The following is a 109,764-nucleotide window of genomic DNA, read 5'->3' as shown; positions in this document are numbered from 1 at the left end:
GCGCCCACCGTCAGCACGGATGCGGCGGACGCCGACGAAGCCCTGCTCCCGATTCCGGTCGACGAGATCCGGGAATGGGCCGAGACGGCGGTTCCCGGATCCGATGCCGAGGGGACCAGCCCGATCCTCTCGGGGTGGCTGAGCGAGAACACGTCGGCGCATCACACGACGGACCTGAAGTCTCAGGAGGCAGGCGCCTATCAGTCGCAGCTCGCCTGCCGAGGCGACGGCGTCATCACGCTGACGGCCGGCGGCCTCGACGAGGAGCCCTCTGTCGAGCCGATCGTCTGCGAGAACGAGACGATCGCATTCGAGATCACCACGACGGCCACCGGGATGCGGATCGCGATGGACCTTGAGGGCGCGCCCACGATCTATGCCCTGTCGCTGCAGCGAATGGGCTGAACCCCGATCCGTCGGCGTCAGGATTCCGACGGCGCGAGAGGCAGCTCGAGGCCGTAGTTCCAGGTCAGGATCGCGGGCTGTTCGCGGTAGAAGCTCAGCACCGACACCGAGCCGGCATCCAGCGTGATCTGCGCACCGAAGCGAGGGGCGAGTCGCAGGTAGACCGCGGTGAGGATGCGGAGGAAGTGCCCGTGCGCGACCAGCGCCACGTCGCCCTCGGCCAGCGCCGGCAGGACCCGAGTGAGCACGCGTGATGCGCGTGCGGCGACTTCTTCGACGGTCTCGCCGGGTGTGGCGCCGCGGATCACACCGTGGGTGAAGGCGCTCCAGTCATAGCCGAGCTCCTCGCGGATGTCCTTCGTCGTGCGACCCTCGTATCCGCCGTAGTCCCATTCGACGAGAAGCGGATCGACCTCGGCGTGCAGGCCGGCGAGCTCGGCCGTGCGCCGAGCTCGTTCGAGAGGCGAGGAGAGCACGAGCGAGAAGTCGTAGTCGGCGACCAGCTGTCCTGCACCGCGGGCGAGATCCTCGCCTCGGGCCGTGAGAGGGATGTCGGTGAGCCCTGTATGCAGTCCCGCCTTCGACCATTCCGTCTCTCCGTGGCGCAGGAGGACGAGCTTTCCCGAGGGATTGTCGGGCGCAGGGCGGTCGGGCAGGGGGTCGTACTCGGGGAGCGCAGGCACACCGCAACCGTAGTCCGACGAGCCGCCCGATCTTCGAATCGCGCACTTTGCAGAAATGCACCCCCACCGATTGCAAAGTGCGCGATTCGAAGTCAGGCCCGGGTGATCGTGAACCCGCCTCCGCGCACGCGCACCTTCCCACCCTGCACGGCCTGACCCCGAGACGCACCGTCGGCGTCGTACGAGCGACCCGATCCGGCGGCGAGGGGAGCGACGCGCTGGTCCTTGAGCGTGCTGTCGGCGTACAGCACGGCAGCGCCGGTCGTCGTCGCGTAGACCGCCGAGGCGACCGCCGGCTGGATCACGAGGGCGTCGAGCCGGACGTCACCGCGGCTCGTGCAGCGCACGGTCACCGTGTCGGTGGGCAGGCCGCCGCCCAGAGGCTGGGGCACCAGCATCCCGTCGGCCTCGGTGAGCCCGCGATCTCCGGTTCCTCCCGCGGGGGTTCGGGTGCTCCACAGGCGCTTCCGACCTCGGAACACCTCCCACACGGCGTCTCCGGCATCTGCCCTCTGTCGCCAGATCAGCCCGTGCAGGATGCCGCCGGATTCGGTCACGTCGAACTCGACCGATTCGCCGCGGGGCACGCGCACGTAGGCGCCGCCTGACAGATTGCCTTCGCCGGTCCACGCACCGCTCTCGGGGCGCACGACCTCGCATCCCGCCGACAGTCGCGCGTTCTCGGCATCGATCACTCGCAGCCCTGCGAACGACCGCAGCCCGGTGATCGACGTCGCGATGCGTGCGATGTCGCGATTCGCGTCGAGGAGCAGCATTGTGAGGAGTCCGTGGATCGTCGACTCCGCACCGGAGTTTCGATTCACCCGCCCGTCGGTCTCGACCCCGTCGAAGGTCACACCCGTGGCGGGGTCGTAGACCGGAATGCCGGCAGTGTTCGCCCCGAAGAACCATCCAGCGGCCAGCCCGGCGAGCACGCGCAGTCCCTCACCCCCGACCGCTGCGGCCTGCACCGCACCGGCGACGCGGCCATGAGCACCGTAGGCGATCTGCGCCTCGGCGGGCAGCGGTGCCCACGCGTTGTGCGGGCCTCCCGAGGCGAGTACCTGCGGCGTGAACGTCCCCGCATCGGCGACAGCCGAGGCTGTCCACTCCCGACGTCGGAGCAGAGCGCCCGCGCGGCCGAGCGCTTCGGGCGCAGCCGCGCCCCATGCGTGCCAGAACCCGAGGGAACCGGTCCAGGGCAGCACCGCGCCGAACGGCCAACCCCTCGCAGGATCGGAGGACATCGCGGCGACGCCCTCGCCGTACGTCTGCAGTGCCCGACGGCTTCGTGCGTCCCCGGCCTCCGTCGCAGCCGCGAGGCCGAGCATGGCCTCGGCCGTGGCATCCGCTCCACCGGCGATGAGCCAGGCGGGCAGCCGTCGACCATCGCTGCGCACCCACTGTCCGGCGCGCGAGAGCGATTCGCTGCCGAGGGCGTCCAGAGCGAGGTGGAGTCGGCTGAGAAGGAAGGCGGCGAACTCCCGGTCCACGCGACGGAACGCCGCATACCCCTCGCCGAACGCCCACACCGTGCGCGCCAGCCAGTACGACTCGGCCGAATCCGACGGATCGGGCAGCTCGACGGGGATCGCGCTGGGAGTGAGGGTGCCGTCCTCCTGCTGCCAGAGCACCACGCGACCCGCGTTCGCCCCGCTCGTCGTCTGTAGGAACGCCAGCGACCGCAGCACGTCTCGAGCGTCATCGCGGCTCCGAGCATCACCGGTCGCCCTCCAGTCGCGCACGAACACCACGGCGGCGCGGGCGATGTCATCCGCGTTGTACGCGCCCTGCGACCAGTACCCCGTGGTCGGGTCCTTCGTCCCGCCGCCCACCGGGCGATACCCGCCGGCGCCGTCGGTGTCTGCGTAGGTCCACGGGGCGAGCACGCGCGGCGAGGTGTCGATGCCGAAGGTGGTGTGCGTCGCGCTCGCGACGACCGGCACCTCGGCGAGCAGGAAGCGCAGGTGCGCGAGGTTGGTGAGCCGCGCACCGCGTGAGGCCGCCCCCAGCGGTGCGGCAGAGCCCCAGGGACGAATGCCGGAGGATGCCGAGGCGTTCGCCGTGTGTGCATCCAGGGGCAGCAGCGCGAGCGCCGAGCTGGCGGCCGCAGCGGTCAGGAAGGTCCGTCGTGAGAGCGACATGGTCTCATTCCTCGGTTGTGTCTCGGAGGGCGCGACCCCAGGGCTGAGCCGGGTCGTGGATGGCGACGGCCAGCGTCGTATCGGACTGCCCGTAGTAGGCGAACCACTTCTCCTGGAACTTCACGAGCCCCTCGACGAACGTCACGTTCGACACCAGGCCGTGCATGTCCTCGAACGTCTGCGGGCGCAGCCACGGCTCCTGCAGCCGGGCGATCACCTTCGTCGGCTCGTCGGGGTCGATGGCGATCTGTCCGCAGCGGTAGTCGACGTCGACCGAGCCGTCGTCGTTGACCGTGCGCGTCGCGCCGTTCGTCAGCATCACGAGCAGTCCGTTGTCGGCCAGCACGGGCGACGTGCCGATCTCGACGAGCGCCTCGTCCCACGTGCCCGGGGTCGGCGAGTACATCGGCTCGGTGTCGGCGGTGCCGGGTGTCCAGTGGATGAGGTCATCACTGGTCGCCCAGTAGATGCCCCCCTCGCCGAAGTACATCCACCACTTGCCGTGCATCTTCTGCGGCACGATGACCCCGGCCTTCGACCAGTTGAACCCGCGGGGATCCATGGTCTTGAAGGTGTCGAAGTCCTCGAACAGCGGCCCGTGCTTGGTCCAGGTCCGCAGGTCGGTGGACGTCGCCAGGCAGAGCTGCGCACTGCGGCGATCCCACCCCGTGTAGGTGAGGTAGTAGGTGTCGTCGATCAGGGCGATGCGGGGGTCCTCGCATCCGTAGCGCTCGTAGTCCTCGGACGGGGAGAGGATCGGCTCGTCCTCGCGGGTGAAGGTCACGCCGTCGCGCGATCGAGCGATCCCGATGTGCGACACGATGTCGTCGGCGTGTGCGCGGTACAGCAGCACGACCTCGTCGCCGTCGACGAGTGCGGCGGGGTTGTAGAGGTTGGCCGACTCCCAGCTGTCGCCCTTCGGACGCAGGATCGGGTTGCCGTCGTAGGGGGTGAACGGGCCGAGGGGGAAGGATGCTCCGGTGAACATGGGGTCCTTTCGAGGGAGGCGGTCAGCCCTTGACGGCTGCGCCGAGGTCGGTGGCGGTGAAGAATCGCTGGAAGACGACGAACAGGATCACGACGGGGAACGCCAGCGCTGTCGCACCGGCGAGGATCGCGCCGTTGGGGTTCGCCGTGGACTGCGCGACGTTGGAGATGTAGTTCGCCAGCGACACGGCGAGGGGCTGCAGCGACGAGTCCTTGGTAATGAGGAACGGCCAGAGGAACTCGTTCCACGGACCGATGAAGGTGACGAGCACGACGGTCACCAGCACCGGCTTGATCAGGGGGATCGCGACCGACGTCAGCAGGCGGATCTCGCCGGCCCCGTCGATGCGCGCCGCCTCGAAGATCTCGACGGGCAGCGCTTTGAAGAACTGCACGAAGATGAACACCGCGGTCGTGTTGATGAGGAACGGCAGGATCATGCCCAGATACGAATCGCCGAGGCCGTAACTGCGGGTGATCTGCACGTAGAGCGGGATCATCAGCAGCTGGAACGGCACCATCTGCACGAGCAGCATGAGCACCCAGATCACGCCGCGGCCGCGGAAGTCGAGACGGGCGATCGCGTAGCCGGCGAGCAGGCCGAACACGACTGTTCCGAGCAGCACCCCCGCGGTGAAGATCAGCGAGTTCGCGAGCGAGCTGACCAGATCGATGCGGGAGTCGATCGCGATGAAGTTGTCGACCGTCCATCCGCTGGTCGGGAAGAGCTCGTTCGGCGAGTTCGTCGGGTTCTCCTGGAACGCGCCGACCAGCATGAAGTAGAACGGGAAGGCGAATCCGATGGCCGCGACCGTGAGCAGGATCAGACTCAGGATGCGGGGGAGTGAACGCTTGCGTCTCATGGTCATCGCTCCCTGGTTGCGCGGTTGGCGGCGAGCGACAGCATCCCGACGAGGATCACGAGGATCATGCCGATGGCTGCCGCGGTGTCGGGGTTCTGCTGCTGGATGCCCAGCTGGTAGATGAGAAGCACCGGGGTCGACGATGCACCGTCCGGCCCGCCGCCGTTCGTGAGCAGGTACGGCTCGGTGAAGAGGTTGGCTCCGGTGATGATCGACAGGATCAGCACGAGGGTCGTCGCGTTCCGCACTCCCGGGATCGTCACGTTCCAGAAGCGCGAGAATGCACCGGCGCCGTCAGTCTCGGCCGACTCGTAGAGCTCCTTGGGAACGTTCTGGAGCGCTGCCAGGTACAGCAGGATGTAGAAGCCGAGCTGTTTCCACGTCACGTACAGGGCGATCATCGGCATGGCGAGACCGCTGTTGACGAGCCAGGACGGGTCGGGGGCGAGCGGCCCGAGGATCGTGTTGATCAGTCCGTTGCCCGAGAAGAGCAGCATCCACACGCCGACGAGCGAGACGCTCGCGGTGAGGTACGGCACGTAGAACGCCACACGATATGCGGCGACCCAGCGGATGCCCGTGTTCAGCGCCGCGGCGAGCACGAGCGAGAGCACGGCGGTGAGCGGCACGTTGATGACGAGGAAGATCAGGGTGTTGCGGAATGAGCCCAGCACTCGCGGGTCGGTGAGCACCGTGACGAAGTTGTCGAAGCCCACGAAGGGGCGCTCGACCTCGACGTTCGGTGCGGTGAAGAAGTAGTCGTGGAAGGCGATGTAGACGGCGAACGCGAGCGGATACGCGAAGATCGCGATCACGAACACGAAGTACGGCAGGGCGAAGAGCCCGCCGATCGGCTGCGCACCCAACCAGCGGGTGCGCCACCGCGCCCTCGGTGACCGACCCGCGGACGGGACGGGGGGTGCAGTGCCCCCGGCCACGTCCGCGACCGCGTCGTCTCGGAGCGTCATGGTCGGCTCGTCACTCGGCGACGAGGTCGTCGATCTTCGTGGTGGCGGTCTTCAGGAAGTCGTCGATCGACTCCTTGCCGAAGATCACGGCCGCGGAGTACTCGTCACGGAACGCCTGCCAGGCCTCGACGGAGTTCGGGATGCTGGGCACATCGGCGGTCGCCTCGGCCTGCTCGGCGAACGCCACATAGTTCGGGTTCGCGTCGAAGTAGTCGGCATATGTCCCGGTGAGGTCGGTGCGCATCGGCATCTGGCCCGTGGCCTCGAGCAGCTGTCCGTCGCTCTCGACACTCGTGGAGAACTTCAGGAACTCCCAGGCCGTGCCCTGGTTCTCGCACGCGGTGAACATCGAGACGCTCTTCGAGTCGGCGAACGTGGTCGGGTTGTCTCGGCCGTCGCTCGTCGGCACGGGCATGAACCCGACGTCGACGGTGTCGGCGTACGACGGGATGGCCCACGGGCCGGCCAGTTGCATGGCGGTGGTGCCTGCGGACATGGCGTCGTCCGTCGATGCCTCGTTCGGCGAGAGCTTCTCGTCGTAGAACGTCTTCCAGAACTCGGCGACCTCGCGGCCGGCATCCGAGTCGACCGTCGTCTTGCCGTCTTCGACGAGCATGGTGCCATCGGTCTCCGCGAGGTACAGCGGATAGAAGTCGAACCATGGCTGGTAGAACTCGCTCGTCGGCGCCGGCCAGATCGCGCTCTGCACACCGGAGTCGACGATCGCCCGCGAGCCGGCGAGGAAGTCGTCGTACGTCGCCATCTGCGGATCCTCGGGGTCGATGCCCGCGGCCTCGAAGAGGGCCTTGTTGTACATGACCATGACCGGGTTCGACTTCCACGGCAACTGGTAGAAGCTGCCGTCGGTCGCATATGGATCGACGTCGCCGCCGCGTTCGGTGATGTAGTCGCTGCCGCCCTTCATCGTGCTCAGGTCGACGAGCCCGCCCTGCTTGACCCATCCGGAAACGGCTGCCGGGGCGACGTTGTAGACCAGGCACGGCGCGGTGCCGGCGGTGATCGCCGCGGTGATGGCCTCCTCCGACGACGAGCCGGCCGGGATCTCCTGGGCGTTGACCTTCTCGTCGGGGTGTTCGGCGTTCCAGGCCTCGACTACGGCCGTTCCCCAGGCGACCTCCTGCTCGTTGTTCGACAGCCAGATGTCGATCGGGCCGGTGGCTTCGGCCGAGGCGTCGCCTCCGCCCCCGCCTGCGGAGCATCCGGTGGCGACGAGAGCGACCGCTCCCAACAGCGCTGCTGCGCGGATCTTCTTCTTCATGGTGTCCTCCTTGACGCGATGGTTCGGGTGATCGTCTAACGGGTGGTGCTCTCCCGGAAGTGAACGATGTTGCAGTCGACGACCTCGGTGCGCGGCTCGGCGCCCAGGATGTCAGCCAGCAGCAGGCGGGCAGCGGCGCGTCCTCGCGCGGCCGGGCCCGAAGAGACGCTCGTGAGAGCGGGGGAGAGGTGGGCGGAGAGGTGGTCGTCGTCGAAGCCGGCGATGGCGAGATCGCGAGGGATGCTGAGCCCGCTCGAGCGGGCGAACGACAGGCCGGCGATCGCCATGGTGTCGTTCGAATACAGGATCGCGGTCGGTCGATCCGGCAGGGCGAGCAGCTCGGCGGTGCGGGCCCGGCCGCTGGCGGCGGTGAAGTCGCCCTCGCGCAGCAGCTCGTCTCCTCCGACGGCGTCGACGAAGGCATCTGCGCGCACATGCGAGTGCACGTAATCGAGCGGCCCCGCGACATGCGCGATGCGCTCGTGCCCGGCGCTGCGCAGATGCGCGATGATCTCGCGGATCGGCTCCGCGTCGTCGGTGCGGACGCACGAGAACCGCGTCGGCCGTTCGTAGGCGCCCACGAGCACGGCGGGCAGCTCGAGCTCTTCGAGCAGCGGCACGCGCCAGTCCTCCGTGCGCAGATCGAGCAGCAGGGCACCGTCGGCTCGGCCGTGGCTGAGCGCCCGGTAAGCGCGTTCTTCGGCGGCGCGGTCGGGGACGACGTGCAGGATCAGTCCGGTCTCGGTCTCGGCGAGAACGGATTCGACGCCTGCGATGAAGGCGGGGAAGAACGAGTCGTTCGCGATGACCTCAGGGTCACGGGCCAGTACGACGGCGACGGCGTTGGCCCTCTGCGTGGCCAGGGCTCGGGCGCTCTGGCTGGGCACCCAGTTCAGCTTCTCGGCCGCGGCGAGGACCTTCGCCCTGGTGTCGTCGGAGATGGGGCGCTTGCCGCTCAGGGCATGCGAGACGGTGGCCTTGGTGACGCCGGCCTCTCGCGCGACGTCTGCGATCGTCGTACGGCTCATGCCACCTCCTCGTGGAACCTCGGGCTGATCGTCGGCATCCGGTCAGGCGCGATTTAACCGGTTTGACGATCGGGGGTGAAACGAGTGTAAACCGGTTTGACGGATCCGGTCAAGAGTCGGCTCGACCCGCGCCGTCTGCGCCGCGGTCCCGATCAGCGGAGGGCGTCCCGATCTGCGAGCGAATCAGCGGCGTTCGTCCGCAGTACGGAGCCGGCGCCGCGAAACGGGACGGGCGGATGCCGAGGCGGAGCGTGCGATACCTCGGCAAATGAGCGGGAGAGGGCGGGAGTGGTCAGCCAGGGCTCAGACGAACGTGACGGTCTGCTGCAGGCGCGTCCGCACGTCGAACAGCTCGTTGCCGCCGATCGCACGGGCGCCGGGCACGCCCTGGCGCAGCACCATCGCGAGCGCGCTGCGCCGCACGACGACGACCGGCACCCCACGACTGCTGCCGAGCGGCGTGACGGCCTGCGACAGGTCGTCGTCGGGGAGGACGATGATCACTCCGCCGAACTTCACCCGCGCGGCCTTGGCCACCGTGCGCATGCGCGAGAGCGCCGCGGTGACGGGTGCGCGGGTGCCCAGGCTCGGGCCGGTGATCTCACCGCGTCGGAAGCCGACGACGCCGCCGAAGTCCTCCGACATGACGCCGTACAGGCCCGACGGGCTGAGCACCACGTGGTCGAGCTTGTCGTCGGCATCCGCGCCTGTGGCCACGTCGTGCCAGACCGTGAACCCCATGCCGAGCGCGCTCACCGTGCGGGCGGTCGCCTCTTCTGCCAGCGCATCGGCGAGCAGTCGACGCAGGTCTCGCGGGGCCGAGCGCACCAGGGCGGGGTCGTACGGGTCGGGCACCTCGACGCCTCGGCCCGCCCATTCGCGGATCAGCGACAGGTAGCGCTCGCGTCGCCAGCCGCCAGGGTGGCCGTACGAGCGCGCCCGGGGGCGCGTGTCGGTGCGCGTGGCCGACTGCGGACGCCATCCGCTCCACTCCGGCTCCGAAGGGATGCCGGGGTGCGCGCCGCTGCGGCGATCGTAGGCGGCGCGGCTCTCGGCGGTGCCGACGAGCTCCCACGCGCGCTGCACCTGGATGAACACGGCCGCGTCGCCTCCGGTGTCCGGGTGCGTCTCGCGGAGGCGGAGCCGATAGGCACGCCGCAGCTCGACGTCGTCGACCGACGGGTCCACACCGAGGATCTCGTAGGCAGAAGCCGAGAGCGGGCTGTCGAACATCGCTCTCCTTCCGAGATCGCGGCATCCAGAATATCCGGCTGCCGTTGTGGATTCGCCTGATTACCGCGGGTGCGCGAGCGCTCGGGCGATCAGACGGGCACGTCGACGATGCGCTCGCCGCCGATCACCGGTGCGACGGCCCCGGCGGACGCCGCCGCGATGTCATCCGCGAGTCGATCGAGCTCCTCGGCGGGAACCCAGGCCTCGAGCGTCGCCGACGCCCCGTACCGGGTGTCGCCGAGTGTCGCGCCGTGATGCAGCACCCAGTCGCGCAGCAGGTTGTCGAAGCGTCCTGCATCCGCATGCGCGACGTCGATCGTGACCTGGGTGAGCGACTGCCGGTTCACGAGCGTCGCAAGATCCAACGCCTCAGACACTGCCGACGAGTACGCCCGCACCAGACCGCCGGCGCCGAGCTTCACACCGCCGAAGTAGCGGGTGACCACCGCCACGACATCCGTGAGCTCGCGGCGGCGCAGCACCTCGAGCATCGGCACCCCGGCTGTTCCCGAGGGCTCGCCGTCATCCGACGACCGGGCCTGATCGCCGAGCAGACCGGTCACCATCGCGGTGCAGTTGTGTCGGGCATCCCACCACTGCTTGCGGAGGCGCGCGATCACGGCATCCGCCTCCTCGACCGACCCGACCGGCTCGACGGTCGCGATGAAGCGGGATTTCTTGATGACGAGTTCGTGCTCCACGGGCGCGGCGATCGTCGCCGGGTAGCTGCGGGGCGGAGTCATCCGCCTCAGACTACCCAGCGCCGGCGCCTGCTCAACGGTCGACGAACGACATCTGCTGCGGGTTGTAGCGGTCGCCCTGCACCCCGACGCGCGCCGCGAGCTGGTCGAGATCGGCCATCTCGTCGGCCGAGAGTGCCACGGCCGTCGCTCCTGCGTTCTCGGCGATGCGTGAGGTGCGCCTCGTGCCGGGGATGGGGACGATGAACGGTTCGCGGGCGAGCAGCCAGGCGAGCGCGATCTGGCCCGACGATGCCTCCTTCGCCTCCGCGAGTGCGGTGACGTGACTCACGAGGGCCTGATTCGCGGCCCGGTTCTCCTCGCTGAAGCGCGGGATGGTGCCGCGGATGTCTCCGTCCGAGAAGGAGGTGGTCTGGTCGACCGTGCCGGTGAGGAATCCCTTGCCCAGTGGACTGAACGGCACGAAGCCGATGCCGAGCTCGGCGAGCGTGGGGAGCACCTCATCCTCGGGGTCGCGGGTCCACAGCGAGTACTCGCTCTGCAGCGCGGTGACCGGCTGCACCGCGTGCGCGCGGCGGATCGTCGAGGCGGATGCTTCGGAGAGGCCGAAGTGACGCACCTTGCCCTCGGCGATCAGCTCACCGACCGTGCCGGCGACGTCGTCGATCGGCACATCCGGGTCGACGCGGTGCTGGTAGAAGAGGTCGAGCACATCGGTGCGCAGGCGCCGCAACGACTCCTCGGCGACGCGACGGATCTGCTCGGGCCGGCTGTCGAGCCCGACGCTCGTGCCGTCTTCGATGCGCCAGCCGAACTTCGTCGCGATGACGACCTGGTCGCGGATCGGCTCCAGCGCCTCGCCGACGAGCTCTTCATTGACGTAGGGGCCGTAGACCTCCGCCGTGTCGAAGAACGTCACTCCCTGGTCGAGCGCTGAACGCAATACGGCGATCATCTCGTCGCGGCTTCCGGGGTTCGGGCCGTAGCTCTGCGACATCCCCATGCAGCCTAGGCCGACAGCCGAGACCTCGAGTCCCTGGCCGAGTGTGCGAGTGTGCATGTCGAGTCCTTTCGTCGCGACTGACGCTACGCTCGCTCGCGGCGCTGAGGGAGGGCCTGCCGGAACCTCCCTCAGACGTCGCGCGGGTCGCCCCCGACTACTCGACCGAGTCGTCGCGCAGGTACGCGATGTGCTTCGCGTGACGCGTCAGGTGGTTCTGCGTCCTGCGCACGAACAGCCAGGCCACGAGCAGCAGCACGAACCAGATCGGGGTCACCAGCAGCGCGGTCAGCGTGTCGGGCTGCGTCGTGAGTGCCCAGAGGATGAACACGAAGAACGCGAGCACCACGTAGACCATGAACACTCCGCCGGGCATCCGGAACCTCGACGCGGCCACCTTCTCGGGGCGCCGGCGCCGGTAGACCAGATAGCTGCAGAGGAAGATCGTCCAGACGAACATGAAGCACACGGCCGACACCGTCGTGACCATGTCGAAGGCCGTGCCGATGTCCTTGCCCGCGTAGAGCAGCACGACGCCCGAGAGCAGCAGGATGCACGACAGGAACAGTGCGTTCTGCGGCACGCGGCGCTTCGAGAGGCGGCCGAAGATGCGCGGGGCGTCGCCGTCCTTCGCGAGACCGAACACCATGCGCGAGGTCGAGTAGATGCCCGAGTTCGCGCTCGACATCGCCGAGGTCAGCACGACGAGGTTCACGACGGTCGCGGCGATGCCGAGGCCCGCGAGGGCGAACATCGCGATGAAGGGGCTCTCGCCGGCGACGTACTCGGTCCACGGGGTGACGGCCATCAGGATGACGAGCGCGCCCACGTAGAACAGCAGGATGCGGATCGGGATGGCGTTGATCGCCTTCGGCAGGTTCTTCTCGGGGTCCTTGGTCTCGGCCGCGGCCGTGCCGACGAGCTCGACGCCGACGAACGCGAACACCGCGATCTGGAATCCGGCGACGAAGCCCATGAAGCCGTGCGGGAACATGCCGCCGTGGTCCCACAGGTTGGCGAAGCTCGCCGTGCCGGCGTCGTGCTGGAAGCCGGTGAAGATCATCACGAGACCCGTGATGATGAGAGCGACGATCGCGACGATCTTGATGAGCGCGAACCAGAACTCCATCTCGCCGAAGGCGGCGACGGTGGGAAGGTTCAGGGCGAGCAGGATGACGATCACGAGGAGGCCGGGGATCCACAACGGGATGCCGGGGAACAGCGCATCCGTGTATCCGGCGATCGCGATCACGTCGGCGACTCCGGTGACGACCCAGCAGAACCAGTACGTCCATCCGGTGAAGAAGCCGGCCCACGGGCCGAGCAGGTCGCTCGCGAAGTCGCTGAACGACTTGTACTTGAGGTTCGACAGCAGCAGCTCGCCCATCGCCCGCATGACGAAGAAGAGCATGAACCCGATGATCATGTAGACGAAGATCACCGAGGGGCCTGCGACCGAGATCGTCTTGCCGCTGCCCATGAACAGGCCGGTGCCGATCGCCCCGCCGATCGCGAGCAGCTGGATGTGTCGGTTGCTCAGCGCCCGCTTGAGGTGCTGCTCTTCTCCGTCGGCGGTTCCGTCCACCCTGACGGATCCTTCCGTGTTCTGTGCCGTCATCGTCGAACCTCCGGTGTTCCGTGCCGCGTCCCGCTGCGGCATCCTTCCGACCGTACTTGCCGATCGGGTATGGCAGTTAACCGAATCGATTCGATATCCTGGTTCGACCCCCGATCATCCCCCAGTTCTGCGAGCCGCTTCCTCCATGGCCACCTCTCTCACCACGGGCCGCCCGTGGCGTGTCATCCTCTCGTTCTCGATCCCGCTGCTGCTCGGCAACGTCGTGCAGCAGATGTACCAGTTCGCCGACGCCGTCGTCGTCGGGCGCCACCTCGGCGTCGAGTCGCTCGCGGCCGTCGGTGCCACGGGCAGCCTGCTCTTCCTGCTGATCGGCTTCGCCTGGGGGCTCACCAGCGGTTTCGCGATCCCGATCGCCCAGGCGTTCGGTGCGGGCGACGGTGCGGCGGTGCGACGGTCGGTCGCGACCGGCGTGATCCTGACCGGCATCACCAGCGTCGTGCTGACGATCGTCGCGCCCTTGATCGCCGCCCCCGTGCTCGCCCTGCTGCAGACGCCGGCCGAGCTCATGCCCGAGGCGACCACCTTCACGCAGATCAGCTTCATCGGCGCGAGTGCGACGATGTTCTTCAACTACCTCTCGGCGATCATCCGCGCGATCGGCGACTCCCGCACGCCGTTGATCTTCCTCACCGTGTCATGCGCGCTCAACGTCGGACTCGTCGTGCTCATGGTCGGCCCGCTCGAATGGGGCGTGGGCGGAGCTGCGCTCGCGACCGTCGTCGCCCAGGCGGTCTCGGTCGCACTCTGCCTCGAGTTCGTGCGCCGCCGCCTGCCGATGCTGCACCTGCGTCGTGCCGACTGGCATGTGACGCGCGAGGACTTCCGGGAGCACCTGCGGCTCGGGCTCCCGATGGGATTCCAGGCCTCGATCATCGCGATCGGCACGCTCGTGGTGCAGGTCGCCCTCAACACCCTCGGCTCCGAGGCGGTCGCCGCCTACACGACGGCCTCCCGGGTCGACGGCCTGGCCGTGGCGTTCCTGTCATCGCTGGGCCTCGCGTCGTCGATGTACGCGGCGCAGAATCTCGGCGGACGCCGCCCCGACCGCATCCGCCGTGGTGTGATCGAGGGCACCTGGATGGCGATCGGCGCCGGTGTCGCGCTCGGCGCCCTCATCATCGCGTTCGGTGCGCCGATGGTGCGGCTGTTCGTGGGCGAGGGGTCCGACGAGGTCGTGCGGCTCGCGCACCTCATGCTCATCATCAACGGATGCGGCTACTGGGCGCTCGGCGTGCTCTTCGTGCTGCGTGGCGCGCTGCAGGGACTCGGCCACACGCTCATCCCCACGGTCACCGGGGTGGTCGAGCTCGTGATGCGCGTGGGCGCGGCTCTCGTGCTCGGTGCGATGATCGGCTTCGAGGGCGTGGCGCTCAGCAACCCCCTGGCCTGGCTCGGCGCGATCGCCCTGCTGGTGCCGGCGTACGTGCGCGCCCACCGCGACCTCGGCCGCATGCCCGTCGACCCGATCGAGTCGACCGAGACGTCGACGATGGCGATCATCGGACCGACCGACGGCTCGATGGTCGTCGATGCGGTTGTCACCCAGCCGGTGCGCGTGATCAAGGCGTCGCGGTTCGCCCGGTTGAAGCGGCGCTGAACAACTCGTCACAGTTGCGGAACATCATCCTTGAGATGGATGCCCTGTATGCCGACACTTCGTAGTGTTGGTCATACGGAGAGTCCGTCTGACCGGGGGGTCGTGATGACGTCATCAAGAATGGCAAGCGAACTGGCATCGATACTGGTGCCGATCGGAGTGGTGGGGGCCGTGCTCGCGGCGCTGTGCGCGATCGTCGCCGGAGTCGCGATCATGCGCGGCGCGGCAGGGCTCGCCGGTGGAGCCGTAGGGCTGTGGATCCCGAGTGCGATGCTCAGCTCGACGGCATCCTTCGCGAGCCAGTGGATGCCGCTGCTCGTGTCGGGCGTCGTGCTCGCCGCGATGCTCGTGATCGGCGCCATGGTGCGCGCGATCGTGAGCGCCGGAGAGCCGGCGCGTCAGGCCGCACGAACCGCACGGGCCGAGTCCCTCGCCGATGCGCCCGAGCCGCAGCCTGCTCCGCGCACGACGACGGCACCGAGCACCGGATCCCAGCCCGCACTCGCCGGCTGAGCCCGTGGGCTGAGTCCGCGGGCTGAGCCCGTGGGCGCGGCCTCAGCGGTAGTCGCGGTCGCGGTGCTGTGCGGTCTCGTCGCCCGAGGACACGCGTTCGGCCTCCCTGGCGCGCAGCTCGACGCGGCGGATCTTGCCCGAGATCGTCTTGGGCAGCTCCGGCACGAACTCGATGATGCGCACCCACAGGTGCGACGAGAGCCGGTCGTGGGCGTACGCGAAGATCGACCGCGCGGCGTCCGCCTCGGCCTCCACCGCATCCGTGCGCAGGCACACGTAGGCCTTCGGTACCGCCAGGCGCGTCGGATCGGGGCTGGGGATCACCGCGGCCTCGATCACGAGATCGTGCTCGAGCAGCACCGACTCGAGCTCGAACGGCGAGATCTTGTAGTCGGAGGCCTTGAACACGTCGTCGGCCCGCCCGATGTAGGTGAGGTAGCCGTCGGCATCCCGCTGGGCGATGTCGCCGGTGTGATGGTAGCCGCCGACGCGCGATTCGGCCGTCTTCTCGGGGTCGTCGTAGTACCCGGCCATGAGCCCTGCGGGCGGATGCGCGAGGTCGAGCGCGATCTCGCCCTCACTCTCCGCGAGCTCGCCGGTCGCCGGATCGAGCAGCACGACCGGGTAGCCGGGCAGTGGGCGACCCATGGATCCGACCTTCACGACCTGGCCGGGGGAGTTGCCCACGCACGCCGTCATCTCGGTCTGCCCGAACCCGTCGCGGATCGTTCCAGCCCAGGCTTCACGCACTCGATCGATGACCTCGGGGTTCAGCGGTTCGCCCGCTCCGACGAGCTCGCGCGGCGGGTGGGTGAGCCGGCCGAGGTCGGCCTGGATCAGCATGCGCCACACCGTCGGCGGGGCACAGAACGTCGAGACGTGGTGCGTGTCCATGACCTGCATGAGGGTGTTCGCGTCGAAGCGGTCGTAGTTGTAGACGAACACGGTCGCCTCGGCGAGGAACGGCGAGTAGAAGCTCGACCAGGCATGCTTCGCCCACCCCGGCGACGAGATGTTGAGATGCACGTCGTCGGGTCGAACGCCCAGCCACCACATGGTCGACAGGTGCCCGATCGGGTACGACACGTGGGTGTGATGCACGAGCTTCGGGCGGCTGGTCGTGCCGCTGGTGAAGTACAGCAGGGCCGTGTCATCGGCGGGAGTCGCGGCATCCGGCTCGAACGTCGTCGGTGCAGTGGTCGAGTCTGCGAAGCGCGTCCACTCGGCGGGAATGCCGTCGCCCACCCCGATGCGCAGCACGGCGGCGTCGATGTCGGCGATGCGCTCGGCGAGTGAGCCCAGGGTCACGATCGCACGGGCACGGCCGTGCTCGACGCGGTAGGCGAGGTCGGATGCCGAGAGCAGCGTCGAGGTGGGGATCGACACCGCGCCGATCTTGGTGATCGCGAGCATCACCTCCCACAGCTCGATCGTGTTGCCGAGCATCACGATGACGTGGTCTCCTCGACGGATGCCGAGGCCGGTCAGCCACGCGGCGACCTGGTCTGACCGTGCGGAGAGGTCGCCGTAGCTCCACGACTCGAGGCTGAGGTCGGCCGAGACGATCTGCACGGCCGGGCGGTCGGGGGTCTCACCCGCGATGACGTCGAACCACTCGAGGGCGAAGTTGAACTCCGTGGGCGTCGGCCAGGCGAATCCTTCGCGAGCCGCCTCATAGTCCGTGGCATTCGCGAACAAGAAGTCGCGCATCTCTCGGATCGCGGTCGTGGCTGCGGTGGCGCTGCGGCTCATTCGGGGCTCCCTTGCTCGACGGACGACTCCATCCTCGCACCGGGCGCGGCCGCCGGGCCGACCCTACGGCAGGCGGATCGTCCCCGTGGCGATGCGCTCGGTCGGCATCCGATCGCGGTTGTAGGTGATCTCGTTGTAGCCGTGCGGCGTGGGCATCCCGTCGTCATCCAGACTCACGAAGACGATCTTCTCGATCGTGAGGATGCGCTTGCGGGTGATCATGTTGCGGGCGACGGCCCGCATGGTCAGAGACGTGGTGCCGAAGTGCGTCGCCTGCAGGCCGATCTCGATCAGATCGCCCTGCACGGCCGACGCCTCGAAGTTGATCTCCGAGATGTGCTTCGTCACCGCGCGGTAATTGCCCAGCTGCACGATCGCGTAGATCGCCGCCTCCTCGTCGATCCACTTCAGCAGGCTCCCGCCGAACAGCGAGCCGTTCGCGTTGAGGTCTTCGGGGCGCACCCATTTGCGGGTGCGGAAGTTGATGCCGTCCTCGGACCACTGCCACTCGGGTGTCTTCTGCTTCGCCATGCTCTGAGGGTAGGAGCCTCGTGAGTCGGGGGTGTTACGCGGGGATTCCGGAGCGATCTGCCTCAGGCGGATCTGCTCAGGGCGGATACCGCCGCGCACGGCCTCGCGGCGGCGGATGCTGAGGTCATGAGCGAAGACAACCCCCTCCCGCAGTTCGGCCCCGAGGCCCGACGAGCGCTGTTCCACGAACGCGTCCTCGTGCTCGACGGCGCCCTCGACGACGACAACGGCACGCTGTTGATGACGCAGCTGCTGACGCTCTCGGTCGAGGATCCGACCACCGACATCGCCCTCTGGATCCACTCGCCCGGCGGGTCCGTCCCGTCCATGCTCGCGATCCGCGACCTGATGAGACTCGTGCCGAACGATGTCTCAACCCTCGCACTCGGGCTCGCGTGCAGCGCCGGGCAGTTCCTGCTGTCGGCCGGCACGAAGGGCAAGCGCCGGGCCCTGCCGCACGCTCGGATCCTCATGCACCAGGGATCGGCGGGCATCGGCGGCTCGGCGGGAGAGATCGAGACACAGGCCGACGACCTGCGGCACATGCGCGACACGGTGCTCGGACTCATCGCCGACGACACCGGACAGCCTGTGGATCGCATCTTCGAGGACTCGCTGCATGACCGCTGGTACACGGTTGCGCAGGCGAAGGACTACGGGTTCATCGACGAAATCGTGGGCTCGCTCGCCGACCTCATGCCGCGCCGCCGGGCCCGCGTCGGGCTGGGGGTGAGCGCATGAGCGGCTACACGATCCCGAACGTGATCGCGCAGCATCCGCGCGGCGATCGGATCACGGACGTCTACTCGCACCTGCTCGCGGAGCGGGTGATCTACCTCGGCACCGGGATCGATGCGGGAGTCGCGAATGCCCTGATCGCGCAGCTGCTGCATCTGGATGCCGACAGTCAGGATTCCGGCATCCAGTCCTACATCAACAGCGAGGGAGGCGACCCGGGGGCGGCACTCGCGATCTACGACACGATGCAGCACATCCGTCCGCCCGTCGCGACGACCTGTGTCGGGCAGGCGATCGGGCCGGCGGCCCTGCTCGTCGCGGCCGGAGCGCCGGGGCAGCGGGCAGCCCTCGCCCATGCCCGGATCGTGCTCCATCAGCCGGCCGGGCAGTCGCGAGGGGCGATCCCCGACCTGATCCTCGCGGCAGACGAGGTCGTGCGCGTGCGCTCCGACATGGAATCGATCCTCGCCAGGCACAGCGGCCGGTCGCTCGGCGAACTGCGCGCCGACACCGATCGGGACCGCGTCTTCACGGCATCCGCTGCCCTGGACTACGGACTGATCGACACGGTGCTCGGGGAGCGGGCCGTCTGAGGCGCGATGCGTGGTCGAAACGCATCTCGCGCGCGGTGGGTGGTCAATAACGCATCGCAGAACGCCAGATTCGATGCCTTTTTGACCACCCATCGCGGAGGAGACGGCCCGTCAGGCGGCGAGGGCGAATGCCTCGCGCGAGCCAGATACCGCAGCGGATGCCGGAGCCGCCGTGACCTGACGCAACTCGTCGGCGACGGCGCTCGTCAGCTCGATGAGCGAGGTGTCGAGGGCGCCCGCGATCGCGGCGATCATCTCGCTCGACGGCTCTTTGAGTCCTCGCTCGACCTCCGAGAGGTACTGGGGCGAGACTCCGGCGTTCTCGGCCGTCTCGGTCAGAGTCTCATCGCGGCCGTGTCGTCGGCGGCGCAGCTGGTCGCCGAGCATCTGTCGCCACAGCGGTTCGGGCTCGCTGGGGCGAGGGCGGTCAGGACGAGGTGCGCGGGAGAACGGGACGAGGTCGGCCATGCCTCACGATAATCCGCCGTCAGCGGATGATTCGAGCCGTTCTGCTCTGAGCAGAACGGCTCAGCCCAAGGGCAGCGCCCCGTCGTCGACGACCTTGCGCATCACGAGCGTCGAGCTGACCCGCTGCACGCCGGGGAGAGCGGTGAGCTGCTCGTCGTACAGGCGCTGGAAGTGTTCGAGGTCGGCGGCGACCACGCGCAAGAGGTAGTCGGGGTCGCCGAACAGGCGGTGCGCGAGCGTGATGTTCGGGATGCGGGTCACGGCCTCCTCGAACGGGATGATCGAGTCGCGGTTCGCCTCCTTCATCGTGACGAAGACGAGTGTCTCGAAGCCCAGACCGAGAGCCTGGGGCGAGAGGGTCGCGTGGTATCCGGTGATGACTCCGGAGCGCTCCAGCTCACGCAGGCGGCGGTGACAGGGAGAGACGCTGAGCTGCACCCGCTCCGCGAGTTCCGTGATGCTCAGGCGTCCGTCGCGCTGCAGTTCGGCAAGGATCTTCCGGTCGATCGCGTCCATACTCAAGATTCTTGCGCAGAATGGGTCCCGCAGTGCAAAAAACGCAAACACCTTCCGTCGTTTCCTTCCTAGAGTTGCCCCGCAGCATTGGAACGACGAAAGAGAACAGCCATGGCGCTCACCGCGATCACCGCCTTCTGGGGTGTCTCAATGCTCTTCGTCATCACCCCCGGTGCCGACTGGGCCTTCGCTATCTCGGCCGGTCTGCGCCGTCGCGCAGCGCCCGCGGTGCTGGGGATGCTGTCGGGCCACGTGCTCGCCGTGATCATCGTCGCGGCCGGGGTCGGAGCGCTCGTCGCCCGGTATCCGCTCGCCCTCACCGTGCTGACCGTCGCCGGTGCGCTCTACCTGGTCTGGCTCGGCATCGGCACCCTGCGTGCACCCGCCGTGATCCGCGAGGGAGCCGAACTCGTCGAGGCCTCACCGGGCCGATGGATGCTGAAGGGATTCGGTATCAGCGGACTGAACCCCAAGGTCACGCTGCTCTTCCTCGCGATCCTCCCGCAGTTCACTGCACCGGCCTCGGCGTGGCCGGTCTCGATGCAGATCGTGATGCTCGGCGCCGTGCACCTGGTCGGCTGCGCAGCCGTCTACTTCGCCGTCGGGTTCGGCGCAGGGTCGGTGCTGCGCGCTCGTCCGACCGCGGCGCGCATCGTGAGCATCGTATCGGGCCTCGCGATGATCGGGATCGGTGCGGTGCTGCTCGTCGGACAGCTGGTGCGATGACGACGTTCTACGATCCGATGGTGACCGCATACTTCGAGCGCCTCTCCGCCACCGCCTTCCGGGCCACCGACGCGGTGCAGGGAGCATGGAACACCTCCGAGCAGCACATCGCACCGACCATCGGACTGCTGGCGCACCTCGTCGAGGCCGATCGTGATGCGCGGCGCGACGACTCGCTGGTCCTGGCTCGCGTCTCGTACGACATCCTCGGCGTCCTGCCGATCGATGCGGTCGACGTCGAGATCCGAGTGATCCGTCCGGGGCGCACGATCGAACTCGTCGAGGCGACGCTGAGCCACGCGGGTAGGCCGGCGGTGATCCTCCGAGCCTGGCTGATGCAGACTGCCGACACGACAGCGATCGCGGGTGGTGCGCTGCCGGTCATGCCACCGCTCGACGCGCACGCCGAGTGGCAGGCCGGCGCGGTGTGGCCGGGTGCCTTCGTGCGCTCGGGCGATTTCCGTCACCGCGAGGATGAGCCGGGCCGCGCCTCCGCGTGGGTGCGACCCCATCACCCGCTGCTCGCCGATGAGCGGGTCAGCCCGACGGCACGCGCCCTCGGCGTCGTCGACCTCGCCAACGGCATGACTCCGCGAGTTCCGATCGGCTCGGCGTTCTTTCCGAACGTCGACCTCACGGCCCACCTGTTCCGCGAACCGGACGAAGGCTGGATCGGGCTCGACACGACCGTGACGTTCGGCGCCAACGGGGTCGGCGTCACCCACTCCGTGCTGAACGACGGGGCAGGGCCCTTCGGCGTCTCCGTGCAGAGTCTCACCGTGCGACCGGTCGCGTCGCGCGACTGAACGCAGGCGTCAGGCCCCGGCGCGATCCGCCACCGCGGAGTCGGTGCCGGAAGACGCGGATGCCGCAGCATCCGTCGCCGCCCAGCTCGCGAGCATCCGCAGCTTCTCCTCGGACGCTGATCCCGGCTCTGCCGTATACGTCGACATCTGCAGCCCCGGATCGGCCGGAAGCTCGAACGCCTCGTAGGTGAGCTCCATCTCGCCGACGACGGGGTGGTTGATCCGCTTGACGCCGCTGCGGTGGAAGCGCACGTTGTGCGCGGCCCACAGGGTGCGGAAACGCTCGCTGCGCGTCGACAGCTCTCCCACGAGATCGGTGAGCGTGCGGTCGAACGGATTGCGCCCGGCCTCGCCGCGCATCGCGGCGACGAGCTCCTGCGTGTTGCGCTCCCACTCGGGGTAGAACTCCTGCGCCGCCGGGTCGAGGAAGGCGAAGCGGGCGCTGTTCGGCACCGGAGTCGTGAACAGCGGCGCATAGAGAGCGCGGCCGAGCGCGTTCGCGGCGAGGTAGTCGAAGTAGTTGTTGCGCACGATCGCGGGCGCCTCGGTCATCGCGTCGAGCAGGCGCAGGATGCTGGGACGCAGCGTCTCGACCTTCTTGCGCGGCTTGCGGGCGACCGGTGACGCGTTGGCCGTGCGCGCGAGGTCGAACAGGTGCGCGGTCTCGGCCTCATCGAGCTGCAGCGCGCGGGCGAGCGCGTCGAGCACGCTGTCGGAGACACCGGACAGATCGCCGCGCTCGAGGCGGGTGTAGTAGTCGACGCTGACGCCGGCGAGCAGCGACACCTCTTCGCGACGGAGTCCCGGTACGCGGCGGTTGCCGCCGTACGCGGGCAGGCCTGCCTGGTCGGGGGTGATGCGGTCGCGCCTCGACGAGAGGAATTCGCGCACCTCGTTGCGGGTGTCCATGTCTTCGACGGTACGCCCTCGCGCGGCACGAAGGGAGGTACTGGCGGGCTCTCCCTCTGCGCCCCGGGGCCGATCGGCGTCAGAGGGCCGCAGTCACGCCCGGGAGCAGCTTGGTCAGGATCGTGCCGAGCTGCTCCCGCTCGTCCTCGGAGAGCGGATCGAACACGAGCTCGCGGATCTGCGCCACGTGAACGGGAGCTGCCCCTCGGAGCAGCTCGCGACCGGCATCCGTGAGCGCGGCCGTCAGCGTGCGCTTGTCGCTGCTGCAGGAGGTTCGCGTGACCCAGCCGCGCTCCTCGAGCGAGTCGATCGCGTGACTGAGCCTGGACCTGCTGAGTCCGGCGATCTGCGCGAGCTCCGTCATCGGGATGGGCCGTTCGTCCTGCCCGGCCAGAGAGACGAGGATCGCGTAGTGCGCGTGCTTGAGACCCGTCTCGGCCTTCAGCGCCCGATCGAGCACCTGCGGCAGCAACTGCACGAAGCGGATCGTCGGCAGCCACGTCTGCATCTCGGCATCGTCGAGGCGCCGCTCGCTCACGGCGCTCACGGGGCGCTCGCTGACGACGGCAGCGCTCATCACGCGGCGGACAGATCGAGCGTGTGCGAGGTGTGGTCGCGCTTGGCCTCGAGGTATCGGTGGTTCGCGTCCGAGAGGTGGACACCGGTGCGCACCTGCTCGGTGACACGGATGCCGAGTGACTCGAGCTGAGCCGCCTTGTCGGGGTTGTTGCTCAGCAGGCGGATGCTGTCGGCACCCACCGCCTGGAGCATCTGCGCCGCGACGGTGTAGTCTCGCTCGTCCTCGCCGCGGCCGAGCGCCACGTTCGCCTCGTAGGTGTCGAGGCCTGCGTCCTGCAGGGCGTAGGCGTCGAGCTTGGCGTACAGGCCGATGCCGCGACCCTCCTGGCGCAGGTACAGCAGGAACCCGCCCTCCTCGGCGATGCGCTCGACGGCTTCGCGCAGCTGCGGACCGCAGTCGCAGCGCTCGGATCCGAAGACATCGCCGGTCAGGCATTCGCTGTGCGGGCGCACGAGCGGAGCATCCCCGCCGTCCGCCATGCGCTCGAGGGCGCCCTTCCAGTCGCCGAGCCCCAGGAGCAGGTGCTCGCGGCCGTCGACCAGACCGTCGAAGGTGACGACATCCGCCGCGGTGGAGAATCCGTCGGCGAAGCGCATCGGCACGCGCACCCGCGTCCGCTCTGCAGCCACCGGGACGACGGTTGAAGTTTCAATCATGTCGGGTGAAACGCGATATGCCGGTGTCTATTCCCGTGAAAGGAGTTTTATCAAAACCTCCCGAGACGGCTCGATGAGGCGTTGACTGGAGTCACAAGACCGAAGGAGCACCACTCATGCGTGGAGTAGTCATGTACGCGCCCGGCGACGTTCGCGTCGAGGAGCGCGAGAAGCCGACCATCACCCGCCCGACCGATGCCGTGATCCGGATCGCCGCGACCTGCATCTGCGGATCCGACCTGTGGCCCTACCGGGGCGCGAACGAGGTCGATCACGACCCGATGGGTCACGAGTACGTCGGCGTCGTCGAAGAGATCGGCGCCGAGGTGAAGACCGTGAAGGTCGGCGACTTCGTCGTCGGGTCATTCATGGCCTCGGACAACACCTGCGAGATCTGCCAGGCCGGATACCAGTCGCGCTGCGTGCACGTCGTGCCGATGGGTCGCTACGGCACCCAGGCCGAGTACTCGCTGATCCCGCACGCCGACGGCACGCTCGTCGCGACGCCGGGGCAGCCCGACGCCGATCTGATCCCGTCGCTGCTCGCGGCATCCGACGTGCTGGGCACCGGCTGGTTCGCCGCCGTCGCCGCCGAGGTCGGGCCCGGCAAGACCGTCGCCGTCGTCGGGGACGGAGCGGTGGGTCTGCTCGGCATCCTCGCTGCTCGTGAACTCGGCGCCGAGCGGATCATCGCGATGAGCCGTCACGCCGACCGCCAGGCGCTGGCACGCGAGTTCGGCGCGACCGACATCGTCGAGGAGCGCGGAGACGAGGGCGTGGCCCGCATCAAGGAGCTCACGAACGGGCTCGGTGCGCACTCGGTGATCGAGGCGGTCGGCACGCAGGAGTCGATGATGCAGGCCATCCGCGCGACCCGTCCCGGCGGTCATGTCGGATTCGTCGGCGTCTCGCACGACGTCGCGCTGCCCGGTGAGGAGATGTTCTACTCCGCGGTGCACCTGCACGGCGGCCCGGCTCCGGTGCGCCGCTTCCTCCCCGAGCTGATCCAGCTCATCTGGGACCGCAAGATCGACCCGGGCAAGGTGTTCGACCTCACGCTTCCGCTCGAGGAGGCCGCCGAGGGCTACCGCGCCATGGACGAGCGACGCGCCACCAAGGTGCTGCTCACGGTCTGACCCGGACCTCCGGGCCGCTACTCCGGCAGAGGTGCTGGGGCCGGCTCCGATTCGGGAGCCGGCTCCTGCTCGCGGCGGCGCACGAGCTTGAGCTCGCTGGCCAGGATGCCGAGCACGACGAGCGCGCCGCCGATCAGCGCCGTGACCGGCAGGCGATCGCCCGCGATGCGCCCGATCGCCGCTGCCCACACCGGCTCACCCGCGTAGATGATCGTGGCGCGGGTCGGCGATACCGACTTCTGCGCCCAGTTCATCGTGAGTTGGATGATGCAGCTCGCCGCCCCGAGCCCGACAGCGCAGCCGACCCAGATCCAGGAGAACTCGGGAAGCCCCTCGCCGACCACCGGCATCGTCAGGATGCCGAGCACGCCCGCGGTGAGCAGTTGGATGATCGTGATCCGGCCGAGGTCGATCCTGCCGGCGAACACGCTGATCAGGATGATCTCGGCCGCGATCGGCAGCGTGCTGATCACGGTGAGGATCTCGCCCGACCCCAGTGTGAGGGCGAACGCGTCGGGGCCGGCGATGAGCATCAGCCCGACGAAGGCGAGCCCGGCGCCCACGAATGCCATGGCCGGTGGGCGCTTGCGGAACACCGCCCACTGAGCGAGCGGCACGAGCGGGATGTACATCGCCGTGATGAAGGCCGACGTGCTCGAGTCGATGGTCTGCAGTCCGACGGTCTGCAGTCCGTAGCCGAGGTAGATCATCACGCCGATCGCGACGCCGGCTCCGATGTCGCGCCAGCGGATGCCGCGAAGCGCCCTGCGGAAGATGACGACGCTGATCAGACCGGCGACCAGGAAGCGGATGCCGACGAAGAACCAGGGCCCCGAGTGCTGCATCGCCCAGTGCACGAGCAGGAACGTGCTGCCCCACACGGCCGTGACGGCGATGAGGGCGACCTCCTGCCGACGCAGGCTCATCCAGCGGAATCGAGTGGACATGCTGTCCTTTCCCGACGCGGCCCGGACGAGCTTATCGCCGCGCGCGCATCCGCTTCGAATCACCCCTCTTCCGCTTTCGAATCGCGTGACTGGCCCGATATGACGACGGAATACGGTCAGGTGCGCGATTCGAACGGCGTCTCGATAGCCTCGCCTCATGAGCAACTTCGTGAGCGTCGACGAACTGAACGAGCTGCGGGCGTCCGAGACGCCGGTCCGAGTGATCGACGTGCGCTGGCGACTCGACCGTCCTGACGGCCACGCCGACTATCTCGGCGGTCACATCCCGGGAGCCGTCTACGTTCCGCTCTCCACCGAGCTCGCGACGCACGGGGAGCCGTCGGAGGGGCGCCACCCGCTGCCCTCCACCCGGACGCTGCAGGATGCTGCGCGCCGCTGGGGCGTCAACCAGGGTGATGTGGTCGTGGCTTACGACGATGCCAAGGGTCTCAGCGCGTCGCGCGCCTGGTGGCTGCTGCGACAGGGCGGCGTCGATGTGCGCGTGCTCGACGGCGGCATCCGCGCCTGGACGGCAGCCGGCCTGCCGGTCGCGACCGACGATGTGCAGGTCGAGCCGGGTGACGTCGTCCTCGACGAGATCGGTGCCGACGCGATCTCGATCGACGAGGCGGCCTTGTTCCCCGAAGGCGGCGTGCTGCTCGACGTGCGGGCCCCCGAACGCTATCGGGGCGACCACGAGCCGCTCGATCCCGTCGGCGGACACATCCCCGGCGCCCTCAACGTGCCGATGGCGGCTCACCTGAACGCCGAGGGAAAGATCCTCGACGTGCACACGCTTCAGGCCACCTTCGCGGCTGTCGGCGTCACCGAGGGAACCCCGGTCGCGGCGTACTGCGGCTCCGGCATCACGGCGGCGCACACCGCACTGGTGCTCGACGAGGCCGGAATCGAGGCGAAGGTGTTCCCCGGGTCGTGGAGTCAGTGGTCGAACACTCCCGGTCGCCCCGTGGCTGTGGGCGAGCAGCCCGGCTGAGCGTCAGCGCCCGTCGGCGTAGCTCCAGGAGACGCCGAGCAGCCCGGGGCCGAAGGCTCGGCGCACCTGGTGCACCGAGTTCCGACCCTCGAGCGACAGCTCGGTCGTCTTGATGCCCGCCGGCGTCTCGGCGCGCTCCTCGATGCGGTCGGGCAGGGCATCCGGGTGGAACCGGGTCCAGACCAGCAGCTCGCGGCACTGCCGGGCGACGGCGTGACCGGTCTCGCGCTGCGGCGGATAGCCCGGTGGGTACTGGACGGACCACTCCACCATCGACGTGCTCGGAGCGGTCAGCGGCACGTCGAGCTCGAACAGTACGCCGTGCACCTCGCCGTTCGGATGCGAGTAGCGGGCCGCGATCCTTCCTCCCGCCACGGCGCTGATGATCGGGGCGGGAGTGCTCACGCCCGGGGTCATCTCGAGGAAGGGGATCGAGGAGACCGTCCCGACGGTCGACTGCACGATGCTGCGCGTGATCGAGTACGACACGTTGCCGTCGGCATCCACATCCGTGACCGAGTGCGTCGTCAGCTCGCGAGAGGTGTCGGGGTACTCGGCGCCGAGGGCGGCGAAGGCATCCTTCACCGCCTGCTCGAGCTCCTGCTCGTCGAGCGGGAACTGATTGGGGCCGAGCGGGCCGGTGCGGTTCGTGGTGCCGAGCAACGCGGTGAGGGATCCGGGCTCGAGATGCAGCAGCTGCTCGATGTCGCTGAGGGCCGCCATCGACTGGGCGCCTTCGGGGCGACGGGCTCCGGAGCGCCAGTAGCTGAGTGTCGCCATCGAGACGCTGTTTCCTCGGGCGCGCAGCTGTTCGTGCAGTCGTGCCAGAGTCAATCCACGTGCATTGATCGCGTCACGGAACGACGCTGCGAATACATCGGCATATCGGCGAATGCCACTTTCCATACTCATCACAGCACCCCCTCCGGTATGTGAAGAACCGAGCCCTACAGTGAGCTTACGACCACACCGGCATCGCGTAGGGGACGAGGTGCTATTTCTGGGGTCAGCTGGGCAGAGCAGTCGTGGGCAGGGTGCCCGACCTCACGACCGATCGGCCTATAACGCAGTGTCGCCCCCGTCGCTGCGTTCTGTCGCGGGGCCTGATGATCGATCTGGGGAGATCCATCGGGCCCCGCGAACACTTCTCGGCCCTCTCGCTTCGGCGTTCGCCCACTCCGAACCCCCGCGTAGACTGGGGTGGACACCCCGGAGGACCTCGATCGTCATGTCTGCCCCTGCCCGCGCGTTCACCGTGCGTCACGTCCAGTTGCTGCGCGCGCTCTTCGCCGCCGCCGCAGCCGTGATGATCACCTTCTCGCCCGACCACTCGGCGGCCGTGGGGCTCTCCGTCTTCAGCGGCTACGTGCTGACGACCGCTCTCGTGATGATCGTCGCCGCCTGGCTCGTCTTTCCGGCCGGCCACCGCTGGCCGTCGGTCGTCCTGGCGCTCCTGGGCTTCGCCGCGGGGATGACGGCGGGAGTGCCTGCCTGGCGCACCGACGACGTCTTCTTCGTGGTCGTGATCGCGTGGGCGGTCGCCACCGGAATCGTCGAGCTGGTCGTCGGCCTGCGCGGACGCCGTTCGGGCGACCCCACGGCACGCGACTCGATCACTCTGGGTGCCTTCGGCCTGCTCCTCGCCGTCCTCCTGCTCGCGATCCCCGCCGGCTTCGTGCAGCAGTACACGATCAAGGGCGCGGGCGACTTGGAGCTCACCGGCATCATCCTGGGCGTCGGCATGTTCGGCGGGTACGCCGCCATCGTTGCCGTCTTCCTCGGCATCGCCGGACTCACCCCGCAGCGCGCCGATGCCGTCGCCGATGCCTCAGCACCCGAGAACGACCCTGCCCCCGCCGGGCACGGAGGAGACCGATGAGCGACGAGAAGCCCACCCGGCGCGACATCCTGCGTCCGCTGCACCTGCTGGGCATCGCCCTCGTATGCGGTGTCTTCGCCGCCGTCGTGACTCTCGTGGCGACCGGTGCCTTCACCTCACGGGTGAACACCGCCATCGCGAACGGCACCTACGACGGCCTCACCCCGATCGCGCTCGGCCTCGTGGTCGGCGGCGGAGCGTTCATCGTCACGCTGCTGTTCCTGGCGATGCTGATCCTCGTGGTCGATCCGGCCGATGTCACCAAGACCGTCGACCGCCCCGTGCTCTTCGACCCGGAGACGCCCGACGAGCCCGACTCCGACAAGCCGGGGCGCACGTCCTCCTCGTCCTGACTCGCACCGTTTCCCAGACGCAACGTCTCCTGACTCCCGGCGTCATCTCCGCAGTCGCGCGACCGGGGCACACCAGCATCCGTCCGGAATAGTCCTGGCGTCCGACCGCTTGTGCCTGTAGTGACTGCCTCGATCGACCGCGCCTCCGTCGGGCTGCGTTCCGCGCGCGGCCCCGTGCTCGGCGCGCTCATGCTCGCCACCGGCCTCATCGCGATCGACGCGACGATCCTCGCGACGGCGGTGCCCAGCATCGTCCGCGATCTCGGCAGCTATCAGCAGTTCCCGTGGCTGTTCTCGGTGTACCTGCTCGCGCAGGCGGTCAGTGTGCCGATCTATTCGCGCTTCGCCGACACCGTGGGGCGCAAGCCGATCATCCTGCTCGGCATCGCGCTCTTCCTCCTCGGGTCTCTGCTGTCGGGATTCGCGTGGAGCATGACGGCGCTGATCGTCTTCCGCATCATCCAGGGTCTCGGTGCCGGGGCCGTTGCGCCGATGTCGATGACGATCGTCGGCGACATCTACACGGTCGCCGAGCGCGCCAAGGTGCAGGGGTACATCGCCTCGGTCTGGGCGATCTCGTCGGTCGTCGGTCCCGCGCTCGGCGGGATCTTCGCCCAGCTCGACGCGTGGCGCTGGATCTTCTGGGTCAACATCCCCCTCTGCCTCATCGCGGCGTGGATGCTGCTGCGCAAGTACCACGAAGAGAAGCAGACGCAACGGCACAGCATCGACTACGCCGGAGCCGTCCTTCTCACGATCGGACTCACGGGGCTGATCCTCGGGATGCTGGAGGGCGGCAACGCCTGGGCGTGGCTCTCCGCGCCGAGTGCGATCTGCTTCGGCCTCGGAGCCCTGGCGTTGATCGCGTTCGGGCTCGTCGAGAGGCGGGCTGCCGAGCCGATCGTCGACCTGCGGCTGGCCGCTCGTCCGCTGATCCTCACGACGACGATCGTGTCGCTGGGAATCGGAGCGCTGATGACCGGCGTCACGAGCTTCGCGCCCGCCTACCTCGAAGGGTCGATCGGCATCGCCCCGCTGCTGTCGGGCCTCGCGGTGGCGGCCCTCACGCTCGGATGGCCGCTCGCCGCGGCGAACGCGGGGCGCCTGTATCTGCGCATCGGATTCCGCCGCACCGCCCTCACGGGCATGTCGATCACGGCCGTCGCGGCGATCGCTCTCGCGGTGGTCTCGCCGTGGCCGAACCCGTTCTCGATCGCGGCCGTCGCCTTCGTGCTCGGCTTGGCCTGGGGTGGAGCGCCGCGCCCACGCTCATCGCCGCCCAGGCCTCGGTCGGCTGGGGTGAGCGAGGGGCCGTCACCGGCATGAACGCCTTCGCGCGGTCGGCGGGAAGCGCGCTCGGAGTGGCCGTGTTCGGGGCGATCTCGAACTCGGTCATCGCCCAGGGCGCCGGCCCCGAAGACCCGGCGACGATCATCTCCGCGTCCGTCTGGGTGTTCATCGCCGCCGCGATCGTGGCCGTGCTGACGTTGATCGCGGCCGCGTTCATGCCACGCGACTCCGCCGGAGCGCACTCCGGCGAGCCGCGCCCGTAACGAGGACCCTACTTCGCGAGCTGCTCGGCGATGCCGGTGTAGGTCGAGGGGGTCAGTGCGAGCAGGCGCTGCTTCGCGGCATCCCCGATCTCGAGTCCGTCGACGAAGGCCGCGAGGTCGGCCGCACCCACGCGGTGTCCGCGCGTGAGTTCCTTCAGCAACGCGTAGGGGTCGGTGATCGACGAGCGACCGGCGACGACCTCGGCGCGGATGACGGTCTGGATCGCCTCGGCGAGGACCTCCCAGTTCACGTCGAGGTCGGCGAGCAGCACGTCACGCGACAGCGAGATCGCGTTCAGGCCGCGGCGCAGGTTGTCGATCGCGAGGAGCGAGTGGCCGAAAGCGACGCCGATGTTGCGCTGCGTCGTCGAGTCGGTGAGGTCGCGCTGCAGGCGGCTCGTGACGAGGGTCTGGCCCAGGGATGCCAGCAGTGCACCCGAGATCTCGAGGTTCGCCTCGGCATTCTCGAAGCGGATCGGGTTGATCTTGTGGGGCATGGTCGACGAACCGGTTGCACCGGCGACGGGGATCTGCGCGAAGTAGCCGAGCGAGATGTACGTCCAGATGTCGGTGGCGAGGTTGTGCAGGATGCCGCCGGCGTGACGCACGCGGTCGTACAGCTCGACCTGCCAGTCGTGCGACTCGATCTGCGTGGTCAGCAGGTTGAAGCCGAGGCCCAGACCCTCGATGTACTCGCGAGAGATCGTCGGCCAGTCGGCGTCGGGGTCTGCAGACAGGTGCGCCGACCAGGTGCCGGTCGCGCCCGAGAACTTGGCGAGGTAGTCGGATGCCGCGATCTGGCCGCGCACGCGCTCGAGACGCCAGGCGAAGACGGCGATCTCCTTGCCCATGGTCGACGGCGTGGCCGGCTGTCCGTGGGTGCGCGAGAGCATCGCGGCGTCGGCGTGCTCAGCGGCCAGTTCGCGCAGCTTCGCGATCACGACGTCGAGCGCCGGCAGCCAGACCTCTTCGACGGCGCGCTTCACGGTGAGTGCGTACGACGCCGAGTTGATGTCCTCGCTCGTGCAGGCGAAGTGCGTGAGCTCGGCGATCGAGTCGAGGCCGAGGGTCGACAGGCGGTCGCGCACCAGGTACTCGATGGCCTTCACGTCGTGCTGGGTGACGGCTTCCTTCTCGGCGAGCCAGTCGATCTCGGCCTGACCGAAGTCGCGGTAGAGGGCGCGCAGGCGCTCCTTGTCGGCATCCGACAGCGGGCTCGTCTCGAAGAGCGAGCGGTCGGTGAGCGCGATCAGCCACTCCACCTCGACCTCGACGCGGGCGCGGTTCAGGCCCGCCTCCGAGAGGAAGTCGGCGAGGCCGGTGACGGCGCCGCGGTAGCGACCGTCGAGGGGGCTCAGGGGCTGAGGCGGGAGAGAAGGCTGGAAAGTCAGGGGAGTCCTCCTGATCGGGCCCCGGGCGTGCGGGGCGTGCGGGGCTGGCGAAGAGCCGGCTCGAGCTGGCGGAACAGCCCGCGAGTCGCCGTCTCAATCATACCGAGCACCGAATCGAACATCTCGGCGCCGGCGTAGTAGGGGTCGGGCACATCCTGGCTCGGGGCCTCAGGGTCGAAGGCGAGCAGCAGCGTGACCTTGCCCTCTTCGTCTTCGTTGTGGGCCCACTCGCGCAGGATGCGCTCGTGCGTGCGGTCGAGGGCGACGACGAGGTCGTTCTCCGAGAAGGAGGCGAAGGTGAACTGCTTCGCCCGGTGCTGGGAGCCGTCGTAGCCGCGTCGCGCGAGGGAATCGAGCGTGCGATGGTCCGCACGCTCACCGAGATGCCAGTCGCCCGTACCGGCGCTGCGCGAGACGATGCGCGAGCCCAGCCCCTGCCGCTCCGCGAGATCGCGGAACACCACCTCCGCCATCGGAGAGCGGCAGATGTTCCCCGTGCACACGAAGATCACGCGGAAGGGATCCGGGGATGTCACCGTCCTATTCTGCCGGTCGGCGGCGGATCGCGCGACGCCCGGCTCGTGGCCCCGGTCATCAGCCGACCTGTTCTGCACCGATGCCGACGGCGACGGACTGCTCACGACCCCCGCGATTCCGGGGCTCCTCGCCCTCGACAGGTTCCACAGATCTCGGATGCTGGGCGCATGTACACGTTCGCACTCGCACAGACCGGCGCGGCAGAGAGCACGTGGGCGAAAGCCCGAGCCGCATATGAAATCGACACAGCCGTCGACGCACTCGACGATGCCCGTGCGTCGCTCATCGGCCTCGCCGCCGACACGCGATGGGACTCCGACGGGGTGCGGGCGATGCGCGATGCGATCGCCGACTTCGAGCGGCGCACGGGCGTCGAGACCTCGGCGGCCCGCAGCCGGGCGAGCGAGGTGGCGAGGATCGACGCATCATGACCGGACTCACGATCGACCACGGCGGGGCGATCGCGGTCGACCCCGACGCGCTGCGAGAAATCGCCCATCGACTGGATGCGACCGCCGCCCTCTATGCCCAGGCGCGGACGGCCCTCTCCGAAGCGCATCGCATCATCGTCGACACCCCCGGGTTCACCGAGTACGTCGACACCATCGCCCTGTGGGCCGCAGGGGTGCGCGCGGCCACCTTGCATTCGGAGTGCCAGGAGACAGCCTCGAGCACGCTGCTGATGGCAGACGTCTACGAGTACGTCGAGCTGCGGGCCGAGGCCGAGATGCTCGCGCACAGTGATCCGTCCACAGCCCAGAGGCTGATGGGTCAGGCCGACAGGCTCGCCGCTCATGACGAGCGCGTCGCCGCGATGGCGGACGAACTCATCGCCGAGTGGGTGACGACACGATTCGAGGGGCTCGACGGCAACCCGTTCCTCCCGTCGATCTACGACCAGCTCTTCGGAACCGCGGCCTTCGTGGGGGCCGCATCGGGGCTGGGCAAGGTCTTGCCCGGTGAGACGCTCTGGGGGAGAGGCGACGCTGTGCGGGTGACGCCGGTCAAGACGTCCTCGCCCGGTGGAGCGCCGTCGGGGCTCGCGGGGAGCCTCGGTCGCATGCCCGTCACAGACGGGGCGCAGATCGCCGTCGAGAAGTACTCCTTCGCGGACGGCCGAGCGAAGTACGTGGTCTACCTCAAGGGCACGCAGAGCATCGGGTGGGGAACGAAGGAGCCTTTCGACATGAAGTCGAATGCCGAGCTCTACGCAGGCGGCAGCATGCCGGCCTCCTACCGATCGACGCTCGACGCGCTCGAAGCGGCCGGCGCGCGGCCGGGTGACGAGGTCGACGTCGTCGCGCACTCGCAATCAGGGATGATCGCCGCGCACCTGTCGATGGAGAGCGAGTTCGACGTCCCGATGCAGATCACCGCCGGCAGCCCGGTCGAGCCGACCCTCGATGACGATCAGACGATCGTCCAGCTGCGGCACACCGACGATGTGGTCAATTCGCTCGCGGGCGGCGGGTCACCCGAGGGCACCGGGTCGCCTGACAGCGTCGTCATCTCGAACCAGGGAGACCCGGAAGACACGCTCGGCGACTTCGTGCTCGACGCGCATCAGCTGGATTCGTACATCGAGACGGCCGAGGAGGCCGATGCCGCGGGTGATCTGCGGATCGAGGCGCTCGACGAATTCTGGAAGGAACTCGACGAGGCCGAGGTCATCGAGCGCACCGAGTACCACGCCGAGCGGGTCGACAGCCCGGCGCGCACACACAGGTCCCGTGGCTGAGACGGGATGTGGCAGGGCGTCAGTCGCGGCGCTGCTTCTTGCTCTGCGGGCGCAGGATGAAGCCGAAGACGCCGTTGATCAGCGAGATGATGAGCGCGGCGAGGACGCCCCACCAGAAGCTGCCGACCGTGAGTCCCCAGCCGAACCCGCTCGTGATCCATGCGGTGAGCCACAGCAGGAAGCCGTTGATCACGAACCCGATGAGGCCCAGCGTGATGATGTACAGCGGGAACGCGACGATCTTGACGACGGTGCCGATGATCGTGTTCACGAGCGCGAAGATCGCGGCGACCGCGAGCAGGGTCAGCACCAGCTGCAGGGTCTCACCCGGCGCGAACGCCTGGATCTGCACCTGCAGGGCGGGGATCAGCGTCACGACCCAGAGGGCGAACGCGTTGACGACGACTCGGATGATGAAGCGCATAGTCCGCCCAGTCTCCCATGCGGAGTTCGCGATGTCAGTCGAGACGCACGCGGCGGTCACCGGGTGTGCGCTCGGAACGCCTCGGCGATCTCATCGAGCGAAGCCTTGCTTTGTGCAGTGCTCAGTACCAGATCGAAAGCCGTACCGAGATCCATGTCGACGATGACGCCGTTCAGCTCGAGGAACGTCATGGTCATGATCCACGAGAATCGCTTGTTCCCATCGAAGAGGGGATGGTTCTGGCTCAGCGAGGAGAGGAGCGAAGCGGCCTTGATCTCGATGGTGGCGTACGCCTCGACGCCGAACATCGAGCTCGACGGGCGGGCCAGTGCCGAGGCGAGAAGACCGATGTCTCGGACGTGGAGACCCAGGTCCTCGAGGATCCCGACAGCCTGCGGGAGCTCGAGGTATCGGGTCACGCGTCTTCCAGCTTCTTGAGCAGCTCGGAGTACCGGTCAGCCACACCGCGCGCGATCACCACGGCCTGCTCGGTCGTCACCTCTTCGCGGAGGAAGCGATCAGCGGCCTCGATCAGAAGCGCGTGCTTCGACGTGTGCCGTCGCTCGGCAAGCGCATTGAGCTGCGCGTCGAGGTCTTCCGGGAGCCGCACTGTCATCGCCATACCATAATGGTACTACCACCCTCGGATCGGCGCCAGAGGGCGGTGGAATCTAGACTCATGCTTGTGACCGACCCGATTCTGCCCCGCATCCGTCCCGCCATCGCCGCCCTCGCGCCGTACCGCCAGGGCAAGCAGGCAGGGCCCGACGCCTTCAAGCTGTCGAGCAACGAGAACCCCTTCGAGCCCCTGCCCTCGGTCGCCGCAGCGCTGCAGCACACGACGCCGATCAACCGTTACCCCGACGCGACGGCCGGCAGGCTCCGCGAGCGCCTCGGCGCACGCTACGCCGTCGAGCCCGACCAGGTGCACGTCGCCGCGGGCAGCGTGTCGATCCTCCAGCAGCTGATCCTCGCCACCGTGTCGGTCGGCGACGAGGTCGTCTACGCCTGGCGCTCGTTCGAGGCCTACCCGAGCCTGCCGCTCGTCGCCGGTGGCACCGGGGTACAGGTCCCGGTGACGGCCGACGGACGCCACGACCTCGACGCGATGGCGGATGCCGTCACCGACCGCACCCGCGCGATCATCCTGTGCACGCCGAACAACCCGACGGGTCCGATCATCACGAGCGACGAGTTCGCGACCTTCGTCGAGCGTGTCCCCACCGACGTGCTGATCATCCTCGACGAGGCCTACGCCGAGTTCGTCACCGCCCCCGGCGCGGTCGACGGTCTCGAGGAGCGCGTCTTCGAGCGGCATCCGAACGTCGTGGTCCTGCGCACCTTCTCGAAGGCCTACGGACTCGCGGGCCTGCGCATCGGATACGCGATCGGCCACGAGAAGGTCCTCGACGCCGCCCGCACCACCGGCATCCCGCTCTCCGTCACCTCCGCCGCCGAGAACGCGGCCATCGCGAGCCTCGACGCCGAGGACGAGCTGCTCGAGCGCGTCGCCGTGATCGTCGAGCGACGCACCCGCCTGCTTGAGGGACTCCGTGCGCAGGGCTGGGACGTGCCCGATTCGCAGGCCAACTTCGTGTGGCTCCCCACCGGTGAGCGCACCGTCGAGGTCGCCGCGGCGTTCGTCTCGGCCGACCTCATCGTGCGTCCGTTCCCGGGCGACGGCATCCGCATCTCGGTCGGCGAAGAGGAGTCGGTCGGGCGCGTTCTCGAGGTCGCCTCGACCCTGCTCTGAGGGACTCCATCCCGCCATTTCTCCGGTTTCCCGGCAGATGCGAGGACGTCCTAGGTATGCGTGACCGGGCATGCGCGCGGCGGTAGCGTGGCACCGTGACCTCGTCAGAGACTGAACTCGTCCGCGTCCTCGATCAGGACGGCCGCTACACGCCGAGCGCGGCTGCTGAGCAGTACCTGCCGCTGATCGAGGCGATCAGCGATGCAGAACTCGAGCAGTTCTATCGCGACATGGTGGGCATCCGCGCGATCGACACCCAGGCGACCAACCTGCAGCGTCAGGGGCAGCTCGCCCTGTGGCCGCCGAGCCGCGGCCAGGAGGCCGCTCAGGTCGGATCCGCCCGCGCCGCCCGTGCGCAGGACACGATCTTCCCCTCGTACCGCGAGCACGCCGTGACGCGCATCCGCGGGGTCGACCCCGTCGACATCATCAAGCTCATGCGCGGTGTCTCGCACGGTGGCTGGGATCCGACGGACCCCAAGAACGGCAACACCCGCCTCTACACGCTCGTGCTCGGCTCGCAGGTGCTGCACGCCACCGGCTACGCCATGGGGCTGAACTTCGACGGACGCTCGGGAACCGGCGACCTCGACACGGACGAAGCCGTCATCGTCTACTACGGCGACGGCGCATCGAGCCAGGGCGACGTGCACGAGGCGATGGTGTTCGCCGCCAGCTACCAGTCGCCGACGGTCTTCTTCCTGCAGAACAACCACTGGGCCATCTCGGTGCCGGTGTCGACGCAGTCGCGCGTGCCGCTCGTCGAGCGGAGCGCCGGCTACGGCATCCCCAGCGTCCGAGTCGACGGCAACGACGTGCTCGCCAGCTATGCCGTGTCGCGCGTGGCGCTCGACGAGGCGCGCAGCGGCAAGGGACCGCGCGCCATCGAGGCCGTGACCTACCGGCTCGGGGCGCACACCACCAGCGACGACCCCACGAAGTACCGCGGCTCCGACGAGGAGCAGTCCTGGGCGCAGCGCGATCCGATCGACCGCATGCGTGCGTTCCTCGAGAACAGGGGAGCGGCAGGGCAGTTCTTCGCCGACGTGGATGCCGAGGCCGCCGACGCCGCGGAAGACCTGCGCGCCCGGAGCGTCGAGCTCGGACCGCCGACCGCAGACAAGATCTTCGACCACGTCTACAGCGAGCCGCATCCTCTGATCGCGGAGCAGAAGGCCTGGCACAGGCAGTACGAAGCATCGTTCGAAGGGGACGGCAAGTGACTCTCGAGACGATGCCTCTCAGCAAGGCACTCAACGCGGGCCTCCGCAAGGCGATGGAAGACGACTCCAAGGTCCTCCTCATGGGCGAGGACATCGGCAAGCTCGGCGGTGTCTTCCGCGTCACCGAGCACCTGCAGCGCGACTTCGGCGACAAGCGCGTGCTCGACACGCCTCTCGCCGAGTCGGGGATCGTCGGCACGGCGATCGGACTCGCGATGGCAGGGTTCCGACCGGTGATCGAGATCCAGTTCGACGGGTTCGTGTTCCCGGCGTTCGACCAGATCACGACGCAGCTCGCCAAGCTCACCAACCGCCACGAGGGCAAGCTCAGCCTGCCGATCGTGATCCGCATCCCGTACGGCGGGCACATCGGCGCCGTCGAGCACCACCAGGAGAGCCCCGAGGCGTACTTCGCGCACACTCCCGGCCTTCGCGTGGTCTCGCCGTCGACGCCGAACGACGCCTACTGGATGATCCAGGAGGCCATCGCGTCGAACGACCCGGTGATCTTCATGGAGCCGAAGAGCCGCTACTGGCAGAAGGGCGAGGTCGAGCTCGACGGCTCGGCGGCCCCGCTGCACGCGTCCCGCGTCGTGCGCACGGGCTCCGACGTCACCCTCGTCGGACACGGCGCCATGGTCACGACGCTGCTGCAGGCGGCCGCGCTCGCCGAGGCCGAGGGCACCAGCTGCGAGGTCGTCGACGTGCGCTCGCTCTCTCCCGTCGACTACGAGCCGATCCTGAACTCGGTGCGAAAGACCGGACGCATGGTCTACGCGCAGGAGGCGCAGGGGTTCACGAGCATCGGCAGCGAGGTGGCCGCGACCGTCATGGAGCGCGCCTTCTACGCTCTCGAAGCCCCCGTGCTGCGGGTCTCGGGCTACGACACACCCTTCCCGCCCGCGAAGCTCGAGGGCACCTACCTCCCGGATGCCGACCGCATCCTCGAGGCCGTCGACCGTTCCCTGGCCTACTGACCCTCGTTCGATGTTCACAATTCAGCAAGAATCAGACGAGACCTGGCCGGTCCGCGCGAAGCGGGTCGCTTCTGCCGCGTTCGTGCTGAGTTCTGAACGAGGCACTCTCCGAAAGGACCGCACATGAGCACCCAGAACTTCAACCTCCCCGATGTGGGCGAGGGCCTGACCGAGGCCGAGATCGTGGCGTGGAAGGTCGCGCCCGGTGACACCGTCGCCATCAACGACGTGATCTGCGAGATCGAGACGGCCAAGTCGCTCGTCGAGCTGCCCTCGCCGCACGCCGGCGTCGTCGGTGAGCTGCTCGCGGCGGAGGGCGCGACCGTCGAGGTCGGATCCCCGATCATCACGTTCGTGACGGAAGCCGCCGCAGGCGCCGCCCCGGCGGTCGCGGTCGCACCCGCTCCCGAGGAGGGCGGCGGCTCGGTGCTCGTCGGATACGGCACGGGTGGCGGGGCGACGTCTCGCCGCAAGCGCCCGGCCGAGCGCCCGGTGCGCTCGTCGGTCGGCGTGATCGCCAAGCCCCCGATCCGCAAGCTCGCCCGCGACCTGGGCGTCGACCTGACGACCGTCGCGCCGACCGGCGCTGACGGCGAGGTCACCCGCGACGACGTCGTGAACCACGCGCAGCAGGCCAGCGTGTTCCGCAACATCGAGACGCCCGAGTGGGGTGCCGTGCGCGAGGAGACCGTTCCCGCACCCCAGAGCGCCCCGTCGGGCCTCGCCCGGGGAGTGTCGGCTGCGCCGGCATCCGCGCCCGTGTCCGATGACCGCACCGAGTCGATCCCGGTCAAGGGAGTGCGCAAGGCCACGTCGTCGGCGATGGTGCAGAGCGCGTACTCCGCCCCGCACGTCACCGTGTGGAAGGAGATCGACGCCAGCCGCACGATGGAGCTCGTGAAGCGGCTGAAGGCCTCTCCGGACTACGCCGACATCCGCGTCTCGCCGCTGCTGATCATGGCTCGCGCCGTCATCTGGGCCGCTCGTCGCACGCCGATGGTCAACGCCGCGTGGATCGAGACCGAGGGCGGCGCCGAGATCTCGGTGCGTCACTATGTGAACCTCGGCATCGCTGCGGCCACGCCGCGCGGGCTGCTCGTGCCGAACATCAAGGACGCGCAGGACCTCAGCATGAAGGACCTCGCCCGCGCTCTGAACCGCCTCACCCTGACGGCGCGCGAGGGCAAGACGAGCCCCGCCGATCAGCAGGGCGGCACGATCACGATCACCAACATCGGAGTGTTCGGGATGGATGCCGGCACGCCGATCATCAACCCCGGCGAGGCGGGAATCGTGGCCATGGGCACGATCAGCCAGAAGCCGTGGGTCGTCGACGGCGAGGTGCGCCCCCGCTGGGTCACCACGGTCGCGGGCTCCTTCGACCACCGCGTGATCGACGGCGACGGCATGAGCCGCTTCATCGCCGACGTGGCATCGGTTCTCGAGGAGCCCGCGCTGCTCGTGGAGTGACGGCGGAGTCCGGGGATACAGTGAACGCAGAACCGCGATGACCGGCCCCCAGTAGAACGGACTCCCAGCGGATGAAGATCGAACCGACGCCCATCACCCTCGGGACCTCCGGCCTCGGGAGGCACTCGGAGCCGGGGTCCGCCGAGGAGAGAGCGGCCGTCGACGTCGCCGTCGACCTGCTCACGAGCCGGCACGGGTTCGTGGACACCTCGAACAACTACGCCGGCGGTCGCTCCGAGGCCGTGCTCGGCATCGCGCTGCGCGAGCTGGGAATCGACGGTTCGCGGATCATCTCCAAGGTCGATCAGGACCCGGAGACCGGGGTCTTCGACCGCGACCGCGTGCTCCGCTCGTTCGAGGAGACGACCGTGCGGCTCGGGGTGGACCGGCTTCCGCTGGTGCACCTGCACGACCCGTACTCGGTGTCGTTCGCGGACTCGATCTCCACCGGCGGCGCCGTGCAGGGCCTCCTCGAACTGCGGAACGCGGGGGTGGTGGATGCGATCGGCGTCGCGGCCGCTCCGGTGCCGCTGATGGCGAAGTACGTCGAGACGGGCGTGTTCGATGCCGTGCTGATCCACAACCGTTTCACGCTCGTGGATCACTCGGCCGACACCGTGTTCGCCGACGCCAAGGCACGCGGCATGGCCGTCTTCAACGCCGCGCCGTTCGGCTCGGGACTGCTCGCCAAGGGGCCGCACTCGGGCGCGAAGTACGCCTATCGGCCCGCCGGCGAGGAGCTGCTGGAGTGGACCGAGCGGTTGCAGCGCGTGTGCGCGGAGCACGGAACGTCGATGGCTGCCGTAGCACTGCACTACTCGCTGCGATCGCCGCTGATCGACTCGACCGTCGTCGGGGTGTCATCACCGAATCGTCGCGAGCAGCTCGACGAGCTGGTGCAGACGGAGGTCCCGGATGGACTGTGGGGCGCCATCGAGAGCCTGGGTCCGGCGCCTTCGCCGGTGGACGACAGCGACTACGCCTGAACGCCGTCGCCGTCGCCGTTCAGCACCGCGATCGGCGGCTCGAGCGTGCGCTGCCGGTGGCGGCGTTCGATCGCCTGCCCGGCGTACGACGCGGCGACGATGAGCGCGGCGCCGAGCAGGCCGACGGCTCCGACGCTCTCCCCGGCGAGCAGGAGTCCGACCAGGAGCGCCCAGACGGGCTCGGTGCCCATGAGGATGCTCGCGCGCGTCGCAGAGGTGCGCCGCACCGCCCAGAGCTGGACGACGAATGCGAACACCGAGCACATCAGGCCGAGGAAGAAGACGTTCGCCCACCCCGATCCGTCGAGCCGTGCGACCGCCGCAGGCAGCTCCGCTCCCGCGACCAGTGATGCGGTCGCCGCGCAGACGATGAGCTGCACGAGGACGACGGCGAGTGTGCTGTCCCGGCGGTCGCGGGTGAGCTTGGCGCTCGCCGTCACGTGCAGCGCCCGCACGATCGCCGCCGCGATCACCAGGGCGTCGCCGGCGGTCGGCATCCGCAGCCCGCCGTCCGACACGAGAAGCGCGACCCCCACCACGGCCGCGACGGCGGCGACGAAGTACGAGCGCGGAAGCCACGACCGTGCGACGAGACTCTCGAGCACCGGGGTCAGGATGAGAGCGAGGCTGATGAGCAGCCCGGCGTTGGTCGCTGACGTGAGGTGGACGCCCCAGGTCTCGAGTCCGATGATGGCGGCCTGGGAGAAGCCGAGGAGGACGGCGACGGCGAGCCCGCGACCACGCGGCATCCGCTCCTTCCGCGCGGCGCAGATCACGCCGAGAGCGACCGCCGCGACGAGGAACCGGAGGGCGACAGCTGAGGCGACGCCGGTCTCGAGAGCCAGGCTCTTGGCCGCCATGAAGCTCGCGCCCCACACCGCCGCCACGGCGACGAGCAGAACGTCGACGAGCAGATCGCGAGAGGGATGACGCGGCATGACTCCAAACTCTCGTCTTTCTCGATGAAGACCCAGATGCAGTTCCTTGATTCTCTTTTAAGGTTGTCCTTATGGATCCGACTCACCTGCGACTGCTCCGGGAGCTTCGCGACCGAGGCAGCGTCACGGCCGTCGCGGCCGCCCTCGGGATCTCGGCGTCTGCGGTGTCGCAGCAGCTGGCGACTCTGCAGTCCTCAGTGACGCTGCCGCTCACCGTGCGTCGGGGTCGCGTCCTGATCCTGACCGCGGCGGGGGAGGCGCTGGCCGCGGCGAGCACGCGTGTCGATGAGGCGCTGACTGCGGCCCGCGATGCGATCGGGGCGCTCCTCGACGCGGGCGACCGGCCGGTGCGAGTGTCGTCGTTCAACAGTGCGGGACTCGCCCTGTTCGGGCCGCTCCTGAGGGAGCTCGGCGGGAGCCCTGCCGTGCGCCTTGCGGATGCCGACGTCCCACACCGCGACTTCCCCGGGCTCACGGCCGACCACGATCTCGTCATCGCTCACCGACTCGCACACGACGCCCCCTGGCCGGCGGATCGGGTCGTCGCCGTCCCGCTCGTCGAGGAGCCGCTCGACATCGCCCTCCCCGCGGACCACCGTCTCGCGACCCGGGCGGACATCGCCCTCGCCGACCTCCGCGACGAGGACTGGGTGTCGGTGCATGAGGGATTCCCTCTCGCGGGCGTGCTCGACCATCTCGCCGCGCTCTCGGGGGCGCCGCTGCGGATCTCGCATCGCATCAACGAGTTCTCGGTGACGGCGGAGGTCGTCCGGGCCGGGGCGGCGATCGCCGTCATGCCCCGCGCCACCGCCACACCTCTGGCTGTCGACGGCCTGGTGCTACGGCCGCTGTCGGATGTCGATCTGGTCCGCCACGTCGACGTGCTGGCTCGGCCGGATGCGCTGGCCTATACGGCGGTCAGGCGCGTACTCCGCGCCCTGCAGGACGTCGCCGCTGACGTGCAACGCGACTCGTCCGCGCTGACGCGCTGACGCGCTGACGCGCTGATCCGCTGGGTTCGGCGCGGCCTGTCGACTACGACCGCGGCAACTCCGCGAGTGTCGTGATCTCCGCGGTGGCGGGGTCCCAGTGCCGCACGCTGCGCGCGTGAGCGTGGACGTCGCCGTCGACGAGATCGAGCGCCCGGGTGAGGTCGGCGACGCGCAACCGTCGGGCGAGGGCGACATGCGGCATCCACTCGCCCGGTGCGGTGTGCGGGGCATCCTCGCCCGGCCCGACGGCGGCCAGGATCGTCTCGCGCAGGCGGATCAGCTCGGGGGTGGGCACGATGCTCCGCGCCAGGACGCGCCGCTCGCCGTTGCCGAAGAGCAGGGGAGAGCTCAGCGTGATCGGGAACGACGGGATGTCGGCGAGGACATCCGAGCCCACCGGCGGCAGGCCGACGCGCGCGACCAGCGTGATGTGAGGGCGGTTGCTCGTAGACGTGTGCCCCGCCAGGCTCGACATGCCGCGCGCGGCGAGAGCATCCCATTCGGCCCGGACGGCCGCGTCGGCGGCGGGATCGAGCAGCAGCTCGATCGAGGAGGGAGACGGCCGCGGATCCGGCTCTCGCACGCGCTCAGCTCACCGCGCTGAGGCGCCGCTCCGCGAGCAGCGGCACCGCCACCTCGCGCGCGGCCATGCGGGCCGTGGCGACGGCACCGATCGACACGACCTCGGCGCCGAGCGTCGAGGCGAGGATCTCGGGCGCGGGCAGGTGCAGCTGGGCCGGCAGCACCTCGCGCGCGGCCGTGAGCACGGGGGCGATGCTCTCGGCGACCCCGCCGCAGACGATCACACGCGCCGGGTCGTACATGCTGCCCAGCACGCCGACCACACGGGCGAGCGTCGCGCCGACGCGTGAGGTCGCGAGCAGTGCATCGGCATCGCCGGCGGATGCCGCGGTCAACACGATCCGAGGATCGATGCGATCCTCACCCGCGAGCCGTCCGATGGCCGATTCCGAGGAGATCTCACCGCTCTCCACGGCGGCCCGCACCTGGTCCTGCAGTGCGTAGCGCAGGCCGAAGGCCGACCCCACGCCGACGATGTGGTCGAACACGACGCCCTCGCCGACGCCGCCGTGCGCACCGTGCAGCACATGGCCGTCGACGACGACTCCGCCGCCGAACCGTTCGCTCGCGAGCAGGGCGACGTAGTCACGGCATCCGACGGCGGCCCCGGCCGAGCCCTCGGCGATCGCGGCCAGCTGTGCGTCGTTCTTGATCTCGACCACCGGCGCCCAGTCGGCCAGCGCCTCGGCGAGCCCCGGGTTGGTGCGTTCCCAGAAGCCGTCGGGATGCGGCGGTGAGATGCCGGCCCTGTTGACGGGAGCGGCGACGCCGACGCAGATCGCGAGGATCTCGGTGCGCTCGACCCCCGCCTCATCGAGCGCGAGCTGCATCTGCCCGAGGATCGTCGCGCGCCGCTGCGCCGCAGACTGACCGGAGTCGAGGTCGGTGCGGTGATGCACGAGCGTGCGCTCGAGCGGGTCGGAGATCGTGACCGCGAGATGGGTGTCTCCGGCATCCACCCCGACGACGACGCCGAGATCGGATGCCAGCACGAAGCGTCGAGCGGGCCGCCCCGCGCGGTAGCTTCCGGCGACCCTGGCGTTCGGGAGCTCCCGCAGCACCGCGGCGCTGACGAGGGTGTCGATCGCATCGATCGCGGTGGAGCGGGTCAGCGTGGTGGTCGCCATCGCCTCGGTCGCGGTGAACTCGCCGGCGGTCCATGCGAAGTCGAGGATGGCGCCGACGCTGGCTCGTCCGGTGCCCAGACCTGCGGATACTTCGGTCATGGGTCTTGACCTCACTCTCGTTCACATGAGACAGTACCGTTCATCGAAGTAAATTCGCTCACTAGATTTAGTCTGCGGATCTACAGGACGAAAGGACAACGGTGTCTCCGAAACCTCCACGCCCGGCGCAGATCGTCGCCGGTGCGGCCGCTCTCGCCCTGGTCGGGGCCGCCCTCACCGGCTGCTCGACGGCCGGCGGACCCGAGACGATCCGCTTCACGTTCAGCAAGCGAGAGGCGATCGAGTTCATGACCGAACTCGTCGCGCAGTACAACTCCTCGCAGGACAAGGTCCGCGTCGAGATCGACACCTCGGGTGTCGACGTCGTCTCGGCCAGCTTCGTGCGGGGCAACCCGCCCGACATCATGCTCGCCAACTACAACTACGAGATCGCCCGGTTCGTGCAGCGCTGCGCGCTCACCGACCTGTCGGGCACCGAGGCTGCCTCGACCATCCGCGACGACCTCCAGCCGCTCCTGGAGCAGTACGGGTCGTGCGAGGGGCGCACGAGCGCGCTGCCGTACTCGGTGATGGGGGCATCGGTCATCTACAACAAGGAGATCTTCGACCAGCAGGGCCTCGAGGTTCCGCAGACCTGGGACGAGCTCCTCGCCGTGTGCGACCAGCTGAAGGAGGCGGGCATCGACCCGTTCTACGCCACGTTCAAGGACGACTGGACCGTCGCGCAGGGCTGGTATGACTACACCGCCGGCGGCTCGGTCGACGTGATCGACTTCTTCGACACGCTCGCGCAGGAGGGCACGGAGGTCGGCCCCGACTCAGAGGTGTCGTTCGAAAAGGACTTCGCAGAGCCCATGGACCGCATGATGACCCTCGTGAAGGACTACACCAACGCGGATGCCGCGAGCCGAGGGTACGGCGACGGCAACCTCGCGTTCGGCAAGGGCGAGGCCGCGATGTACCTGCAGGGGCCGTGGGCGTTCAGCGAGATCGAGAAGACCGCGTCCGACCTCGACCTGGGCACCTTCCCGCTGCCCATGACCGACGACCCCGCCGACCTCGGCGTGCGTGTAAACATGGACCTCGCCGCGATGATCCCCGAGGGATCGCGCCACCAGGAGGCCGCCCGCGACTTCCTGGAGTACCTGTTCCTTCCGGAGCACATCGAGGAGTACAACGCCTCGCAGCTCGGCTTCACCCCGACGAAGGATGCTCCGGCCCCCGACGATCCTCGGATCGAGGGCATGGTCGAGTACTACGACAACGGACAGATCTACCAGGGCCCCTCGGTGCTCGTGCCCAGGACTCTCCCGGTCTTCAACTACGCGCAGGCGATGGTGCTCGGCGCGTCCCCGACCTCCACGTTGCGCACCATGGATGCCGACTGGGCCAGGATCGCGTTCCGCGCTCCCATCCCGTCGACCCAGGACAACGCCTCCGGTGAGGACTCAGCATCCGGCGAGACAGAGGAGTCCACGCCATGACGAACACGGCTCTGCCCAATCCCGCGGCGACTCCCGCCGCATCGAACATCACCAAGCCGAACACTCCCACGACCGACACGACGGCGATCGTCACGGGTGGCACCCGCAAGCTCGGTCGCCGCACGCGGCGCGTCGAGCCGATCTATTACCTGTTCCTGCTGCCGACGCTCGTGATCTTCACGCTGGCGATCACGGTGCCCGGCATCATGGGCATCTTCTTCAGCTTCACCGACTCGATCGGCATCGGCGAGTGGAACTTCAACGGGCTGACGAACTACATCGCGATGTTCAGCGATCCGGCCATCCTGCAGAGCTACCTGTTCACGTTCGGCTTCTCGATCGCCACGGTCATCGTCGTCAACGTGGTCGCGTTCCTGCTGGCGGTCGGCCTGACCTCCCGCATCCGCTTCAAGACGGGGCTGCGCACGATCTTCGTGATCCCGATGGTGATCTCGGGCATCATCATCGCCTACGTCTTCAACTTCCTGTTCTCCAACTCCCTCCCGGCGGCCGGCGCGGCCACCGGGATCCCGTGGCTCTCGACCAGCCTGCTCGCGAACCCCGATCTGGCGTGGGTCGCGATCGTGATCGTGACCGCCTGGCAGGCCGTGCCCGGCACGCTGCTCATCTACATCGCGGGCCTGCTCTCGGTGCCCGGTGAGGTGTACGAGGCCGCGAGCATCGACGGCGCGAACAAGACGCAGCAGCTGTTCCGCATCACCCTGCCGCTCGTGGCGGGATACGTGGTGATCAACGTGATCCTCGGGTTCAAGGGCTTCCTGAACGCCTACGACATCATCGTCGGACTCACCAACGGCGGACCGGGAACCTCCACCCGCAGCGTCGCGATGACGATCATCGCGGGCTTCAACGGCGGCGACTACGCCTACCAGATGGCCAACGCGACGATCTTCTTCATCGTCGCCGTGCTCATCTCCCTGCTGCAGCTCTCGCTGACCCGCGGAAGGAACGCACTCTGATGTCGACGCAGACACTCACCACCATCCCCACCTCGGGCAAGAAGCCGCGCGTCCGCATGGAGCGGGTCAACTGGTCGGGCACGATCATCCTGATCCTGTGCGCCGTCACCGTGCTGCTGCCGCTGTACGTCACCATCTCGATGGCTTTCAAGACGACGGGCCAGGCGGTCGACGGCAACGCTTTCTCGTTGCCGGCACCGTTCAGCATCGACGGGTTCGTCGAGGCGTGGAACCTCACGAAGTTCCCGGTCGGCGCCGGCATCTCGCTGCTCGTGACGGCCGGAACGGTCATCGCGACCATCGTGCTCGCCGCGTTCGCGTCGTACGCGATCGTCCGCAACTGGGACCACCGACTCTTCCGCTACTCGTTCTTCTACCTGCTGGCCGCGATGTTCATCCCGTTCCCCGTGGTCGCACTGCCGCAGATCCAGCTGACCGGATGGGTCGGGCTCGACAACCCGTTCGGCGTGATCATCCTCGCCACCATGTTCCAGCTGAGCTTCAGCGTGCTGCTGTTCACGGCGTTCCTCCGATCCATCCCGATCGAGCTCGAGGAGAGCGCGCGCATCGACGGCGCGACGACGTGGCAGACCTTCTGGCAGCTGATCTTCCCTCTCCTCGCTCCGATGAGCGCGACGGTCGGCATCTTCGCGTTCCTCTACGCCTGGAACGACTTCATGATGCCCTCGCTGATCATCTCGGACCCGGCACTGCAGACGCTGCCTGTGCGACAGAACCTGTTCCAGACCCAGTTCAGCAACAACTACAACGTGTCGTTCGCCTCGTACCTGATGGCGATGGCCCCGGCGATCCTGGCGTATCTGTTCACGCAGCGCTTCGTCATGGAGGGCGTCACGCAGGGTGCCGTCAAGGGCTGACGCGCACCGGCGCGGATCGGCTGCCCGCCGGTCCGCGCCGCACACACCAGACCGCAACACGAAGGAGCACCACCCCTCATGACCGATGCGCTTCTCACCGAGACCCGCGACGACACGACGGCAGCCTGGTGGCGACAGGCCGCCGTCTACCAGATCTACCCCCGCAGCTTCGCCGACGCGAACGGCGACGGGCTCGGTGACATCCCGGGCATCGTCTCGCGGGCCGACTACCTGCAGGAGCTCGGCATCGACGCCGTGTGGCTCAGTCCGTTCTATCCGTCCGCCCTCGCCGACGGCGGCTACGACGTGGCCGACTACCGCGACGTCGACCCGCGCCTGGGCACCCTCGACGACTTCGACGACATGGTCGCTGCTCTCCATGACCGAGGCATCCGCGTCGTCGTCGACATCGTGCCGAACCACTCGTCGGATCTGCACGAGTGGTTCCAGGAGGCGCTCGCCGCAGGCCGCGGCTCGGCGGCGCGGGAGCGGTACATCTTCCGTGAGGGCTCCGGCCCCGACGGCTCCGAGCCGCCGACCGACTGGACCGCCGCGTTCGGCGGATCGGCGTGGGAGCGCGTCGACGACGGCCAGTGGTTCCTGCACAGCTTCGCGCCCGAGCAGCCCGACCTCAACTGGGACCACCCCGAGGTGCGCGAGGACTTCCTGACCACCCTGCGCTTCTGGTCGGATCGCGGGGTCGACGGCTTCCGCATCGACGTCGCGCACATGCTCACCAAAGACCTGAGCGAGCCGCTGCCGAGCACGGCCGAGCTCGAGCTCCTGCCGCACGACGGCAATCACCCGCTGCACGACCGCGACGACGTGCACGAGGTCTACGCCGAGTGGCGTCGCGTCTTCAACGAGTACGACCCTCCTCGCACGGCGGTGGCCGAGGCGTGGGTGAGCACTCCCGAGCGTCGGGCGAAGTACGCGTCGGCTGAGGGGCTCGGCCAGGCGTTCAATTTCGACCTGCTCGTGGCCGACTTCGACGCGACGCAGTTCCGCACGATCATCACCGACAACCTCGCGCAGGCGCGCACGACCGGTTCGTCGACGACGTGGGTGCTCTCGAACCACGACGTCACCCGGCACGCGACCCGATACGGACTCGCTCCGCTGGCGGGCCGCACGGGCGTCAAGCAGGGTGTGGAGTGGGTCGCCGCCGGGGGCCCCGACGACCAGCTCGACCGTGAACTCGGTCTGCGCCGGGCGCACGCCGCGACCCTGCTGCTGCTCGGCCTGCCCGGCAGCACCTACCTCTACCAGGGCGAGGAGCTCGGTCTGCAGGAGGTCGCCGAGATCGGACCCGACGACCGCCAGGATCCGGCGTTCTTCCGCGGGGCGGAGTTCGACGGGCTCGGGCGGGACGGATGCCGCGTGCCGCTGCCGTGGACGGCATCCGGATCGTCCTTCGGCTTCGGAGCCGGCGACGCGCACCTGCCGCAGCCCGAGTGGTTCGCCGACCATGCTGTCGACGTGGAGGAGGCCGACCCCTCGTCGACGCTGTCGCTGTACCGCGAGGCGTTGCGCCTGCGTCACGAGCTGCAGACAGACGAGAGCCTCGAGTGGATCGAGACCGGACGAGCCGACGTGCTGCGCTTCACGCGTCCGAACGGCTGGCAGATCGTGACGAACTTCGGCACCGAGCCGTTCGACCTCGGAGCGGATGCCACGGACGTCGTGCTCGGCACAGTCGTCGACGGTGCTCTGCCCGGAGACTCGACCGTCTGGATCGCGCCGGGGCTGCTCCGCTGACGGGCTCCACCGAGTCGTCTGCAGGACGAAAGTCCGGATGCAGGACGAGAACAGGTTTCTCGTCCTGCATCCGTGCTTCGCGCGTACAGGGGGAGGTCACCGTGGCGGAAAGGGTGCGCCACGGTTCACACGATCGATTGGTCGCTCGAAGACAAAGCAGCGTTCTCAGTGCAGGTCCACGAGAGAGCGCGCGTCGAAGTCGCCGATGTCGTCGAAGCGTTCCGAGAGCATCTTGGAGGCCCATTCGGGGTCGCCGAGCAACGGTCGACCGACCGCGATCAGGTCGAATTCGTTCTGTTGCATGCGCGCGACAGCGTCGGCAGGTGTTGTGGCTTCTGCTCCCTGCCCTTCGAAGACCGAATCGAAGCTTGGGCCTGTGGTCGCGATCGAGCCGGCGGCGATCGTGGGTTTACCGGTCATCTTCTTGGTCCACCCCGCCGCGGTGAGGGGGGAGGAAGGGAAGAGGGGTTCCCACCAGCGCCTGGTCGAGGCATGGAACAGGTCGACGCCCGCGGCGGCGATCGGTCTCAGGAGCTTGTCGAGTTGAGTGATGTCGTTCGCGATGCGTGCGCTGTAGTCGTGCAGCTTCCATTGTGACCAGCGGAAACTGATGATGAAGTCGTCATTCGTTGCCGCGCGGATCGCCTGGATGACGTCAACCGCGAATCGGCTGGGCTCGCCGTACTCGTCTTCGCGGTGGTTTGTCGCGTCCCATAGGAATTGGTCGATGAGAAATCCGTGTGCTCCATGGACCTCTACCCCGTCGAAGCCGAGTCGTTGGGCGACTGTCGCCGATCGGGCGAACGCGTCGATGACTTCGTGAATGTCGGCGAGGCTCATCTCGTCGCCATGGGAGTGACCGCGATGATCGATTCCGCTCGGGCTGAGCACCCGACCGCAGAGGTCAAGGGAGGAACGGGGGTCGCGGTCTACGCCGGCGTGTTCGATCTGGAGGAGCATCGGGGCGCCTTCTGCGTGCACGTCGGCGACAATCCGTTGCCAGGACACTTGCGCAGCCGTGCTGGCGATGCTCGGAAGGAGCACATGGTTGGATGCGCTGGAATGATCGATGAATGTGGCCCCGCTGATCAGAAGGCCGACACCGTTCTGCGCTCGGCGACGATAGAACGCCCGAAGGTGTTCGTCGGGGACGCCCTTCTCGCTATGCCCGACACCCATCGGTGCCAGCACGACTCGGTTTGCGAGGGTTGTCGCGCGGACGGTCAAGGGTGTGGTCAGCGTAGTCATGGCGATCCGGTCTTCTGTGGAGAGGCGTGCAGGAGGTATCCGGCGACGACAGCAAGGGCGTATCCGAGCGTGCTGATGCCGAACATGGCGGGCGCGGCGGCTGCTTGGCCCACCGCCGTGAGCAGCCCCGCTGCGATTGCGACTCCGAGAAGAGATCCGATCTGTCGGTTCACGTTGAGCACGGCTCCGGCGAGACCGGTGTCGCGCGTGTCGACGCTGTTCAGCATCGCTGCAGTCATCGCTGGTGAGCCGAGACCGAGGCCAAGGTGTGCGGTTGCGAGGCAGACTGCAAACCACAGATACGAGAAGTCCTGTGTCGAGGCGAGGGTGAGCGCGCCCACGGCGATCGTCGCTGCGCCCAGGCCGAGGAGGATCGATTGTCGGGGGGTCAGGCTGCCGCTCAGACGGGAGTATGTGAGATTTCCGAGTACGAAGACGGCCATCATCGGCAGGAGCTGCAGGCCGGCCGTCAGCGGATCCGAGCCCATCGTCTGCTGAAGCAGGATGGAGACAAAGAAGACGCCGCCGAACAAGCCGACGTTCATGAGGATTCCGACTGCGTTCGCGAGTGTGAACTCTCGATTCCGCAGGATCCTTCCCGGGTAAACCTCGTTGTCGGCCTGGCGTTGCCACCAGATGAAAAGGACCAGAGCGAGGATGCTGACGGCGATCGCTGCGAGCGGGACCGGTGCGCTCCAGCCGGTCTCCGGGCCCTGCATCAACGCCACGGCTCCAGCGACGACGCTGAGGGCGAACAGTGCGTGACCGATAAGAGGAATACGGCGCCGAATTCCTGTGCTCGAAGGGAGCACCGTCACCGACAGCCATATCGCGACCACACCGATCGGGAGGTTGATCCAGAAGATCCATCTCCATCCCCAACCCGCGACGATGAAGCCTCCGATCATGGGCCCGAGAGCCGCCGCTGCCGCGCCCATCGCCGCCCAGAGGCCGATCATCCGCTGTCGAACGGCGGCATCGGGGTACGACATGGCCAACAGAACAAGTCCGGCGGGTTGGAAGAGTGCCGCCCCGATGCCCTGGATCACGCGGGCCCCGATGAGGACGGGGGCGGTCGTGGCAAAACCGGCCAAGAGACTCGCTGCCGTGAAGGCGGCCAGACCCCATACGTATAGTCGTCGAGCGCCGAATCGGCCTGCGAGATCGCTGCTGAACAAGAGCAGCGCTGCCAGCGCCAGGACGAACCCGTTCACCATCCACGCGAGAGCTGCGGTCGGTGCATTCAAATCGAGGCCGATCTGCGTGGTGGCGACGTTGACGACGGTCGCGTCGAGATTCCCCACGAAGAAGCTCAGACCTATGGCGACGACGGGGGCGAGGAGGATCGGTGTGCGCGGGATCGTCACGTCATGACTCATGAGAGGGGCCCCTCGGCGCGCGCCAACTCGTCACTGGTATCCAAGGTGGAGACATCGGCTCTGGCTCTCTCGATCGCGCTTTCGATGCTCATGATCTGGGGCAGAGCGAGGAGGGAGACGATGGCCGCGAGCCGTGTCGGTAGATCGCCACCGACGACCTGTACGGGGATCGAGAGGTCGCGCAACGTATCGAGTAGGAGGTCGCTCGAGCGGTGCCTGAACTCCTCGGACACCGGTCGGTGGCCGTCTGCAACGAGCGGGAACTCGATGGGTAGGTGAATGAATGCGTCGTATCCCCGCTGCGCGTGTCTCATGGCGATCGCCCCGATGGCATCCATCGCGACCCCCAGTGCTTGGGCCGCCCCATCCTGTCGCGACGGGATAGTGGCAGGGTCCGCGGGATTGATCCCGATCTGCGCGCGAATCTCTCCATATGCCCATTCGTGCAAAGTCGAGCCATCAGAGATGAACCCGTCGGGCAAGGCGCTCTCATGGCGGTACCTCTCGGAGAAGCGCAGGATGCCGAGCTGGATCAACTCCTGAATCCCGGTGTCTTCAAGCCGTTTCCCGGGTGCGACATCGGGAAGGAGCTCGCGCATGGTCTTGGCGTGGGTTCGAGGGATACCCGTCAGGTGCGCCAGCGCGTAGGAGGTGGTCGTCTTACCTGTCGAGTAGGTCCCTGCGATTGCGATTCTCATTCTGTTGGGGTTCCTGTCAGCTCGGGGAGCGCATGGGCGAGGTTGTAACGTGCGGAGATCGGACCGAATCGCCCCGAGAAATCCGTGACCCGCCACGTGCGATGGCTCATCGGAATCAGGCGCGTTCTTATGACCTGGGCTTCGGCGACGAATTCGTTCGCACTGTGCAGATCAGGTCCGTCGGAAACCAGCTCGACGTGACGCATCCACAGGTTGTCTGACGTGGCCCTGTCTATGTGATCGAGCGAATAAAGCATCAGCTGACTCACCTGCGCTTGGCCGAGGATGCAGTTCACGAACGTGGGACTCACCGTGTACGCGGACCCGATATCCGCTGACTTCGTTCCGCGCGTGCGGGTGACGGGAACTTGAATCGTCGTGTCGTCGCTGAGCCAGCCGTCGCCGATCGTGAGCCGGTCGCGCTTGAACCCTTCGCCGTAGTACCTGTCCTTCTTCGCCCCGAGAAGGTCATCGATGTCGGGAAAGGACTCCCCGACGTCTCGCGACTCGCCCGCCGGCGCGACGAGGTCGAGTTCAACGCGAAGCGCACCGATGGTGAACTTGGCTGTGAACGTCTGGCTATTGGACAGGAGGGGGTTGTCGAGCGGTTGACCAACACTCATCTGCCCGGACACATCGATCTCGTCCAGCTCTTCGACGGCCTTCGCACCGGCGCGGATCAGAGCGCGATGCAGCCAGACCCAGGGCCGCTGCGCGGGCTCCAGCCCGCGTCCCCCGACAAGCATCGCCTCTGCAAGCTGCGCAGCGACCACAAAGGCATCGAGCGTGGAGAGATGGGGGCTGCGGTTCGCCTGGCCGGACTTCGTCGACCATGAGTCGGGGTAGCGCAGCGCTAGCGATGCTTCGATTCGCCACCCGGAGCCTGGGACGTGACGAAGGCGCAGATTGCGCAGATCCTGTTGGACCGCGCGATAACCGTCGCCGAAATACCTCTGGTCAGCGTCCCCCAGCAGTTCGGACACTGATACACCCCGTACATCAACCATGTAGCGACCCTTCCCCAGATTCGATAGTGGGAAACTAACGCATATTCCAATCATTGAGAAACGTAAAATATTGCAATGACCGGATTATGGATGACAATGATAAAGTTGGAAGATGCTCATGAATCATGACGTTTCGGCGGTGGTTCGCAGCTTGCTGTTCGCCGTCGCGGATGAAGTTCGCGACGAAGTGAAGGCGGTCGTTCAACGACAAGGGCTCACGCCCTCCCAGGCCAGTGCTCTGGTAGCCCTCGATGAACCGATGACGATGCGAGCCTTGGCTGAGCGCACCCACTGTGATCCCAGCAGCGTCACCTACATCGTCGACAAGCTCGAAGAGGCCGGCTTCGTCGAACGAACACCGCACCCGTCGGATCGCCGAGCCAAAGTGATCGTCACCACGGGCGTCGGCGCGCGTGCGCGCGCGGCCCTTGTCGCCGACTTCGCGCAGGCGTCCGTTCTCGGCCGCCTGGAGGAGATGGAGCTGGCTCGACTTGAAGAGCTCCTCGCGAAGCTCGCGCCGTGAGCCATTGTGCTGTGAGGGCAGGTGGTGGACGCCACCCCGCCGGGCGCCGATTCCGGTCGGGGCAAGGGGTGGGTGAGGGGACAATTTGATAATGGTTCTCATTAACGTTTAGAGTGAGAGCATGAAGAAGCCGCTCGTCGCCCTCGCCCTCGCATCCGTCGCCGCACTCTCGCTGGCCGGATGCTCCACCACCCCCGCGGCGGGGGAGGGCGACAGCGGCACGGTCACGGTCGCGGCGAGCACCAACGTCTACGGCTCACTCGCCGCGCAGATCGGCGGCGACCGCGTCGACGTGACCTCGATCATCACCTCGGCCACGCAGGATCCGCACTCGTACGAGGCCTCGGCCCGTGACCGCCTGACGGTGCAGAAGGCCGATCTCGTGATCGAGAACGGCGGCGGATACGACGCGTTCATCGACACGCTGCTGCAGGATGCCGACGCCCCGCACCTGGTGACCGCCGTCGAGTTCTCGCACGACTTCCCCGGCAACGAGGGTCACGACCACTCGGAGGAAGGCGCCGAGGAGGAGCACGACCACGACCACGCCGACGGCGAGGAGGGTCACGAGGGGCACAACCACATCGAGGGCTTCAACGAGCACGTCTGGTTCGACCCGCACACGATGATCCACGTGGTCGAGGCGATCGCCGACGAGCTCACGGCCATCGACCCGGACGGCGAGGCGGACTTCACCGCGAACGCCGAGGAGATCGTCGCCGACCTCGAGGGCTTCGAGGCCGACCTCGAGACGCTCAAGACGGATGCCGCAGGAGCGAACGTGATCATCACCGAGCCGCTCCCCGGCTACCTCGCCACCGCGGCCGGGCTCACCGACGTGACGCCCGAAGGATTCGCCGAGGCGGTCGAGGAGGGCAGCGATGTCGCCCCCGCCACCCTGCTCGAGACGCTCAACGTGATCGACGGGGGAGACGTGCAGGCGGTGCTCACGAACGCGCAGACCGGAGGGGCCGAGACGCAGCGCGTCGAGGACGCTGCAACGGATGCCGGCATCCCGCTCGTCGCCTTCACGGAGCTGCTCCCCGAAGGATCGTCGTACTCTGAGTGGATGAGTGACGCGATCCAGAGCCTCGCCGACGCGCTCCAGTCGTGAGCGCCGCCGCCGACGCGCGGGCAGGAGCCGAGAAGACACCGGTGCTCGAGGTGCGCGGAGCAGCCCTCCAGCGCGGCGACCGGGAACTGTGGTCGGGCCTCGATCTGACGGTCGATCCGGGCGAGTTCATCGCCGTGCTCGGGCCCTCGGGTTCGGGCAAGACCACGCTGCTGCGCAGCATCCTGGGCCTCCAGCCGCTGTCGGCCGGCGAGATCACCGTCGCGGGCGGACCCGTGCGCAAGGGCAACCCGCGCATCGGGTACATCCCGCAGCAGCGCTCGCTCGCCCCCGACACGAGCATGCGTGCCCGCGATCTCGTGGCCCTCGGGGTGCAGGGCAGCCGATTCGGCTTCCCGATCCCGCACCGAGGCGACAGGGCCAAGGTCGATCAGCTGCTCGCCTCGGTCGGCGCGTCGCACTACGCCGACCGTCGGGTCGGACTGCTCTCGGGCGGTGAGCAGCAGCGGCTGCGCGTCGGGCAGGCACTGGCCGACGAGCCCAGCCTGCTGCTGTGCGACGAGCCGCTGTCGAACCTCGACCTCGCGAACCAGGTCGCCGTCACCGACATCATCGACCGGCAGCGTCGTGACCGCGGAGCGGCGGTGCTGTTCGTGACGCACGACATCAACCCGATCCTCGGCCGCGTCGACCGCATCCTCTACATCGCCGGTGGCCGCTTCGTGCTGGGCACCCCCGAAGAGGTGCTGCAGACGCGGGTGCTCACCGAGCTGTACGGCACCCCGGTGTTCGTGCTGCGTGCCGGCGACCGGCTGGTCGTCGTCGGCGTTCCGGATGCCGAGCCCCACCACCTGCACGACCACGATCACGACCACGGAGGTGCCGCATGAACGTCATGACCGGCATCGTCCAGGCGGTCGACTGGAGCGACGTCTTCTCGTTCCAGGACTACGGCGAGCTCGTCGCCCTGCTCGCGAACTCGATCATCGCCGGCGCGGTGCTCGGCATCGTCGGCGGACTCATCGGCGTCTTCGTGATGCAGCGCGACCTCGCGTTCGCGGTGCACGGCGTCAGCGAGCTGTCGTTCGCCGGCGCCGCCGCGGCGCTGCTCTTCGGCGGGAGCGTCGTCGTCGGATCCCTCGGCGGCGCGCTGGTCGCGGCGATCCTGATCGGCATCCTCGGATCCAAGGCCCGTGACCGCAACTCGATCGTCGGCGTGCTCATGCCGTTCGGCCTCGGCCTCGGCATCCTGTTCCTGTCGCTGTACGACGGACGCAGCGCCAATCGCTTCAGCCTGCTCACCGGGCAGATCGTCTCGGTCTCGAGCCCCGACCTCGGCTGGCTGCTCGGCATCAGCATCGTCGTGCTGCTCGGGCTTCTGCTCATGTGGAACCCGCTGCGCTTCGACTCGCTCGACCCCGAGTCGGCTGCCGCCCGCGGCGTGCCCACCCGTGCCGTGAGCCTGCTGTTCATGGTGCTGCTCGGCCTGATCGTCGCGGTCAGCGTGCACATCATCGGCGCGCTTCTCGTGATGGCGCTGCTGGTGACCCCAGCGGCGGCGGCGATGCGCATCACGGCCGGGCCCGTGGCCGTGCCGCTGCTCGCCGCGCTGTTCGGCTTCGTGTCGGCGGTCGGCGGCATCCTGCTCGCGCTCGCCGGCACCCTGCCCGTGAGCCCGTACATCACGACCCTGTCGTTCACGATCTACGTCGTGTGCTGGATCATCCAGCGTGCCCGCGGCGGTGTGCGCCGCGTGCGGGCCTGACGGTTGCTTCGAATCGCGCAACTGACCCCGAATCCGCTTCGGATGCGGTCAAGTGCGCGATTCGAAAGCCCGAAGACCGCTCCCAGGGCCCGGCAAGGGCTGCGCACCTAGAATCGTCGGTATGGCTCAGCGGAACACCTGGCAGCGCGAACGCGTGCGCGAAGCCCTCGCCGACGCGCGCGGGTTCGTCAGTGCGCAGAACCTGCATGCCTCGCTCCGCGACGACAACACCGGCATCGGCCTGGCCACGGTCTACCGTGCGCTGGCCGGACTCGCGGCATCCGGTGATGCGGACTCGCTGCAGAGCCCCGAGGGCGAGGCGCTCTACCGCGCCTGCACGACCCAGGGCCACCACCACCACCTGATCTGCCGCAACTGCGGACTCACGGTCGAGATCGAAGCCACCGACGTCGAGCAGTGGGCGCATCGCACCGCTGCCCTGCACGGGTTCACGGATGCCGCGCACGTCGTCGACATCTTCGGTCTCTGCGCCGCGTGCACCAACAAGCGCGACGCCGAAGAGGCAGCGAACGCGTGACCACTCAGGCCGCCCCGCGGATGACGCACTCGCAGCGTCCCACCCGATCGCCGCGCTCGCCGTGGATCGGGGTCGCGCTCGGCGCGGCGATCGTGGCGGCGCTGTTCCTGGTCGACCGGTTCCTGCCGACCCTCTACACCGCGACCCTGCCGAATCGGGCACAGGACGGTCTGACGCTCGCGATGAGCGTGCTCATCGAGGCGCTGCCGTTCGTGATCCTCGGCGTGCTGCTGTCGATCGTCGTGCAGGTGTGGCTGCCTGCCGACGTCATCCACCGCTGGCTGCCGAAACGCGCCTGGGCCGGCCGCGCCGTGCTGTCTCTGCTCGGCATGCTGATCCCCGTCTGCGAGTGCGGCAACGTCCCCTTCGCGCGCGGTCTGATGATGCGGGGCCTCGCCCCCGCCGAGGCGCTGACCTTCCTGATCGCCGCACCGATCGTGAACCCGATCGTCATCCTCACGACCCACGCGGCATTCGGCTTCGACGACGGCATCCTGGTCGCGCGTCTCATCGGCGGCTACCTCATCGCGAACCTGATCGGCTGGATCTACAGCCGTCACCCCTCGCCCGACGCCCTGCTCACGCAGCGCTTCATCGACACGTGCGACCGCGTCACGCATGAGCCCGGAACGCCGGTTCGCCGCAGCCTGACGCAGTTCCTCGTCGAGCTGCGCGCCGTGATGCCGGCGCTCGTGATCGGCTCGGCGCTCGCCGGAGCCGTGCAGGTGCTCATCCCTCGCGACGTGCTGCTGGCGATCGGCTCGAACCCGGTGCTGTCGATCCTCGCGATGATGGCCCTGGCGATGACGGTCGCGATCTGCTCCAACGTCGACGCGTTCTTCGCCCTCTCTTTCGCCTCGACCTTCTCGTCGGGCGCTCTCGTGGCGTTCCTGCTCGTCGGACCGCTGGTCGACGTGAAGATGCTCGCCCTCATGCGCACGACCTTCACCACCCGCACGCTCGTCGGCATCGTCGGCGTGGTCGTGTTCGCCGCCTTCGCGATCGGGATCGGGGTGAACGTCTTTGTCTGATCACACGCACCCGCACACCGATCACGCCCCGTCGCGGGCCCGCGCTCTCGGCTCTCGGTGGCTCGGCATCGGCCTCGCCACCGTCATCTCGGTCGTCACCCTCGGACTCGGTCTCACCGGCCGGCTGAACCTCTACATCAGCCCGGAGTCGGTGTGGTTCGCCTGCGCCGCCGCCGTCGTGACACTGGTGGGCGCTATCTGGTCGTGCACGCTGCCGCTCGGTGACGAGGGCGACCACGGGCACGATCACGGGCACGATCACGGTGACGTCTCGGAGACGGATGCCCCACCACGATCGCCCCGCCGCACCCTCGCCGTCGCGAGCACTGTGACGGGCGGGGTCATCGCCTCGGGCGTCGTCGTCGCCGCTCTCGTGCTGCCGCCCGCATCGCTGTCGGTCGAGCTCGCGATGTCGCGGGTCGGCGAGCAGACGGCCCTCTTCGCCGGCGCCGACGACGTGACCCTCGGCGTCGCCGACACCTCGACCTTCGGTGTGGGCGACTGGGCGAGCGTGTTCGCGACGGCGACCAACACCGCCGCCTACGACGGCAAGACCGTCACCCTGACCGGTTTCGTCACCCCTACGGGTGCCGACGAGGTCAACCTCACGCGCCTGGTCATCACGCACTGCGTGATCGACGCGCAGCCGGCGACCCTGCCCGTGACGATCGATGCGGGCGAGTTCGACACCGGCCAGTGGGTCGAGGTCGAGGGCACGATCAAGGCGGATGCCGACGGCTCGCTGCACGTCGAGCCGAACTCGGTCACCCCGATCGACGAGCCCCAGGACCCGTATGAGTACTGACGACGAGCGCCCCGAGGCGCCGGCGCAGCCCCGTACGCGCGCCGAGCTGCGCGCCGCCCGCGAGGCCGAGGCTGCTGCGGCGGCTCCCTCGTCGAATGACGACGGCGCAGCCGACCGAGACGATCCGCCTCCCGCGACGGAACCGGGAGCCGTCGCACCGGCGGTCCCCCCGACGGGCGAGAACCCACCCGTGGCGCGCCCGAACGACGGTGAGCGGCCGACACGTTCGACCTTCGTCCCGCCGGACGCCGACTCATCCACCACGTTCGCTGTTCACTCCTCGGACGATGCCACGCCCCCGGGTCGCTTCACGACCGACGACGCGTCCCGCGCGCCGGGCACGTCGAAGCCCGCCAAGGCGCCCAAGCCCGCGAAAGCGCCGAAGCCGGCGAAAGAACCGAAGCCGGCGAAAGCGCCGAAGCCCGAGAAGGCGCCGACGGCCCCTCGCGACCGCAGATTCCTGCTGGCACTCGGCGCCGTGCTCGGCATCCTCGTGCTCGTCGGAGCCGGACTCGGCGCTGTCAGCCTCACCCAGGGGCCGCGTATCACCGACGTGCAGGTGAACCCCTCCGAGGCGATCGAGACGTCGGGAAGCCGCGTCATCCTCACGGCCAACCAGTCGCTGGCTGCACTCGACGAATCCCAGGTGACGGTGGAACCGGCGGTGCCGTTCACCCTCGACGCCGCGGGCAGGGGCATCGGGATCCGATTCACCGTTCCGCTCGACGACGACACCGAGTACACGGTGAAGATCGCCGACGCCGTGGGTGCCGGAGGCGGACCGACCGCGACCCTGACGACGAGCTTCTCGACGCCCGCGTCGAGCCTCTTCCTGCTGCGCCGCGACGCCGAGGGCGAAGACTCGATCTTCCGCACCGATCTGTCGGGTGAAGGGGTCGCGGTGTTCACCGCCGACAAGATCAACGACTTCCGCGCGACGTCGTCGCAGCTCGTCGTCTCGCTCGAAGAGGACGACGGCTCGAAGCTCCTCGTGATGGACCGCGACGGCAAGAACCAGAGGGAGCTCGCCCTCCCCGGAGTCGGCTACGTCGGCGCGATCCAGGTGTCCGACCGCGGCGGCCTGGTCGGGTACAGCTACTCCGACAAGAAGCTCAGCGACACCGAGGGGCGCGCGAGTGTGCTCGTCACCCAGTCGCTCAGCGGCGATGACGAGCCCGTGGTCACCGAGGTCGGTGACAAGGAGGCGAATATCTTCGTCTGGCAGTTCGTGCCCGACAGTTCCGCCGTGCTGTTCATCGACTTCGACGGAGCTCTGTCGCTGGTCGACCGCTCGACGGACGCCGGTGTGCAGTCCCTGGGCCTCGCGACCACCATCCAGGGCGTCTCCCGCGGCACCTACACGGCCATCGTCGAGCGACTCGACGGCACGGTCGTCGAGCTCAACCTCACCGACGGCACCGAAGTGCCGCTGGAGGCGTCGGACCCCGACTACGGAACCGCCACGACGATCACGCCGTTCCCCGGAGGCACGCTCCGCCACGTCGTCGCCCGCGACGCGAACGGCGTGCCGAGCGGTCAAGCGGTCGTGCGCGTCGACGACGACGGAAAGGCGACACCGCTCGTCGAGGTCGATTCGACCGATTCGATCCTGCAGGCGTGCGCCTCGCCCAGCGGCCAGTACGCCGCGGTCGTGATCGCCCCAGACCTCGCCGACAACCCCTACGACCAGATGCTGCTGCCGTTGCCGCAGCAGCTCGAGACACATCTGCTCGACCTCCGCACCGGCGATGAGATCGTGCCCCTCACCGGCTTCGACGCGTCGTGGTGCCAGACGGCCCCGCAGTTCTAGACCCGATGTCGTCAGACGCTCTGCATCGCGTCACCCGCACAGAACTCGACGGGCTGGCCGTCGATGTCGCCCCTCGGCTGCTCGGGGCCGAACTGCGCACGGTCGTCGCCGGCTCCGAGGTGCGCCTGCGGCTGACCGAGGTCGAGGCGTACCACGGGCACGGCACGGGTCCCCGGGCCGACCCGGGTTCACATGCGCGCATGGGTCGGACGGCCCGCAACGCGACGATGTGGGGCGAGCCCGGCCATCTGTACGTGTACCTGAGTCACGGCATCCACTCGTGCGTCAACGTCGTGTGCGGGCCCGAGGGGCAGGCGGGCGGAATCCTGATGCGTGCGGGCGAGGTCGTGGCGGGAGTGGATGCGGCGGCGGTACGTCGTGGCGCGACCCCTCCGCTCACCCGGACGGCGCTCCGCGACCTCGCGCGGGGGCCCGGGCGATTCGGGCAGGCGGCGGGCCTGCGGCATCCGATCCACGACGGCATCGACGCGGTCACGGGCGAGGAGTTCGAGGGCGCCCGCGCAGAGCTCTGGGTGCGTGACGAGCCCGTGCCGGACATCGCGACGGGACCGCGCGTCGGGGTGGCCGGCATCGCCGGCACCGAGGCGTTCCCGTGGCGCTTCTGGATCGCGGGCGATCCGACGGTCTCCCCGTTCCGCTGGGGGAGGGGCGCTCAGGCCGAGTCTCTCCACACGACCGGCGTCGGCAGCATGATCCCGGCACGCGGACGCTGATCGTCGCGCAGCTGCGCGAGCACGGATGCCGCGGCGGCGGCCCCGAGTCCTTCGGCCGGCTGGTCGACCGTCGAGAGCTGCGGCGTGGTGCGCGTCGCCCAGGTGCTGTTGTCGAAGCCGACCACGCCCACGTCTTCCGGAACCCGGCGTCCGGCTTCGCGGAGGGCCCACATCGCTCCGGCCGCCACCGCATCGGATGCGGCGAACACGCCGTCGATGTCGGGCACCCGCGCGAGCAGACGCGCCATCGCCGCGGCGCCGTCGGCGTACGAGTACAGCGGCACCTCTTCGACGAGGTCGGGGTCGAAGGCGTCGCCGAGCGCGTCGGTGAAGCCCGCGAGGCGGTCGGTGCCCGAGTCGCGGTCGAGGGCGGCGGCGATCATGCCGACCCGGGTGCGCCCCGTCGCCAGGAGGCGTGAGGTCACGGCCTTCGCCGCGCCGTGGTTGTCGACGCCGACCCACGCGGCATCCACGTCGGGCGGATGACCGACGTAGGCGACAGGAAGGTCGAGCCGCATCACGGCCTTGGTGATCGGGTCCTGCGCGCGGGCCGAGACGATGACGGCGCCGTCGACGAATCCGCCGTTGAGGTAGCGCGCGACGCGTTCGGTGTCTCGCACGGAGTCCACCACCAGGCACACCATCTGGTAGTCCGCCTCGGACAGCGTCTCGTTCGTGCCGAGCATGATCGCGCCGATGTTCGGGTCCTCGAGGAACAGCGCGTGCGGCTCGTGCACGATGAACGCGATGGCCTGCGTGCGCTGGCGCACGAGGTTCTGCGCGGCGGTGTTCGGCACGTAGCCGACCTCGCGGATCGCGTCTTCGATCGCGGTGCGTGCGGAGTCCGACACATACCCGCCGTTGATGACGCGGCTGACGGTTCCCCTCGAGACCCCGGCGACGCGCGCCACGTCGTGCACGGTGCTGCGACGACGGGCGGAAGTGCTCATGATCGACAGCCTAGCGACCCGGACTTGACGGGATTCACCACGACATGCGACGATGTGTGCACGTTCACAGAAATCCCGATCGCTGTTCCCATGCCGCGAACTGTGCACGTGCACACATGAACCGCAAAGGAGCGTCACCGATGGCCGCCGCTGTGTCCGACCGCATCGCCACCCTCTCCGCAGGGCGCGGCCTCGTCTTCGGATGCGACTACAACCCCGAGCAGTGGGACCGCAGCGTCTGGCCCGAAGACGTGCGGCTCATGCAGCAGGCCGGCGTCGGACTCGTGGCGATCAACATCTTCGGCTGGTCGTCGATCAACCCAGCCAGGGGAGTGTGGGACTTCAGCGCGCTCGACGAGATCATCGGGCTCCTGCACGCCGCCGACATCCGCATCAACCTCGGCACCGGCACGGCGTCACCCGCACCGTGGCTCACCGCCGCACACCCCGAGATCCTCCCGGTCGGCGAAGACGGCACAGTCTTCCAGCAGGGCGGACGCCAGGGCTACTGCCCGAGCTCGCCGGTCTTCCGCGCATACGCCGCCGAGGTCGTCACCCGCGTGGTCGAGCGGTACGGCGACCACCCCGCCGTGTCGCTCTGGCACGTGTCGAACGAGCTGGGCTGCCACAACGCGCTCTGCTACTGCGACACGAGTGCCGAGGCGTTCCGGGGCTGGCTGCGCGACCGCTACGACGACATCGACGCGCTCAACCGCGCCTGGGGCACGACGTTCTGGAGCCAGCGCTACAGCGACTTCGACGACGTGCGCGTGCCCGCGCAGGCCCTCTCGCTGCGAAACCCCGGTCAGATCCTCGACTTCCAGCGGTTCAGCTCCGACGAGCAGCTCTCGCTGTACCGTGCGGAGGCCGAGATCCTGCGCGAGCGCAGCGACGTGCCGGTCACGACCAACTTCATGGTCACCGCGCACATCCGCAACCTCGACTACTGGTCGTGGGCGGGCGACATGGACCTGATCGCCAACGACCACTACCTCGACCGCCGTCTCGACGACGCCCGGGGCGAGCTCTCATTCGCCGCCGACCTGACCCGCGGCCTCGCGCAGGGTGCGCCCTGGCTGCTGATGGAGACCTCGACCGGCGCCGTCAACTGGCAGCCGTACAACCTCGCCAAGGCTCCGGGTGAGATGCAGCGCAACATCGCCGCGCACGTCGCCCGCGGTGCCGACGGCATCTGCTTCTTCCAGTGGCGGGCGTCGACCCAAGGCGCCGAGAAGTACCACACGGCACTCGTGCCGCATGCGGGTGAGGACTCCGACCAGTGGCGCGAGGCCGTCGAACTCGGCGGTCTGCTCGAGCGTCTCGGCGAGGTCGCCGGCACGCGGGTCGCCGCGGACGCCGCCCTGTTCTTCTCCTGGGAGAGCTGGTGGGCCGCCGAGAACGAGGGCCGCCCGAGCGAGGCGCTCACCTACCTCGGCCAGGTGCACGCGGCGCACGCAGCTCTCTCGGATGCCGGCATCACCACCGACGTCGTGCGCCCGGGCAGCGACCTCGACGGCTACCGCCTGCTGATCGTCCCCGCACTGCACCTCATCAGCGATGCGGATGCCGCCGCCATCGCCCATGCGGTCGAGAACGGCGCCACGGCTCTCATCACGTTCTTCAGCGGCATCGTCGACGAGCAGGACCGCGTGCGCACCGGCGGCTACCCCGGCGCATTCCGCGACCTCCTCGGCATCCGCTCGGAGGAGTTCGCGCCTCTGCGTCCCGACGAGTCCGTCACGCTGACCGACGGCTCGACGGGCACCGTCTGGAGCGAACGGTTCAAGACGACGGATGCCGAAGTCGTCGCGTCGTACGTCGACGGCCCCTCCGCCGGTCGGCCCGCCGTCACGCGACGCGCCGCCGATGCCGGTGAGGCCTGGTTCCTCGGCACGCAGCTCGCCCGCGACGACTACTCACGGCTGGTCGCACGACTCGCGGCATCCGCGGGCGTCTCCCCGATGCCCGGCGCAGGCCCCGACGTCGAGATCGTGCGACGCACGGGCGAGACGGGGTCGTTCCTGTTCGTCATCAACCACGGATCCACGGATGCCGAGATCTCGGCATCCGGACACGACCTCGTCACCGACGCTCCGGCCACCGGCCTCGTGCCGGCCGGAGCGGTCCGCATCATCAAGGAGGATGTATGACCACCACGCTCACCGCTCCGGCGGTCGCCTCAGCGTCGACGGCGCCGGGTCGCCGCCGACGCATTCCGCACAAGGGAGCCATCGCGTTCCTGATCGTGCCGTTCGGCGTCCTGTTCGCCCTCTTCTACGTCGTGCCGATCGCCTACGCGTTCTGGCAGTCGCTGCTGGTCGTGAAGCGCGACGGCACGTTCGGCAAGGCCGAGCAGGTGTTCGGCGGTCTCACCCAGTACGTGCTCGTCTTCCAGAACGAGGCGTTCTGGGCGTCGATGGGGCGGATGCTCATGTTCGGCGTCGTGCAGGTGCCGGTCATGCTCGGCCTCGCGCTGCTGTTCGCGCTGCTGCTCGACTCGCCGCTCGTGCGCGGCAAGCGCTTCTTCCGCCTCGCGTTCTTCGTGCCGTACGCGGTGCCTGGTGTCATCGCCGCGATCATGTGGGGTTCGCTCTTCTCGCCCAACCTGTCGCCGTTCACCGCGATCACCAAGCAGATCGACTTCCTCGGGGCCGATCTCGTGCTGTGGTCGATCGCGAACGTCGTGACCTGGGTCTACGTCGGCTACAACATGCTGATCATCTACTCGGCGCTGCTCTCGATCCCCCAGGAGCTGTACGAAGCGGCTCGCCTCGACGGCGCCAGCCAGTGGCGCATCGCCTGGTCGATCAAGATCCCGCTGGTGCGCCCGGCGATCGTGATGACCGCGATCTTCTCGATCATCGGCACTCTGCAGCTGCTCGCCGAGCCACAGGTGTTCCGCTCGTTCAGCTCGGCGGTCACCAGCACGTTCACCCCGAACATGACCGTGTACGCCACGGCATCCATCCCGAACACCAACCTGGCGGCCGCCTTCTCGGTCGTGCTCGCCGTGACGACGTTCGTGCTGTCGTTCGGATTCATGAAGTACATGCAGCGCAAGGAGCAGAACGCATGAGCACCATGTCGATCGTCGCCCCTGGGCGGGGCTCCCGCGGCAAGGCTCCGCGCGGAAAGGCCGCTCGCGAGTCGGGCATCTCGCGCACCGGCGCCATGCTGATCATGGCCGTGTTCACGGTCTACTTCCTGCTGCCGCTGTGGTGGCTGCTCGTCGCCTCGAGCAAGGAGACCGGCGACATCCTGACCACCGCTCCGCTGTGGTTCGCCGACTTCCACCTGTTCGACAACATCGCCGAGCTCTTCACCTACCGCGACGGCATCTACCTCCGCTGGCTGATGAACTCCGTGCTCTACGCGGCGCTCGGCGGGGCCATCGCCACTCTGCTCGCCGCCATGGCCGGCTACGCCCTGGCGAAGTACCGGTTCCCCGGCCGCGACCTGCTGTTCGACATCGTGCTCGGCGGAGTGCTCGTGCCGGCGACGGCGCTCGCGCTGCCCCTGTTCCTGATCTTCAGCCAGGCGCAGCTGACCAACACCTTCTGGTCGGTGTTCCTGCCCTCGATCGTGAGTCCGTTCGGCGTGTATCTGGCCCGCATCTTCGCGGCCTCCTCGGTGCCCGACGAACTCCTCGAGGCGAGCAGGCTCGACGGCGCGGGCGAGATCCGCACGTTCTTCACCGTCAGCATCCGCCTGATGACCCCCGCTCTGGTGACGATGTTCCTGTTCCAGTTCGTGGCCATCTGGAACAACTTCTTCCTGCCGATGATCATGCTGCGCAGCGAAGAGCTCTTCCCCGTCGTCTTCGGTCTCTACAACTGGAACAACCAGCTGAACCAGCTGCCAGAGCTCCGCGGTCTCGTCCTGATCGGCGCCCTCCTGTCGGTCATCCCGCTGATCGTCACCTTCCTCCTGCTCCAGCGCTTCTGGCGCAACGGACTGGGCGCCGGCGCCCTGAAGTGAGCAGACGGCCGACCGGACCGACCGGGCGGCCACCCTTCGCACCACCCACCCGCACCACCCACCCGCACCACCCCCATCGCATCCACGAAAGGATCGAAATGCAGCATTCGAAGATGAAGGCAGCCGCTGTCATCGCCATCTCGGCGTTCGCGCTCGCCGGTTGCTCGGCGTCCGGCGGAGACAGCTCCGGCACCGGCGGCGACGCCGCCGCCTCGTGCACCCCCGCCGACGGCGACGTCACGCTCGAGTTCACCTCCTGGATCCCCGGCATCGAAGACGTCGTGAAGATCTGGAACGACGCCAACCCCGAGATCCAGGTCGACGTGCAGACCGGCCCCAACGGCAACGGCGGCACCTACCAGAACTTCTTCAACCAGATCAAGGCGGGCGACGCCCCCGACCTCGGCCAGATCGAGTACGACGCCCTGCCGAACTTCCTCGTGCAGGACGGCATCGAAGACCTCAGCGCCTGCGAAGACGTCGTGGCCTCCGAAGACCAGTTCGTCGACTGGGCCTGGGGTCAGGTGACACTCGGCACCGACAGCGTCTACGGCATCCCTCAGGACACCGGCCCCATGGCGCTGTTCTACCGCGCCGACCTGTTCGAGAAGAACGGCATCGAGATCCCCACCACCTGGGACGAGTACCGCGACGCCGCGGTGAAGATCCGCGCACTCGGCGGATACATCACCAACTTCTCGCAGTCCGACATCAACCAGTTCGCCGGCTTCGCCTGGCAGGACGGCGCTCAGTGGTTCTCGAGCGACGACGAGGGCTGGACGGTCTCGATGGCCGACGACGCCACCACCACGGTCGCCGAATTCTGGCAGAGCATGCTCGACGACGACCTCGTCGCGACGGTTCCCGCCTGGACCGACGAGTGGAACAACGCCTACAACTCCGGCGAGGTCTGGACCTGGAACTCCGCCGTCTGGGGTGCCAACTCGATCTCGAGCGGTGCCCCCGACACCGCCGGCAACTGGGCCGTCGCACCTCTCCCGCAGTGGGAAGAGGGTGGATCCGCCGCCGGCAACTGGGGCGGCTCGTCGACCGCGGTCCTCAAGGGCAGCGAGCACGTCTACGAGGCGACCAAGTTCGCGCTGTGGCTGAACACGTCGGATGAGGCGCTGACCGCGCTCGCCGAGGCGGCCAACCTGTACCCGGCCACCACGGCGGGGCTGACGCTGCCGGTCTACGCCGAGGGCGTCGACTTCTACGGCGGACAGAAGATCTACGACGTCTTCGCCGACGCCGCCACCCAGGTCTCGCCCGACTTCGCGTGGGGCCCGACCATGACCCAGACCTACTCGGACGTGTCCGACGGGTTCAAGGCCGCGGTCTCGGGCAGCGGCACGCTGCTCGACGCGATCGAGAAGGGTCAGACGGCGACCGTCGACGCCCTGAAGGCCGCGTCGATCCCCGTCAAGGAGTAACACCCTCGGAGGTCCGCCCGTATGCTCACGGGCGGGCCTCCCTTTTCGTCTGGAGCGGCAAATGAGCGAACTCGTCCACCTGACCTCGGCCGGCGTGAGCGTCGTCATCGACACCGCCGGCGCCCGCATCCTGCACTGGGGTGCGGCGCTCGACCCCGCCGATCTGACGGCGCTCGCAGGGTCGTCGACCGGCTCGGTGACGTTCAGCTCGTTCGATGCTCCGCGGGTCGTCCCGCTGCTCGCCGTCGAGGCCGACGGGTGGTCGGGCGCACCGGCACTCGCGTGGCATCGCGGCGGACTGCACAGCGCTCCGCTGCTGCGCTCGATCGGGTGGGCAGCGACGGAGACCACGTTGCGCGCGGAGTTCTCGGATGCCGCGGCCGGCGCCTCGGTGGTCCTCGAACTCGACCTGGATCCCTTCGGTGTGCTGACCGCGCAGGTATCGGTCACGAGCACCGTCGACGGCGATGTGCCGCTCGACCTCCTGGCCGCCCGCATCCTGCTCCCGATCCCCGCCCACGCCACCGAGGTGCTCGACCACACCGGCCGCTGGACGGGCGAGCGGCACCCGCAGCGGGGCGCCCTGCGCCACGGTGCGCACCTGCGTCAGGTGCGCCGCGGTCGCGGTGGACACGACGCTCCGTATCTGACCGCCGTCGGAACAGGCGGGTTCGGCTTCCGGCGGGGGGAGATCTGGACCGCGCACGTCGCATGGAGCGGCGACCTCGAGGTCGGCGTCGAGAGGCTGCCCGAGGGCGCCGGTGTGCACGGCGCGGTGCTCGGTGGGGGAGAGCTGCTGCTGCCCGGCGAGATCCGGCTCGCGAGCGGCGAGACCTACGTCTCCCCTCGTGTGTTCCTCACCTATGGCGACAGCGGCCTCGACTCGGTGTCCGCCCGCCTGCATCAGACGGTGCGCGGGTTCGCCGCGCGCCCGACCACGCCGCGCCCCCTCGTGCTCAACACGTGGGAGGCGGTGTACTTCGACCACGACCCGGCGAAGATCGTCGAGCTCGCGGAGGCCGCGGCATCCGTCGGCGTCGAGCGGTTCGTGCTCGACGACGGATGGTTCCGTGGCCGCCCCGACGATCGGTCGGGGCTCGGCGACTGGTACATCGATCACGCCAAGTGGCCCGAGGGGCTGCGGCCTCTCGCGCAGCATGTGCACGGGCTCGGGATGCAGTTCGGCCTCTGGTTCGAGCCCGAGATGGTGAACCCGGTGTCGGACCTCGCCGCGGAGCATCCTGACTGGGTGCTGCAGGCGTCGCCCGACTCGCCCACCTGGCGGCATCAGAAGGTGCTCGACCTCACGAACCCGGATGCCGCGGCATACCTTCTCGAGCGCCTCGACGCGCTGGCCTCCGAGATCGGCGTCGATTTCATCAAATGGGACCACAACCGCGACCTGCATGCGGCGGTGTCGCCGCGCACGGGGCGTGCGGCGGTGCACGCCCAGACCGTCGCGTTCTACACCCTGCTCGACGCGCTGCGCGAGCGGCATCCGGCACTCGAGATCGAATCCTGCGCGAGCGGTGGCGCTCGCGTCGACCTCGGCGTGCTGCAGCGCACGCAGCGCGTCTGGGCCTCGGACTCGAACGACCCGGTGGAACGTCAGCGCATCCAGCGGTGGACCGGCACGCTCGTGCCCCCGGAGGTCGTGGGCTCGCACGTCGGGCCGCCGATCGCCGAGACCACCCATCGTGCGGCATCTCTGCCTTTCCGCATGACGACCGCGCTGTTCGGCCACGCCGGCATCGAGTGGGACATCACCGGATGCACGGATGACGAGCGTGCGATGCTGGCTCGCTGGACGGCGCTCTACCGCGAGCTGCGCCCGCTGCTGCACTCGGGCGTCACGGTGCGCAGTGACGAGGTCGACGACGAGACCCTGCTGCACGGCGTGGTCGCGCCCGACGGCTCTCACGCGGTGTTCGCGTGGGTGAGGCTCGGTGCCTCGGTCGACGCGTTCACGCCGCGCACCAGGATTCCGGGGCTGCAGGCGGGGGAGCGATACCGGCTGCGGGTGCGCGAAGAGCTCGGATCGGTGGGGCGCCATCAGGTCTCGGACCCCGCGTGGCTGGATGCCGGGATCGAAGCGTCCGGCTCCTTCTTCGAGTCGGTCGGGGTGCCGCTGCCGCTGCTGGCGCCGGGGGCGGCGCTTCTGCTCGAGGCCGTTCGAGTCTGAACCTCGGTCATGCTAAACTGACTCTTTGTCTGCGCACACTCCTGTGCGTAGTTCGCGTGCTTCCCCCTCTTCCACCGAGAGATCGGCGATGCGGGGTGGCGCGCAGACAAGGGATCTTGGGTGAGGCCGTCCGGCCTCACGGTATAGAAGGAGTCACATCATGGCAGCAGTGTGCCAGGTGACAGGAGCTGTTCCCGGCTTCGGTCACAACGTCTCGCACTCGCACCGCCGGACGAAGCGTCGCTTCGACCCGAACGTGCAGAAGAAGACCTATTTCGTCGCGTCGCTCGGTCGTAAGATCACGCTCAACGTGTCCGCCAAGGGCATCAAGGTGATCGACGTCCGCGGCATCGAGAACGTGGTCAAGGACCTCCAGGCGAAGGGTGTGAAGCTCTAATGGCCAAGAAGGCTCAGGACGTACGTCCGATCATCAAGCTGCGTTCGACGGCGGGTACGGGCTACACGTACGTGACCAAGAAGAACCGCCGCAACACCCCCGACCGCCTCGTGCTCAAGAAGTACGACCCGGTCATCCGTCAGCACGTCGAATTCCGAGAGGAGCGTTGATCAATGGCTAAGAAGAGCAAGATCGCTCGCAACGAGCAGCGCAAGGTCATCGTCGAGCGTTACGCAGAGCGTCGCGCCGAGCTGAAGAAGACCCTGGTCGACCCGAACGCCACCGACGAGGCCCGCGAGGCCGCACGCGTCGGCCTGCAGAAGCTGCCGCGCAACGCGTCGCCGGCTCGCGTGCGTTCGCGCGACGTCATCGACGGCCGCCCCCGCGGTGTCCTCACGAAGTTCGGCGTCTCGCGCGTCCGCTTCCGTGACATGGCACACCGTGGCGAGCTGCCCGGTGTCACCAAGTCGAGCTGGTAAGTCTCAGCAGACAAGCCGAAAGGGGCGAGGATCTTCGGATCCTCGCCCCTTTCGCTGTGTTCGGGGCGGTGCTGCAGGCCGCGCAGTTCCCGTAGTTCCCGCCACTCCCCAGCCTGTGATGTCAGCAACAGAAATATTAATACTTGGATAGATTGAAATATTAATGTATGGTTTGAATGTCGGCCACCGCCGACGCGTCGGGCGGAGAGCTCCGGGCAGGCGCCCGCGACATCGTCGCGACGACCTACCGAAGGAACCCCATGACCACCGCGACTCCCCGCGCTCGACGAGCCCCACGCTCGCGCGCCGCCCTGCCCGCACTCGTCGCCGTCGTCGCGATCGCGGCCGCATCCGTCACCGGCGCCGCCGCCCCGGCATCTGCGAATGACGCGAGTATCGTCACCGCCCCCACCGCGACCGACGAGTCGAGCACGCCCGAGGGGCCGGTGACGACGGAGCAGCCGTCCGAGAGCGATGGATCCACTGCGAGCGAGCCCGTCGAGGACGCACCCGCTGTCGTCCCGATCCCGCCGGTCGACTCCGCGGCAGCCGAGGTGAGCGACCAGGCTGCCGATCGGATCCCCGGCGCACCGGCAGCCGATGCGAGAGCCGAGACCGCGCCTGAGAATCCGGCCGAGATGCAGATCCTCGCCACGGAGATCACCATGCAGAGCTATACCGGCGGAACCGTCCGGACCGTGAACGCGGGTGAGACCTTCGAGCAGGGCAACACCGTGAGCAACGTCGGTCCCGTAGGCGTGCCTGCCAACACGGCTCGGCTGCACTACCGAGCCGACAACGGCCTGATCATCGCGAGCGCCAACCTGCGGAACGTCGGGGTCAACGGCACCCGCACCCGGGCCTGCGCGCGGACGGACGGGGGCGCAGGGCTCGAGTGCCTCACGCAGTCGAACTGGAACGCGATCGGACCCTCGACCACCGGGAACCGCTACTCGAACTTCTACACGAGCGTGCGGATCCCGGCCGATGCGGTCCCCGGCACCACCTACGCCCTGCACTACTCGTTCGACTTCGACCCGGCGGTCTACACCAACGTCAATCCGCTGACCTCCGCCACCTGGTTCTACCGCGTGGCCGTGCCCGCGCCCGTCATCGACGTCCCCTCCGCGCCGGTGGGCCCGATCGCCCCCATCACGGGGTCGGGTGTGCCGGGAGCGACGGTGTATCTGTCCCTCTACGGGGGAGCGGCGCTCGGCACCGCAGTCGTCGGCGATGACGGGCGCTGGAGCATCCTGCCCTCGACGCCCCTGACCCATGGCATGAACTCCCTCGCGGCATACCAGCACTCGGTGGATGCGGACTCGGCCACCAACGGCGGCATCGTCCTCGTCGACGCGCAGGTGGATCCACCCGCGGTCGCCGCACCCGAAGGCGAGCAGGATCTCACCGGCCCGCTCGAGCTGACGGGCGAGGGTGAACCCGGTGCCACCGTCGAGGTGCGTGATGAGTCCGGTACGGTCGTGTGCTCCACAGTCGTGGAGACCGGCGGCACCTGGGCCTGCGTCATCCCCGCTCTCGACGATCGTGACCAGGAACTCTCCGTCACCCAGACCGACCGCGTCGGCAACGTCAGCACCTCGGTCCCTGTGGCGATCATCGCGACTCCCGCACCGGGCCCCCAGCCCGGTGACGGTACCGAACCCGAACCGGGCCCCCAGCCCGGTGACGGGTCCACTCCGGAGGCGGGACCCCAGCCCGCATCCGGTACCGCTGCCGATCCGAGCTCCCCCTCGGACGCATCGGCGCCCTTGACGGCGCCGGCGCGGGCAGCGGCGTTGGCTGCCACGGGTGGTGAGGTCGACGGCATCCTTCTGGGTGCCGGTGGACTCCTGCTCGTCGCCGGCATCCTGTCTCTCGCGATTCCCCGTCGCAGAGTGCAGTAAGCCGCCAGACAGCCGGGAGGGGCGAGGATCTTCGGATCTTCGCCCCTTTCGTGAGTCTTGCGCCATCAGACGGATGCTGTCGCGTGCGCCACCGCCCAGGTCAGGGCGTAGTCGGCGATCTCCTCCCAGCCGTTCTGGCTGACGAGTCGGTGGGTGCGGCCCGCGTACTCCTTGTACTCGACGATGGCCGGGCTGCCGGTGGAGCGGTACTTCTTCTCGATCGCGCGGACGATGGTCGGGGGCACCACGTGGTCGATCTCGCCGGCGATCAGCAGCAGCGGTGCACGGTCTGCCCGGGTGTAGTCGACGTGGGTCACGCCGCCCTTCTCGTTCAGCACAGAGGTGACGCCCTCGAAGAACACCCGGTTGTACGAGTTCACGGCGTACTCCTCCCACAGGGCATCGGATGCTGCGCGCGAGAGGTCGTTGCCGAACGTGAAGTGGAAGTGGCGCTTCGACAGCGGCTTGGCGCCGTTGCGTCCGAACGGGTTCGACAGGATCGGCGTGCCGGTCCAGAGCGTCGACAGGGGGAGCGCGGTCACGCCGGCGGTCTGTCCGGGTGCGACGCCCACGTAGGCGGCGCCGAGTCCGCGGTCGGCGAGCATCTGGGTGAGCACCCCGCCGAAGGAGTGGCCCATGATGATCGGCTTCACCGGGAGTGCGCGGATGATGCGCTCGTAATGGTCGGCGATCTGCTTCAGACCGATGCCCTTCAGCGCCGACGGGTCGCGGCGGATGTCCTCGACCGAGCGGTCGTCGATCCCGGGCCAACCGGGGACGATCACGTCGTGGCCCTGTGCCCGGAAGCGCTCGGCCCATGTGTTCCAGCTCTTCGGCGTCATCCAGAGTCCGTGGATGAGGACGATCGGGGTCTTGTCGGTGCTGTTCATTGTCTCTTCTCCTGTATCTGCCCCCGCAGAGTGCGAGTGCGTTACGCTGATAGTAGACCGAACGTTCTATCTACCACAATCTATTCCTGAATATTCAGAAGTCGCGGTTCGAATCGCACGATTCGGATGACACGATGAGAGGGATCACCATGGACACCAAGACACTGAGCACCACGGCGGCGACCTCGAGCGCGCCCCCGGCGTCGAAGCGGCCGAGCGCCGCCCGCACGCGGCTGATCGACAGCGCGACGAGGCTCTTCTACGAAGAGGGGATCCATGCGGTCGGCGTCGACCGCATCATCGACGAGGCCGAGGTCACGAGGGCGACTCTCTACAAGCAGTTCGGCGGCAAGGAGAACCTCGTCCTCGCCTACCTGCGCAACGAAGACGGGATGCTGCGGGCGATGTTCGCCGACGCCGGCGCCGAGGTCACCGACCCCGCACAACTGGTCGATGCGGTCATCGAGGGCATCGCCTCCGACATCCGCCTCCGACACACCCGCGGATGCCCCTTCATCAACGCCGCAGCCGAGTACCCCGATGCCGCGGGCGCCGTGCGCCGGTTGATCGACGAGCACCGCGAGTGGTTCCGGTCGACGCTGCAGGCGGCCGCCGAGCGGGCAGGCCTCGATGAGCCCGCGGATGTCGCGGCCTCGCTCGTGCTGCTGCGCGATGCGGCGCTCGTCGGGGGCTACCTCGACGGAGAGGACCGCGTCGCTCCGGCTTTCGCGCGCACCGCCCGCTCGGTGATCGATGCCCACCGCCGGCGCTGACGCGCATCGGAGATGACGCGCACAGGAGAAGACGGGTGCACGGGATGAGACGAGAGATGCCGGCGGGTCCGTGTCGGGTGCTGACGACTGTGCGGCGGGTCGATGGCGGCCGACTGGCGGCTGACCGGCGTCTCGATGACGTGGTGGTCGACGGCGACCGGTGAGGAGCATGGAGCACATGAACACGACAAGAATCACCGAGCTGCGCCAGGCGCAGGGATGGACGCAGGAACGCCTCGCGAACGAGAGCGGAGTCGGACTCCGCACGGTGCAGCGGCTCGAGGCCGGACAGGATGCGAGCCTCGAGACGCTGTCACTCGTCGCCGACGCCCTGCAGGTGCCGGTGCGCGACCTCTTCGCCTCGATCGAGGATGATGCGCTGAGCAGCCGGGTCGACTCGCTGCAGCAACGAACCGACGAGCAGCAGGCATCGCGCGACAGGATCACGAACGCCTGGAAATGGCTGTACGTCGGGATCGGCATCGTCTGTACGCTGCTCAGCTTCACGTTCCCTCACGGCCTCGTCCTCTTCCTTTCGTACTGGGTCGGCGGGTATGTGATCCTCACTGCTCTGCGTCGGATCGTCCTCGAGCCGCAGCTGGATGCTCGCTTCCCCCTCTCGAAGGAGACGCGCAGCCGTCGGGCGAAGCGTCGAGCGGCGGCGTCGGCGGCGTCTCAGTCCGGAAACGATCACGTGCCCGCCGGATCGTCCGTGCAGTGAGGATGTGCCACGATCCGGCCGGGATCACGCGGGATTCGACGCCCGACGAACCGGGCTGAGAAGCCGCCACACGAGTCACATTCGTCACTTCTGCCCCACGACACGCCGCCGAAAAGCCCAAAACCCGCGAAATGACGCGGAAATGTGGGTGGTGGTTGGTACATTCAAGGCGGTCACTCGACCAACGGAGGGCATCAGCCCCCCGAACACCAACGATGCGACGGGAACCTCGTCGCTGGAGGATGACATGGCTGACAAGTCCATCACCAAGACCGAGCTCGTCGCGAGCATCGCTTCCGCCACCGGCCAGAGCCAGGCCACCGTCTCGGGTGTCCTCGACGCGCTGTTCTCCTCGGTCTCCGACGCTGTTGCCAAGGGCAGCAAGGTCTCGATCCCGGGCTGGATCTCGTTCGAGCAGGTCGCGACCGCAGCTCGCACGGGCCGCAACCCGCAGACCGGTGCCGAGATCAAGATCCCGGCCGGCCACCGCGTCAAGGTGACCGCTGGTTCCAAGCTCAAGGCTGCCGTCAAGTAAGACTGCACCTCTTCGAAGGCCGCTCCCGATCCGTCGGGAGCGGCCTTCGTGCTCTCTCCCCGGTGCGGCGGCTTAGGCTTGAGGGGTGAGTGCCCGCGCCGTGCAGACCCAGACCAGCTCCGCGTATCGCGCGGGCGGAATCGGCATCCTGCTCGCGGCCGCCCTGATCGGCGTGCTCATCGCCCTCATGATCGGCGGCGGAGCGGCACCGCTGCTGCTGCAGGACCCAGGCCCTTTCGTGCGGTGGGCCACCCCGATCGTCAAGCTCGTCATGAACATCGCCTCCGCGGCGATGCTGGGCTCCCTCGTGCTCGCGCTCTTCGCGTTGCGCAGCGAGGAGAAGTCCTTCGATGTGGCACTCAACACGGCATCCGCCGGCGCAGCGGTCTTCACGGTCACCGCCGGCATCGGCGGGTTCTTCACGTTCATGGCGGCGTTCAACCCGCAGCTGAGCGCCGAGCGCGAATTCGGCCAGCAGCTCGGCCGGTTCCTGCTCGAGCTGCCTCTGGGGCAGTCGTGGCTGATCACCACGATCATGGGCTCTGTCATCACGGTGCTCGCGTTCGCGTGGCGCAGCTGGACGCCCACCCTGATCACCGCTCTCCTCGCCGCGGCATCCTTCCTGCCTCTCGCGACTCAGGGGCACTCGGGCGAACTGTCGGGTCACAACATCGCGGTCAACTCGATCCTGCTGCACACCATCGGCGCCGCCGTCTGGCTCGGGGGGCTGCTGCTCGTCGTGATCCTGCGCGGCCGCTCGGGCATCGGCACCGCACAGCTCGTCAGTCGCTACTCGAGTCTCGCGATCGCCGCCTTCGCGGTCGTCGCCATCTCGGGACTCACCCGTTCTTTCGTCGCCCTCGGCGACATCTCGCAGCTGTGGACGCCGTACGGCATGATCCTGCTCGCCAAGGTGGTGCTGCTGATCGCCATGGGCCTGCTGGGCGCCTGGTACCGCATCCGTCTGATCCCCCGTCTCGACGGAGCGAACGCCTCGCGGTGGTTCTGGATGCTCGTGCTGTGCGAGGTCGCTCTGATGGGCCTGGCCTCGGGTGCCGCCGCTGCGCTCGCACGCACCCCTCCGCCCACCGGTGAGGAGGCGGCCTTCGTGCAGACGCCGGCCGAGAACCTCACCCGCTCGCCGCTGCCGCCCGAGTTCACCATCGACCGGTGGTTCACCGCCTGGGACATCGACGTGCTCTGGCTGGTCGCCGCCGGCTTCGGACTGTTCTTCTATCTCGCGGGTGTACGCAGGCTCCGTCTGCGCGGCGACCGCTGGCCGATCCATCGCACCGTCTTCTGGGTGCTGGGCATGCTGATGCTCCTCTGGGTCACCGGCGGTCCGATCAACGCCTACCAGGAGTACCTCTTCAGCGTGCACATGCTCGGGCACATGATGCTGTCGATGGCGATCCCGCTGCTGCTGGTCTCCGGCGCACCGATCACCCTGGCGCTGCGCGCGATCCACAAGCGCGACGACGGCACGCGCGGCGGTCGCGAGTGGATCATGTGGGCGGTGCACTCGCCGTTCTCTCGGGTCGTCACGCATCCGTTCGTCGCGGCGGGCATCTTCATCCTCTCGCTGTGGGCGTTCTACTTCACCGATCTGGTGCGCTGGTCGATGTTCGAGCACCTCGGGCACGAGTGGATGGTCGCGCACTTCCTGATCTCGGGCTACCTCTTCGTGATGAGCCTGATCGGCGCGGACCCCGTGCCGTACCGCCTGCCGTACCCCGGTCGCTTGATCACGCTGATCGCGATCATGGCCATGCACGCGTTCTTCGGCATCGCGATCATGATGCAGGAGGGGCTGATGGTCGCCGACTGGTTCGGGTCGATGGGGCGGACCTGGGGCCCCTCACCTCTCGACGACCAGTACATCGGTGGGGGCATCGCGTGGTCGATCGGGGAGATCCCGACGCTGATCCTGGCGATCACCGTGGCGATCCAGTGGAGCCGCAACGACACCAAGCTGCAGAAGCGGCGCGACCGGCATGCCGATCGCACCGGTGAGGCGGAGCTCGAGGAGTACAACGCGAAGCTCGCGGCGCTCGCGGAGCGCGACCGGCGCGAGGCAGAACGCGAAGCGCGCTGATCCTGCGCTGACCGGTTTCCGGTCTGCACCGGGATCGGCAGTGAACGGTCCTCAGCCCGCGGAGTCCTCGTCGGGCGACCCGACCCGGATCGACGCCGAGCCGTCGGGGAGGATCGTGATCGATCCGTTGACCTGGAATGCCACGTCCTCGGACACGTCCTCGATCGAGCCGTCGAAGAGCGACTGGATCTCGACCTCGACGTGGGCGACGGCATCCGTCGGCGGGATCTTCCAGTGTCCGGCATCCGGGACCACGGTGACGTGCGGCTGCGTCGCGATCGACCACTCCGGCAGCGAGGCGATGCGGTTCGAGACCTCGAGCCCGAAGGGGCATGCGGTGGGCTGCAGCACCTGCTGCGACGTGCACTGGGTGAGGAACTCCTCGACGCGCTGCTGCACCACCTCGACGAACTCGTCGGTCGGGGTGGTCTGCACGTCGACGGGGGTGGTCGCGAGCGGGGTGTCGGCGAGGACACCCACGCCCTCGGAGTCGGCGATCGCCGTGTCGACGGTCACCGAATAGAGGCCGGGGGTGAAGACCAGCAGCGGCAGGGGATCGAGCGGTGCGGCGTCGACACCGGCGAACGACACCTGTCGGCGGTCGACCTCGAACCCGTTGACCGCGAACTGGTCGGCCCCGAGCAGCGTGAGATCGACCACCGCGAGGGGGCTCGTCGTGAAGCGCCAGTTGGGGGTGACGCCTGCCCAGCCGTCCTGTTCGACCGTGAACGTCGTGACGCCCTTGTGGCCGCCCGCGCTGTACGAGACGGTCACGGCGGTCTTGTCGCCGTCGGGCTTCTCCGACACCACCTCAACATCGGAGAGAGGGGCGAGAGCCGCATGCCGCAGCAGGGCCTCGGATGCCGTGGCGCCGACGCCTGCGGTCTCGAGCGTCTCGCGGTCGATGGCGACGCCGGGCACGCGCAGGGCGTCGGCCGCACGCCCCTCCGAGAGGAGGTCGAGGTAGCGCACGACGAAGGCGGACGGGCCGTAGAACTGGCTGTAGAGCGTGGCACCGCCCGCCGCGAGGGCGGCGACGAGCACGAGACCGATCACGGCCAGCATCGCGAGATCGGCAGCGAGACGGGCGCGCCGGGGCGCCTTCGTCTCGACCGTCTGCATGGCGTCAGTCTAGGAGCGCGGCCTGGGACGACGCCGTGCGTCGGTCGCTGCATGACGCCGGACGGCGGCGGTGTCCCGCGGATGTCGGGCGGCGCCGCCACGTAGCATGGGGGAGTGTCGCTTCCCGCCCTGTCCGAAGAGCAGCAAGAGCTGTTCCGGTTGATCGAGGACACCGGCGAGCACGTCTTCATCACGGGTCGCGCCGGCACGGGCAAGTCGACGCTGCTGCAGTACTTCTCGTGGAACACGAAGAAGCAGATCGCGATCTGCGCGCCCACCGGCGTCGCCGCACTGAACGTCGAGGGACAGACGATCCATTCGCTGTTCCGCCTCCCGATCGGCCTGATCGGCGACTCGGACATCGATCAGAACGACAACACACGCCGCATCCTCAACGCCATCGAGACCCTCGTGATCGATGAGATCTCGATGGTCAACGCCGACCTCATGGATGCGATGGACCGCTCGCTCCGCCAGGCTCGGGGAAAGCGCGGCATCCCCTTCGGCGGCGTGCAGATCGTCATGTTCGGCGACCCGTATCAGCTCGCTCCCGTGCCTCCTCGGGGCGACGAACTGCGCTACGTGAAAGACCATTACCGCTCGTTCTGGTTCTTCGACGCCAAGGTGTGGGCCGGGTCGGGTGGAGGGGATGCCGAGGAGTCCGACGGCGGCCTCTTCGCGGTCGACACCCGCGCAGAGCTGCACGTGCGCGAACTCGTGCAGATCCATCGGCAGTCGGATGACGGATTCAAGGCGATGCTGAACGCCGTGCGCTACGGGAGGGTCACCGCCGAGATCGCCGGCGTCCTGAACACACAGGGCGCGCGCACGCCTCCCGACCCCGAACCGGGGGAGGTGCCGATGATCACGCTCGCCACCCGCAACGACATCGTGAACACGATCAACAGCCGTCACCTCGCCGCCCTCCCGGGCAAGGAGCAGACGGCCAGGGCCGAGGTCAGTGGAGAGTTCGGCAGGGGCGAGGCCTCGCTGCCCGCCGAGTCGGAGCTCAAGCTCAAGATCGGCGCGCAGGTGATGTTCCTCCGCAACGACACGTCGATGTCGGGGGAGCCGCCCCGGTGGGTGAACGGCACGATCGGCACCGTCGTGCGCATTCTCGGAGAGACCGTGCGCGTCGAGATCGACGGCGAGGAGGTCGACGTCGAGCCCGCGGTCTGGGAGAGATTCCGCTACTCGTACGAGTCGAGCACCAAGAAGCTGACCCGCGACGTCGTCGCCGAGTTCACGCAGTTCCCGCTGCGCCTGGCGTGGGCCGTCACGATCCACAAGTCGCAGGGCAAGACCTACGATCGTGCCATCATCGACCTCGGCTCCGGGGCGTTCGCGCCGGGGCAGACGTACGTGGCGCTGTCACGACTCACATCCCTCGACGGGCTCTACCTGTCGCGGGCGCTGCGCCCGAGCGACATCCGGGTCGACGAGGACGTGCGCCGCTTCATGCGCGACGCGTGGCTCGCGGCATCCACACCGGAGGTCGGGAGGGGCTGAGGCGCGATCGCCTCTCAGGCCGCGACGCGAGCGCGGTCGAGGTCCTCGAAGAGCTCCGTGTTGAAGCGGTAGGCGAGAAGGACCTCGTCGATCACGCGCTCCCGCTCGGCGTCGTCCCACGGGGCGGCATCGAGCTGTTCGCGATAGACGTCCTTGAACGCGGCAGGATCGGCGATGTCGTCGAAGAGGTAGAACCCGATGCCGTTGGTCTCGAAGCCGAAGCGGCGAGCCATGACGCGCCCGATGAAGATGCCGCCGGAGAGGTCGCCGAGGTAACGCGTGTAGTGATGAGCGACGAAGCCACCCGCCCAGGTCGCGCCGACCTGGCGGATGCGCTCGACGTAGCGCTGCGTGGTGGGCAGCGCGACGATCTCGTCGCGCCAGTCGGCGCCGAGCAGGAACTCGAGGTCGGCCTCGAGTGCGGGCAGACGGGTCAGCTTGTCGCTGATGAAGACGGATGCCACGGCGTCCTGGCGCATGCGGTCGCCCGCAGACTCGAGGGCCTCGTAGATGAAGTAGTGCTGCGCGACGAGCGCGATGTAGTCCTCGCGCGATCCTTCGCCCTTGAGCAGGTCGGACATGAAGCCTGCGCCCTCGCTGCGCGAGTGCGAACCGGAGGAGCGCTCACGGAGGGCGGCGGAGAAGGACAGGATCTCGGACATGTGCCCAGTGTAAGGGTTGCCTAACCTCTGGCGAAACCCCGGGTTCTCAGACCGTCACGCGTGCGGGCGCGGCTCGACCCCGAGTCTCTCGCAGGCCAGGTCGTACAGCGCGACGACCTCGCGGCGCACAGCGGGCCGCTCGGTGATGGATCCGCCGGGCCAGGCCACTCGCAGCTCGGACGCGACCTCTGCCCGGGTGATCTGCCACACTCCGCCGTCGCCGTCGAGGCCCGTCATCACGGCATCCGAGATCTCGCCTCCCTCCGCCGGCGCGAAGGCGCGGGCGATCAGCAGGTTGTCGTCGGTGTGGTCGCCGTTCATGTGCCGCAGGATCGCGGAGACGACGTCGGCATCGAAGATGTGAGGCATGCTGATCACCCTAAACGCGTGCAGGCGATGCGTTCTTTCAGGATCGGCGTTCTAGACTCGGGAGACACGTCTTCCGGGGGTTCCCTTTCATGCAGCTTCTCTCGTCGCGCAGGTTCCGCGCAGCAGCGGCCAGCGTCGCCGTACTCGGGCTCTTCCTCACCGGGTGCACAGCCGAGTCCGATTTCACCTACGAGCCGCCGGCGCAGGCCGACGGCGCTCTGCCCGACGACACGGTCGCCGCGATGGAGGCCGCCGTCACGAACGCGCTCACCGCGTCGGGTGCGTCCGGTGCCGTGGTCGGAGTGTGGGTGCCGTGGAGCGGCAGCTGGGTCACCGGGATCGGCACGCAGAAGCCGGGGGCCGGTGACGAGATCAGCACCGACATGGCGTTCCGTGTGGCCGACGTGACCCGCCTGATGACCTGCGACGTGCTGTACGGACTGGCCGACGACGGCGTCGTCGACCTCGACGACCTCGTGCCGGAGTACGTCTCGGGCGTCGCGGACATGAAGGACATCACGCTTCTCGACCTGTGCAACGGCACGAGCGGGGCCGGATCCTCCGAGGCGACGGTCAAGTCGGCGTGGATGAACACGCCCGAGCGCGTGTGGGCTCCGCTGGAGCTCGCCTCGTACGGTCTCGGAGCAGTCCGCGGCACCCCCCACACCACTTACCGCAACTCCGATGCGGGCTACCTGGTGCTCGGCCTCGCGCTCGAGCGGGCGTCGGGGATGACGGCCTCCGAGCTGATCGCCGAGTATGTGACGAAGCCGCTCGAACTCGCGAACACGTCGTTGCCGTCGACCGCGGCCGCGGAGCCATCGACCGGACCGGTCATGAACGGTCACTACCTGTCGGCGGTCGAGGGCGGATACAACTGCGCCGCTCCTGTCGACACCACCAAGCTCTCTTCCAGTACTGGATACACCGACTCCGGGGTCGTCTCGACCATCGAGGACCTCGGCCGCTACGCACAGGCCGAGGCGGCCCAGAAGCTCCGCACCAAGCAGGAGCCCGACCGCTTCGGCGCTCCGCTGCCCGTGAGCGACAAGTCGCCGTCGTGGTACCAGGCGACCGGCGGCGCGCTGCTCGTCGGTTCGATGGTCGGTCAGTTCGGATGGACTCCCGGGTATCAGACGGCTGCTTTCTCGGATCCGGCGACCGGCTTCACGGTCGCGGTGTCGCTGAACGACTCCACGACCGGGGGATCGACCGCCGCCTACCTCTCGTGGGAGCTCGCAGCGATCGCATCGAAGGCTCCGGCGGCCGAGGGCGAGACGGCCCCCGACTTCGGCCTGCCGTTCACCGCCGAGCAGTACCACAAGACGATCACGGACTCCGCGATCACCTGCGTCGCTCCTCCCGAGGGGTGACGCCGGGCGTCGGGTCGCCCAGCGACCCGACCCGAGGGAAGGAGCGCCGATGGCCATCATCGACAACGCGATCTATGTCGACGGCGTCCGCACGGCGAATCCCCACAGCCTGAGCGAGACCTTCGAGGCGATGCGCGAGCGCGGTGGGCTGAGCTGGATCGGGCTGTACCGTCCGAGTGAGGCCGAGATCCGCGAGGTGGCCGACGAGTTCGGCATCCACGCCCTGGTCGTCGAGGACGCGCTCTCGGGCCATCAGCGATCCAAGCTCGAGCGCTATGACGATGTGCTGTTCATGGTGCTGCGCTCGGCCCGCTATCTCGACGAATCCGAGGAGGTCGAGTTCGGCGAGATCCATGTGCTCGTCGGCAAGGACTTCGTCGTCACCATCCGGCATGCGGAGTCTCCTGATCTCGGTCGTGTGCGCCGCCGGCTCGAGGGCGACCCGACACTGCTGAAGCTCGGCCCCGAGGCCGTGCTCTACGCGATCCTCGACGAGGTCGTCGACGAATACGCACCGGTGCTCGCCGGGCTCGAGAACGACATCGACGAGATCGAGAGCCAACTCTTCGAAGACGGTGTCGACGCGACGCAGCGCATCTACGAGCTGGGGCGCGAGGTCATCGACTTCCAGCGGGCGGTGCAACCCCTGGCGGGGATGCTCGACGCCCTCCTGCGCGGTTCGGCGAAGTACCAGGTCGACGAGGAGCTGCAGCGATATCTGCGGGACGTGCTCGACCACACGCTGCGGGTCTCGGAGCGGGCGAACACCTTCCGCACCGTGCTCGACAACGCGCTGACCGTCGAGTCCACGATCGTCGCCCGGCGCCAGAACGAGGAGATGACCAGGATGACGGAGCTCAGCATCCGTCAGAACGACGAGGTCAAGAAGATCTCGGGCTGGGCGGCGATCCTGTTCGCGCCCACTCTCGTCGGAACGGTCTACGGCATGAACTTCGATCACATGCCCGAGCTGCACTGGGCGCTCGGCTATCCCATGGCGATCGCTCTGATGGTCGGCATGGGTTTCGGCCTGTACTGGGCGTTCAAACGCAAGGGCTGGCTCTAGCCTCGGGAGTCGGGCGCGTCGCGCGTCGGCGCGGTGAGCGCCGTCTACTCCTGACGCGCGTCGTCGACGTCGGTCTCGACGCCGGGGCCAGGGCCGGGTCGCACGGCGGCATCCGGAAGGATGTCGATGCGCGTGTTGCCGTCGTGCTCCGAGACCTCGATGCGCGGCGCGGCGTCGGCTTCGGTGGCATCCGGTGCGGAGGTGAGCTGGTCGTGCCGCTTCTCTTCGCTCGTCATGGCGTCATCGGGGGTCTGGTCAGGCGTGCTCATGGTTCTCCTTCTGGTTGTCGGTGGTGTCGGACGAGTGGGTGCGTGTTGCGGAGCGTCTGCGGCTCCAGCGCGCGAGCAGGTAGAGGACTCCGCCGACCGCGAGCAGGATCGCGCCGAACAGCCAGACGACGGGGCGCTGCTGGGTCAGGAGAAGGATGCAGGAGCCGATGCCGAGCACGGGGATGACCGTCCAGATGCGGAAGTGGTCGTGCTCGACCTTGTCGCGGCGCAGCACGAGCACCGACACGTTGACGCTGAGGAACACGAACAGCAGCAGCACGACCGTCTCGGCGAGGGTGGCGAGGTCGCCGACCAGGGTCAACCCCATCGCGACGAGGGTCGTGGTGAGGATCGCGACCCAGGGGGTCCTGCGGTTCGGCAGGACGCGGCCGAGCACCGACGGCAGCAGATTCTGCTCGGCCATGCCGTAGGTGAGGCGGCTCACCATGATCATCGTGAGCAGCGCTCCGTTCGCGACGGCGACGAGCGCGATCAGGCTGAACAGCCAGGAGGGGATGCTCGCTCCCGCCGCCTCCACGACCGAGAGCAGCGGACCGCTCGACTCCTGCAGTTCGGACGCCGGCAGTGCGATCGAGCTCGCCACGCCCACGAGCACGTAGACGGCGCCTGCGGTGAACAGCGCGCCGAAGAGGGCTCGGGGGTAGGTGCGCCTCGGGTCCTTGACCTCTTCGATCATGTTGGCCGAGGTCTCGAAGCCCACGAATGAGTAGTAGGCGATCACCGCTCCGCCGAGAACGGCCATGGCGACCGGCGTGCCCTCCGGTGTCTGGGTCAGTCGCGAGGCATCACCGCCGCCGCCCGCGACGAAGATGCCGACCACGGCGATCACGATGACGAGCCCGCTGAGCTCGATCGCGGTCATCACGAGGTTCGCACCGAGGGATTCCCGGATGCCGCGTGCGTTGAGGGCGGCGACGACGGCGAGGAAGACCATCGCGACGGGGATCGTCGGCAGATCGAAGAACGTGCCGAGATAGTCGCCGGCGAACGCGATGGCGAGGCCCGCCGCGCTCGTGACGCCGGCCGCGAGCATGCTGAATCCGACGAGGAACGACACGATCGGGCTGTGGAACGCGCGCTCCGCGAACACCGAAGCGCCGCCGGCTCGAGGGTACTTGGTGACGAGCTCCGCATACGAGCCGGCGGTGAGCAGAGCGAGGAGCAGGGCGAGCAGCAGGGGAGCCCACAGCATCCCGCCGACCTTCTCGGAGAGCACTCCCATCAGGGCGTAGATGCCTGCGCCGAGGACGTCGCCCAGGATGAACGCGAACAGGAGGGGGCCGGTGATGGCGCGACGCAGCCGAGTCGGCTCCTCCTGCGTCTGGGCGGTGTCGGAGGTCATCCTCGAACCCTAGGCAGGCCACGGCCCGCTGGCGACGGGGTTGACAGCCGCCGACGCGGCATTCAGGAATTTCACAGAAAGCCCGCGCGGCGCGCATCCGCGGGGTGTTCGCCGTCGATATATTCGGGGGCGTCATCGGAGGGCGCGTCGGCCGGAGTGCGCGGGTGGACGAATCGGTCGCCTTCCGTCCGAATCTCAGAAAAGAGCAGCTCATGAGCGGTACTCCCCGTAAGGCGCTCGCAGAAGCGATCGCCACCTTCCTCTTCGTCCTCACGATCATCGCCGCGGTGAACAGCGAGAGCCCGCTGACGCCGCTCGCGATCGGTTTCACGCTCGCCGTGCTCGTCTTCTCGACGGGACACATCTCGGGCGCTCACCTGAACCCGGCCGTGTCGGTCGGTGTCTTCCTGCGCGGCGGCCTCAGCGTCGTCGACTTCATCGCGTACCTCGTGGCGCAGTTCGTCGGTGGCGCGCTCGCCGCGCTGACCAGCTTCGCCGTGTGGCCCTCGGGTGGCGAGGCCGTCGTCATCGAGGTCGGCCCGGCGTTCTTCGTCGAGGCGCTGTTCACCCTGATCCTCGTCTGGGTCGTGCTCAACACGGCGACCTCGAAGGACACCGAGGGCAACTCGTTCTACGGTCTCGCCATCGGTGCCACCGTGTTCGTCGGCGCGGCGACCGTCGGCTCGATCTCGGGCGGCGGCTTCAACCCGGCCGTGGCGCTCGGACTCTCGGTCGGCGGCTACTTCGACTGGGCCTCGCTGTGGCTCTACATCGTCGCCCCGGTCGTCGGTGCGGTCATCGCGGCCGTGCTCTTCCGCCTGCTCAACACCGACGACGCCAAGAAGATCGGCGCGTAACTCCTCACCTCGAACGCCGCGTCCTCCCCGGAGGGCGCGGCGTTCGTGCGTTCGGGCGACCGGAACAGCCTGGCGGCGGCATCCGAAGTCATCCGTGAGGGGGATGCAGGGGCGTGAAGCGCCGTTCTAGCGTGGATGCATGCTGATCGTCGAAGAACTCCACATGCTGCTTCTCCGGCCCGATGGTCGTGTCGAGAGCGCCGTGAGCGTGAACCGCCTCTACGGCGAGGTCGCCGCCGTCATCGTCGACCTCGTCCTGCACAGGCGCGTCGCCGTCTCGGAGGGCAAGAACCCGACCGTCGAGATCGTGTCGACCGAGCCGACGGGCAATCCGATCCTCGACTCGACGCTCGAGCGTCTCGTTCCGCTGCGGGGCAAGCGTCTGCAGTCACTCGTCACGCGCCCCAAGCTCGACCCGCTCGAGGTCGTCGTGGAGTCGCTCGTGGTGCAGGGTGTGCTCATCCGCGGGGAGCGCGGCTTCTTCGGCTGGGGTTCGGCTCGCACGCCCGAGTCCGATCCCGCTCCCGAGATGGTGCTGCGCTCGCGGCTCGCCGCCGTGATCGCCGGCACGGGGGTGCCGACGCAGGCCGACCTGGCCCTGCTCTCGATCCTCCAGAACCTCAACGCGGCCCATGGGATCCTGCGCGATCAGTCCGGCGGCATGTCGGCGCGCGACCTCAAGAAGCGGATCGAGGAGCTCACGGCGGGGTCCGCCGCGGGGGATGCCGTCGCCACAGCGGTCAACGATGCGATCACCGCCGCGATGGTGGCCATCATGACCCCGACGATCGTGGCCGCCACGATCACCTGAGTCCCGTCAGCGCAGCACCGGCACCCGCTGCGAGAGCTCGTCGATCACCGGGTCGGCATCGCGAGGGTCGACGACGATGCCGGCGACCGCGTCCAGGTCGAGCACCGGGAAGTGCGAGGTCGCGCCGATCTTCTCCTCACTGCCGAGCACGAACGTCTGGGCGCAGCGTGCGGCGATCGCCCGCTTGGTCACGGCGTCGTCGAGGTGCCCGGTTGTCAGGCCGCGCTCCGGGTCGATGCCGGTCACGCCCAGGAAGAACAGGTCGGCGGCGAGGTGCTGCACGGCCTCCATGGCGAGCGGGCCGCTCGCGACCATCGAGAATCGTGCGAGCTCACCCCCGATCATCACGACGCGTGCGGCGGAGTGCTCGGCCACGGCGAGGGCGATCGCGGGACTCGGCGTGATGACCGTGAGATCTGCACCGTGCGGCAGCATCCGGGCCATCGCGAGCGTCGTGGTGCCGGCATCCAGCACGATCGTCGAGCCGGACGCGATCAGCTCGACCGCACGGCGGGCGACCCTCTCCTTGCTGTCCGTCGCGAGTGAGGTCCGCTGGTCGACGGGCCTGTCGGCGGGCGGCACGGGCAGGGCTCCGCCGTAGACGCGCACCATCTCGCCGGCGTCGGCCAGTTCTCGCAGGTCGCGTCGGATCGAATCCTCCGAGACGCCGAGGTCGAGGGCGACGTCCTTCGCGACCACGCGGCCGTCTCGGCGGAGGATCTCCCGCAGGTGGTCTTTGCGCTGTGCGCCCAGCATCCGACTCCTCAGAATTGATCTTTCACGAAGTTGCACGTTCTTGCATGGTTAACGTTACAGTCTTCCCCATGACAACTCCACTCCTCATCCTCATCGCCGGCCCCTACCGCTCGGGAACCGGCGGCGACCCCGCTCTGATCGCCCGCAACCTCGAGCGGCTGGAAGAGGCCGCGGCGCCGATCCATCGCCTCGGCCATGTGCCGATGATCGGCGAATGGGTCGCCCTGCCGATCCTCCGCGGGATGGATGACACCGATGCCGCCCAGGGAGACGTGATGTACGAGACCGCCCACCGCCTGCTGCAGCACTGCGACGCCGTACTGCGCCTGCCCGGTGACTCCGCCGGCGCCGACAAGGACGTCGAGATCGCGCACGAACGCGGGTTGGCGGTGTACCACTCGATCGACGAGATCCCTGTGAGGCAGAAGGCTGTCGCGTAGGCGGCGACCCGAGAGTGCGACAGGGGGGGCTGGATGCCAGGGCTCCCTGCCGCACGTTGCCTGCCCCGTGCCAGTGGCGTAGATTGCCGAGTAAGCGCTTTCCCGCCGGAGGGGTGCCGAGTCCGCGAAACGAGAGGCAGACATGACGACCGCATCCGAGATCGGCCTCCCGTTCGATCGCACCCACTTCGAGTACTCGCCGTGGTCGTTCTGGACGGACGCCTCCGACGAGCAGAAGCAGCGACAGCTCGCGTTGCAGCGCGACCTGGTCAGGATCAGGCCGGATCACGTGCTGGGCGATCGCACTTTCATCTCGGAGCTCGCGGCCGTCCAGACCGACAGTCTCGAGCTCGGGGACCGCACGTACATCGCCGCGAACGCCTACGTCACCGGAAGAGTGCGCACGGGCAGAGACTGCACGATCAACCCGTCGGCGATCGTCAGGGGCGACATCCGGATGGGGGATGCCGTGCGCATCGGCGCCTTCGCATCGGTCATCGGCTTCAACCACGGTTTCGCCGACACCGAGGTCGAGATCTTCCGTCAGCCGCTCACCAGCACGGGGATCGTGATCGGCGATGACGTGTGGATCGGGTCGCACGTGACGGTGCTCGACGGGATCACGATCGGCGAGAAGTCCATCCTCGCCGCAGGGGCCGTCGTCACGAAGGACGTGCCGGCCGGATCGATCGTGGGAGGCAATCCGGCGCGGGTGATCCGTTCGCGGTTCACGACGACCACTGAGCCGGCATCGCTGCCGGCATCACGGCAGCCTGAGCCCCTGTCCGGTCGACTCGCTCGCTTCGCGAGCACCGCGCGAGAGCAGGCCCCCGCCATCCTCGCCCGTTCGTGGAATCCGAACCTCGCGGGCGGACTCTTCGCCGACGGGCCCGATGCCGCGCCGACCGTGCGCGCGCAGTGCGATGCGATCGAGATCAGCTCGCTGCTGCTCGGACGAGCGCCGGATCAACTCCCTGTCGACGCCCAGATCGCCCGGCTGCAGTCGTATCAGGACTCCGCGACCGGTCTCGTCCCGAGCCTGGGCGTGGACGGCCTGATCGAGACCGCCGCGCCGGGACTCGACCTGAACGACGGCGAGGCGGCGTACCACGTCGAGTGCGTCGGGTATGCGCTCGACCTGCTCGGCGCGCGATTCGCGCACCCCATCCGCTCGGTCGCCGACATGTCGGGCGACGAGGTGGTCGGGTTCCTCGGGGGCCGATCCTGGCGCGCGCGGGCATGGGGTGCAGGCCACGACGTGGATGCGCTCGGAACGGCACTGCTCTGGAACCTCGACCACGGCGCTCGGGGCGCGTTCGAGGCCTACTTCGGCTGGCTGTTCACCCACGTCGATCCGGCGACAGGGATGTGGGGTCACCCGCGGGCGGACGACGGTCTGCTGCAGATCGTCAACGGCTACTATCGGCTGACGCGAGGGAGCTTCGCGCAGTTCGGTGTGCCGCTGCCCTACGCCGAACGTGCGGTGGACACCGTGCTCGCCCACGCCCGTGATGCGCGCTTCTTCGAGTCGGAGCGCCTGACCGCCTGCAACGTCCTCGATGTCGCGCACCCGCTGCGGCTGCTGCGCCCGCAGACCGGTGCGTATCGATCCGCCGAGATCCGCGCCCTCGCCGCGCGGCTTCTCGACGCCGCGCTGGGCAACTGGATCGACGGACAGGGATTCGGGTTCCAGGCCCCGTCGTCGGCGAGCGGACTCGCGGGCCCCTCGACGCCGGGGCTCCAGGGCACCGAGATGTGGCTGTCGATCGTCTGGCTCCTCGCCGACCTGCTCGGCGAGTCCGACGCTCTGGGGTACCGCCCGCGCGGCATCCACCGCCCGGAGCCCGCGCGGGCGCTCCCGCTCGCCTAGCCCCTTCGAGCCGCACCGTCATCCCCGGTTGCGGGCGACCGCGGTCCCTGGTCAGGGGCGCGTGACACGCTCTGCTGCCGCCCGGCGACGGAAGTCCGACGGACTCACGCCGTTGATCGAGCGGAACTGGCGTGAGAAGTAGAGCGCGTCGTCGTATCCGACGGTCAGCGCGATCTCGGCGATCGGCGACTCGGTGGTGATGAGCAGCTCCCGCGCTCGCGCACTGCGGAGGTGCTTGAGGTAGTCCTTGACGGACGTGCCCACGGAACGGCGGAACAGAGCCGAGAAGTGCGAGGGGCTCAGACCCGCCATCGCGGCGAGCTCGGGCACGGTGAAGTCCGTGTCCAGATTCGTGCGCAGGTAGTCCTGCACCTGATGGATGCGGTCGCCCGTGTCCGCCGAGCCCCGCAGTGCACTGGAGGTGATCGCGGCGAGCATCCGCCATGCCGCTCCTGCCGCGGTGAGGAGCATGGGGAGCGTCTCGTCCTTCTCGAGGGCGCTGAGCGCCTCGTCGAGCGACTGGACCACGGCGTAGACGTCGTGGAGTCCGACGATCGGGTCGCGCCCGTCGGCGAGGATCGTGGCGAGGAAGTCGTCGACGTCGGTGCCGGTCACATGCGCCCACCAGATCGTCCACGGGTCCTCGTCGTCTGCGCGGTAGCGGTGGCGGATGCCCGAGGGGAGGACGACAGCGGACCCTCGGTCGACGCGGACGGGCTCGCGGTCTTCCCATTCGACCCACCCGGCGCCGTCGGTGCACACCATGACGATCGTCTCGGGTGCGCCCGCAGTGCGGACTCGTCCGTGGTGTGCCGCACGGGGGAAGTAGCCGACATCGGTCACCAGCAGTCGCCGGATGATCGGTTGGCTCTGAGCTGCGCGCACCGCTGGGCGCGGGATGACCCGGAGGCGCTGGCCCAGGAACCCCTCGTGCACGTACACGTCTACTGCTCCTCGTCGGAATGATCAGAGTTTCGTCTATTGAGGATCCGGCTCGCCTCATCGAGTTCCCAGAATCATAACGCTGGAGTGGTGCGCTTCGATCACCAGGTGAACAGTGCGGCATCGTTTCATCCATACGGCGACGCCGAATCGTTCTTCCGAGCCCGACGCGCCGACCCGTAGTCTCTCGAGAGCGCTCGTCACCCGTTTTGAAGGAGAACCATGACCGCGACGTCGACTGCTCGGACCATCCGGCTCCGCGACGACAGGCCGCCGCTCGTCGAACCGGACATGAGCAACACCGAGGGTCCGCACGAGCGGCTGCGCCTGACGAGCCGGTGGATCGAGGTCGACGGAGCACCCACGGTGCCGGTGACCGGCGAGCTGCACTTCAGCCGGATCCCGCGCAGGCGGTGGGAGGAGCAGCTGCGGCTGCTCGTCGCATCCGGTCTCACCTCGGTGTCGACCTATGTGTTCTGGATCCACCACGAGCGCGAACGCGGGCAGGTGAGGTTCGACGGGGATCTCGACGTCGCGGCCTTCCTCGAGACGGCCGAGCGGGTGGGGATCGACGTGATCCTGCGCATCGGGCCGTGGTGCCATGGAGAGGTCCGGAACGGCGGGCACCCGGACTGGGTGGTCGAGGCTCTCGGAGATCGTGCGCGCACGAACGACGCGGAGTACCTCGCGCTGGTCCGCGACTGGTACCGGAGGATCGCGGAGCAGGTGCGTCCGTTCTGCGGACCGGATCGGCCGATCGTCGGCATCCAGCTCGAGAACGAGCTCCATGACCAGCCGGATCACATCGCCGCCCTGAAGGCGATCGCGCGCGATGTCGGGCTCTCGGCTCCCCTGTGGACGGCGACGGGGTGGGGCGGCGCGATCCTGCCCCCTCACGACGTCTTCCCGCTCTACAGCGGCTACGCCGACGGCTTCTGGGCGGGTCAGGGATCCACGTGGGACGACAGCTTCCGCGACCACTTCCGGTTCACGCACGTCTGGGACGACCCGGGTGTGGGCGGCGACTTCCGCGATGGTGCCGAGATCGTCGTCCGGCCGGTCGACCCCGAGTTCCCGCCCTCGACCTGCGAGCTGGGCGGAGGCATGGCCACCGCGTACCACCGGCGCCCCATCGCGCGCGCTCGGGACATCGCGGCGCTCGCCAATGTGAAGATCGGCAACGGTTCGGCCTGGCAGGGCTTCTACATGTATGCGGGAGGGGTGAACCCCGAAGACGGACTGCAAGAGAGCCTGGCCACGGGGTACCCGAACGACCTGCCGCGCTTCGACTACGACTTCCAGGCGGCCTTCGGTGCCACGGGCCGTCCGGGCCCGAGCCTGGGTGTTCTCCGCGACCACAATGCCTTCCTCGCCGCCTTCGGCCCACTCCTCGCCGACACGTTCAGCTCTCTTCCTGAGGACGCCCCGATCGATGTGCACGACCTCGACTCGCTGCGTTGGGCGGTGCGCGGGGATGGGGCGAGCGGCTTCCTCTTCGTGAACACGCACCAGCCCCATGAACCGCTGTCGGCGGTTGCCGGAGTGCAGTTCCGCATTCCTCTCGCGGGCGGTGACCTGGTGGTTCCCGACCGGCCCGTCGACATCCCGACCGGGGTGGTCGGCCGCTGGCCGCTGCGGGTCGACATCGCCGGCGTACGCGTCGAGTGGGCGACGGCATCCGCCTCCGGCATCGTCGAGGGCGAGGTGCCGACGCTGGTGCTCCGCGCGCACGACGGCGTCCCCGCACGGCTGCAGCTCGGTGAAGGGTCTCGCGCCCTTCTTCGAGGGGTCGAGATGGATGCGGGGGCGCCACTCGATCTCAGCTCGGGCGATGTCGTGGTGGTCGACGGTGCCCTGCGCATCCTCGTGGTCGAGGAGGAGCGCGCCGAGCGGCTCTGGTATCTGGGCGCCGACCTGGTGGATTCGGCGGATGCCGTGTGGCGGGAATCCGGCCGCCTCGTGGTGCGCGCGGAGCGCGAGCCGACGGCGCACGTCTGGACGGGGGAGGAGTTCGCTCCGCTCGACCTGCGCACCGATGCGCACCCCGGCACCACTCGCCTGGTGCTCGAGAAGCTGCGCCCCGCGGGGGATGCCCCGGCCCGCTACGGCGAATCGATGGGCCGGTCGGCCGCGCCCGACGACGAACAGTTCGACGAGGTCGCGGGAGTGTGGAGGGTAGTGCTTCCCGAACCGCAGCATCCGTCGGAGGGCGACCTCGTCGAGCTCGTCGTCGACTGGGAGGGCGACGTCGCGCAGCTGCGCGCCGACGGCGTCGTGATCGCGGATCGCTTCTGGGACGGACTCGTCTGGCGCGTCGACATCACCGAACTCGCACCCACCGCCGAGCTCACCCTGCACGTCGCGCCGATCGCCGCGCACAGCGTGATCGACCTCGACGCCTCGGTGCGCGAGCGCGTCGATGCGGCGGAGCGACTCGGTTCGGTGTTCCGCGTGGACCGCGTCGTGTCCTCGCGCTGGACCTCGGCTCTCTGAAGCGGAGAACAGATCATGAGCACCGACACCACGACCCAGACCGCCGACCGCTCGAACGCGGAGCTCGTCCTGCCCGACGTGCCCGCAGCGCTGCGGGCGGATCTCGATGCCGGCCGCGCGGTCGCCTGGTACGAGGCGGTCGAGATCGACACGTACGAGCCGGACGCGCCGTCGACCTACCCGATGTACCTCGACCAGCGCGTCTATCAGGGGTCGAGCGGGCGCGTGTATCCGATGCCGTTCATCGAGCGGATCGCGTCGGCCCCGGTCCGTCGCCGGTGGAACGCCGTGCACATCGAGAACGCCTACCTCCGGCTGATGATCCTGCCCGAGCTCGGCGGACGCATCCACGTCGCCTACGACAAGACGACCGGCTACGACTTCTTCTACCGGAACAACGTCATCAAGCCCGCCCTGGTCGGTCTCACCGGTCCGTGGATGAGCGGCGGGGTCGAGTTCAACTGGCCTCAGCATCACCGCCCTGCGACGTTCCTGCCTGTGGAGTCGACCATCGAGCGTCACGACGACGGCAGCGTCACGGTGTGGTGCAGTGACCACGACCCGTTCGCCCGGATGCGCGGTACGCACGGCATCCACGTGGGCGCGAACAGCTCGACCGTGCGGGTCGACGTGCGACTGCACAACCGCACGAGCATCGCGCAGACCTTCCTCTGGTGGGCCAACGTCGCCGTGCGGGTGCACGATCAGTACCAGTCGTTCTTCCCCGAGGACGTGCGCCACGTCGCCGACCACGCGCGTCGCGCGCTCACCGGGTACCCGCAGGCCGACCGTCCGTACTACGGCGTCGACTACCGGGAGCGCGCCCGCCGCGAAACGGGTGCCGACCGCATCGACTGGTACCGCAACATCCCCGTGCCGACGTCGTACATGATCGTCGACACCGAGCACGAGTACTTCGGCGGGTACGACCACGACGCCCAGGCGGGCTTCGTGCACTGGGCCGACCGCCGCGTCGCGCCGGGTAAGAAGCAGTGGACCTGGGGTGATGCGCCCTTCGGCCACGCGTGGGATCGGCTGCTCACGGATGCCGATGGGCCCTACGTCGAGCTCATGGCCGGCGTCTACACCGACAACCAGCCCGACTTCAGCTGGCTGGCGCCGGGCGAGACCAAGCGCTTCAGCCAGTACTGGTACCCGATCCCCGGGATCGGCGTCGCGCATCAGGCCTCCACCGAGGCCGCGATCCACGTCGACCGGGACGGGGATCTGGTCGTGAAGGTGGCGGTGACGTCGCCGCAGGCCGGCGCTCGTCTCGAGATCCGCGACGCCGCCGGCATCCTGGTGTCCGGGCAGACGGCCGACCTCGCTCCCGGCGAGGTGTGGCTGGTGGAGTCCGGCATCCCGTGGGCATCCGGGCTGCGTGTGAGCCTGCGGGCGGCGACCGGAGCGACGCTCGTCGCGTGGCAGGAGGTCGCCTCCGACGAGGGCGAGGAGCCGTGGACCGCCACGGCCCCGCCCGCACCCGCCGATGTCGACAGCACCGACGAGCTCTACCTGATCGGGCTGCATCTGGTGCAGTACCGGCATCCGAGCCGTTCGCCGCTGCCCTACTGGGACGAGGCGCTGCGCCGGGATCCCTCCGACGCGCGGGTGCTCACCGGACTCGCGGAGCTCGCGTACCGGGCGGGCTCCTACGACCGGGCGAAGGACCTGCTCGACCGCGCGCTCGCGCGCATCACCGCCCGCAACGCCAACCCTCGGCACGCGGACGCTCTCTACCTGCTCGGCCTGGTCGAGCAGCGTCGAGGAGACGACGCCGCCGCCCGCCGTGCCTTCGCCAAGGCGTTCTGGGATGCGTCCTTCGTCGCCCCCGCCGGGCTCGAGATGGCGCGTCAGTCGGCGCAGGCGGGCGACCACGCCGCGGCCCTGCACGACCTCGACGAGCTGGATGCCGTGGCCTCCGACGACCGCAGACGGGGCGCGCTGCGCGTGGTGCTGCTGCGAAGGCTCGGTCGAGGTGCCGACGCCGAGGCGACGCTCCGGCGGCTCCGCGCCGAAGACCCCCTCGACCCGCTGCTCGGCTTCCTCGATACGGGTGCTCTGCCCGGCGACGGACGCACCTTCCTCGACCTGGCCGGCGAACTCGCGCGGGCCGGAGAGGTGGATGCCGCGCTGTCGGTTCTCGACGATGCCACCCGCGTGCCGCCGAGTGCCGCGGGCAACGTCGCACCGCTGGCCCGCTACCACCGCGCAGCGATCCTCGACCGGCTCGGCCTCGCCGACGATGCCGCACGCGAGCGCGCCGCGGCCAGGGAGGCGGACCGGCGCTGGACCTTCCCCGCCGGGCTCGACGACCACGACGTGCTCGTGGCGGCGCTCGCCGCAGAGCCGGACCCGGTCGCCGCGAGCCTGCTGGGTGCCCTGCTGTACGACGCGGGGAGGCGCGAGGAGGCTCTCGTGCTGTGGGAGCAGGCGATCGACGGGGGGCTCGACGACCCGATCGTGCATCGCAACGCGGGGTTGGCGAGCTACAACGTGGCGCACGACGATGTCCGTGCCGTGGCGCACTACGAGCGGGCTGTGGCCCTCGATCCGGGCGATGCGCGGCTGCTGTTCGAGCGCGACCAGCTGGCTGTCCGACTCGGAGAGACCGACATCGAGCGACGGGAGCGTCTCACCGACCGGTTCGACGTGGTCGCCGCCCGCGACGATCTCGTCGTGGCCTACGCCGACCTGCTGGTCAGCACGGGATCGGCCGCGGAGGCGCTCGCGCTTCTCGAGAGCCGCGTCTTCCAGCCATGGGAAGGCGGCGAGGGCCGGGTGCTCGGTGCCTGGGATCGGGCGCGCGACGCTCTCGGCCTGCCGCAGGGAGAGCCGCCGCTCAGCCTCGGCGAGGGGCGACCGGCGTACACGCCGCCGATCGCGCGGCATGCCGACGGCGAGATCGACTACTTCGCGACGAGCCTGCCCGACCTGCTGCTGTTCTCCCGGGGCTGAGCGTTCGCGCAGACCGGCGCGGTCGTCAGCCCGACGACCGCGCCTCGTCGGCTGCGTTCGTCACGACGACGATCTTGCCGGTCGCGTGCCCCTCGATCGAGCGGATGTACGCGTCGCGCACCTCGTCGAGCGGATGCACGGAGTCGATCGGCAGCTCGATCGTTCCGTCGGCCAGCAGCGCGGCGATCATCGCGAGTTCGGCGGTGCCGGCCGCGGCTCCCCCCACGCCGCGCACCGGATGCCGCTGCCGGGACTCGTAGTCTGCGACCGTGTTGACGCGCTCGGGCGGCACTCCGAGATCGAGCGCGAGATCGACCGTGCCATGGCCGACGGTGTCGAGCACGGCGGTCGGCCCGTCGGGCACGGCGGCGCGGACGGCATCCGCGAGTCCTTCTCCGTAGGCGAAGGGCTCGATGCCGAGTCGGCGCAGCAGCTCATGATTGCGCGGGCTCGCGGTGCCGAGCACCCTCGCTCCCCGTGTCACGCACAGCTGCGCGGTGAGGATGCCGACGCCGCCGGCTGCCCCGCTCACGAGCACGACATCATCGGGGCTGATGCGCTGCGACTCGACGCTGGCGACAGCGGTGCGGCCGACCACGTTGAGGGCACCGGCGACCACGAGCGAGAGGGCGTCCGGAACCCGCACGAGGAGGGTCGGATCGATCACGAGGTGGTCTGCCTGCGCGTGATAACGGAGTCCGCCGAAGACGCGGTCGCCGACGGCCCACCCCTCGACCTCGGAGCCGACCTCGTCGATGACTCCCGCGAAGTCGTACCCGTTGCCGGAGGGGAGCGAGCGCTCGTACGGATCGTGCATGGGTCGCCCACTGAACAGCTTCCAGTCGACGGGGTTCACGCCCGCCGCGGCGACGCGGACTCGAACCTCGTCGCGCGCGGGCCGGGGGATCGGTCGCTCCTCGATCTCGAGCACCTCAGGTCCGCCGAACCGGCGGAACACGACGCGCCTCGACGAGGACTCCACGACGTCAGGGGTCATGCGCCCAGCCTAGAAGCCGCAGGGCCGGGGAGGGCCGGGCCGTTGCCGTGACCTGCGACTCCGCGGCGACGCGTTCAGACCGTGAAGCGCACGTCGGTCATGTGCTCGGCCACCGACCACAGCTCGGCTCCCACGTCGACCGAGCGCACCTGCGCGCTCGCGGTGACCCGCTTCGGCGCTCCGCGGAACTCGAGCAGACCGCCGGGACCCCAGTAGTCGCCGCCGGTGGCATCCGCCGCGACCACCGCGTGCACGATCGGAGCGGCCCCGGCATCCTTCCCCTGCACGAGCGGGCGGGTGAGCGAGGCGAACGCCCGCGCCGCGGCCGAGACGTCGGCGAGGCCGTCGCGATGCGGGGTGAGCGGGTCGACGGCGTAGCCGGGATGCGCGCACAGGGCGGAGCGCGCCGTGCCCCGCCACCGACGGTTGAGTTCGAAGGCGAACGCCATGAGCGCGGCCTTCGACCGGCCGTACTGACGCAGGGAGGCCCCGGTCCACGGCTGCGAGAGCGTCGCGGGGTCGATCTGCGCGAAGCGATGGGCGAGCGAGCCGACCGCCACGACCCGCGCATCGTCGGCGAGCACATCGCCGAGCTGCGCGAGCAGGGCGAAGTGGCCGAGGAAGTTCGTCCCCACCATCAGGTCCAGTCCGTCGGTCGTGCGGGCGTCGCGATCCGCCGCCTTGACTCCCGCGTTGCAGATCACGGCGTCCACGCGCTCATCGAGCGACGCGGCTGCTGCCCGGATGCTCGCGAGAGACCCGAGATCGACCGAGAGGATGCCGAGGTCCGCCCCCGGCACATGAGCACGGATCGACGAGGCGGCGACCTCCGCGCGCTCGGACGACCGGCATCCGAGCAGCACCCGTGCACCGTGCGCGGCGAGGACCTCGGCGCACCAGTATCCGATGCCCGCGTTCGCTCCGGTGACGAGGATCGTGCGGCCGTGCAGGTCGGGTATTCCCGCCGAGGAGGACGTCATGCTCTCCAACCTAGGCGGCGTTCGAGGGGCCCTCAGAAGATTCTTCGACGAATCTGTGACGAATCCTCGCCTTCGCACGTCCTATCTGTGAGCGACCAACACGCTCCCGGTGAGGCCATCAGGTCTCGCAACCGGCACCACGTGAGACGAAGGAAAAGTCATGGCAACTCAGGATCAGAACACTCCCGCCAGCCCCGCCGAGAAGGAACTGGCACAGACTTCCGCCGCGCCGAAGCCGGCCGCATCCACCTCGCGTGTGGACCGCTCCTCCAGCTTCTCGACGTCGCGGATCCCCGCAGACACGGATGCCGCGGGCAAGACGGTCATCGCCGACGGCGTGGTCGCCAAGGTCGCCGGTATCGCCGCCCGTGAGGTCGCCGGCGTGTACGCGCTCGGTGGTGGCGGAGCCCGCGCCTTCGGTGCGATCCGCGACGTGATCAACGCCACCGACCTCGCCCAGGGCGTCAAGGTCGAGGTCGGCGAGACCCAGGCCGCCGCAGACCTGACGATCGTCGTCGAGTACCCCGCTCCCATCCAGGAGGTCGCGAACAACGTCCGCGCCGCCGTCGCCGGAGCGATCAGCCGCCTGGTCGGCCTCGAGGTCGTCGAGGTCAACGTCGAGGTCAACGACGTGCACGTGCCCGGTGACGACAGCAACGAGAACGAGGAGTCGCGCGTCTCATGACCCCCACCACCACGGGCGCCCTGATCGGCGCCCTCCTCGCCCTCGCTGCGCTGATGTTCGGATTCTGGGGCTTCCTGCTCATGGCTCTGTTCGCCGGCATCGGGGCACTCATCGGTCGGATCGCCTCCGGCAAGCTCGACGTCCGCGGTCTCGCGGACGCCTTCACCGGGCGGCGTACCTCCTGATGCGCGCCGACCAGCACCTCGCCGCCGGTGGNCCACCGAGGCCACCGTCCCTGGTCGCGTCGACGTGAAAGAACGCGTCTACCGCACGGTCACCGAACAGGCGTCCGCAACCCTGATCGGTGTCCCTCGCGGTGACGTGAAGGTCGACGTGACCGAACACCCCGGCGGGATCGCGGTGCGCATCGCCACACCGCTTCCCGTCCCGGATCTCGACGACACCGTCGCGATCTCCCAGAGCGTCCCCGTGCTCGATCGGGCCCGCCAGCTGCAGGAGCAGCTCCAGCGGAACCTGACCGACGTCCTCGGACGCGACGTCACCCGCATCAACCTCACCATCACCGGTGCGACCATTCCTGAGAGGAGACGAGTGCGATGAGCACCCCGGTTCTTCGTCGCGTCATCCGACGCGAGACGCATTCGCCGCGCACCGTCGCGATGTTCGTGGCGGTCATCCTCCTCATCCTCGCCCTGGCCTACATCGGACTCGAGATCGTGCTGAGCCTCGCCGCCCAGCCCGCGCTCCTGCTCGGTCCGGCCGCGGCCGGCGGATGGCTGGTCGGCCTTCCCACCGCGCAGCCCGCCGGGCTCGTGATCGCAGGCAGCGTCGTGCTCGCCCTCATCGGGGTCGTGTTCGTCGTTCTCGCCCTCACGCCGGGCCGCCTGTCGAAGCACACCCTCGACGCGGGAGACCGGGCGGTCGTCGTCGACAACGGCGTGATCGCGAGCGCTCTCGCCCAGCACCTCTCGGAGGAGACGGGCCTCGCCCGCGACAACATCACCGTCGGCGTGGGCCACCGCGGGGTCGACGTCACCGTGCGCCCCGGCGCCGGCATCCCGATCGACAAGGGCGCGGTGCAGTCCGCTGCCGACGCCGAGCTGCAGACGTACCGACTCGCCAGGAGCGTCCGCACCCGGGTGCGCATCGAGCGCCCCACCGAGCAGGAGGACGAGCTGTGAACAACACGAACCGTGCGTTGAACCGCACTCTGCTGCTGATCATCGGGCTGCTGTTCCTGGCCCTCGGCGCCCTCGGCATCGCGATCATGAGCTGGCCCACCGCGACGGACATCTGGACGTCGGCCGGCAAGGACGCCCGCTCCTGGCTCGACCAGGCGATCGCCGCCACCGCGATCGCCGGCGGCAGCCTCTCGTGGATCGGGATCGGCGCCGTCGCGGCGATCCTCGTGGTCATCGTGCTGCTGATCCTCGCCCTCACCAGCATCGCCGGGCGTCGGTCGAAGACGGCCTTCCGTTCGACGGGGGCGGAGAACCCGCTCGGGCGGGTCACCGTCACCGAATCGTTCGTGTCGGATGCCGTGAAGAACTCGCTCGCGACGAGGGACGAGATCCTCTCGGCCCAGGTCACGGCGAACGACATCCGCAACACCCCGGTGCTGCACGTGGCGGTCACGCCGCGACAGAACACCGACCCGCGTGAGGTCGTCGATCACATCGACCGTCTTCTCACCAACCTCGCCACCCTGACCGGCCGTGACACCGAGACCTATGTCTCGATCCACACCGGGCTCCGTGCGCGTCTCGCCCACGACCAGCGCCGGCTGTCCTGAACACCGGCCGTCGTCCCCTCTCTCAGGAAGCAGGAACCATCATGCGAAACAAGATCCTCCTCATCGGCGCCGTCGCCTTCGTCGCCTACATCCTGGGCAGCCGGTCGGCGACCGTGCAGGTGAACAAGGGCGAGTCGGTCCGGCATCAGCTCGTGCGGATGTGGAACGACCCCAAGGCGAAGAAGGAACGAGCCAAGACCGCCAATAAGGCGGCCAAGGCCGCGGAGAAGGCGCTCGACAAGGTTCGTCGCTGAGATCCGTCCACCCACTTATCGTCGGTCGCGAAGAGCAACGGCGATAAGACCGCGGGAATCCTCCCGCAGTCAACGATCACCCTCACGAAAGGAGCTCCTCATGGGACTCGACGACAAGATCAAGAACGCGGCTCAGGACATCGCCGGCAAGGCGAAGGAAGCGATCGGCAACGCGACCGACAACGACAAGCTCGTCGCCGAAGGCAAGGCCGACCAGGTCAAGGCCGACGCGAAGAAGGCCGGCGAGAACGTCAAGGACGCGTTCAAGAAGTAAGACCCCCGGCGCGGGCGGGTGGAGGGCGATTCACACCTCCACCCGCCCGTTGCTGTGCGCGCGGGGGTCGTCATGAGACGATGCCGGGGATGGATGCCGCCGCCGAAGCCGAACTGCGCGAGCTGCGTGCTCGCGCCTACGGCCCCCATGCCGACATCGCGACGGACCCGGTGGCACTGCGTCGCCTGCAGGAGCTGGAGTCATCCCGCGTCGCGACATCCGCGCGGCACGGGGGCGGCAGCACGACCGCGAGTGGCGGTCCGGGGGCTGCCCGCGACAGCGGTGATCGCCGCGATCCCGGCGAGATCTCGGAACTGCGTGTCGTGCTCCCCGCCGCCGACGAGTCCCGGGCGAGCGATGACCTCATCGAGAGGCTGGACGACGACTCGTTCTGGGACGACCCCGACGCGGACGATGAAGAGTCCGAGGAGACCGATTGGCGCGCGCGTCTCGTGCGCTGGCGCACTCCGCTCTGGGTCGCGTCCGTCGTGGCATCCGCCGCGCTGGCAGGCACGATGGCCTTCGCGCTCGCGTCGATAGCGCCGGTGTCGTCGTCTGCCGGAGCACCCCAGATCGACACGCTCACCCTGTCGAGCGCGGGCGTGATCCCTCCCGGCTGGTTCGGTGCGGAGAAGGATGCCGTGTCTGCGGACTTCTACGGCCTGACGGTGTTCGTGACCCCGACGTGGTCCTCGGAGTCGGGCGATCGCTCAGCCGAAGACCGATGCATCAATGTGGTGAGCACCGACCAGCTGCCGGAATGGCGCGACTACAACGAGTCGTCCTGGGGGTTCGAAGGGCAGATGTACTCGGACTGCGGCATGGGGGTGTTCCCGGCGACCGCCGAGGTGCCTCTCGGCGGATTCGCCCCCGACGAGCTGCGCGAGCGCTACCCCTCGGGCACGACGCTGCAGTTCGTCCTCGACGGCGACAGTGTCGGGGTCTTCCTCGACTCGAGCGAGGAGTAGTCCATCCATCGCATCAGGGCCGCAGCGGCTGCGTCGGCGATGACCGTCGCCCTGCTTCTCACCTCCTGTTCTGCGCCCGAGTCGGCCGACGCGCAGGTTCGGGTCGACCAGACCGGGTACATCGTGGGGGAGTCGAAGACGGCGTACGCGATGGGCGACGCGGATGCTCTCGAGGACGCCGGCTACCGCGTTCTGGATGCGGAGGGCGAGGTGGTCGTCGAGGGAGACCTCGGCGGCGGCGGCGGCGCGTGGAACGACGAGTACGACGCCGTCCACCGGATCGACCTCTCGGATGTCGACGGTGCCGGCGTGTACCGGATCGAGCTCACCGGCGGAGCCCAGGGCAGCTCGCCGGAGTTCACGGTCTCGTCCGCGGAGGAGGTGCTGCGGCCGCTCGCCGACCTGACGGTGACGTTCTTCCAGGCTCAGCGCGACGGCGCCGACGTGATCCCCGAGGTCATGCGCCGCAAGCCGTCTCACCTTCTGGACGCCGCGGCGACGGTGTACGAGACACCGACCTACGAAGACGGTGGCCAGACACTCGTCGGCGACCTCGAGCCGTCCGGCCTCCCTCACTGGGATGTCTCGGGCGGCTGGTTCGACGCCGGCGACTTCCTGAAGTTCACCGGGACCACCGCGTACGCCACGACGGCGATGATCGTGGCCGAGCGGGGCGGCGCGACGGCATCCGATGATCTGGCCGCGGAGATCGAGTTCGGACTCGACTGGCTCGACCGGATGTGGGATGACGAGACGCAGACCCTCGCCCTGCAGGTCGGCATCGGGAACGGCAACGACGCCGTGCGCACCGACCACGACGTCTGGCGTCTGCCGGAGGACGACGACGCGAACGCGGCACCCGAGGGTGATCCCGACTACACGATCTCCCACCGACCGGTCTTCCTCGCGGGCGAGGCCGGGGCCAGCATCCAGCCGTCCGTCGCCGGGCGCGTCGCCGCCGCCTTCGCCCTCGCCTCCCAGCGTGCAGCCTCCCAGGGCGACGAAGAGGCCGCGACGACCTGGCTCACGAAGGCCGCCGACATCTACGCCCTCGCCGACACCGATCCCGCCGCGAACGCCACCGCCGTCCCCGCCGAGTTCTACCCGGAGGACTCGTGGCAGGACGACCTGGAACTCGCCGCGGTCGAGCTCGCGCTCGCCGCAGAAGCCGTCGACGACGATCGGGCGCGTGGGTGGCTGGACGACTCCGCCGCGTGGGCGACGGCGTACATCGACTCCGATGTGCGGGGCACCCTCGGTGTCGGCGATGTCAGCGCGCTCGCCCATGCGGAGCTCGCCGCACAGGATGAGGCCGTGGCGCCGTTGCTGATCGACGACCTGCGCCGTCAGCTCGACTCGGGAGTCGACGCCGCAGCGAGCGATCCGTTCGGTGCCGGTGTGAGTCTGGTCGAGTTCGATTCGGTACCGTTCGCGTTCGGGCTGATCGCGACCGCGGGGTACTACGAACGGGTGACGGGCGACGACGGTTATCGCGAGTTCGCCGAGCAGCAACGAGCCTGGGTCTTCGGCGCGAACGCCTGGGGGAGCAGCTTCATGATCGGCGCGGGCGACACCTACCCGCAGTGTCCCGAGCATCAGGTGGCGAACCTCGCGGACGCGGGCCCGCTTCTCGGCGCGGTCGTGAACGGTCCGAACGCCGCGGAGCAGCTGGAGGAGTTGAACCGGTTCGAGACGATGGTGCCGTGCGAATCGGATGCCGCTGACGGGGCCGACTGGGCGGAGTTCGACGGCCAGGGGTCCCGCTACCTCGACGACGTCGGTGCGTGGCAGACGGTGGAACCGGCGATCGACTTCACCGCGACCGCGCTGCTCGGCCTGACCGCAGGTCTGCAGGGGTGATCAGCGGCAGGCCGTGAGCTCGACCGCTGCGTCAGCCGAGCGGGTTGTCCGCCAGCTTGCGGACGACGCCGCCCTCGACCAGTCGGTGTGCCGCGGTGTGCGGCTTGCGCGCCGCCTGGTCGACGACGCCGGTGCCGAACTCCTGGGCGAGGTCGAGGCGCGGGTACGCGTCGAGCACCTCGCGGATGAAGGATGCGGGAAGCGCATCGGGCCGCGCGCCGGAGATGTCGAGACCGGTCGCGATCTCGAGCAGGTATCCCTCGACGTCGAGGTCGGGATCGACGGCGGGCCAGTTGTGGCGAACGATCACCTCGAGCGCGCGCTGGCCACGGTGCTCGTCCCATCCGGCGCCCCGGGTGAGCGCGACGGCCACATGGCCCCCTGACTCCTCATACGAGCGGAAGACGTTGTCGAACTCGGGCACCAGGCCGATGTCGTGCAGCACGGCGGCGACGTAGAGGAGTTCGTGGTCGATGTCCGAGCGGCCCTCGACGACCGCGAAGGCCTCGGCCCACAGCCATGACCGCAGCACGTGATTCAGCAGGGCCGGGGAGTGATACTGCGTGGCGAGCGACAGAGCGGCGCGCGCCGCTGCCGAACTCGGTGCGTCGAACGAGGCCAGTGTCAGGTGGTCGGGCGTCGCGTTCTCACTCATGCCGGTCAGCGTATCGCTGCGGCCGCTTGCGACGAGAACGTCGGATGACACAATGACCGGATGCGTCGTCGTACAGGCCGGGCGAACCCACCTGTTAGGGTTGCCTAACCAACATCGATCGTCTCGGTGTCGTCCCCTCCCCGGTCCCGAAAGGTCATTCCCCATGCCCTCCCGCCTCCGTCGCCGCGCCACTGCGGCCCTCGCCGTCTCGACCTGCGCCGTGCTCCTGCTCGTCGGCTGCGCCGCCGAGCCGACCGCCGCCACCGACGAACCGGCCGCCGCGTCCGGCACCCACGAGGTCGAGCATGCCCGCGGGACCACCGAGGTCCCCGACGACCCGCAGCGCGTGGTGACGCTCGAGCCGCTCGAGCTCGACACCGCGGTCGCGGTCGGCATCGAGCCGGTCGGGGCCGCCGTCGCGAGCAACGTCACGGGTGCGCCGGCCTACCTCGAGGTCGACGGCGTCGAGCCCGTCGGCACGGTGCCCGAGCCCGATCTCGAGGCGATCGCGGCGCTCAAGCCCGATCTGATCCTCGGCACCGAGGCGCGGCATTCCGAGCTCTACGAGCAGCTCGCGGCCATCGCCCCCACCGTGTTCATCGAGACCCAGGCCGATCCGTGGCGCGACAACGCTCTGCTGATCGGCGAGGCTCTGGGTCGCGAAGACGAGGTGGCCGATCTGCTGGCGGCGGTCGACGAGCGGTGCGAGGCGCTCGCCGACGAGTACGACGTCGACGGTCAGACCGCTCAGCTGATCCGTCCCCGCGACGAGACCACGCTCAGCCTCTACGGCCCGGTCTCGTTCTCGGGAAGCCTGCTCGAGTGCGTCGGATTCACGATCCCCGAGCAGGACTGGGCCGACGGCCTGCAGGCCGACCTCTCGCCCGAGAACATCCTCTCGGCGAAGGCCGACCACGTGTTCGTCACAGTGAGCGACGTCGACGACGCCTCCGAGATCCCCGCGGCGATCACGCAGAACGCCGCCGCCTTTCCCTCGGTGACCCCGGTCGACACGAGCTACTGGGTGTCGGGCGTGGGCCCCAAGGGCGCACAGACCGTGCTCGACGACATCGAGACGTATCTCGAAAAGAGCCGTTGACCGCTCTCTCCCTGACCCAGACGCCGGCGCCGCCCACGCGGCGCCGGCGTTCTCCGCACCGTGGGGCCCGCGCGGTCGGCGGGACGATCGTGCTCCTCGCCCTGCTCGCGCTCGCGGTCGTGCTCTCTCTCACAGTCGGCGCGAACCCGCTCTCTCCGCAGACGGTGTGGACCACGCTGCAGGGCGGCGGGAACCCCGAGACCGACTACATCGTGTTCGACCTACGCATCCCCCGCACCGTCACGGGTCTCGTGGCCGGTGCCGCGCTGGGAGTGGCGGGGGCGCTGATCCAGGCCTTCACCCGCAATCCGCTCGCCGACCCCGGCATCCTCGGGGTCAACGCCGGTGCCGCGCTCGCCGTCGCGCTGGGCGTGACCTTCCTCGGTCTGCGCGACGTCTCGCAGTTCGTGTGGCTCGCTTTCCTCGGCGCGCTCGTCGTCACGGTGGCCGTGTACCTCATCGGGTCCTCCGGACGCGGCTCGGCCGATCCGCTGCGCCTCACCCTCGCCGGCGTCGCGCTCGGTGCCGTGCTTTCGGGAATCACGACCGGACTCTCGTTGAGCGACCCCGATGCCTTCGATTCGATGCGCAGCTGGAATGCCGGGTCACTCCTCGGTCGCGGCTTCGACGTCATCCTGCCGGTGCTCCCGTTCGTGGTGGTGGGACTGATGCTCGCGCTGCTCCTCGCCCCCGGTCTCAATGCGATCGGTCTCGGTGAAGACGTCGCCCGCGCGCAGGGCGCCAACGTCGCGGGCATCCGCATCGGCGTCATCGCCGCCGTCACGCTGCTTGCCGGCGCCGCGACCGCCCTCGCCGGCCCGATCTCGTTCATCGGCCTCATGGTGCCGCACGTGATCCGGTGGACGTTCGGCGTCGATCAGCGCGTGATCCTGCCGCTCTCAGCCGTGCTCGCGCCCGTCATCCTGCTGTTCGCCGACGTGCTCGGCCGCATCATCATCGCCCCGGCCGAGGTGCCGGTCGGCATCGTGGCGGCGTTCGTGGGGGCTCCCGTGCTGATCGTTCTGGCCCGCAGACGCAAGGCGAGTGCACTGTGAGCTCGTCGCGAGTGGTCACGCTCACCGACGTCGGATACCGCCGACGGATCCTGCGACTCGGACCGCTGAGGATGCCGGTGCGACAGCGCAGCATCCTCGCGGGAGTCGCTGCGGTGGGTGTTCTCATCGTGCTGACGGTGCTGGCGCTGGGGCTCGGCACCTACCCCCTCACGCCGCAGCAGGTCGTGCAGACGCTGTTCGGCGGCGGAGACGCCATGGACCGCACGGTCGTGATCGACTGGCGGCTCCCGCGGGCGGTCGCCGCGATCACAGTCGGCGCGCTCCTGGGCATCGCGGGTGCGCTGTTCCAGACCGTGACGAGGAATCCGCTCGCGAGCCCCGACATCCTCGGCCTCTCCAATGGTGCGTTCACCGGCATGCTGCTCGCGCTGGTGCTCGTCTCGGGCAGTTGGCCGGTGTTGACCGTCGGCTCACTCGTCGGCGGATTCGTCACGGCCGCGGTGATCTGGCTGCTGTCCGCGCGCGGAGGCGTGCAGGGATTCCGCCTGATCGTCGTCGGGATCGGCGTCTCGGCGATCCTCGCCTCGCTGAACACGTGGATGCTGTTGCAGATCGAACTGGAGACGGCGATGTTCGCCTCGGCCTGGGGGACCGGGTCGCTGAACGGCGTCACCGCCGGTCCGCTCGCCGGGGCACTCGCATGCGCCCTGCCGTTCGTCGCCGCCGCCGTGCTGCTCGTGCCGCGGCTGCGTCAGCTCGGTCTCGGCGACGACATGGCGGCATCCACCGGCGCCAGGCCGGGAGCGATCCGCGCCGGAGCGCTGCTGATCGGCGTCGCGCTCGTCGCTGCGGCCACCACCGTCGCAGGACCTGTCGCGTTCGTCGCCCTCGCCGCACCGCAGATCGCACGCCTCGTCGCCCGCACCCCGCACCTGTCGCTCGTGCTCTCGGGGCTGTTCGGCGGCGTGCTGCTGCTGGGTGCCGACCTCATCGCGCAGCACGTGCTGCCCACCGCCCTGCCTGTCGGCGTCGTCACCGTGTCGGTCGGCGGCGCCTATCTCGTGCTCATGATCATCCTGGAGATCCGCCGCCGTGCCTGACATCCCGTTCCCACCCGAACCCGCCGCCGCTCCGCGTCTGAGCGCGGAGCGCATCACACTGTCGTACGACCGCACCGAGATCGTCCGCGACCTGTCGGTGGACGTGCCCGACGGCGGCTTCACCGTCATCATCGGTCCGAACGCATGCGGCAAGTCGACGCTCCTCCGGGGCCTGTCGCGGCTGCTCGCGCCATCGAGCGGACGTGTCGTGCTCGACGGGCAGACGATCGGCTCGTATCCGGCGAAGGAGGTCGCCCGCAGGCTCGGTCTGCTGCCGCAGAGCGCCACGGCACCCGATGGCATCACGGTCGCCGATCTGGTCGCCCGGGGCAGATACCCGCATCAGAACCTGATGAGGCAGTGGTCGGATGCCGACGAGCTGGCCGTGCAGCACGCCCTGGCGGCCACCGGCACCGCCGATCTGGCCGCACGCCCGGTCGACGCGCTCTCCGGCGGGCAGCGCCAACGGGTGTGGGTGGCGATGGTGCTCGCGCAGGAGACCGACCTGCTGCTGCTCGACGAGCCGACGACCTTCCTCGACGTCGCGCACCAGGTCGAGCTCATGGAGCTGTTCGCACATCTCAACGCGCAGGGCCGCACGCTCGTCGCCGTGCTGCACGACCTCAACCACGCAGCCCGCTATGCGACCCACATCATCGCCATGCGCGATGGACGCATCGTCGCCGAGGGGCCGCCGCACGAGGTGATCACGAGCGAGCGCGTGCACGAGGTCTTCGGTCTCGAGAACGTGGTGATCGCCGATCCGGTCACGGGCGGACCGCTCGTCGTGCCGCTGCGCGGTTCCGTGCCCTCGGCAGGCAGAGGAGTGCGCCTGTGACTG

Annotated in this window: 110 protein-coding genes and 3 pseudogenes (2 of these 113 only partly in view); 69 read left to right on the top strand and 44 right to left on the bottom strand. The window is 68.7% G+C overall.

Annotated features, from left to right (window positions below):
• Nucleotides 1-405: the 3' portion of a hypothetical protein gene (locus ACTJKH_RS08675; protein WP_440736567.1), read on the top strand. The gene continues 123 nt to the left of window position 1, outside the view; the window shows 405 of its 528 coding nt (coding positions 124-528); the start codon falls outside the window, past its left edge; its stop codon occupies nucleotides 403-405.
• Between the two features lie 17 nt (nucleotides 406-422).
• On the opposite strand, the gene ACTJKH_RS08670 is transcribed toward ACTJKH_RS08675, so the two are convergent.
• The 11 genes from ACTJKH_RS08670 to cycA form a co-directional block, all read right to left on the bottom strand.
• Nucleotides 423-1,088 carry a histidine phosphatase family protein gene (locus ACTJKH_RS08670; protein ID WP_307803508.1) on the bottom strand — a complete coding sequence of 222 codons (666 nt, stop codon included), beginning with the start codon at nucleotides 1,086-1,088 and terminating at the stop codon, nucleotides 423-425.
• 92 nt (nucleotides 1,089-1,180) lie between these two features.
• Nucleotides 1,181-3,232, bottom strand: a complete 2,052-nt coding sequence (locus ACTJKH_RS08665; protein ID WP_440736566.1) for a hypothetical protein — start codon at nucleotides 3,230-3,232, stop codon at nucleotides 1,181-1,183.
• Between the two features lie 4 nt (nucleotides 3,233-3,236).
• Nucleotides 3,237-4,220, bottom strand: a complete 984-nt coding sequence (locus ACTJKH_RS08660; RefSeq protein WP_440736565.1) for a glycoside hydrolase family 130 protein — start codon at nucleotides 4,218-4,220, stop codon at nucleotides 3,237-3,239.
• 22 nt (nucleotides 4,221-4,242) lie between these two features.
• A complete protein-coding gene (locus ACTJKH_RS08655) occupies nucleotides 4,243-5,082 on the bottom strand; it encodes a carbohydrate ABC transporter permease (protein WP_440736564.1) in 840 nt (279 codons plus the stop codon).
• A gap of 2 nt (nucleotides 5,083-5,084) precedes the next feature.
• Nucleotides 5,085-6,050, bottom strand: coding sequence for a carbohydrate ABC transporter permease (locus ACTJKH_RS08650; RefSeq protein WP_440736563.1), 966 nt, complete (start codon nucleotides 6,048-6,050; stop codon nucleotides 5,085-5,087).
• Nucleotides 6,051-6,060: 10 nt separating this feature from the next.
• Nucleotides 6,061-7,329, bottom strand: a complete 1,269-nt coding sequence (locus ACTJKH_RS08645; protein ID WP_440736562.1) for an extracellular solute-binding protein — start codon at nucleotides 7,327-7,329, stop codon at nucleotides 6,061-6,063.
• Nucleotides 7,330-7,364: 35 nt separating this feature from the next.
• On the bottom strand, nucleotides 7,365-8,357 hold the full coding sequence (locus ACTJKH_RS08640) for a LacI family DNA-binding transcriptional regulator (protein ID WP_440736561.1): 993 nt from the start codon (nucleotides 8,355-8,357) through the stop codon (nucleotides 7,365-7,367).
• Between the two features lie 303 nt (nucleotides 8,358-8,660).
• A complete protein-coding gene (locus ACTJKH_RS08635) occupies nucleotides 8,661-9,590 on the bottom strand; it encodes a DnaJ domain-containing protein (protein WP_210096366.1) in 930 nt (309 codons plus the stop codon).
• Between the two features lie 89 nt (nucleotides 9,591-9,679).
• Complete coding sequence (locus tag ACTJKH_RS08630) at nucleotides 9,680-10,333, bottom strand: YigZ family protein (protein ID WP_440736560.1); 654 nt, start codon at nucleotides 10,331-10,333, stop codon at nucleotides 9,680-9,682.
• Between the two features lie 31 nt (nucleotides 10,334-10,364).
• Nucleotides 10,365-11,351 (bottom strand): aldo/keto reductase, encoded by a 987-nt coding sequence (locus tag ACTJKH_RS08625; protein WP_440736559.1) that lies wholly within the window; start codon nucleotides 11,349-11,351, stop codon nucleotides 10,365-10,367.
• A gap of 97 nt (nucleotides 11,352-11,448) precedes the next feature.
• Nucleotides 11,449-12,909, bottom strand: a complete 1,461-nt coding sequence (cycA, locus tag ACTJKH_RS08620) for a D-serine/D-alanine/glycine transporter (protein ID WP_440736558.1) — start codon at nucleotides 12,907-12,909, stop codon at nucleotides 11,449-11,451.
• A gap of 145 nt (nucleotides 12,910-13,054) precedes the next feature.
• On the opposite strand from cycA, the gene ACTJKH_RS08615 reads away from it, so the two are divergent.
• Complete coding sequence (locus ACTJKH_RS08615) at nucleotides 13,055-14,527, top strand: MATE family efflux transporter (protein ID WP_440736557.1); 1,473 nt, start codon at nucleotides 13,055-13,057, stop codon at nucleotides 14,525-14,527.
• A 120-nt stretch (nucleotides 14,528-14,647) separates the two neighbouring features.
• A complete protein-coding gene (locus tag ACTJKH_RS08610; protein WP_440736556.1) occupies nucleotides 14,648-15,040 on the top strand; it encodes a hypothetical protein in 393 nt (130 codons plus the stop codon).
• A 42-nt stretch (nucleotides 15,041-15,082) separates the two neighbouring features.
• On the opposite strand, the gene ACTJKH_RS08605 is transcribed toward ACTJKH_RS08610, so the two are convergent.
• Together ACTJKH_RS08605 and ACTJKH_RS08600 are read right to left on the bottom strand one after the other, a co-directional pair.
• On the bottom strand, nucleotides 15,083-16,792 hold the full coding sequence (locus ACTJKH_RS08605; RefSeq protein WP_440736555.1) for an AMP-binding protein: 1,710 nt from the start codon (nucleotides 16,790-16,792) through the stop codon (nucleotides 15,083-15,085).
• Nucleotides 16,793-16,855: 63 nt separating this feature from the next.
• Nucleotides 16,856-17,323: an acyl-CoA thioesterase gene (locus ACTJKH_RS08600; RefSeq protein ID WP_210096357.1), complete on the bottom strand. Its 468-nt coding sequence runs from the start codon at nucleotides 17,321-17,323 to the stop codon at nucleotides 16,856-16,858.
• Between the two features lie 126 nt (nucleotides 17,324-17,449).
• Between ACTJKH_RS08600 and ACTJKH_RS08595 the strand changes: the two genes are divergently transcribed.
• Nucleotides 17,450-18,064 carry a ClpP family protease gene (locus ACTJKH_RS08595; protein ID WP_440736554.1) on the top strand — a complete coding sequence of 205 codons (615 nt, stop codon included), beginning with the start codon at nucleotides 17,450-17,452 and terminating at the stop codon, nucleotides 18,062-18,064.
• Nucleotides 18,061-18,654 (top strand): ClpP family protease, encoded by a 594-nt coding sequence (locus ACTJKH_RS08590; protein ID WP_440736553.1) that lies wholly within the window; start codon nucleotides 18,061-18,063, stop codon nucleotides 18,652-18,654. Before ACTJKH_RS08595 ends, ACTJKH_RS08590 begins: the two co-directional genes overlap by 4 nt.
• A gap of 111 nt (nucleotides 18,655-18,765) precedes the next feature.
• Here ACTJKH_RS08590 and ACTJKH_RS08585 read toward each other — a convergent pair whose 3' ends face one another.
• Together ACTJKH_RS08585 and ACTJKH_RS08580 are read right to left on the bottom strand one after the other, a co-directional pair.
• A complete protein-coding gene (locus ACTJKH_RS08585; RefSeq protein ID WP_440736552.1) occupies nucleotides 18,766-19,122 on the bottom strand; it encodes a helix-turn-helix domain-containing protein in 357 nt (118 codons plus the stop codon).
• Nucleotides 19,123-19,182: 60 nt separating this feature from the next.
• On the bottom strand, nucleotides 19,183-19,638 hold the full coding sequence (locus tag ACTJKH_RS08580; protein WP_056311153.1) for an Lrp/AsnC family transcriptional regulator: 456 nt from the start codon (nucleotides 19,636-19,638) through the stop codon (nucleotides 19,183-19,185).
• A 111-nt stretch (nucleotides 19,639-19,749) separates the two neighbouring features.
• On the opposite strand from ACTJKH_RS08580, the gene ACTJKH_RS08575 reads away from it, so the two are divergent.
• Both ACTJKH_RS08575 and ACTJKH_RS08570 read left to right on the top strand, forming a co-directional pair.
• Nucleotides 19,750-20,364 carry a LysE family translocator gene (locus ACTJKH_RS08575; protein WP_440736551.1) on the top strand — a complete coding sequence of 205 codons (615 nt, stop codon included), beginning with the start codon at nucleotides 19,750-19,752 and terminating at the stop codon, nucleotides 20,362-20,364.
• Nucleotides 20,361-21,170 (top strand): thioesterase family protein, encoded by an 810-nt coding sequence (locus ACTJKH_RS08570; protein ID WP_440736550.1) that lies wholly within the window; start codon nucleotides 20,361-20,363, stop codon nucleotides 21,168-21,170. The genes ACTJKH_RS08575 and ACTJKH_RS08570 overlap by 4 nt, the downstream gene beginning before the upstream one ends.
• Before the next feature lie 9 nt (nucleotides 21,171-21,179).
• Here ACTJKH_RS08570 and ACTJKH_RS08565 read toward each other — a convergent pair.
• The 3 genes and pseudogenes from ACTJKH_RS08565 to ACTJKH_RS08555 all read right to left on the bottom strand — a co-directional run.
• Nucleotides 21,180-22,088, bottom strand: a pseudogene (locus ACTJKH_RS08565) (helix-turn-helix transcriptional regulator); the annotation flags it as partial.
• A gap of 70 nt (nucleotides 22,089-22,158) precedes the next feature.
• A complete protein-coding gene (locus tag ACTJKH_RS08560) occupies nucleotides 22,159-22,656 on the bottom strand; it encodes a MarR family winged helix-turn-helix transcriptional regulator (protein ID WP_440736549.1) in 498 nt (165 codons plus the stop codon).
• Nucleotides 22,656-23,315 carry a GTP cyclohydrolase II gene (locus ACTJKH_RS08555; RefSeq protein ID WP_210096349.1) on the bottom strand — a complete coding sequence of 220 codons (660 nt, stop codon included), beginning with the start codon at nucleotides 23,313-23,315 and terminating at the stop codon, nucleotides 22,656-22,658. The genes ACTJKH_RS08560 and ACTJKH_RS08555 overlap by 1 nt, the downstream gene beginning before the upstream one ends.
• 116 nt (nucleotides 23,316-23,431) lie before the next feature.
• Between ACTJKH_RS08555 and ACTJKH_RS08550 the strand changes: the two genes are divergently transcribed.
• Nucleotides 23,432-24,451 carry a zinc-dependent alcohol dehydrogenase family protein gene (locus ACTJKH_RS08550; protein ID WP_440736548.1) on the top strand — a complete coding sequence of 340 codons (1,020 nt, stop codon included), beginning with the start codon at nucleotides 23,432-23,434 and terminating at the stop codon, nucleotides 24,449-24,451.
• A gap of 17 nt (nucleotides 24,452-24,468) precedes the next feature.
• On the opposite strand, the gene ACTJKH_RS08545 is transcribed toward ACTJKH_RS08550, so the two are convergent.
• The gene (locus ACTJKH_RS08545; protein WP_440736547.1) at nucleotides 24,469-25,398 is read right to left on the bottom strand and encodes a DMT family transporter; all 930 of its coding nucleotides are present in this window, start codon (nucleotides 25,396-25,398) and stop codon (nucleotides 24,469-24,471) included.
• A 157-nt stretch (nucleotides 25,399-25,555) separates the two neighbouring features.
• Between ACTJKH_RS08545 and ACTJKH_RS08540 the strand changes: the two genes are divergently transcribed.
• Nucleotides 25,556-26,392: a sulfurtransferase gene (locus tag ACTJKH_RS08540; protein WP_440736546.1), complete on the top strand. Its 837-nt coding sequence runs from the start codon at nucleotides 25,556-25,558 to the stop codon at nucleotides 26,390-26,392.
• A 3-nt stretch (nucleotides 26,393-26,395) separates the two neighbouring features.
• Here ACTJKH_RS08540 and ACTJKH_RS08535 read toward each other — a convergent pair whose 3' ends face one another.
• Nucleotides 26,396-27,304 (bottom strand): hypothetical protein, encoded by a 909-nt coding sequence (locus ACTJKH_RS08535; RefSeq protein WP_440736545.1) that lies wholly within the window; start codon nucleotides 27,302-27,304, stop codon nucleotides 26,396-26,398.
• Nucleotides 27,305-27,620: 316 nt separating this feature from the next.
• Between ACTJKH_RS08535 and ACTJKH_RS08530 the strand changes: the two genes are divergently transcribed.
• The 3 genes and pseudogenes from ACTJKH_RS08530 to ACTJKH_RS08520 all read left to right on the top strand — a co-directional run bounded on the left by ACTJKH_RS08530 (nucleotide 27,621) and on the right by ACTJKH_RS08520 (nucleotide 30,177).
• Entirely contained in the window at nucleotides 27,621-28,271 is a 651-nt protein-coding gene (locus ACTJKH_RS08530; RefSeq protein ID WP_440736544.1) for an acyl-CoA synthetase, read from the top strand.
• A complete protein-coding gene (locus ACTJKH_RS08525; protein WP_440736543.1) occupies nucleotides 28,268-28,624 on the top strand; it encodes a hypothetical protein in 357 nt (118 codons plus the stop codon). The genes ACTJKH_RS08530 and ACTJKH_RS08525 overlap by 4 nt, the downstream gene beginning before the upstream one ends.
• 120 nt (nucleotides 28,625-28,744) lie before the next feature.
• A pseudogene (locus ACTJKH_RS08520) lies at nucleotides 28,745-30,177 on the top strand (MFS transporter).
• 8 nt (nucleotides 30,178-30,185) lie between these two features.
• Here ACTJKH_RS08520 and purB read toward each other — a convergent pair.
• Nucleotides 30,186-31,568, bottom strand: a complete 1,383-nt coding sequence (gene purB, locus ACTJKH_RS08515; RefSeq protein WP_440736712.1) for an adenylosuccinate lyase — start codon at nucleotides 31,566-31,568, stop codon at nucleotides 30,186-30,188.
• Nucleotides 31,565-32,104, bottom strand: a complete 540-nt coding sequence (locus tag ACTJKH_RS08510; RefSeq protein WP_210096341.1) for a low molecular weight protein-tyrosine-phosphatase — start codon at nucleotides 32,102-32,104, stop codon at nucleotides 31,565-31,567. The genes purB and ACTJKH_RS08510 overlap by 4 nt, the downstream gene beginning before the upstream one ends.
• 168 nt (nucleotides 32,105-32,272) lie before the next feature.
• On the opposite strand from ACTJKH_RS08510, the gene ACTJKH_RS08505 reads away from it, so the two are divergent.
• Both ACTJKH_RS08505 and ACTJKH_RS08500 read left to right on the top strand, forming a co-directional pair.
• Nucleotides 32,273-32,536, top strand: coding sequence for a hypothetical protein (locus tag ACTJKH_RS08505; protein ID WP_440736542.1), 264 nt, complete (start codon nucleotides 32,273-32,275; stop codon nucleotides 32,534-32,536).
• A complete protein-coding gene (locus ACTJKH_RS08500) occupies nucleotides 32,533-33,843 on the top strand; it encodes a hypothetical protein (protein ID WP_440736541.1) in 1,311 nt (436 codons plus the stop codon). The genes ACTJKH_RS08505 and ACTJKH_RS08500 overlap by 4 nt, the downstream gene beginning before the upstream one ends.
• A 19-nt stretch (nucleotides 33,844-33,862) precedes the next feature.
• Here ACTJKH_RS08500 and ACTJKH_RS08495 read toward each other — a convergent pair whose 3' ends face one another.
• The 3 genes from ACTJKH_RS08495 to ACTJKH_RS08485 are packed head-to-tail and all read right to left on the bottom strand — an operon-like array spanning nucleotide 33,863 to nucleotide 34,889.
• Complete coding sequence (locus ACTJKH_RS08495; protein ID WP_056311187.1) at nucleotides 33,863-34,267, bottom strand: phage holin family protein; 405 nt, start codon at nucleotides 34,265-34,267, stop codon at nucleotides 33,863-33,865.
• 56 nt (nucleotides 34,268-34,323) lie between these two features.
• Nucleotides 34,324-34,686: a type II toxin-antitoxin system death-on-curing family toxin gene (locus ACTJKH_RS08490; protein WP_440736540.1), complete on the bottom strand. Its 363-nt coding sequence runs from the start codon at nucleotides 34,684-34,686 to the stop codon at nucleotides 34,324-34,326.
• On the bottom strand, nucleotides 34,683-34,889 hold the full coding sequence (locus ACTJKH_RS08485) for a ribbon-helix-helix domain-containing protein (RefSeq protein WP_259161378.1): 207 nt from the start codon (nucleotides 34,887-34,889) through the stop codon (nucleotides 34,683-34,685). The genes ACTJKH_RS08490 and ACTJKH_RS08485 overlap by 4 nt, the downstream gene beginning before the upstream one ends.
• Before the next feature lie 63 nt (nucleotides 34,890-34,952).
• Here ACTJKH_RS08485 and ACTJKH_RS08480 point away from each other — a divergent pair, with 63 nt between their 5' ends.
• The 5 genes from ACTJKH_RS08480 (at nucleotide 34,953) to ACTJKH_RS08460 (ending at nucleotide 40,676) form a co-directional block, all read left to right on the top strand.
• Nucleotides 34,953-36,020, top strand: a complete 1,068-nt coding sequence (locus ACTJKH_RS08480; RefSeq protein WP_440736539.1) for a histidinol-phosphate transaminase — start codon at nucleotides 34,953-34,955, stop codon at nucleotides 36,018-36,020.
• A 95-nt stretch (nucleotides 36,021-36,115) separates the two neighbouring features.
• Complete coding sequence (gene pdhA, locus ACTJKH_RS08475) at nucleotides 36,116-37,243, top strand: pyruvate dehydrogenase (acetyl-transferring) E1 component subunit alpha (RefSeq protein WP_440736538.1); 1,128 nt, start codon at nucleotides 36,116-36,118, stop codon at nucleotides 37,241-37,243.
• A gap of 11 nt (nucleotides 37,244-37,254) precedes the next feature.
• The gene (locus ACTJKH_RS08470) at nucleotides 37,255-38,220 is read left to right on the top strand and encodes an alpha-ketoacid dehydrogenase subunit beta (RefSeq protein WP_440736537.1); all 966 of its coding nucleotides are present in this window, start codon (nucleotides 37,255-37,257) and stop codon (nucleotides 38,218-38,220) included.
• A gap of 123 nt (nucleotides 38,221-38,343) precedes the next feature.
• Nucleotides 38,344-39,690: a dihydrolipoamide acetyltransferase family protein gene (locus ACTJKH_RS08465; RefSeq protein WP_440736536.1), complete on the top strand. Its 1,347-nt coding sequence runs from the start codon at nucleotides 38,344-38,346 to the stop codon at nucleotides 39,688-39,690.
• Nucleotides 39,691-39,761: 71 nt separating this feature from the next.
• On the top strand, nucleotides 39,762-40,676 hold the full coding sequence (locus ACTJKH_RS08460) for an aldo/keto reductase (protein ID WP_440736535.1): 915 nt from the start codon (nucleotides 39,762-39,764) through the stop codon (nucleotides 40,674-40,676).
• Here ACTJKH_RS08460 and ACTJKH_RS08455 read toward each other — a convergent pair.
• Nucleotides 40,667-41,614, bottom strand: coding sequence for a DMT family transporter (locus ACTJKH_RS08455; RefSeq protein WP_440736534.1), 948 nt, complete (start codon nucleotides 41,612-41,614; stop codon nucleotides 40,667-40,669). The two genes, ACTJKH_RS08460 and ACTJKH_RS08455, sit on opposite strands and share 10 nt — an antisense overlap.
• Before the next feature lie 71 nt (nucleotides 41,615-41,685).
• Here ACTJKH_RS08455 and ACTJKH_RS08450 point away from each other — a divergent pair, with 71 nt between their 5' ends.
• On the top strand, nucleotides 41,686-42,606 hold the full coding sequence (locus tag ACTJKH_RS08450) for a LysR family transcriptional regulator (protein WP_440736533.1): 921 nt from the start codon (nucleotides 41,686-41,688) through the stop codon (nucleotides 42,604-42,606).
• A gap of 43 nt (nucleotides 42,607-42,649) precedes the next feature.
• On the opposite strand, the gene ACTJKH_RS08445 is transcribed toward ACTJKH_RS08450, so the two are convergent.
• Both ACTJKH_RS08445 and ACTJKH_RS08440 read right to left on the bottom strand, forming a co-directional pair.
• Nucleotides 42,650-43,189 (bottom strand): 2'-5' RNA ligase family protein, encoded by a 540-nt coding sequence (locus ACTJKH_RS08445; protein ID WP_440736532.1) that lies wholly within the window; start codon nucleotides 43,187-43,189, stop codon nucleotides 42,650-42,652.
• Between the two features lie 4 nt (nucleotides 43,190-43,193).
• Nucleotides 43,194-44,414 (bottom strand): ROK family protein, encoded by a 1,221-nt coding sequence (locus ACTJKH_RS08440; protein WP_440736531.1) that lies wholly within the window; start codon nucleotides 44,412-44,414, stop codon nucleotides 43,194-43,196.
• A gap of 101 nt (nucleotides 44,415-44,515) precedes the next feature.
• Between ACTJKH_RS08440 and ACTJKH_RS08435 the strand changes: the two genes are divergently transcribed.
• From ACTJKH_RS08435 to ACTJKH_RS08420, 4 genes are all read left to right on the top strand, one after another.
• Nucleotides 44,516-45,859, top strand: coding sequence for an ABC transporter substrate-binding protein (locus tag ACTJKH_RS08435; RefSeq protein ID WP_440736530.1), 1,344 nt, complete (start codon nucleotides 44,516-44,518; stop codon nucleotides 45,857-45,859).
• Nucleotides 45,856-46,839, top strand: a complete 984-nt coding sequence (locus ACTJKH_RS08430; RefSeq protein ID WP_440736529.1) for a carbohydrate ABC transporter permease — start codon at nucleotides 45,856-45,858, stop codon at nucleotides 46,837-46,839. The genes ACTJKH_RS08435 and ACTJKH_RS08430 overlap by 4 nt, the downstream gene beginning before the upstream one ends.
• Nucleotides 46,839-47,717 (top strand): carbohydrate ABC transporter permease, encoded by an 879-nt coding sequence (locus ACTJKH_RS08425; protein ID WP_210096254.1) that lies wholly within the window; start codon nucleotides 46,839-46,841, stop codon nucleotides 47,715-47,717. Before ACTJKH_RS08430 ends, ACTJKH_RS08425 begins: the two co-directional genes overlap by 1 nt.
• Nucleotides 47,718-47,795: 78 nt before the next feature.
• On the top strand, nucleotides 47,796-49,475 hold the full coding sequence (locus ACTJKH_RS08420) for a glycoside hydrolase family 13 protein (RefSeq protein WP_440736528.1): 1,680 nt from the start codon (nucleotides 47,796-47,798) through the stop codon (nucleotides 49,473-49,475).
• A gap of 165 nt (nucleotides 49,476-49,640) precedes the next feature.
• Here the strand turns inward: ACTJKH_RS08420 and ACTJKH_RS08415 are convergent, their stop codons facing one another.
• The 4 genes from ACTJKH_RS08415 to ACTJKH_RS08400 are packed head-to-tail and all read right to left on the bottom strand — an operon-like array spanning nucleotide 49,641 to nucleotide 53,783.
• Nucleotides 49,641-50,723, bottom strand: coding sequence for an oxidoreductase (locus tag ACTJKH_RS08415; RefSeq protein WP_440736527.1), 1,083 nt, complete (start codon nucleotides 50,721-50,723; stop codon nucleotides 49,641-49,643).
• Nucleotides 50,720-52,102: an MFS transporter gene (locus ACTJKH_RS08410; protein WP_440736526.1), complete on the bottom strand. Its 1,383-nt coding sequence runs from the start codon at nucleotides 52,100-52,102 to the stop codon at nucleotides 50,720-50,722. Before ACTJKH_RS08410 ends, ACTJKH_RS08415 begins: the two co-directional genes overlap by 4 nt.
• On the bottom strand, nucleotides 52,099-52,800 hold the full coding sequence (locus tag ACTJKH_RS08405) for an AAA family ATPase (protein ID WP_440736525.1): 702 nt from the start codon (nucleotides 52,798-52,800) through the stop codon (nucleotides 52,099-52,101). The genes ACTJKH_RS08410 and ACTJKH_RS08405 overlap by 4 nt, the downstream gene beginning before the upstream one ends.
• Nucleotides 52,797-53,783 carry an AvrD family protein gene (locus ACTJKH_RS08400; protein ID WP_440736524.1) on the bottom strand — a complete coding sequence of 329 codons (987 nt, stop codon included), beginning with the start codon at nucleotides 53,781-53,783 and terminating at the stop codon, nucleotides 52,797-52,799. Before ACTJKH_RS08400 ends, ACTJKH_RS08405 begins: the two co-directional genes overlap by 4 nt.
• A gap of 136 nt (nucleotides 53,784-53,919) precedes the next feature.
• Between ACTJKH_RS08400 and ACTJKH_RS08395 the strand changes: the two genes are divergently transcribed.
• The 9 genes from ACTJKH_RS08395 (at nucleotide 53,920) to ACTJKH_RS08355 (ending at nucleotide 62,085) form a co-directional block, all read left to right on the top strand.
• Nucleotides 53,920-54,330 (top strand): MarR family winged helix-turn-helix transcriptional regulator, encoded by a 411-nt coding sequence (locus ACTJKH_RS08395; protein ID WP_440736523.1) that lies wholly within the window; start codon nucleotides 53,920-53,922, stop codon nucleotides 54,328-54,330.
• A 121-nt stretch (nucleotides 54,331-54,451) separates the two neighbouring features.
• Nucleotides 54,452-55,444: a metal ABC transporter solute-binding protein, Zn/Mn family gene (locus ACTJKH_RS08390; RefSeq protein WP_440736522.1), complete on the top strand. Its 993-nt coding sequence runs from the start codon at nucleotides 54,452-54,454 to the stop codon at nucleotides 55,442-55,444.
• Nucleotides 55,441-56,292, top strand: a complete 852-nt coding sequence (locus ACTJKH_RS08385; protein WP_440736521.1) for a metal ABC transporter ATP-binding protein — start codon at nucleotides 55,441-55,443, stop codon at nucleotides 56,290-56,292. Before ACTJKH_RS08390 ends, ACTJKH_RS08385 begins: the two co-directional genes overlap by 4 nt.
• Before the next feature lie 5 nt (nucleotides 56,293-56,297).
• Nucleotides 56,298-57,167, top strand: coding sequence for a metal ABC transporter permease (locus ACTJKH_RS08380; RefSeq protein WP_210099040.1), 870 nt, complete (start codon nucleotides 56,298-56,300; stop codon nucleotides 57,165-57,167).
• 121 nt (nucleotides 57,168-57,288) lie between these two features.
• Complete coding sequence (locus ACTJKH_RS08375) at nucleotides 57,289-57,705, top strand: Fur family transcriptional regulator (RefSeq protein WP_210096251.1); 417 nt, start codon at nucleotides 57,289-57,291, stop codon at nucleotides 57,703-57,705.
• 20 nt (nucleotides 57,706-57,725) lie between these two features.
• Entirely contained in the window at nucleotides 57,726-58,736 is a 1,011-nt protein-coding gene (locus tag ACTJKH_RS08370; protein WP_440736711.1) for a permease, read from the top strand.
• A complete protein-coding gene (locus ACTJKH_RS08365) occupies nucleotides 58,729-59,541 on the top strand; it encodes a TIGR03943 family putative permease subunit (protein ID WP_440736520.1) in 813 nt (270 codons plus the stop codon). Before ACTJKH_RS08370 ends, ACTJKH_RS08365 begins: the two co-directional genes overlap by 8 nt.
• Nucleotides 59,531-61,351: an Ig-like domain-containing protein gene (locus ACTJKH_RS08360; RefSeq protein WP_440736519.1), complete on the top strand. Its 1,821-nt coding sequence runs from the start codon at nucleotides 59,531-59,533 to the stop codon at nucleotides 61,349-61,351. The genes ACTJKH_RS08365 and ACTJKH_RS08360 overlap by 11 nt, the downstream gene beginning before the upstream one ends.
• A 5-nt stretch (nucleotides 61,352-61,356) precedes the next feature.
• Complete coding sequence (locus ACTJKH_RS08355) at nucleotides 61,357-62,085, top strand: DNA-3-methyladenine glycosylase (RefSeq protein WP_440736518.1); 729 nt, start codon at nucleotides 61,357-61,359, stop codon at nucleotides 62,083-62,085.
• On the opposite strand, the gene ACTJKH_RS08350 is transcribed toward ACTJKH_RS08355, so the two are convergent.
• The gene (locus ACTJKH_RS08350; RefSeq protein ID WP_210096248.1) at nucleotides 62,025-63,035 is read right to left on the bottom strand and encodes a LacI family DNA-binding transcriptional regulator; all 1,011 of its coding nucleotides are present in this window, start codon (nucleotides 63,033-63,035) and stop codon (nucleotides 62,025-62,027) included. The genes ACTJKH_RS08355 and ACTJKH_RS08350 overlap by 61 nt on opposite strands.
• A gap of 140 nt (nucleotides 63,036-63,175) precedes the next feature.
• Between ACTJKH_RS08350 and ACTJKH_RS08345 the strand changes: the two genes are divergently transcribed.
• From ACTJKH_RS08345 to ACTJKH_RS08305, 9 genes are all read left to right on the top strand, one after another.
• Complete coding sequence (locus ACTJKH_RS08345) at nucleotides 63,176-65,185, top strand: beta-galactosidase (RefSeq protein ID WP_440736517.1); 2,010 nt, start codon at nucleotides 63,176-63,178, stop codon at nucleotides 65,183-65,185.
• Nucleotides 65,182-66,111, top strand: coding sequence for a carbohydrate ABC transporter permease (locus tag ACTJKH_RS08340; protein ID WP_210096246.1), 930 nt, complete (start codon nucleotides 65,182-65,184; stop codon nucleotides 66,109-66,111). Before ACTJKH_RS08345 ends, ACTJKH_RS08340 begins: the two co-directional genes overlap by 4 nt.
• Nucleotides 66,112-66,116: 5 nt before the next feature.
• Nucleotides 66,117-67,013: a carbohydrate ABC transporter permease gene (locus tag ACTJKH_RS08335; RefSeq protein ID WP_440736710.1), complete on the top strand. Its 897-nt coding sequence runs from the start codon at nucleotides 66,117-66,119 to the stop codon at nucleotides 67,011-67,013.
• Between the two features lie 98 nt (nucleotides 67,014-67,111).
• Complete coding sequence (locus ACTJKH_RS08330) at nucleotides 67,112-68,446, top strand: ABC transporter substrate-binding protein (protein ID WP_440736516.1); 1,335 nt, start codon at nucleotides 67,112-67,114, stop codon at nucleotides 68,444-68,446.
• Nucleotides 68,447-68,507: 61 nt separating this feature from the next.
• On the top strand, nucleotides 68,508-70,628 hold the full coding sequence (locus ACTJKH_RS08325; protein WP_440736515.1) for an alpha-galactosidase: 2,121 nt from the start codon (nucleotides 68,508-68,510) through the stop codon (nucleotides 70,626-70,628).
• Between the two features lie 160 nt (nucleotides 70,629-70,788).
• Nucleotides 70,789-71,025 carry a 50S ribosomal protein L28 gene (gene rpmB / locus ACTJKH_RS08320; RefSeq protein ID WP_042540533.1) on the top strand — a complete coding sequence of 79 codons (237 nt, stop codon included), beginning with the start codon at nucleotides 70,789-70,791 and terminating at the stop codon, nucleotides 71,023-71,025.
• Nucleotides 71,025-71,195 carry a 50S ribosomal protein L33 gene (rpmG, locus tag ACTJKH_RS08315; protein WP_017203558.1) on the top strand — a complete coding sequence of 57 codons (171 nt, stop codon included), beginning with the start codon at nucleotides 71,025-71,027 and terminating at the stop codon, nucleotides 71,193-71,195. The genes rpmB and rpmG overlap by 1 nt, the downstream gene beginning before the upstream one ends.
• A gap of 3 nt (nucleotides 71,196-71,198) precedes the next feature.
• On the top strand, nucleotides 71,199-71,504 hold the full coding sequence (gene rpsN, locus ACTJKH_RS08310) for a 30S ribosomal protein S14 (RefSeq protein ID WP_042540535.1): 306 nt from the start codon (nucleotides 71,199-71,201) through the stop codon (nucleotides 71,502-71,504).
• Between the two features lie 260 nt (nucleotides 71,505-71,764).
• Entirely contained in the window at nucleotides 71,765-73,408 is a 1,644-nt protein-coding gene (locus ACTJKH_RS08305; protein WP_440736514.1) for an Ig-like domain-containing protein, read from the top strand.
• Between the two features lie 65 nt (nucleotides 73,409-73,473).
• Here ACTJKH_RS08305 and ACTJKH_RS08300 read toward each other — a convergent pair whose 3' ends face one another.
• Entirely contained in the window at nucleotides 73,474-74,298 is an 825-nt protein-coding gene (locus tag ACTJKH_RS08300) for an alpha/beta hydrolase (protein ID WP_440736513.1), read from the bottom strand.
• Nucleotides 74,299-74,447: 149 nt separating this feature from the next.
• On the opposite strand from ACTJKH_RS08300, the gene ACTJKH_RS08295 reads away from it, so the two are divergent.
• The 4 genes from ACTJKH_RS08295 to ACTJKH_RS08280 all read left to right on the top strand — a co-directional run bounded on the left by ACTJKH_RS08295 (nucleotide 74,448) and on the right by ACTJKH_RS08280 (nucleotide 78,422).
• Nucleotides 74,448-75,071 (top strand): TetR/AcrR family transcriptional regulator, encoded by a 624-nt coding sequence (locus tag ACTJKH_RS08295; protein ID WP_440736512.1) that lies wholly within the window; start codon nucleotides 74,448-74,450, stop codon nucleotides 75,069-75,071.
• A 178-nt stretch (nucleotides 75,072-75,249) separates the two neighbouring features.
• Entirely contained in the window at nucleotides 75,250-75,792 is a 543-nt protein-coding gene (locus tag ACTJKH_RS08290; protein ID WP_440736511.1) for a helix-turn-helix domain-containing protein, read from the top strand.
• Between the two features lie 247 nt (nucleotides 75,793-76,039).
• Nucleotides 76,040-76,327, top strand: a complete 288-nt coding sequence (locus ACTJKH_RS08285) for an HU family DNA-binding protein (RefSeq protein WP_042541574.1) — start codon at nucleotides 76,040-76,042, stop codon at nucleotides 76,325-76,327.
• A 187-nt stretch (nucleotides 76,328-76,514) separates the two neighbouring features.
• Nucleotides 76,515-78,422 (top strand): cytochrome c oxidase assembly protein, encoded by a 1,908-nt coding sequence (locus ACTJKH_RS08280; protein ID WP_440736709.1) that lies wholly within the window; start codon nucleotides 76,515-76,517, stop codon nucleotides 78,420-78,422.
• A 51-nt stretch (nucleotides 78,423-78,473) separates the two neighbouring features.
• On the opposite strand, the gene ACTJKH_RS08275 is transcribed toward ACTJKH_RS08280, so the two are convergent.
• Nucleotides 78,474-79,544, bottom strand: coding sequence for a hypothetical protein (locus ACTJKH_RS08275; protein ID WP_210096239.1), 1,071 nt, complete (start codon nucleotides 79,542-79,544; stop codon nucleotides 78,474-78,476).
• 114 nt (nucleotides 79,545-79,658) lie between these two features.
• Between ACTJKH_RS08275 and ACTJKH_RS08270 the strand changes: the two genes are divergently transcribed.
• Nucleotides 79,659-81,053: an ATP-dependent DNA helicase gene (locus tag ACTJKH_RS08270; RefSeq protein ID WP_440736510.1), complete on the top strand. Its 1,395-nt coding sequence runs from the start codon at nucleotides 79,659-79,661 to the stop codon at nucleotides 81,051-81,053.
• Between the two features lie 14 nt (nucleotides 81,054-81,067).
• Here ACTJKH_RS08270 and ACTJKH_RS08265 read toward each other — a convergent pair whose 3' ends face one another.
• Together ACTJKH_RS08265 and ACTJKH_RS08260 are read right to left on the bottom strand one after the other, a co-directional pair.
• Nucleotides 81,068-81,715, bottom strand: a complete 648-nt coding sequence (locus ACTJKH_RS08265) for a heme oxygenase (biliverdin-producing) (RefSeq protein WP_210096237.1) — start codon at nucleotides 81,713-81,715, stop codon at nucleotides 81,068-81,070.
• Nucleotides 81,716-81,769: 54 nt separating this feature from the next.
• The gene (locus tag ACTJKH_RS08260; RefSeq protein ID WP_440736509.1) at nucleotides 81,770-82,084 is read right to left on the bottom strand and encodes a DUF2470 domain-containing protein; all 315 of its coding nucleotides are present in this window, start codon (nucleotides 82,082-82,084) and stop codon (nucleotides 81,770-81,772) included.
• An 89-nt stretch (nucleotides 82,085-82,173) separates the two neighbouring features.
• Between ACTJKH_RS08260 and ACTJKH_RS08255 the strand changes: the two genes are divergently transcribed.
• Both ACTJKH_RS08255 and corA read left to right on the top strand, forming a co-directional pair.
• On the top strand, nucleotides 82,174-83,457 hold the full coding sequence (locus ACTJKH_RS08255; protein WP_440736508.1) for a serine hydrolase domain-containing protein: 1,284 nt from the start codon (nucleotides 82,174-82,176) through the stop codon (nucleotides 83,455-83,457).
• A 49-nt stretch (nucleotides 83,458-83,506) separates the two neighbouring features.
• Nucleotides 83,507-84,523, top strand: coding sequence for a magnesium/cobalt transporter CorA (gene corA / locus ACTJKH_RS08250; protein ID WP_210096234.1), 1,017 nt, complete (start codon nucleotides 83,507-83,509; stop codon nucleotides 84,521-84,523).
• 44 nt (nucleotides 84,524-84,567) lie between these two features.
• Here corA and ACTJKH_RS08245 read toward each other — a convergent pair whose 3' ends face one another.
• Together ACTJKH_RS08245 and ACTJKH_RS08240 are read right to left on the bottom strand one after the other, a co-directional pair.
• Complete coding sequence (locus ACTJKH_RS08245; protein WP_440736507.1) at nucleotides 84,568-84,792, bottom strand: multidrug transporter; 225 nt, start codon at nucleotides 84,790-84,792, stop codon at nucleotides 84,568-84,570.
• Entirely contained in the window at nucleotides 84,779-86,155 is a 1,377-nt protein-coding gene (locus tag ACTJKH_RS08240) for an APC family permease (RefSeq protein WP_440736506.1), read from the bottom strand. Before ACTJKH_RS08240 ends, ACTJKH_RS08245 begins: the two co-directional genes overlap by 14 nt.
• A 212-nt stretch (nucleotides 86,156-86,367) precedes the next feature.
• Here ACTJKH_RS08240 and ACTJKH_RS08235 point away from each other — a divergent pair, with 212 nt between their 5' ends.
• The gene (locus ACTJKH_RS08235; RefSeq protein WP_440736505.1) at nucleotides 86,368-87,012 is read left to right on the top strand and encodes an MIP/aquaporin family protein; all 645 of its coding nucleotides are present in this window, start codon (nucleotides 86,368-86,370) and stop codon (nucleotides 87,010-87,012) included.
• Nucleotides 87,013-87,151: 139 nt separating this feature from the next.
• Nucleotides 87,152-87,823 (top strand): GOLPH3/VPS74 family protein, encoded by a 672-nt coding sequence (locus ACTJKH_RS08230; RefSeq protein ID WP_440736504.1) that lies wholly within the window; start codon nucleotides 87,152-87,154, stop codon nucleotides 87,821-87,823.
• Between the two features lie 6 nt (nucleotides 87,824-87,829).
• On the opposite strand, the gene ACTJKH_RS08225 is transcribed toward ACTJKH_RS08230, so the two are convergent.
• Entirely contained in the window at nucleotides 87,830-88,579 is a 750-nt protein-coding gene (locus ACTJKH_RS08225; RefSeq protein WP_440736503.1) for a DeoR/GlpR family DNA-binding transcription regulator, read from the bottom strand.
• A 68-nt stretch (nucleotides 88,580-88,647) separates the two neighbouring features.
• Here ACTJKH_RS08225 and ACTJKH_RS08220 point away from each other — a divergent pair, with 68 nt between their 5' ends.
• Both ACTJKH_RS08220 and ACTJKH_RS08215 read left to right on the top strand, forming a co-directional pair.
• Entirely contained in the window at nucleotides 88,648-89,019 is a 372-nt protein-coding gene (locus tag ACTJKH_RS08220; RefSeq protein ID WP_440736502.1) for a DUF4406 domain-containing protein, read from the top strand.
• A 568-nt stretch (nucleotides 89,020-89,587) separates the two neighbouring features.
• Nucleotides 89,588-89,749 (top strand): annotated as a pseudogene (locus ACTJKH_RS08215) (DapH/DapD/GlmU-related protein); the annotation flags it as partial.
• Nucleotides 89,750-90,940: 1,191 nt separating this feature from the next.
• Here the strand turns inward: ACTJKH_RS08215 and ACTJKH_RS08210 are convergent.
• Nucleotides 90,941-91,831, bottom strand: coding sequence for a helix-turn-helix domain-containing protein (locus tag ACTJKH_RS08210; protein WP_440736501.1), 891 nt, complete (start codon nucleotides 91,829-91,831; stop codon nucleotides 90,941-90,943).
• A gap of 222 nt (nucleotides 91,832-92,053) precedes the next feature.
• Here ACTJKH_RS08210 and ACTJKH_RS08205 point away from each other — a divergent pair, with 222 nt between their 5' ends.
• Nucleotides 92,054-94,324, top strand: coding sequence for a beta-galactosidase (locus tag ACTJKH_RS08205; RefSeq protein WP_440736500.1), 2,271 nt, complete (start codon nucleotides 92,054-92,056; stop codon nucleotides 94,322-94,324).
• A gap of 15 nt (nucleotides 94,325-94,339) precedes the next feature.
• The gene (locus ACTJKH_RS08200) at nucleotides 94,340-97,282 is read left to right on the top strand and encodes a DUF5107 domain-containing protein (RefSeq protein WP_440736499.1); all 2,943 of its coding nucleotides are present in this window, start codon (nucleotides 94,340-94,342) and stop codon (nucleotides 97,280-97,282) included.
• A gap of 25 nt (nucleotides 97,283-97,307) precedes the next feature.
• On the opposite strand, the gene ACTJKH_RS08195 is transcribed toward ACTJKH_RS08200, so the two are convergent.
• Both ACTJKH_RS08195 and ACTJKH_RS08190 read right to left on the bottom strand, forming a co-directional pair.
• Nucleotides 97,308-98,279: an NADP-dependent oxidoreductase gene (locus ACTJKH_RS08195; protein ID WP_440736498.1), complete on the bottom strand. Its 972-nt coding sequence runs from the start codon at nucleotides 98,277-98,279 to the stop codon at nucleotides 97,308-97,310.
• A gap of 74 nt (nucleotides 98,280-98,353) precedes the next feature.
• Complete coding sequence (locus ACTJKH_RS08190; protein WP_440736497.1) at nucleotides 98,354-99,259, bottom strand: SDR family NAD(P)-dependent oxidoreductase; 906 nt, start codon at nucleotides 99,257-99,259, stop codon at nucleotides 98,354-98,356.
• Nucleotides 99,260-99,419: 160 nt separating this feature from the next.
• Between ACTJKH_RS08190 and ACTJKH_RS08185 the strand changes: the two genes are divergently transcribed.
• The 9 genes from ACTJKH_RS08185 to ACTJKH_RS08145 all read left to right on the top strand — a co-directional run bounded on the left by ACTJKH_RS08185 (nucleotide 99,420) and on the right by ACTJKH_RS08145 (nucleotide 105,053).
• Nucleotides 99,420-99,944: an Asp23/Gls24 family envelope stress response protein gene (locus ACTJKH_RS08185; protein WP_210096215.1), complete on the top strand. Its 525-nt coding sequence runs from the start codon at nucleotides 99,420-99,422 to the stop codon at nucleotides 99,942-99,944.
• On the top strand, nucleotides 99,941-100,129 hold the full coding sequence (locus ACTJKH_RS08180; protein ID WP_056512003.1) for a DUF2273 domain-containing protein: 189 nt from the start codon (nucleotides 99,941-99,943) through the stop codon (nucleotides 100,127-100,129). Before ACTJKH_RS08185 ends, ACTJKH_RS08180 begins: the two co-directional genes overlap by 4 nt.
• A gap of 64 nt (nucleotides 100,130-100,193) precedes the next feature.
• A complete protein-coding gene (locus tag ACTJKH_RS08175; RefSeq protein ID WP_440736496.1) occupies nucleotides 100,194-100,505 on the top strand; it encodes a hypothetical protein in 312 nt (103 codons plus the stop codon).
• Complete coding sequence (locus ACTJKH_RS08170) at nucleotides 100,502-101,086, top strand: DUF6286 domain-containing protein (RefSeq protein ID WP_440736495.1); 585 nt, start codon at nucleotides 100,502-100,504, stop codon at nucleotides 101,084-101,086. Before ACTJKH_RS08175 ends, ACTJKH_RS08170 begins: the two co-directional genes overlap by 4 nt.
• Nucleotides 101,083-101,697 carry a hypothetical protein gene (locus tag ACTJKH_RS08165; protein WP_440736494.1) on the top strand — a complete coding sequence of 205 codons (615 nt, stop codon included), beginning with the start codon at nucleotides 101,083-101,085 and terminating at the stop codon, nucleotides 101,695-101,697. Before ACTJKH_RS08170 ends, ACTJKH_RS08165 begins: the two co-directional genes overlap by 4 nt.
• Before the next feature lie 41 nt (nucleotides 101,698-101,738).
• Nucleotides 101,739-101,951, top strand: a complete 213-nt coding sequence (locus ACTJKH_RS08160) for a hypothetical protein (protein ID WP_440736493.1) — start codon at nucleotides 101,739-101,741, stop codon at nucleotides 101,949-101,951.
• A gap of 100 nt (nucleotides 101,952-102,051) precedes the next feature.
• Nucleotides 102,052-102,225, top strand: coding sequence for a CsbD family protein (locus tag ACTJKH_RS08155; protein WP_210096211.1), 174 nt, complete (start codon nucleotides 102,052-102,054; stop codon nucleotides 102,223-102,225).
• Nucleotides 102,226-102,314: 89 nt separating this feature from the next.
• Nucleotides 102,315-103,193 (top strand): hypothetical protein, encoded by an 879-nt coding sequence (locus tag ACTJKH_RS08150; protein WP_440736492.1) that lies wholly within the window; start codon nucleotides 102,315-102,317, stop codon nucleotides 103,191-103,193.
• A gap of 39 nt (nucleotides 103,194-103,232) precedes the next feature.
• Nucleotides 103,233-105,053: a glycoside hydrolase family 9 protein gene (locus tag ACTJKH_RS08145; RefSeq protein WP_440736491.1), complete on the top strand. Its 1,821-nt coding sequence runs from the start codon at nucleotides 103,233-103,235 to the stop codon at nucleotides 105,051-105,053.
• Between the two features lie 31 nt (nucleotides 105,054-105,084).
• Here the strand turns inward: ACTJKH_RS08145 and ACTJKH_RS08140 are convergent, their stop codons facing one another.
• Nucleotides 105,085-105,708: an HD domain-containing protein gene (locus ACTJKH_RS08140; RefSeq protein ID WP_440736490.1), complete on the bottom strand. Its 624-nt coding sequence runs from the start codon at nucleotides 105,706-105,708 to the stop codon at nucleotides 105,085-105,087.
• Between the two features lie 163 nt (nucleotides 105,709-105,871).
• On the opposite strand from ACTJKH_RS08140, the gene ACTJKH_RS08135 reads away from it, so the two are divergent.
• The 5 genes in view from ACTJKH_RS08135 to ACTJKH_RS08115 are tightly spaced (at most 1 nt apart) and all read left to right on the top strand, a layout consistent with a single transcriptional unit that may run on beyond the window.
• A complete protein-coding gene (locus ACTJKH_RS08135) occupies nucleotides 105,872-106,807 on the top strand; it encodes an ABC transporter substrate-binding protein (protein WP_440736489.1) in 936 nt (311 codons plus the stop codon).
• Entirely contained in the window at nucleotides 106,804-107,862 is a 1,059-nt protein-coding gene (locus ACTJKH_RS08130) for a FecCD family ABC transporter permease (protein WP_440736488.1), read from the top strand. Before ACTJKH_RS08135 ends, ACTJKH_RS08130 begins: the two co-directional genes overlap by 4 nt.
• Nucleotides 107,859-108,923, top strand: coding sequence for a FecCD family ABC transporter permease (locus tag ACTJKH_RS08125; protein WP_440736487.1), 1,065 nt, complete (start codon nucleotides 107,859-107,861; stop codon nucleotides 108,921-108,923). Before ACTJKH_RS08130 ends, ACTJKH_RS08125 begins: the two co-directional genes overlap by 4 nt.
• Nucleotide 108,924: 1 nt before the next feature.
• On the top strand, nucleotides 108,925-109,761 hold the full coding sequence (locus tag ACTJKH_RS08120) for an ABC transporter ATP-binding protein (RefSeq protein WP_440736708.1): 837 nt from the start codon (nucleotides 108,925-108,927) through the stop codon (nucleotides 109,759-109,761).
• On the top strand, nucleotides 109,758-109,764 hold the 5' portion of the coding sequence (locus tag ACTJKH_RS08115; protein WP_440736486.1) for a siderophore-interacting protein. Its footprint extends 848 nt past the window's final position; the window shows 7 of its 855 coding nt (coding positions 1-7); the start codon lies at nucleotides 109,758-109,760; its stop codon lies off the right edge, out of view. Before ACTJKH_RS08120 ends, ACTJKH_RS08115 begins: the two co-directional genes overlap by 4 nt.

Source organism: Microbacterium sp. 22215, from assembly GCF_052045655.1.
Classification (GTDB): Bacteria; Actinomycetota; Actinomycetes; order Actinomycetales; family Microbacteriaceae; genus Microbacterium; species Microbacterium phyllosphaerae.
This window is presented reverse-complemented; position numbering and strand designations above follow the sequence as displayed.

What these genes read in the sequence shown, in the direction of transcription:
- ACTJKH_RS08665 (WP_440736566.1), bottom strand. Translation starts at nt 3,232, where the DNA reads ATGTCGCTCTCACGACGGACCTTCCTGACCGCTGCGGCCGCCAGCTCG.
- ACTJKH_RS08660 (WP_440736565.1), bottom strand. Translation starts at nt 4,220, where the DNA reads ATGTTCACCGGAGCATCCTTCCCCCTCGGCCCGTTCACCCCCTACGAC.
- ACTJKH_RS08655 (WP_440736564.1), bottom strand. Translation starts at nt 5,082, where the DNA reads ATGAGACGCAAGCGTTCACTCCCCCGCATCCTGAGTCTGATCCTGCTC.
- ACTJKH_RS08650 (WP_440736563.1), bottom strand. Translation starts at nt 6,050, where the DNA reads ATGACGCTCCGAGACGACGCGGTCGCGGACGTGGCCGGGGGCACTGCA.
- ACTJKH_RS08645 (WP_440736562.1), bottom strand. Translation starts at nt 7,329, where the DNA reads ATGAAGAAGAAGATCCGCGCAGCAGCGCTGTTGGGAGCGGTCGCTCTC.
- ACTJKH_RS08640 (WP_440736561.1), bottom strand. Translation starts at nt 8,357, where the DNA reads ATGAGCCGTACGACGATCGCAGACGTCGCGCGAGAGGCCGGCGTCACC.
- ACTJKH_RS08635 (WP_210096366.1), bottom strand. Translation starts at nt 9,590, where the DNA reads ATGTTCGACAGCCCGCTCTCGGCTTCTGCCTACGAGATCCTCGGTGTG.
- ACTJKH_RS08630 (WP_440736560.1), bottom strand. Translation starts at nt 10,333, where the DNA reads ATGACTCCGCCCCGCAGCTACCCGGCGACGATCGCCGCGCCCGTGGAG.
- ACTJKH_RS08625 (WP_440736559.1), bottom strand. Translation starts at nt 11,351, where the DNA reads ATGCACACTCGCACACTCGGCCAGGGACTCGAGGTCTCGGCTGTCGGC.
- cycA (WP_440736558.1), bottom strand. Translation starts at nt 12,909, where the DNA reads ATGACGGCACAGAACACGGAAGGATCCGTCAGGGTGGACGGAACCGCC.
- ACTJKH_RS08615 (WP_440736557.1), top strand. Translation starts at nt 13,055, where the DNA reads ATGGCCACCTCTCTCACCACGGGCCGCCCGTGGCGTGTCATCCTCTCG.
- ACTJKH_RS08610 (WP_440736556.1), top strand. Translation starts at nt 14,648, where the DNA reads ATGGCAAGCGAACTGGCATCGATACTGGTGCCGATCGGAGTGGTGGGG.
- ACTJKH_RS08605 (WP_440736555.1), bottom strand. Translation starts at nt 16,792, where the DNA reads ATGAGCCGCAGCGCCACCGCAGCCACGACCGCGATCCGAGAGATGCGC.
- ACTJKH_RS08600 (WP_210096357.1), bottom strand. Translation starts at nt 17,323, where the DNA reads ATGGCGAAGCAGAAGACACCCGAGTGGCAGTGGTCCGAGGACGGCATC.
- ACTJKH_RS08595 (WP_440736554.1), top strand. Translation starts at nt 17,450, where the DNA reads ATGAGCGAAGACAACCCCCTCCCGCAGTTCGGCCCCGAGGCCCGACGA.
- ACTJKH_RS08590 (WP_440736553.1), top strand. Translation starts at nt 18,061, where the DNA reads ATGAGCGGCTACACGATCCCGAACGTGATCGCGCAGCATCCGCGCGGC.
- ACTJKH_RS08585 (WP_440736552.1), bottom strand. Translation starts at nt 19,122, where the DNA reads ATGGCCGACCTCGTCCCGTTCTCCCGCGCACCTCGTCCTGACCGCCCT.
- ACTJKH_RS08580 (WP_056311153.1), bottom strand. Translation starts at nt 19,638, where the DNA reads ATGGACGCGATCGACCGGAAGATCCTTGCCGAACTGCAGCGCGACGGA.
- ACTJKH_RS08575 (WP_440736551.1), top strand. Translation starts at nt 19,750, where the DNA reads ATGGCGCTCACCGCGATCACCGCCTTCTGGGGTGTCTCAATGCTCTTC.
- ACTJKH_RS08570 (WP_440736550.1), top strand. Translation starts at nt 20,361, where the DNA reads ATGACGACGTTCTACGATCCGATGGTGACCGCATACTTCGAGCGCCTC.
- ACTJKH_RS08560 (WP_440736549.1), bottom strand. Translation starts at nt 22,656, where the DNA reads ATGAGCGCTGCCGTCGTCAGCGAGCGCCCCGTGAGCGCCGTGAGCGAG.
- ACTJKH_RS08555 (WP_210096349.1), bottom strand. Translation starts at nt 23,315, where the DNA reads ATGATTGAAACTTCAACCGTCGTCCCGGTGGCTGCAGAGCGGACGCGG.
- ACTJKH_RS08550 (WP_440736548.1), top strand. Translation starts at nt 23,432, where the DNA reads ATGCGTGGAGTAGTCATGTACGCGCCCGGCGACGTTCGCGTCGAGGAG.
- ACTJKH_RS08545 (WP_440736547.1), bottom strand. Translation starts at nt 25,398, where the DNA reads ATGTCCACTCGATTCCGCTGGATGAGCCTGCGTCGGCAGGAGGTCGCC.
- ACTJKH_RS08540 (WP_440736546.1), top strand. Translation starts at nt 25,556, where the DNA reads ATGAGCAACTTCGTGAGCGTCGACGAACTGAACGAGCTGCGGGCGTCC.
- ACTJKH_RS08535 (WP_440736545.1), bottom strand. Translation starts at nt 27,304, where the DNA reads ATGAGTATGGAAAGTGGCATTCGCCGATATGCCGATGTATTCGCAGCG.
- ACTJKH_RS08530 (WP_440736544.1), top strand. Translation starts at nt 27,621, where the DNA reads ATGTCTGCCCCTGCCCGCGCGTTCACCGTGCGTCACGTCCAGTTGCTG.
- ACTJKH_RS08525 (WP_440736543.1), top strand. Translation starts at nt 28,268, where the DNA reads ATGAGCGACGAGAAGCCCACCCGGCGCGACATCCTGCGTCCGCTGCAC.
- ACTJKH_RS08505 (WP_440736542.1), top strand. Translation starts at nt 32,273, where the DNA reads ATGTACACGTTCGCACTCGCACAGACCGGCGCGGCAGAGAGCACGTGG.
- ACTJKH_RS08500 (WP_440736541.1), top strand. Translation starts at nt 32,533, where the DNA reads ATGACCGGACTCACGATCGACCACGGCGGGGCGATCGCGGTCGACCCC.
- ACTJKH_RS08495 (WP_056311187.1), bottom strand. Translation starts at nt 34,267, where the DNA reads ATGCGCTTCATCATCCGAGTCGTCGTCAACGCGTTCGCCCTCTGGGTC.
- ACTJKH_RS08485 (WP_259161378.1), bottom strand. Translation starts at nt 34,889, where the DNA reads ATGGCGATGACAGTGCGGCTCCCGGAAGACCTCGACGCGCAGCTCAAT.
- ACTJKH_RS08470 (WP_440736537.1), top strand. Translation starts at nt 37,255, where the DNA reads ATGCCTCTCAGCAAGGCACTCAACGCGGGCCTCCGCAAGGCGATGGAA.
- ACTJKH_RS08465 (WP_440736536.1), top strand. Translation starts at nt 38,344, where the DNA reads ATGAGCACCCAGAACTTCAACCTCCCCGATGTGGGCGAGGGCCTGACC.
- ACTJKH_RS08460 (WP_440736535.1), top strand. Translation starts at nt 39,762, where the DNA reads ATGAAGATCGAACCGACGCCCATCACCCTCGGGACCTCCGGCCTCGGG.
- ACTJKH_RS08455 (WP_440736534.1), bottom strand. Translation starts at nt 41,614, where the DNA reads ATGCCGCGTCATCCCTCTCGCGATCTGCTCGTCGACGTTCTGCTCGTC.
- ACTJKH_RS08450 (WP_440736533.1), top strand. Translation starts at nt 41,686, where the DNA reads ATGGATCCGACTCACCTGCGACTGCTCCGGGAGCTTCGCGACCGAGGC.
- ACTJKH_RS08440 (WP_440736531.1), bottom strand. Translation starts at nt 44,414, where the DNA reads ATGACCGAAGTATCCGCAGGTCTGGGCACCGGACGAGCCAGCGTCGGC.
- ACTJKH_RS08430 (WP_440736529.1), top strand. Translation starts at nt 45,856, where the DNA reads ATGACGAACACGGCTCTGCCCAATCCCGCGGCGACTCCCGCCGCATCG.
- ACTJKH_RS08425 (WP_210096254.1), top strand. Translation starts at nt 46,839, where the DNA reads ATGTCGACGCAGACACTCACCACCATCCCCACCTCGGGCAAGAAGCCG.
- ACTJKH_RS08420 (WP_440736528.1), top strand. Translation starts at nt 47,796, where the DNA reads ATGACCGATGCGCTTCTCACCGAGACCCGCGACGACACGACGGCAGCC.
- ACTJKH_RS08415 (WP_440736527.1), bottom strand. Translation starts at nt 50,723, where the DNA reads ATGACTACGCTGACCACACCCTTGACCGTCCGCGCGACAACCCTCGCA.
- ACTJKH_RS08410 (WP_440736526.1), bottom strand. Translation starts at nt 52,102, where the DNA reads ATGAGTCATGACGTGACGATCCCGCGCACACCGATCCTCCTCGCCCCC.
- ACTJKH_RS08405 (WP_440736525.1), bottom strand. Translation starts at nt 52,800, where the DNA reads ATGAGAATCGCAATCGCAGGGACCTACTCGACAGGTAAGACGACCACC.
- ACTJKH_RS08395 (WP_440736523.1), top strand. Translation starts at nt 53,920, where the DNA reads ATGCTCATGAATCATGACGTTTCGGCGGTGGTTCGCAGCTTGCTGTTC.
- ACTJKH_RS08390 (WP_440736522.1), top strand. Translation starts at nt 54,452, where the DNA reads ATGAAGAAGCCGCTCGTCGCCCTCGCCCTCGCATCCGTCGCCGCACTC.
- ACTJKH_RS08380 (WP_210099040.1), top strand. Translation starts at nt 56,298, where the DNA reads ATGACCGGCATCGTCCAGGCGGTCGACTGGAGCGACGTCTTCTCGTTC.
- ACTJKH_RS08375 (WP_210096251.1), top strand. Translation starts at nt 57,289, where the DNA reads ATGGCTCAGCGGAACACCTGGCAGCGCGAACGCGTGCGCGAAGCCCTC.
- ACTJKH_RS08370 (WP_440736711.1), top strand. Translation starts at nt 57,726, where the DNA reads ATGACGCACTCGCAGCGTCCCACCCGATCGCCGCGCTCGCCGTGGATC.
- ACTJKH_RS08360 (WP_440736519.1), top strand. Translation starts at nt 59,531, where the DNA reads ATGAGTACTGACGACGAGCGCCCCGAGGCGCCGGCGCAGCCCCGTACG.
- ACTJKH_RS08355 (WP_440736518.1), top strand. Translation starts at nt 61,357, where the DNA reads ATGTCGTCAGACGCTCTGCATCGCGTCACCCGCACAGAACTCGACGGG.
- ACTJKH_RS08350 (WP_210096248.1), bottom strand. Translation starts at nt 63,035, where the DNA reads ATGAGCACTTCCGCCCGTCGTCGCAGCACCGTGCACGACGTGGCGCGC.
- ACTJKH_RS08345 (WP_440736517.1), top strand. Translation starts at nt 63,176, where the DNA reads ATGGCCGCCGCTGTGTCCGACCGCATCGCCACCCTCTCCGCAGGGCGC.
- ACTJKH_RS08340 (WP_210096246.1), top strand. Translation starts at nt 65,182, where the DNA reads ATGACCACCACGCTCACCGCTCCGGCGGTCGCCTCAGCGTCGACGGCG.
- ACTJKH_RS08335 (WP_440736710.1), top strand. Translation starts at nt 66,117, where the DNA reads ATGTCGATCGTCGCCCCTGGGCGGGGCTCCCGCGGCAAGGCTCCGCGC.
- ACTJKH_RS08330 (WP_440736516.1), top strand. Translation starts at nt 67,112, where the DNA reads ATGCAGCATTCGAAGATGAAGGCAGCCGCTGTCATCGCCATCTCGGCG.
- ACTJKH_RS08325 (WP_440736515.1), top strand. Translation starts at nt 68,508, where the DNA reads ATGAGCGAACTCGTCCACCTGACCTCGGCCGGCGTGAGCGTCGTCATC.
- rpmB (WP_042540533.1), top strand. Translation starts at nt 70,789, where the DNA reads ATGGCAGCAGTGTGCCAGGTGACAGGAGCTGTTCCCGGCTTCGGTCAC.
- rpmG (WP_017203558.1), top strand. Translation starts at nt 71,025, where the DNA reads ATGGCCAAGAAGGCTCAGGACGTACGTCCGATCATCAAGCTGCGTTCG.
- rpsN (WP_042540535.1), top strand. Translation starts at nt 71,199, where the DNA reads ATGGCTAAGAAGAGCAAGATCGCTCGCAACGAGCAGCGCAAGGTCATC.
- ACTJKH_RS08305 (WP_440736514.1), top strand. Translation starts at nt 71,765, where the DNA reads ATGACCACCGCGACTCCCCGCGCTCGACGAGCCCCACGCTCGCGCGCC.
- ACTJKH_RS08300 (WP_440736513.1), bottom strand. Translation starts at nt 74,298, where the DNA reads ATGAACAGCACCGACAAGACCCCGATCGTCCTCATCCACGGACTCTGG.
- ACTJKH_RS08295 (WP_440736512.1), top strand. Translation starts at nt 74,448, where the DNA reads ATGGACACCAAGACACTGAGCACCACGGCGGCGACCTCGAGCGCGCCC.
- ACTJKH_RS08290 (WP_440736511.1), top strand. Translation starts at nt 75,250, where the DNA reads ATGAACACGACAAGAATCACCGAGCTGCGCCAGGCGCAGGGATGGACG.
- ACTJKH_RS08285 (WP_042541574.1), top strand. Translation starts at nt 76,040, where the DNA reads ATGGCTGACAAGTCCATCACCAAGACCGAGCTCGTCGCGAGCATCGCT.
- ACTJKH_RS08280 (WP_440736709.1), top strand. Translation starts at nt 76,515, where the DNA reads ATGATCGGCGGCGGAGCGGCACCGCTGCTGCTGCAGGACCCAGGCCCT.
- ACTJKH_RS08275 (WP_210096239.1), bottom strand. Translation starts at nt 79,544, where the DNA reads ATGCAGACGGTCGAGACGAAGGCGCCCCGGCGCGCCCGTCTCGCTGCC.
- ACTJKH_RS08265 (WP_210096237.1), bottom strand. Translation starts at nt 81,715, where the DNA reads ATGTCCGAGATCCTGTCCTTCTCCGCCGCCCTCCGTGAGCGCTCCTCC.
- ACTJKH_RS08260 (WP_440736509.1), bottom strand. Translation starts at nt 82,084, where the DNA reads ATGCCTCACATCTTCGATGCCGACGTCGTCTCCGCGATCCTGCGGCAC.
- ACTJKH_RS08255 (WP_440736508.1), top strand. Translation starts at nt 82,174, where the DNA reads ATGCAGCTTCTCTCGTCGCGCAGGTTCCGCGCAGCAGCGGCCAGCGTC.
- corA (WP_210096234.1), top strand. Translation starts at nt 83,507, where the DNA reads ATGGCCATCATCGACAACGCGATCTATGTCGACGGCGTCCGCACGGCG.
- ACTJKH_RS08245 (WP_440736507.1), bottom strand. Translation starts at nt 84,792, where the DNA reads ATGAGCACGCCTGACCAGACCCCCGATGACGCCATGACGAGCGAAGAG.
- ACTJKH_RS08240 (WP_440736506.1), bottom strand. Translation starts at nt 86,155, where the DNA reads ATGACCTCCGACACCGCCCAGACGCAGGAGGAGCCGACTCGGCTGCGT.
- ACTJKH_RS08235 (WP_440736505.1), top strand. Translation starts at nt 86,368, where the DNA reads ATGAGCGGTACTCCCCGTAAGGCGCTCGCAGAAGCGATCGCCACCTTC.
- ACTJKH_RS08230 (WP_440736504.1), top strand. Translation starts at nt 87,152, where the DNA reads ATGCTGATCGTCGAAGAACTCCACATGCTGCTTCTCCGGCCCGATGGT.
- ACTJKH_RS08225 (WP_440736503.1), bottom strand. Translation starts at nt 88,579, where the DNA reads ATGCTGGGCGCACAGCGCAAAGACCACCTGCGGGAGATCCTCCGCCGA.
- ACTJKH_RS08220 (WP_440736502.1), top strand. Translation starts at nt 88,648, where the DNA reads ATGACAACTCCACTCCTCATCCTCATCGCCGGCCCCTACCGCTCGGGA.
- ACTJKH_RS08205 (WP_440736500.1), top strand. Translation starts at nt 92,054, where the DNA reads ATGACCGCGACGTCGACTGCTCGGACCATCCGGCTCCGCGACGACAGG.
- ACTJKH_RS08200 (WP_440736499.1), top strand. Translation starts at nt 94,340, where the DNA reads ATGAGCACCGACACCACGACCCAGACCGCCGACCGCTCGAACGCGGAG.
- ACTJKH_RS08195 (WP_440736498.1), bottom strand. Translation starts at nt 98,279, where the DNA reads ATGACCCCTGACGTCGTGGAGTCCTCGTCGAGGCGCGTCGTGTTCCGC.
- ACTJKH_RS08190 (WP_440736497.1), bottom strand. Translation starts at nt 99,259, where the DNA reads ATGACGTCCTCCTCGGCGGGAATACCCGACCTGCACGGCCGCACGATC.
- ACTJKH_RS08185 (WP_210096215.1), top strand. Translation starts at nt 99,420, where the DNA reads ATGGCAACTCAGGATCAGAACACTCCCGCCAGCCCCGCCGAGAAGGAA.
- ACTJKH_RS08180 (WP_056512003.1), top strand. Translation starts at nt 99,941, where the DNA reads ATGACCCCCACCACCACGGGCGCCCTGATCGGCGCCCTCCTCGCCCTC.
- ACTJKH_RS08170 (WP_440736495.1), top strand. Translation starts at nt 100,502, where the DNA reads ATGAGCACCCCGGTTCTTCGTCGCGTCATCCGACGCGAGACGCATTCG.
- ACTJKH_RS08160 (WP_440736493.1), top strand. Translation starts at nt 101,739, where the DNA reads ATGCGAAACAAGATCCTCCTCATCGGCGCCGTCGCCTTCGTCGCCTAC.
- ACTJKH_RS08155 (WP_210096211.1), top strand. Translation starts at nt 102,052, where the DNA reads ATGGGACTCGACGACAAGATCAAGAACGCGGCTCAGGACATCGCCGGC.
- ACTJKH_RS08150 (WP_440736492.1), top strand. Translation starts at nt 102,315, where the DNA reads ATGGATGCCGCCGCCGAAGCCGAACTGCGCGAGCTGCGTGCTCGCGCC.
- ACTJKH_RS08145 (WP_440736491.1), top strand. Translation starts at nt 103,233, where the DNA reads ATGACCGTCGCCCTGCTTCTCACCTCCTGTTCTGCGCCCGAGTCGGCC.
- ACTJKH_RS08140 (WP_440736490.1), bottom strand. Translation starts at nt 105,708, where the DNA reads ATGAGTGAGAACGCGACGCCCGACCACCTGACACTGGCCTCGTTCGAC.
- ACTJKH_RS08135 (WP_440736489.1), top strand. Translation starts at nt 105,872, where the DNA reads ATGCCCTCCCGCCTCCGTCGCCGCGCCACTGCGGCCCTCGCCGTCTCG.